Here is a 113,207-nt window from a genome sequence, read left to right as displayed (position 1 = left end):
CGTCTGGCACCTGAAGGCTCATCGTCGATGCATCGTCTTTCTTGAAGGGCGTCCGCTCAGTCCTTCAGGCTGAAAGGACTTCGGACCAGTTTCAGGATATCCGACCGGGAGTCCGGATCGATCATCTGCAGGAGAAACCTGCGGACGATCTCGTCGCTGCCATCTGGCAGGCCAATTAGGGCGCGTTCAAGGCGTGTCTGCTGCAAGCGCGTCAGATCCTCGGCAAGGGCATGTCCGCGTTCGGTGGTGTAGAGGAGTCGCTGGCGGCGGTCGTGATGTCCCTCGCGCTGTTCGATGATCCCGGCATCCACGAGCTGCTTGAGAACCCGTCCGAGACTTTGCTTGGTGATCCGCAATATTCCGAGGAGGTCCGTCACCATGATGCCGGGGTTGCGGTCGACGAAATGAAGCACCCTGTGGTGGGCCCGGCCGAACTCGAACCGGGCAAGAGCATCGTCCGGGTCTCCGGTGAAGTCCCGGTAGGCGAAGAACAGAAGTTCTATGAGATCGTAGAAAAGCGGACTTTCGTCACCGGCCTCCGGCGGTTTCCCCTCTGCCGGTTCGTGCCTGGCTGTGTTCGTGGAAATTGCGGATTTGAAATTTATGTCAGTCATATTGACTTAATTCTGGTCGATTGTTACTTGTTGGCAGCCATGAACGAAATGATCGATCATTAAGGTGCTTTTTAAGGCATCAGATGATAAACGAATCCGATCAGCGTCGCCGTGGCCCTCAGGATACCGATAGTTGGCGTGCTGTGCAAAAAGATACAGCAGAGCAGAGGCGCAGTTAAATCGCGCCGGTGGCCACTGTAAACGAAAACAAAAACGCTCAAGGAGCGAGCGGGAGAAAAACGATGGCTGGAACGCCTTTCGATCAGCTCAGCGGGGATATCTGGTACGACGGCGCGTTCGTTCCCTGGGCGGACGCGAAACTGCATGTGCTGAGCCACGGGCTGCACTACGGCAGCAGTGTCTTTGAAGGCGAACGGGCTTATGGCGGGCGGATCTTCAAGTCGGAAGCGCATACCGACCGTCTCCTGGACTCTGCCCGCATGCTGGGTTTCGAAATTCCCTGGACTGCGGAGCAGATCAACGCAGCCAAGGAAGAAACGCTCGCCAGGATGAACCTGACCGACGCCTATATCCGCCCCGTCGCCTGGCGCGGCAGTGAGATGATGGGCATCTCCGCCCAGAAGAACACCATCCACCTGGCGATCGCGGCCTGGGAATGGCCAAGCTATTTCAAGCCGGAGGAACGGCTCAAAGGCATTCGCCTCGATATGGCCGACTATCGGCGCCCGGACCCCAGGACGGCGCCCTACAAGGCGAAGGCCGCGGGGCTTTACATGATCTGCACCATCTCCAAGCATGCTGCGGAAGCCAAGGGCTATGCCGACGCGATGATGCTGGACTGGCGCGGACAGATCGCGGAAGCGACCGGTGCGAACGTCTTTTTCGTCAAGGACGGCAAGATTCACACGCCGACGCCTGACTGTTTCCTGAACGGCATTACCCGCCAGACCGTGATCGGTCTCGCAAGGGACCGGGGCATCGAGGTGATCGAGCGGGCGATCATGCCGGAAGAACTCTCCAGCTTCGAACAGTGCTTCGTGACGGGAACGGCTGCGGAAGTCACCCCGGTTTCGGAAATCGCCGGCAATACGTTCGAGGTCGGCGAGATCATCAAGACCCTGATGGAAGACTATGACGCGGCGGTGCAGCCGGATGTGCCGGTCCTCAAGGCAGCCGCCGGCTGAGCTCCAAAGCACCTGATTGGATGTCGACCGGAAAGGCGGGCCGAGGCCCGCCTTTTTCGTTGTCCGGTCTTTGCTACGTCGCTGGTGATGTCAGGCGGCGGTCGCCAGTTTTCTACCGAGTTCCTTCGCACTCCGCACTGCGGCCTTTCCGTAGAGCGGCCAGCTCTGGGTCAGGCCTTCGAGGATCAGCGTGAGGTCTGTTTCCTTGCCAGTGAGGCCGGCGGCGCGCGCGGTGCGTTCGGCCACTTCGGCCTTATGGTCCTTCAAGAGCTGCAAAAGCTTTTCGTCGCGCGGTGCGGCGGCCACCGCCGCGTGAAACAGGCAACCGTGGGCGGCTTCCGATTCCATCCATCGGGCGATCGCGTCGATCACCGCCGGCAGGGCAAGTGACGGGTCGCTCGGGAGATCTTCAAAAACAAGTCTCAGATAGCGGCGATGGCGGTGTTCCAGGGCGGCCCGTACCATGTCTTCCCTTGAGGGAGCGTATTTGTAGAGCGTACGCATGCTGACCCCGGCGGCGTCGCGCAGGTCGCCCACACTCGGTTCCGCGAAGCCATGTTCGGCAAAGGCTTTCTCCAGTCCCGTGGCGATTTTTTCCGTGATGTCCGTCATGCTTGACATGGTAGAATGGCTATTCTACCAATGCAAGTAGAATGAACACTCTACTTCATGAGGGCGAAATGATATATCGTGGGACCATGAAAGGTATGGTGCTGACGGGACATGGCGGACTGGACCGGCTCGTCTGGCGGGAAGACCTGCCGGTTCCGCTGCCATCCGAAAACGAGGTCCTGATCCGGGTCGGAGCGTCGGCGGTGAACAACACCGACGTCAACACTCGAACGGGCTGGTACTCGAAATCCGTGCGTGGGGACACCGCCGAAGGCGCAGCCGCCGGCTACACCGCGGATATAGATGCGGACGGCAGCTGGACGGGTGCGCCGCTCGGCTTTCCTCTCGTTCAAGGTGCGGATTGCTGCGGTGAGATCGTTGCCGTCGGGGAGGGTGTTTCAACGGGCAGGGTCGGCGAGAGGGTGTTGGTGCGGGCTTTGCAATCGGTCGCCGAAGGCGACGCCGATTCGCGCGTTTCGACATTCGGGTCGGAACGCAACGGCGCGTTCGCCGAGTACACCTCGGTTCTTTCGCATGATGCCGTCGCCGTGGACTCAGATCTGAGCGATGTCGAACTCGCGACCTTTCCCTGTGCTTTCTCCACGGCGGAAGGCATGATCCAGCGCGGCGCGGTCGGCGCGGACCGGGTGCTTGTCACCGGGGCCTCGGGAGGCGTCGGCTCGGCGGCCGTCCAGCTCGCAAAACGGCGCGGTGCGCATGTAACGGCCGTAACGAGCCCGGGGAAGGCGTCCGCCCTGCGGGCTCTGGGCGCGGACGAAACGCTCGATCGGGATGCCGAGCTGCCCGCACGATCCTTCGATGTGGTTCTCGATCTCGTGGGGGGCGCCCGCTGGAACGATTGGATCGATGCCCTGCGCAATGGCGGGCGCTATGTCACGTCAGGGGCGATAGCCGGTCCCATCGTCGAACTCGATTTGCGCACGCTCTATCTGCGTGACCTGTCGCTGTTTGGAAGCACGTTCCAGCCCGATACCGTCTTCACGGATCTTGTCGGTTACATCGAAGCCGGGGAAATCCGGCCGGTGGTCGCCGAAGTCTATCCGTTGCGGGATCTGAGGCAGGCGCAGGAAAGCTTCTTGGCCAAGTCCTTCATCGGCAAGATCGGCATTCAGGTGGCTTGATCAACGCTCGTCTTCGTGCCGGTCCAGCGCGTGGAACATGCGACCCCGCTCCGCGTAGAGAATGCTCCCCATCGCGCACAGGCCATAGATGGTATAGGCAAGGCCCAGGGGCTGGACGGTGCCGTCGAAGAGCTGGCCCATGACGTAGCCCAGAAGGGCACCGCCGAGCGTGGAGATAAAGCCGATCACCGAGGACGCGGTTCCCGCAATCGCGCCGAGCGGCTCCAGCGCCATGGCGTTGAAGTTCGCGCCGAGGAAACCGAAAGACGTCATGATCAGGGTTGCGATCACGAAGAAGAGCAGGAAGGGAACCTCTCCGATCGAAGCAAGCAGGTAGAGCGAGGCGCCGCCGGCGGTAAAAACCAGAGCGGCGGCATGCGACAGGCGGCGCATGCCGATTGCCTCGACGAGTTGCGAGTTCATGAAAGACGCCGCCGCCATGGTGATAGCGGTTATGCCGAAGACGATCGGAAACATCTGTCCCAGGCCGTAGATGTCGACAAAGATCTGTTGTGACATGGCCAGAAAGGAAAACAGGCCTCCGAAAATGAAGGCGGTTCCGACCGAATACCCAATGCATGCGCGGGTCTTCAGAGCGGTGAGATAATCCTCGAGGATGCTCGAAAGCACCATTGGCCGCCGTTTTTCGACGACCAGGGTTTCCGGCAGCCGCGATGACGTCCAGAAAAGCATGGCGACACCGGAAACAAGCAACATGGCGAAAATCCAGTGCCAGCCGGCGACGAGCAGGATTGCCTGGCCGATTGTCGGCGCGACGACCGGAACAGCCATGAAAACCATCATGACCAGGGACATGATCTTGCCGAGATGACGACCGGTGTAGCAATCCCGCACGACGGAAAGTGCTGCCACCCGAGCCCCGGCACATCCAACTCCTTGGAGGACACGGGCCAGAAGCAACTGATCGAGGTCGGAGGCGAAGATGGCGCCGACGCTGGCCAGGCTGTAGAGGGCAAGCCCGCCCACCATGACCTTCTGCCGGCCGTAGGCATTGGTGATCGGCCCGAAGAAAAGCTGAGCGCCGCCGAAGCCGATCAGATAGGACAACAGGATGAGTTGCCGGTGATTGTCTTCGACGATATTGAGCGCGTCGCCGATGGCCGGAAGGGCCGGCAACATGACGTCAATCGCCATGGCGTTCAGGGCCATGATCATTGCGATGATGGTCACGAATTCGGCAATCGGTACCCCGGGGTTCTGCAAGACCTCCTCGTTGCCCGAAGAGCGGGATGCGTGTCCGTCTGAGCCGGCCGCGGAAGCGCTGGAAAGGTCGTCGGTATGTTTCACGTTGTCAGAACCATCAAAAAGGCGCCATGCCTGAAGGGAGCCAGACCCTTGGACCTGGAGGGCGGGATATTGCTAATTTCAATAATACGTCTTGAGGTTGCGCAAGTCTTAAGAGCGATTTTCTTTTTCGGTCCAGCGCGCGGCATCTTCCGTGTCGCCGGTCTTGGCGTCAACCCAGCGTCCCCCGCTGCCTGACACGAAGTGTTCCTTCTTCCAGAAGGGAGCCCGGGTCTTCAGGTAGTCCATCAGAAAATCGGCGGCCTCGAATGCGGCGCGACGATGGGCGGACGCGGCGATCACCAGCACGATATTTTCGCCCGGTACAATCTTTCCGTGGCGGTGGATAACGGTCAGGCCGGTCAGGGGCCAGCGTTCCAGGGCCTGTTGCGAGATGCGGACAAGTTCGGCCTCCGCCATGCCGGGATAATGCTCCAGTTCCAATGCGCTCAAGGTGCCGGCCTCGTCGCGGCAAAGCCCGGTGAAACTGACGAGTGCGCCGACATCCTTGCGGCCTTCGGTGAGCCGCAAGGTTTCTTCGCGGACATCGAAATCCTCCGGCTGAACCCTGACGAGCGGTCGTACGGTCACGTTTCAGCCGCCTGTCATCGGGGGGAAGAAGGCCGCTTCCCGCGCATCGCCGAGAGCCGCGTCCTGCTCCACATGCATCTGGTCCAGGGCAACGCGGATGGCTTCGTCTTCCTCGAAGGCCGCCGCATGGTTTTCGTCGAGCGACTTGAGATGGGCGATCAGGTCGGCGACGGTCTTGACGTTGCCCGGAACATCAATTGTTTCCTCCTCGACACCGACGCGTTCCCGCACCCAGGCGAAATATCGAATATTCATGAGACCTCTCGAAAATGATCCTTCGCCTCGACGCCAGGGGCGCGGCCTTGAGTTTATTCGGTGATGAGATGGCCGATGCCGGCCCGGAAGTAGTCGTATCCCGTATATAGGGTAAGGATGGCCGCAAGCCAAAGAGCGGTCAGCCCGGTCAGCGTCGTATAGGGAAAGATCGTGTCGCCCGCGGGGCCGGCCAGAAGAAAGGCGATGGCGACCAGTTGAACCGTCGTCTTCCACTTTGCCAGTTTGGTCACCGGAACGCTGACCTGCAGCTCGGCCAGGAACTCGCGAAGGCCGGACACGAGAATTTCGCGGCACAGAATGATGATTGCAGCGACAAGCGACCAGTTTCCGATCGTTCCGTCGGCGGCCAGCATCAGGAGGCTGACGGAAACGAGCAGTTTATCGGCGATCGGGTCCAGCATGCGCCCGAGGGCGGATTGTTGTTGCCAGGCCCGGGCGAGATAACCGTCGAAGAAATCCGTAATGGCCGCCACAATGAAAAGACCCAGGGCGATCCAGCGCGCCGTGACGCCCTCGAAATAAAAACAGGCGGCAACCGCAGGTACAGCCAGAATGCGTCCGTAGGTCAGCAGGTTAGGCAGGCTCAAGACTATTTTACGTTTCATGTCGGCTTTCAGAATTCGGCGGGCGCCGCAAGCGGTGTTTTCGGGAGGTCTCTCTTCTCGTGCGCCAGTCCTCAAAGCGCGTGTCTCGCAGACCAGTGTACGGACCCATAAATTCTAGCTTTCAGGCATCAATCCGGCACAGGAGAGCTCGGGAAAAGCCCTCCATAGCCGGTTTTTCCGCGATTTTTCGTCTTGGATACAGCCATTTTCCGGTCGACCTGAAAACGAGATTTTATGGGTCCATACTCTGGGGGGGCGTCCGGGACGGGACCCCGGTCAATCGAATATCGTATCGCCCTGCTGGTCAATCATCATTTTGGCCTTTCGGATCATCTCGTTCGCTGCGCCTTCTTCGTCGGGTAACGTGTCCGCCCTGATGAAGCGGTGTACCTTGGCCGTGTCGCCGATTGTCTTTTCGATCCGTCCCGACACCTGCCATTGACTGCCCGCGGGCTGCGGTTCGGCGAAGATTTCGTATCCGTCATAGGAAACCGCCGTGACCTTGGACGTGCTTTTTTTCGGTCCTTCGCCTGAAGACCCGAACATGGATTTGAACAAATTGCCAAGCATCGTGGGTGTTCTCCTCAACTGTCTGACTTCTTTTAAGGGTGGTGGGAAGGGGCTTCAAGATGCACGTGCACGGGGCGGGCCGGCAAGGACAAAGATCCGGCGAACCCAGGATTTGAGTTTCGTGGTTGCGGGCCTGTCCGGTGTGGCTCGAGCCCTACGGTTTCTGGCGATCTTCTTAGGGCGTTCCTGCGGCAGGGCCTGCTGCCCTGCAAGCCGGGTTTCAGTCGCGAGGTGTCTTCTTGCATGCTGGTTAAAAAGATAATGTGAATAATTACAATTAATATATATATGAAATTGCGAATATATAGTATAAGGTGCTCATAAACAAAGGGATTGTAGCAACCGCTCCGAACAGGAATCTGGCAGGTGCGGTTTGAGTTCGATGAGGCAGACCCTGTCGCCGCCAACAGAATGAGCCACTATGCGTTTGACCGAACGCACGGATGCCGCGTTTCGAATTCTCATGTATCTCGCGGTGCATGCCGAAGACCGGTGTTCCATCGACCTGATTGTCGAGAATTGCCACGCGCACCGGTCGCAGGTTGTCGCTGCCGTTCAAACCCTGCGAAAAGCCGGCTATATCGAAACCAGCGCGGGGCGCACGGGCGGGATCTGGCTCAACATGCCGCCTGAAGACATTTCGGTCTCCGATGTCGTCAGGCTGATGGAGACCGACTTTCAACTGGCCGTGTGTTTTTCCGCCTCGAGTGACTGCCGGTGCGCGCTCACGCAGGTCTGTGGACTAAAGCCTGGCCTGAAAGCCGCCCTGGATGCCTTTTTTGGGGTTCTGGGAACCCTGACCCTCAAGGATCTTGTGGCCAATTCCGGTGGTTTCAAGAACGCAATTGAAGGGAATTGACCCCGCCGGGACACCGGAATGCGCGACCAGGCGAGCTTCTACTCGTCGCGGCCGGCAGGTTCGATCCGAGGGGCGGTGGGGTCGATTTCCACGATCAGGGGAACATGGTCGGAGCCGATGTCGGGGCCGAGGGACACTCCGGCGACGGCGAGATCCGGTGAAACGACGAACTGGTCGACCGGCGCCCCGAGAATTGTCAACAGCCGGTAGTCGAAAAAGAACCGTGTGTTATGGGGCCACCCGTCCGGGTAGGCCGTTTGCACGTTGTTGGCGGTCAGGGTGCGTTGAAACCGTTCCGACCAGGGAGAACTGTTCCAGTCGCCGATCGCGATCACGTTGCCGCCGTGGTCCGATTTGGCCTGCGCGATCGTCTTGTCCAGTTCGTCGAGGTAAGCGCGTTTGCTCGTCCAGCGGTCCTGACTTCTGGGGCTGTCCGGATGAACCGCGATCAGGTGAAGGGGGGCCTTGCCCGTGTCGAGGGTCAGGCTCAGGACTTCCCGGTCCACGTCGTGGTAAACACTGATGCCAGGCTGCGGGATGCCCTTAACGATGCGCGATTCTTCGCTCAGGATCGGGTAACGGGAATAGACGACGAGGCCGCCAAGTTCTCCGACCTTGAGATACTGGGGAAAGCCTGCGACGCCCGCATTGCCGTAGGGAAGTTCGTAACGCTCCCAGCGTTGCTTCTGAAACCACCAGGCGGCCTCCTGCAAGACCACGATATCCGGGTTTTCCTTTTGCAGAAACGCCTTGAGAACCGGGTCAGCCAGGAACAGGCGTTCGATGTTGATGGACACGATCTTGATCGGGCGCCCGCCGTTGTCCGATTGCGAAAGTGCAACGGTGTTGGCCAGTGTGCGGCTTCCGGTGAGACCCGCCAGGACGACAAGGAACAGGAAACCCAGCGTGCAAAGAGCCTTGTAAAGCCGATGCCACCGGTGCTGTACGATCAGTCCGAGCACTCCGGCGAGAGAGCCGATGAGGCCTGTGGCCAGGAACTGCTTCAGAAAGAAGCTCATGTTGTCCGCGATCCAATAATCGGAGGCGACAAAGGCCGAAAGGCCCAACGCGCCGGCCGTAACGGCGCCGAGACAGCTAAGCCAGCAGACCAGGGAAAAGCAGGACACGAGGAGCGGCCTGTTGGAGCGGGAAGTGGAAAAAGGCATCGGGGGATCGATTCAGAAGCGGTGGGTGCAAAACACCCCGGGATCATAGCATGCCGAAGCCTCGTGCGATAAGTCCCGCCATGCCGGAACTTGTCGCGCCGCGATAGTCGGCATGACGGTCAATGTATATCCGATGTCAGCTTACCGTCTCGTTTTCAAGCATTCCAAGGCTCCTCAACAGCGGTTGGATGTGCTCTTCGTATCTTTTCCAGCGTCCCCTGGAGGATTTGTAAATCGGCTGACGCACCTGGCTCTGGCTTGCCGTGAAGACCTGGCTGTCGCTGTTGTAGAATTCCAGGCAGGCCGGGTCCCAGTTCAGGCCGATATGGTCGATCAGCTTTCTGGTTTCGGTTTCCTGGTCTTCGACAAGGTTTTCGTAGCTCAGATCGTAAATCTCCACGGGCAGCGTCGAACGCCAGAGATCCATCATTTCCCGGTAGAGAAGGTAATATTCCCCGAGTGTTTCCTGGTCGATGCTGTAGGAGTGGGAGCGATTGAAGGAACTTGTGTAGATCGAACAGCAATTGTCCGCGGGATCGCGGTTCAGGTGGATGAATTTCGCGTTGGGAAACAGCAATGCCGGCATCCAGAGCATCTCGAAATTATGCGGCATCTTGTCGACGATCCGAATGGCTTTCTTGTTGCTGGATTCGATCGTCTTCAAATACCCTTTGCCGACACGCTTGAAGTCTTTTTCCTGCATGGACGACAATTTTGTCAGCAGGTTCTTCGAGAAATATCTGCTGCCGAAATAGTCTTTCTGAAGCCTCGTAAAGTAGGTGCATTCACCGACACCGTGGGCCAGCTTGTGGTTCGCGATGATCTGCTCGGTCAGGGTGGTCCCGGAACGGGGCATGCCGAACACGAAGACAGGCTTCTCGGATGTCAGGGCCGCCGTCTTCCGGCTTTCGAAAAATTCCTTCGTGAAGATCTGTCTGTAGACGTCTATCTGGCGCCTGCGTCGGTCATTGTCATACTTGTCGTAGAGCAGATCGCGATGCTTTTCGTAGTAGTAGAAGGCCTTTCCGATATTCTTTTCCTTCTCGAAAACGCTGGCGACCCGGAACGACAATATTCCGATATCCTGCCTGCCGACCTTTTCCGGTTCCGTTTCAACGATTTCGGCCGCTTTCGTGACGACAGGCGACTCCGAGCCTGGTGAATCCATCGTCAGCTTCCGGGTGATGACGTCGGCGGAGTCGGGATCGAGCCGATAGGCCTCTTCGATCAGGTCCCGGGCTTTTTCGAAGTTGCCCAGCTGAGCTTCGAGAGACGACAGTTCGAGGAGCGCATCCGTCGACCCGGCGTCAAGCCGGAGGGCGTTTTCGATGTGTGTTTTCGCCATGACGACGCGCAACAGCTTGCTGTAGCACCGCGCAACGACGACTTGCGCATAGGCGGATTTCCTGTCGAGCGCAGCCCCTTTGCGGGCTGCCTCCAGCGCTTCTTCCGCCTCGTCGGATTCAAGAAGCACCTCGGCGAGCTTGGTAAAGACGACGCCCTTGGTCTTGGCGATTTTCGCGGCCGCCTGCAAATGATGCAGGGCTTCATCGACACGGTCGTCGTGATGCAGGATCGATCCCAGCCCGAAATGGACGCGGGCGTCATCCGGGGCAATCTCGTTCAATCGGAGAAAGGCCTCTTTTGCGGCCGCGTATTTTTCCTCGGCCAGCAGTTGAAGGGCGTCGTCGAAAGAAGGGATCATTCTGATATCTGTCCGGTTTCCGGCGGGCGATCCTGCTCTGCTTGCTTTCGCCTCGTCATCGATTTGCGGGCTGTATAGCACACCCTGATTGCGGTTGGTAACCGGCGTGCCTATTCATGAAAGTGATCGTAGACGAGCCTGGCTATGGCTTCCGAAATGCCCGGAACGGCCGACAGGTCGTCAATGCCGGCCTTCGATACGGCTTTCGCCGTTCCGAAATGGCGCAAAAGGGCTTTCTTGCGGGTCGGGCCGATGCCGGCGATTTCGTCCAGTGGGTTCCTGACGATGTCCTTTTTCCGCCGGGCGCGATGGCTGCCGATGGCGAAGCGGTGGGCCTCGTCGCGCAGACGCTGAACGAAATACAAGACAGGATCGCGTTCCGGCAACATGAAAGACTGTCTGCCGGGTATGAAAAACTTCTCGCGGCCCGCGTCCCGGTCAGGCCCCTTGGCGATCCCGACCAAGGGGACGTCGGTGACGCCCAGGTCCTGAAGGGTTTCCCGGGCGGCCGTGAGCTGGCCCTGACCGCCGTCGATCAGGACGAGATCCGGCCAGGCAGGCATGTCCATCTGGGCCTGGGCGTCTTCCTGCTCGTCCTCGGACGTCCCGACGGCGGCATCGTCTTCGGGCACCGGTTTGTCCTCGCGGGCATGTTCCTTGAGAAGCCTGGAGAACCGCCGGGTCAGAACCTCTCGCATCATGCCGTAGTCGTCTCCGGGCACGAGATCCTCTGACTTGATGTTGAATTTGCGGTATTGCCCCTTGGTAAAGCCCTGAATACCGGCGACGATCATGCCGCCGACCGCGTTGGTCCCCATGATGTGGGAGTTGTCGTAGACCTCGATGCGGCGCGGTGGCGACGGCAGGTCGAAAGCCTCCGCGACACCTTTCAGCAGCCGGGCCTGGCTGGAGGTTTCCGCAAGGCGCCGGCCGAGCGCCTCGCGGGCGTTGGTGGTGGCGTGGTCGACCAGGTCTTTCTTCTCTCCCCTTTGAGGCGTTGCGACCACAACCTTGCGCCCGGTGCGTTCGCTCAAGGCTTCCGACAACAGCTCCTGTTCGGCAAGCTCATGGGAAAGCAGGATCTGTTTCGGCGCGGGCTTGTCGTCGTAAAACTGGGCAAGAAAACTCTCCAGAACCTCGGCTTCCTCCAGGGTTCTGTCAGCCTTTGGAAAATAGGCGCGGTTACCCCAGTTCTGACCGGTGCGGAAGAAAAACACCTGAACACAGGTCTGGCCGCCTTCCTGGTGGATGGCGAAGACGTCGGCCTCCTCGACCGATTGCGGATTGATGCCCTGGTGTGCCTGAACGTGGGAAAGCGCCGAAAGCCGGTCGCGGTAGATGGCGGCACGTTCGAATTCGAGATCGGCGGAGGCAGCTTCCATCTGTTCGGCAAGCTGCTTCTTGATCAGCTGGCTCCGGCCGGACAGAAACGCCTTGGCTTCCGAAACGAGACCCTTGTAGTCCTCCGGGCCGATCTCGCCGGTGCAGGGGCCGGCGCAGCGCTTGATCTGGTACTGGAGACAGGGGCGGGTGCGGTTTTCATAGTAGCTGTCGGAGCAGGTGCGGATCAAAAAGGCCTTTTGCAGGGCGTTGATCGTCCTGTCGACCGCGCCGGCGGAAGCGAACGGACCGAAATAGTCGCCCTTGCGCTTGCGGGCGCCGCGATGCTTCACGATCGCAGGAGAAACGTGGTCGCCGGTCACCAGAATATACGGAAACGATTTGTCGTCGCGCAGGAGAACGTTGAAGCGCGGGCGGAGCCTCTTGATCAGGTTGGCTTCCAGGAGCAGCGCTTCGGGCTCGGTCTTCGTGACCACGAATTCCATCGCCGCCGTCGCCAGGATCATGCGCATGATGCGATTCGACTGCCCCTGCAGCCTGGTGTAGCTGGTGACGCGCTTTTTCAGGCTGCGGGCCTTGCCGACATAAAGCACCTCGCCCTTGTGGTCGAGCATCCGGTAGACCCCAGGACCGTTTGGCAACCGCTTGACCTCGTCGGCGATTACCTCAACGCCCTTTCTGACGGGGAGGCTGTCGTCGGCCGGCGCTTCGGCCGTGGAATGAGAATCGGAGGTGTCCTGCATGACAGAGATTTAAGCGCCTGAGCGCTTCCGGGAAAGCTAGATTTTATGGGGCCGCACCTTAGACCGATTGCCCCAGCAAATAGACGGTCGCGATATAGAGGACATAGGCGGCGGTCATCGTCAGTCCGGTGATCTTGTTCAGGCACACCCTGAAGCCGGCCAGCACAGTCAGGAGCAAGGCGCAGGCAAGCATCACCCAGATGTCCAGGGACAGAACTTCCGGCGGAACGTCAATCGGCACGACCACTGCCGTAATGCCGATGATGGCAAGAAGATTGAAGATGTTCGAGCCGATAACGTTGCCGATGGCGACCGCGCCGTGCTGGCGGATGGCCGCCATGACCGTCGTGGCAAGTTCCGGCAGGGAGGTTCCAAGGGCAATGACCGTAAGGCCGATGACCGCCTCGCTGACCCCCCAGGCAGAGGCAATCGAACTTGCTCCGTTGATCGTGAAATGCGCGCCTAACGGCAGGCCGGCCAGGCCCATGATGACGTAGACAACCGCGATCCAGACCGAGTCCGGAACATCTTCCACGTCTTCCAGGGCATCGTCGTCCTCCAGGGCGCCATCAGCGACGGCCGCTCCGGCCGCGTTTGCCTCGATCGTCTTCATCTGCTTGCGGTGACGCTGCGCGGCGATTGTCGACGCTGCGAGAAATCCGCCGAGAAGGGTCAGAAGAACGACACCGGCCCAAAGACCGATCTGAGGAAGGTAACAGAGCCCTACGAATACCAGTGTCACGGCGACCATGAAAAAGGCGTTCCGCGTGGCGCCGGCCTCGCCGCAAGGGGTTGCCGCAATCAGCGCCGGAAGGCCAAGGACGAGAAGAACGTTGGCGATGTTCGAGCCTATGACGTTGCCGATCGCGATACCGCCGGAGCCGTTCAGCGCGGCTTTCAGCGAAATCACCAGTTCGGGAGCGGAGGTGCCGAAAGCGACGATGGTCAGACCGATGACGAGATTCGGAATACCCAGCCTTTGAGCGATACCGACAGACCCTCTGACCAAAACATCGCCGGCGATAATCAAAACGACGAGCCCGCCAGCGAGGCTGATATAGTCAAAAAGCATTTACGAGTTCCGGTTCGGGTCTGTATCAAGCCAGCGCGTTCGGGGGAGGGGCGCTCAGGACATGTGCGCGCGTTATACGCAATAGATTGGTATCGCGAAAGCCGGGAACAAGGTTCTTTGGACGGAGGCTGCATCTCTTACCGGTTTTATTTCGGGAGAGGACGGTGACGATGGTCTGCAAAGGTCTCGAGCGGGGAAGCCGGCTTGATCGGTCGCCATCCTCCCGGTGCCTGACCTTCTCGAGCGACGTCCCACGTTCTTGCAGGGGGAGGTTGGCAGAGCGAATTGCCATTGTTGCCGGACATGGCTTATATCGACCGCAAGACGGGCGTTTCGAAGCGGCCGCGCCTGAAAATGTGCTTTTCGCAGCGGTGCTTATTACGCATTTTTAACGAGAGTAAACAGGTCGGCGCCCGGGCGAATGCGATATGCGTTGCATTTTGCAACACTTTAAGCAGCGCTTTACGGTGTCAGAATATTGCCCTGATTTGTCATCAAAATTCCCAATTCTCTGTCCCGATCCGCCACAAACGGCGCCCATATCTGCCTTCTGGGGAGAGTGAGGACGCGGCGAAACCCGTCCTTCTCTAAATCAACCGTTATTCTTAACGGTTCAGTTTGGGTTATGTGGATCTGGAGTACCTAAAATGAAACGTCTCGCACTTGCAGGCTTGGCTTTGACGGCCGCGTCGACCGGTGTTGCGCCGGTTTGGGCCGCGGATCTTCCGCAGACCCCGGCTCCCGCCTATGACGCGGCTCCGACTCAGATTCAGACGTTCGATTGGACCGGGTATTATCTCGGTGGCAATCTCGGCTGGGCCTTCGGAAGCTTCGACAACCGCACCGGCGGCGCCAACCTCGACACCGATTCAAACGGCGTCGAAGGCGGTCTGTTTACCGGCTACAACTTCCAGGTCACGCCGAATGTCGTGATCGGCGCGGAAGGGGATTTCACCCTGACCGATCTGGAAAAGACCAAAACCAACGGCGGTGTCACGCTCACCTCCAAATCTGACTGGAATTCCAACCTTCGTGCCAGACTTGGCTACAGTTTCGACCGGTACCTGATTTACGGCGCCGGCGGTCTGGCGCTTGCCGACCTGGAAGTTGAAGGCAATGGCGACAGCGACAGCAAGACCGCTCTTGGCTGGACACTGGGTGTCGGCGGCGAAGCCGCGGTCACGAACAATGTCACGGCAAGGTTCGAATATGTCTATCAGGATTTCGGCGAGGAAGATTTCAACCTGAATGGAACCGGCGTGAGCTCGGACTTCAGCGACAGTCAGGTTCGCTTCGGCGTCGGTTACAAGTTCTAACCGTCGATCGGCCTAAAAGAAAACCGCGAACCGGCCCGTTTGGGCCGGTTTTCGTTTGTGGGCGCCAGTTCCGGGCCAGCTGCCGGGTGGTGTTATCGCAACGGCTCGTTCACGTTTTCCGCGAGGGGCGCGGGAGGCAGTTTACCGTCGGCGAAGACCGGGACAGCCGCTTCGAAGGCATCGAGCCAGGCAACCAGCCTGGGATGATCCTGGCGCCACTGGCCGGCGAAGCGCAGGTCGAGATAGCCGAGGGTGCAGGCCAGCGTGATAGCCGCCGCATCGAGGGTCTCGTAAGAAGAGGGGGGCGCGGGTGTTTGCGCTTCGAAATAGGCAAGGCCCCGCTCCATCTTGGCGGCCTGATAGGAGTCCCAGGCAGGGTCACGGTATTTGGGGTCCTTAAAGCGCTTTTCATAGACCCTCAGGATTCCGGCGTCCATGATGCCGTCGGCAAGCGCCTGGTCCCGCAAGACCTTGAACCGTGCCTCTCCCTTGGGAAAAAGCCGACCGCCCCCGGCCAGAAAATCCAGATACTCCAGGATCACGGCGCTGTCATAAAGTACGCTGCCGTCTTCCAGGAGGAGGGCGGGGATCTTGCCGAGCGGGTTTTCGCCGCGCAGGCTGTCGGACGGGTCCGCGGTGTTGGCGTTTTCAACCTCGACCCGGTCCTTCAGCCCAAGGGCGGCGAGGGCGATCTTGACCTTGCGGCCGAAGGGCGAGGCGGGAGACGAGCGTAGTTTCATCATGATCTTGAACTCCAGGACTTTGCCAACCGGCGAGCAGGCCGTCGTTAGCGGGGAGGCGGAACCGAAATGCCACTTGCGCGGCAGCCGGACCGGTCGACTTCCGCGCAGGATCTGAACTCCAGGTCCTTGGTCAGGCAGATCCGGACTTCTTCCAGTTCGCCCCTTGAGCAGATTACGGCGATGCCCTTTTCCGTGAGACCCGGATTGGCGAGGCGGAAGGCTTTTTCGACCGTTGCGGCGGAGGTCTTGCCGCGTTTGTCCAAAGTTTCGAAAACACCTGGAATCCTGATTGTCTGATAGGCTTTCCGGGTAAGCTCGAAGTAGGCTTCGGGTTCGAGGCCGGAACAGGTTCCATGAGTGCGCCATTCGTGGAAGACAAGGTTATGGCTGGGCATGATGTCTTCCATGTCCACGGCGATTGACCGGTCGATCCGTTGCCGGACACCAGGGCAGGATTCAGGAAAGCCGCGCTCATACTGGGGCCAGAGACCGTGGACGACGAAGCGGAAGGGCCGGCGGGCGTCGCATTGATACGGGTTGGCGTCCTCGCCCTGCTGCCTGCAATAGGTGGGGGACCAGGAAAGGGCCAGCACGTAAAAATCAAACTGTCCGGGGTTCGCCGCTCGGGCCTGCGTGGAAAACAGGCAGATCATAAAGCAGGCGGAAAGCTGCCAGAGGCGGTGTCTGGCTCGACTCGGAAACGCCATCGCAGGAGGGTCCTTGGCCGGCCCGGATCAGCGCGGCCGGGTTGTGCTGCAATGGGCGCCGTAAACATGCCACTTGTCGAGCGGCGCGAGACAGGCTTCCACGTTCCAGCTTACGCCGACGAAACCGGCGTGTTCTTCAACCAGGTAGTGGACGGACTGAAGGCTGCCGTCGGACAGGCTTGCCTTGCCGCGGCAGTAACGCCGGGCGAGGGGACTGACCCTGTTGACGTCGAAGTCGACTTCCTGGATCTGGTCGATCCCCACGATGGTCCGTCCGGCGTAATAGCCCGCGTAGGCCCTTGCCACGGATCCGGCTACCGCGCTTTGAACCGCGGCAGCGGTGCATTCGGGTAACCGTTTTTCGCCGCTGAAAGAGAAATAGGCGCGGTTTTCCTCCGCTGCCGCCGGCACGGACACAGTGGCGCAAACGGCCATGGCGGACAGGATCATACGGACGGAACGGGCGGTATGCACGGCAAGAACTCCGGTCTGGAAACTGTGGGGAGACGATGGGGGAGCCGGCTCACGAGGTCAAGCTTTGAACCCGTGAAAAGTGATAAATGGACCGATTATTCCTCTATCCGCTGCGAGACGTCCCAGCCCGCGCCGGCACCTTGATGAAGAATGCCACAGAGCCAGGGAAGCACCGTGCGCATTTCTTCCGCAAGCGTGTAGGGCGGATTGATCACGGTCAAGCCGGAACCCAGCATTCGCGTATCCGGTCCGCTTTTTCCCACGTTGAGTTCCAGCGTCAGCACATCGCGCAGACCGGCCTCCTCGAAAGCTTCATGCATGCGCCGGATCGATCTGGCATCCTTCATTGGGTACCAGAGCGCATAGGTGCCGGAGGACCATTTTTTCCAGCCTTTGACGACCGCGCGGGTCATGCGTTCGAACTCGTCAGGAACCTCGAAGGCCGGATCGATCAGAACCATGCCGCGTTTTTCCTTCGGCGGCAGAAAACTGCCCATGGCCAGCCAGCCGTCCAGATGTATCGCCTTGACCTGATGATCGCCTTCAAAGGCTTTCGACAAGGTTTCGAAATCCGCCGAATGCAGTTCGGTCAGTGTCAGCCGGTCGTTCGGCCGCATCAGATGGCGGGCCAGGGCGGGCGATCCCGGATAGCGTTTCAGTGCCCCGTCCGGATTGAGATCGTGGATCACGTCGAGCCAGGGAGAAAGCAGTGCGGCGACCTGGTCCGGGATTTCCGCATCGAGAACCTTGCCGATGCCCTGCCGCCATTCGCCGGTCTTGAGGGTCTCTTCGGATGTCAGATCGTAAAGGCCGATGCCCGCATGGGTATCGAGAATGCGGAACGCCTTGTCCTTGCGCTGAAAATAGACGATCAGGCGGGCAAGCACGACGTGTTTGAGAACGTCGCCGATATTGCCGGCGTGATAGGCGTGCCGGTAGTTCATGCCGCCGGCCGGTCCGGGGTTTCGGGGGCCGGTTCCGGTTCACGCTTGAGATAGACAACCGCCTTGTCGCCGTGGTCGGCCTTGCCGATCTCCCGGAAACCGAGCCTGTTGTGAAAGCGCAGGGAGCCGGGGTTGGGCGGGCGCTCGTTGACTTCGCAGACAAAACTGCGCCCTGTGCCGGCAAGACGGCGGAACAAGGCTTCGTAGAGCGCTTCCCCGGCCTTTCGGCCCCGCAGGGCCTCGTCGACGAAGATGCGGTCGGTATAGGCGAAATTCTCAAGCCGGGCGCTCAGCCAGGCATAGTTCCGGCTGTCATAGTCGGCACCGTCTCCCAGGCACAGCAGCAGGCCGGACGGGGTTCCGTCCAGATCCGCGACAAGGCAGACAAGAGCGGTGTTGACCAGATCGAGCAGCTCTTCCGCCGTCAGTTCGTTCACGGCGGGAACGGCGGCGTTGTTCAGCGACAGGAGCGCGCTCAGGTCGCCCGGCTGAAACGGCCGGATCGTCAGGGCGGTGAGTTGGGCAGTCATCGGGCTTCTGATTTCTCTTGAGACAGGTGAGCCATCCGGGGACGGTTGGAGGCATACACGAGGGCGTCACCGATAGTCGGATGATCTTATAGGCGGAGTGGCTGCCGCTGAAAGATCGGTATCGCGGCGAAATGACCAACGTTGGTCCATCAAAAAGACAGGGCGCGGCATCGCCGCGCCCGCCATCGCTTTCACCGGGGTTTACCGGAAAGCTCTAATCTTCGACCGGAGTGTTGTCTTCCGCCGCCGGTTCGCCGTCTTCTTCGATAACCTGAAGGTTCACGGCTTTCGGCCCCTTGCCACGACGGTCCGGCTCGGTTTCGAAGGAAATCCGCATGCCGCTGTCGATGGTGGTCAGGCCCGAGCGTTCGACGGCGGAAATATGCACGAACACATCCGCATCGCCTTCATCGGGCGTAATGAAGCCGAAACCCTTGTCGCTCTTGAAGAATTTTACCGTGCCGGACTGACGCGGACCGCGTTCCACGGGCGGCATGTCGCGGCGCGGTCGCTCAGACCGAAAACCGTCGCCGCCTTCACGGCCACCGCCATAGCCGCCCCGGCCACCGCCGCCGTAACCGCCTTCGCGATTGCCACCGCCGTAACCGCCTTCGCGGTTGCCGTAGCCGCCGCCGTAACCGCCTTCGCGGTTGCCGTAACCGCCGCGATCGCCGCCGCCGTAACCGCCTTCACGGTTGCCGTAGCCGCCTCGACCGCCACCGCTGTCCCGATCACCGTAACCGCCGCGGCCGCCGCCACCGTAGCCGCCACGGCCACCGCCGTCCCTGTCGTCGCGGCCGTAGCCGCCACTGAAATCATTGCCGCGTCCACCGCCGCGATAGCCGCCATCCCGGCCACCGCCAAAATCACCACCGAAATCGCTTCCGCCAAAATCACTGCCGAAGTCTTGCGGACCGCCAAACTCGCGCTTGCCGCCGCGCCGACCACGCGACCGCCGGTCCGAATCGCCATCGTGCATTACCAAATCACCTTAAGCTTCGTGCCCCTTCGGCACATACCAACCACCATCACCCGTCTTAACAGTCGAGCCGCCACGCCTAGGCGCACCCGGTGCGCCTATTCAACATTCTGAGATCGGGTTGAAACAGTATTGCTGCATCCCCATCCAGCCGCTGCGGCAGCATCATAACGGCGGGACGGGCGAAATCGCAAGAAAATCCTTGATCCGCGCGCTAATTCGAGGCGTTTTTTAGAGGCCAGGTGTTTGACCAATTGGACAAGTCCGGGGCCGATCCGTCGCAGGTCTTGCGGGAGGCTTCTTCCATGAGAACGAAGCCGGTGCCGTTCCAGCTCCACCGGTTCCACAGGCCGCATTCACCGATTCCGGAGCCCTTGAAATAGCTTATCAGTTGCTGGTCTGCCGGAATCCACCTGGCGTTGTAGATGAGGTCCATGGCGATGGGACCCTTGTCCGACATGCGGGCGACATGGACCTGACGGGCCGCGCCGTCCTGTCCCGACAATATGGCGACATAGGGACTGTTGTAGGCCGTGGGGGCGCCGCAGGGCACGACGTAAAGCGATGCGTTGTCCTCGAGCGGGGCGCGGACGGCGTTGAGGCTGGCGAAAATCGTCGGATCGATTTCCGAACACAACCGGTTGGCCGACCAGATCGCGGCGACCTGTTTGGGCAACTTGTCCGGGCTGACGAGCGGAATGGCGTGGGGGGCATCCTTGGCGGGCGCATCGCCCGGCGCGACGATGGCGGCGACCGTTCCGGTCCGGTCCTGGCGGTTGTCCAGCCATGACAGGCTTTCCTTGAGACCTGCCAGGGGCACCTGGACGGGAACGGCTTTCGCGCCGTTGACGGCGGGCAGGCGGACGGTGAGCTGACGGCCCTGCCGCATCGCGTCCAGAAGAGCGGCGGTCGCGGGACCGGTTGGATACCAGAAGCCTTCCCCTCCGAGCGGACGGAAACCTCCCGGCGAGGTGACAGTGGACTGCATTTCGCGAAGTTGCTCGAGCGGGAGGGCTTCAATGACCTCACCGTCAACCAGGAATCTCAGGTTTCCGTCCTGAGGCAGCTCCGTGTTTGTCGTCAGACGGACGAGGGGCTGGGCTTCGGCCTGCCAGTCGCGCACGATGCGCAGATCCACCCAGACGGACTGAGCCCGGGTGAAGGAAGAGGCGAAGCAGACGCCGGTGTTGCCGCAGTCGACGGTCCAACCCTCGAAACTCGACGGCGCGCGGCCCGGTTGCGCCATCCCGGCTGTCGCCGTCAACGAGGCTACAACGGTCAAAATCAGGAGTGTGAGCAGTCTCATTAGGTCCGGTTACCCGATTGTTCTTGCCTTCTTCTCAGAGGGCTTATCTTCTTGTACGAAATGCACGCGGCAAGGTGAAGCCGCCAAAACGCAGAAACTCGAAACCGGCCGATTTTGTCCCGTATTTGTTATGCAATGATGCGGGAGATTAACGCAATCCGTATCAAGGAGGTGGATATGCCGCAGGAGACGACAAATCCGGGTGATGACGAAGCGGGCCAGAACGGCGGCGACACGCCCCCCATTCAGGTCATGGTCATCGGCGTCACGCCGTTCCAGCAGAACTGTTCCCTCATCTGGGACCCGCAGACGATGCGGGGCGCCGTGGTCGATCCGGGGGGGGATGTCGACCGGATCCAGGCGGCGATCCAGAAGCAGGGCGTCAAGGTTGAGAAAATCGTTCTCACACACGGGCATATCGACCACGTGGGCGGGGCCGCCGATCTCGCAGCGGCGCTCGATGTCGACGTGGAGGGGCCGCATGAGGCGGACAGGCCTCTCATCGAGCGGGTCGCCGATCAGGCCGTCCAGTTCGGTATCGAGGGGGCAAAGCCGGTCACGCCCGACCGCTGGATAGCCGAGGGCGAAACGCTGGAAATCGCCGGCAGAACCTTCGATGTGCTCCATTGTCCCGGCCATTCGCCCGGTCATCTCGTCTATATCGACAAGGAGCTGCGCTTCGCTCTTTCCGGGGATGTGCTCTTCGCCGGCTCAATCGGCCGGACGGATCTGCCCGGCGGCGACCACGCAACCTTGATCAAGTCGATCAAGGAGAAACTGCTGCCGCTCGGAGACGACATTTCGTTCCTGCCCGGACACGGCCAGGCCTCGACATTCGGTCACGAGCGCGAGACGAATCCTTTCCTGACTTAGGAAAGGACCTCGTCAGAGGAGGGCGCGAAGATCGTCGATCTTGTCGTTGACCAGCCAGCCGTAATAGTTCTCCCGCGGCCAGGTGCGGCCGCTCCGGCGGAACTGTGACGCCCGGCTCCAGGGGTTGCCCACATTGTAGAGCGTCGCGGTGAGGCCGGGGTTCTTGGAGATGTCGACCTTGCCGGCGGACTTATAGGCGTCGATGGAATCCCGGATGATCGCAGCCATGTAATGGAGCGAGATATTGGGGTCCATTGTCGCCTTGTACACCTGGTCCGGCTGCGAAGCCTGAAGTTTCCTGAAGTTGCTCTTGCGGGAGACCATGTCCGTCATCTTCAGGACGGTCAGCGGGCTCAACTGCCCGAGGCCGAAGCTTTGACCGGCGAACAGGGGCTGGAAAAAGGCCTCGTTGAAGTTCTTTTTCGGGTATCGCACCCCGTCCACCCTGCGGCCGCGGAACTTGCTGTTCCAGACGTTTTCGTAGCAGGACCAGCGCCGGTCGCTGTTGTTCTGGATACTGTCCTTCTGACAGGAGTTGAACTGCGGCCTCTGGACGAATGCATCGACATGCTCGCCGTTCAGTTCGAAGTCGAAGCGCAGTCCGGCGTAGCTGAGCGCCTTGACATAATAGGACTGGGCGCTGTCCAGGGTGTTGTAATTGTAGGTGTGTTCGCCGACGATCGCCCCGATCAGATGGATCGGATCGATACCGTAGCGACCGGCCACGCGCTTGATCGATGATATCAGGCGCCGGTCTCGTTTCAGCACGCCCAGAACCTTCTGGAACTTGGCATCGTAAGAGGATTTCGACGCCGCCGTCCGGCGCGCGGAGGCGAAGGGGATTTTTGGCTGGGACCGGTAGCGGTTTCCTTCCGGCACGACCCGGACCGACTGGGCGGCGGCCGGCTGGCTGAAAACGATGGGAGCCGGCAGGGAAGCGAGCATCGCTCCGGCGAGCAGGACTGCAGCCGCAAGTTTGGACTTGGACCTGGATTGACCGGATTTCGTGCACATCATGACCGCCCGCGCCTGGCAAGGTTATTCGTTAAACGCCGGGCGCAAGCCCTAGCGTCAGCAGGCCAGGAACAGCTCGAACAGCCCGCCGGATGGGAATGTATATAACGCATCTTTAAAAAGCCCCCAGAGAAAAACATTGCCCCCAAGACAATTCAACCGGTTCTTCCCTTTTAGAGGAGGCCGTCAACAAAGAAGTGATGCCCGTCACAGGGTTTTGTTTCCCGGAACACTTAATCCTAGCGGGTAATATTTTATTTTTTGGTGAAGCTGGCTACGGGACCCATTCTGAGACGCACGGCGCCCGGAACGCCGAGGAAATCGTAAAAGGCCTTGTGCTCGCGCAAGCCGCAGAGTTCGCGCTGGATGGTGACATGCCAGAGGGCCTCGCCCGCCTCCAGGAGCAGGCGGTGTCCCGCATCTCCGCCGGTATCGTCTGTGCGGTCGTGTTCGGCCAGCCGGGCGAGGGCGGTTTCCAGTTTCTTCGTCAGCCGGCTCAGCGTCGCCGCCTTTTCGTTGAAGACTTCCTGTTCAAGCGCCTGGGACAGAGGGTCCTTGTCCCTGTTTTGCAAGGATTGCGGCGGGCGTAGGGTCAAGATCGCGGCCTCTTTGTCTGGACTCCGGAGCGTACAAGACGTCACACACGAGGTTCGGGAGTGGCAAGATCTTTTTCAAGGCAGAGGAAGGTGCAGAGCGCGACGGTCTTCAGGAGGCAGGGCAGGCCGGCATAGATCAGGCTGAGGGACAGGGCGACGCCGGCGGTCATCGGGGCCGCGGGCTGATAGCCGAAAAGCGCAAGCAGGGGCAGGGCAAGTCCGGTTGCAACCGCGAGCGCCGACTTCGACAAAAGGGTCATGACGGAAAAGAGCCGCGCCGTTTCTCCCTGCCGTCCGTCGTCTTCTATGTGATCGGCGAGAATGGCGGGGGGCAGCGCAAGGTCGGCGCCGAGGGCGAGGCCCGAGAAAGCGCAGACCAGGCCGTAGAGCAGGAAATCGCCTTCCTGTAGAAAGGCGGCCCAGAAGAAGGTTGCGATGGCGAGACCCATCGACAGTTGCCAGGCGCGCAGCTTGCCCAGGGCGCGGGCAAACAGGGTCCAGAGCGGCATGGACAGCACGCCGGCCAGAAAATAGGTCAGCAGGAAGGCGCCCGCGTAGGCCTCGCCGCCGAGGCGGTCGCGAATGAAGAACAGCACAAGAACGGCCGGGATGGCGCTGGCGAAGCCGTTCAGGAACAGAAGGCCGAAGAACACCCTCCGCCAGCGGCTCCTGAAAAGAAGTTTCCAGCGCAGGGTGGAGCGGTCCGGCGGGTACCGGTCAAGCGGCGCTGTCTTGAGCCAGCCCGTCAGGACCCAGTAGGCGGCTGCCAGAAGCGGCAGATAGGCGAGCGTCAGCCAGTGAAACGCGGCCGCGGTATCGCCGAACCGGATCAGGAGTTGCGGCAGAATAGCCGCGGTCAGGAGACCGAGCAGGCCGAAGGCTTCCCGGCTCGCGGTGATCCTGGTCCGCTCCCTTGCCTGGACCCGCCAGAGCCCGCCGAGCGCCTGAAAGTTGATGGAAACGATCGAGAAACCGGTCGTGCAGATCAGAACGGAGGCGGCGAACCAGAGCAGCGGATAGGCATTGAGCGGGTGAAACAGCATCCAGAAACCCACGCCGAGCAGGATTGTTCCGGCCCCGAGGATCCAGGTCCGCTGTTCGTGGAAGCGATCGCTCAGGTCGCCGATCAGCGGATCCTGCAGGGCGTCGATCAGGCGCAAGGCGAGAAGGATCGATCCGAGCGCCGCAAGCGGTTGCTGAAGAACGACGGCATAAAAGTCAGGCGCATTCAGGTAGATGGGCAGGCCGGCAAAAGCCAGCGGGAAGGCCATGAGGCTGTAGGCGGCAAGGGCGCGTGGGCCGGCGGATCCGTCCATCCGACGCCCGATGCTAGGATGACCTGCGTCGACCGTCACGAACCGGCACCGACCAGTCTGGCGCGAAGCCCAGGATTGCGGGTGCTGCTGCCGAGCCAGATGTCATAGAAGCGGCTGGCAAAGGCGGGGTCGGCGATCGTTCCCAGCTTGCGGTTGCCGAGATAGAAAACCGCGCCGCCGCCGGAGGTACGCACGCCGGTGATGGTCTGTCCGGCGGTTATGTCGGGAAAGATGGCTTCCATCTGCCGTTGCCAGGCGCCGATCTGCCGTTCGGAAACGCCGCCCTGCCTGCGGATTTCCTTGACGGAGCTTTCCACGATGGTCCTGCTCTTGAAGTCCCGCAGGTAGGTCAGCTTCAGGGCGAAGGGGCCGGAGGAGCGGTAGTCGCCGCCGGGCGCGTAGAGTTCGGCATCGAACAGCTTCAGGCCAAGAAAGGTCATGCGCCCCTTGCCGACCAGTTCCGCTGCGGGAACCGAGCGGGCGGCCGCCCCGATATCGGCGCGTGCGCCGTCGGTGAAGGACAGGACAGCCAGAAGCGTCAGGCAGACCGTAAGGGCTGTCCCTTTCGGGAGCGTGGCGAACGAACGGGAAAACATCGGAACCTCCTCTTCTTGCAAGCTGCGTCAGGGCGTGCTTTTGGGTCTACGCGGGAAGAGGGCGCGCGGATCTGCAAATCTTGCGGTTCAATTTTTCGTCAGGGCGGGTTCGTTCGGGTCTTTTCGGGACCGTCATGTTTTCTTCGACATTGCGATGCAGTATAGTGGCGCGAGAGCGGACGGGTCCGGCGGTTTTTCCGGGCGGCACCGTGCCTGCCGAGAAATTGCCGGGTCGAAACTCCCGGCGCCAGCCAGACATGACACGGCGTTTGCCCGCGGCAACGTCAAACGCGAACACAGCAAGGGTCCCGGACGGGAGCCCCTGGGGCCGGTGCGATGAGCGACAGCGATCTGAAACCGAGAGTGAAGCAGAAGACCAGGGTCCAGAGACCGAAGCTCTACAAGGTCCTCTTGCTGAATGACGACTACACGCCCCGTGACTTCGTCGTCCTCATCCTGAAGGCGGAATTCCGGCTCGATGCCGCGCAGGCGGAAGCCGTGATGATCACCGCGCATCAAAAAGGCGTCTGCGTTGTCTCCGTCTACCCCAAGGACGTCGCCGAGACCAAGGCGACCCGCGCCATCGACGCCGCTGGCCAGCTCGGCTATCCGCTGCAGTTCACCGTGGAGCCGGAATAGGGATTCCCGGGACGGGCTCTTCGGGGCTTTCGCAAACACTGAGCTTTGCCGCTTGCTCTTATCTCCTCTGTCACCCCGGATGGAGCGTAAGCGGAAATCCGGGGCCTACTCATTTCCAGAGTGAAACAGCTCAGAACACAGCCTTTATTCCAACCTCAACAAATAAGACCCTATTTGATGAGGTTGGTTTTCCTCGAAAGGAAAGGCGAGTGGGTCCCGGTTCTGCGCTCACGCTTGACCGGGATGACACCGAATGAAATCTGCAAGTTTTCCGAGGCTTGGCTCTCACCCGATTGCCAAAATAGGCAAGCCATGGCTCGCGCCTGTGGGCTCTGAGCCGACAACTGGCGAAAGAGTGGGGAAAGCCCCGATCAGTCGCGCAGCTTGACGATCTTGTCGTCGCCGCCGCCCGGCGTGTCGTCATCGGGGCCGTTGTCGTCCGCTCCGGTGACGTCGTCCTCGATCTCCATCGGGGTGAGGTCGGCATCCCGGGGTTCGGTGATGCCGAGTTCTTCCGCCGGATCGTAGCTGCCGGTGATGCCGAGTTCCTCGGCCGGGCCCTTGCCTTCCATGGCCATCTGGTAATTGGCGATGACCGACTTGAGCTGGACGATCTGCTCGTTGGCCGTGTCGACCTGGATCTTGTAGCGCTGCAGGCGCTTGTTCTCTTCCACCAGGTCTTCCAGGTTGTCGGCGTATTTCTGGTTCTGATTGCGCTGGTGATTGAGGTCGGTGAGGGCCGAATTGTAGCGCAGGTTGACCTCGCGCAGCTTGGCGGAGGTCGCCATCAGCTCGTTGCGGTCTTTCTCGTGGTTCTTCTGGGCGCTGTCGAGCAGGTGCTCGATTTCCTGCATGCGCTTCAGGAGATCGCGGTTGCGCTCCTTCAGGGTGGAGTTCTCGCGGGCCATTTCCTGCAGCGACTGGGCGCCGATCCGCCGCTGGGACGACAGGTTCTCGATTTCCGCGTTGAGCGCATAGACCTCGTTGTCGTGCTTGCGCTGCTCTTCCTCAAGCCGGGACTTGGCATAGGAAAGCTCCTGGTTGGCCACGTCCAGATGGGACTTCAGGTCGATGTTGTCGTTTCGGAACTCGACCAGCTCGCGCTTGGCGGCTTCCAGCTCGCTGGAGCTCTGGTTGTTCTTGCGGACCTCGTCTTCCAGAAGCTTGGCGCTTTCCGAAAGGTTCTGCTGCAGTTCCTTTTCCCGGTGCCGCAGCGCCTCCACGTCGGCTTCCAGGCCTTCGGCGTGCTTTTCGAGGTTCTCGTATTTGACCTTCAGATCGTTGAGCTCGCCGGACAGGTTGGAAACCTGGTTATTGGCCTCCACCAGCTTGGCGCTCTGCAGCCGGTATTCCTCGTTGACCTTCTTGTTGTTGTCGCGGATCGACACGATGTCGTTGCGGGCGGTCTCCAGCGCGGTGCGGGTCTCGGTGGCGCGCTTGCGCAGGGAGTGCACTTCGGCCTGGGCATCCTCCAGCTGGGTGGTGAGCGTCCGGACCTTGTGTTCGGCATCCAGAAGGTCGGTGGAGATCTTGGCGTTTTCCGACTTCAGACGGACTTCGGTCTCGACCGAGGTCCGGGACGTTTCCAGGAACTCCGACAGCATGCGGATGGAGGTCTGGCTTTCGGAGGCGAAGGCAGACATCTGCTCGAAGGTCTGATTGAGGCCACCCATGCGGGCCTTCAGGCCGTCCAGCTGGTTCATCTTCTCCTGCATTCTCAGGGCGAAGGGCGACAGCTGTTCCACATTGCCGGAGGTTTCCGCGCGCATATCCGTGGCCGTCGCGTCCTCTGTGCCGGTCTCGATCCGCTGCTCCGGGTTGCCGTCTTCACCCGGGCGCGAGGTTTTCGAGAAAATGCCCATTCCTGTCTCCTGACTGGTCCACCCGTCGCCTGGATGGAATTCACGCAAAACTTTACTCTTTATTAACCCATAAGGCTTGGCCGTTTCAACGACTCAGGGGAGCTGGCGAACAGAATACAACGGCAACCGTTACCCCAAAAAGACAGATATCCCCGGTATTTTAACGAGTCTTCGGGAATGGTTAATCGGCAGTGGATTGTAAACGCGGCGTCATGCCCGCATCGGGCCGCCGCGATTCCCGTTTCGTGTCCGCCGGGCAACGGTCCTCCGGCAAATTTTCATCCCGCCCGGGACCTCTGCGAAGCCGCTTGGCTTGTTGGGGGGAACTGCCGGATAGTCGCTTTCACGCGGCGGCGGGTGTCTCGAAGGGCACCTGATGTTTCGTTCACGGGGCGTCCGCTCAGGTTCAACCCTTTACAGGCAACTTCGGGCCCTTCTCTCGGCGTGTCGTCCAGGCTGGAGCGCAGCGCAAGTCCGGGATCCAGGACTCCCGGTCGCATGGGTGACCCCGTGACTTTCGTGGCTACCGGGTTTCTGCCTTCGCAGGAAGAACACTAAACCAACGATCGGATGCCGGTCCGGCTGCGGGAAATCAGTCCCCCATCTCGTCGATCGTCCAGCTCAGCGGCCAGCCTTCCGGCGGTCCGGTGACCCCGTCGCATTCGGATTTCTCCAGGTATTCGTCCAGAGTGTAGCGGCCGGAGTCGGCCTCGAACACATGCCGCTCGAAGGCGCCGCAGTCGTAATTCGGCGAATAATAGGTGGTGCCGGTGATCTGGTTGGTGTCCGGGTCGAACTGCAGATTGTTGACCAGCGCGTGGTTGGGCCGGTTGAAGCCCGGTGGCGTTTCGAAATCGTAGCTTTCATCAAGCGACGGATCGAAGGGGATGTGGGTCGCGATGTAATAGGGCACATTGGCGTCGGCGGCCGTGCAGGGCACGACCCAGACCTCCGCGTCGCCTTCGGTGAAATACTGCGCGCCATAGGCGGGCACCGTCTCGTCGAGGGCGCAGTCCAGTGTCCGGTAGCCGAGCATCTGCACGTGGTCCGGGATCTCGCCGGTGCTGTAGACCAGTCCGCGCGCGCCCCGGTCGAGACCGCTGTTGTTGGTCTCCTGCGACGGCATGACCGGCGGCGGCAGGTCGTCCGCCGGCGCGGCGGGCGCAGGGGTGTCGGAGGCCGGTTCCGCCTCGGCGAGCAGCACCTGTACTTCCGCCGGTTCGCCACCCCAGGCGACAATGGCGTCGAGGCGGCCGATGCGGTCCTGTTCCTCGTCCATCTTCAAAAGCGCGTGGGTGAGCCCGGCGAGCGAGACCTCGTAGGTCAGCGTGCCAGTGGCGCCGCCGTATTCGATCTGGATCAATGCCTCCTGCCCAAGCCGCAGCTGTTCCATCAGTGCCCGGTCGGCGTCGCCCGGGAAGGTCATCTCGTTGCCGGTGTAGATCTTGCCGGCCTTGCCGAAATAGCCGTAGTTCTCTTCCTCGCCGGTAATCTCGATGCGCGCCCGCAGGCCGGTTTCAAGCTGTGTTTTCGGGCGGAAGGTGACATAGACCTGACTGGCGGGCTTGCCGTTGCGCTCGACCTTCAGCCGGAACGCCTCGCCGTTGGAGCCTTCGCCGTCCGTCTCCGCGATGCAGTAGCCCTTGGCGTTGCAGCGCAGCGTCCAGTCGCCGAAGGCGGTCTCGGCCAGTTCGGCGGAGGCGCCGCCGGTAAAGGCCAGCGACGCGGCCAGGCAGATAAGAATTCGATCGGTCACGCAAGCCTCCCTGACCCGTTCCGGACCCGCCGGACCGGCGGCTCCGGCGATTCCGCCAGCATGACCGGGCGGACCGGGAAGTCAATTGCGACTTCTCGCGGGGACGGCGCGCTGAAAGCCGGAACGGACCCGACCCGCCGGTCGCGCATTGACAGGAGGTCCAGGGGCGGGTCATGTGGCTCCGCCGGAGCGGCGGCCCCGATCCGCCTGGAGGCCACCACCGGACCCGCCTTGTTCCCAATCCTCCCTTTCAGGAGTTTCCCGCCATGCGCCTGACGCCGCCGTCCTTTCTCGTCTTCCTGATTTCGCTCGCCATCTTCGTCTACGCCGTCCTGCCGCTCGCCGGCGTCGCCCTTCCGGTCCTCGGCATTCCGACGCTCTACATGCTGATCGCGGCCTACGTAGTCCTCGCCGCCGGGGTGCTGTTCAAGGGGATCTAGAGCGCGATTTGCTCTGACGGGGGAAACGGAGCTCGCTGGCGCTCGCGCTGATGCGCTGGGTTCCGGATCGGCGTGCAGCGGGCCGCACTTGTCCGGAAGGACGGTGGAGAGTCACACCCCCCTCCACCGTCATTCCGGCCGGTCTGCAGCGAAGCTGCATGGCCAGAGCCGGAACCCAGCGATCTTTCGCGCCGAAGGCGCGGCTTTATTTCTATCATCGGACCCAAAATGAGTTGCGGTGTCGCGCGTTACACGCAACTCTCTCTCCATGACCGCCTACGTCTATATCCTCGCTTCGGATCGAAACGGCACGCTTTACCTTGGCGTGACCACCGACCTGCCGCGCCGGCTGTTTGAGCACCAAAACGGTCTGACCGAGGGCTTTTCCAGCCGCTACGGCGTCACGCGCCTGGTCTTCGCGGAACAGCACGCGCGCATCGATGACGCCATCGTTCGGGAGAAGCAGCTCAAGAAATGGAAGCGGGCCTGGAAACTTGACCTGATCGAGGAGAGCAACCCGGACTGGCGGGACCTTTCAGAGTTGGGGCTGTTTTGACCGGAAGGGGCTGGAGCATCTGCCTCTCCACCGTCATTCCGGACCAGTGAGGCGAAGCCGAACGCCGATCCGGAACCCAGAAATCTTTCGCGCCAAAGGCGCGGCTTTGCTTAAACAAGGCTCCTGACGACGAAAAGGAACTCGCTTGCGCTCGCGCTGATGCGCTGGGTTCCGGATCTGCGTGCGGCAGGCCGCACTTGTCCGGAAGGACGGTGGAGAGGCCGGGCGTCTACTGCCCCGGTCGTCCACTCTTCTTCGGCCGTCCCCTGCGCCGTTTCTCTTCCGCCGGATCCTCATAAGACCCTGCTCCAATCCGCTCCCGCCGGACCGGCTTGACCGGATCGTCGCCGCGACCGAGCGGGACTTCCGTGCGGCCGACCGTCATTTCGTCCAGCGTGTTCTTGCGCACCCTGGCGCTCGGGGCGGGCAGGGCGGTTTTGTCTTTTGCGGCCCGGGCCCGGTCGGCGGCGGTCTGTTTCTTCTTGCCGCTGGCGCCTTCCTTGGTGCCGCCGGCGCCGAACTTGCGGTCGCCGCGGTAGCCGCCAGACTTGGCGTCGACATCGGTCTGGCGGGCCATGGCGTCGTCGGCGACGGCCAGTTCTGTGGCCTGGAGCCGCTTGATCTCGTCGCGCAGGCGGGCGGCGGTCTCGAAGTCGAGGTCGGCGGCGGCGTCGCGCATCTGTTTTTCCAGATCCTCGATATGGGCGGCGAGGTTGTGGCCGACCAGCGAGCCTTCCTCGGCGAAGCCCGCGTCCACGGTGACGTGGTCCTGTTCGTAGACGCTGTCGAGGATGTCGGCGATGTTGCGCTTGACGCTTTCCGGGGTGATGCCGTGCTCCGCGTTATAGGCGAGCTGCTTTTCCCGGCGGCGCTCTGTCTCGGCGATGGCGCGTTCCATGGAGCCGGTCATGTGGTCGGCGTAGAGCACCACCTTGCCGTCGACGTTACGCGCGGCGCGGCCGATGGTCTGGATCAGCGAGGTTTCGGAGCGCAGGAAGCCTTCCTTGTCGGCGTCCAGAATGGCGACCAGGGCGCATTCGGGAATGTCGAGGCCCTCGCGCAGGAGGTTGATGCCGACGAGCACATCGAAGGCGCCGAGGCGCAGGTCGCGGATGATCTCGATGCGCTCCAGCGTGTCGATGTCGGAATGCATGTAGCGCACGCGCACGCCGTTCTCGTGCAGATATTCGGTGAGGTCCTCGGCCATGCGCTTGGTCAGCGTGGTCACCAGCGTGCGGTAACCTTTCTGGGCGACCTCGCGGACCTCGCCCAGGAGATCGTCCACCTGGCTGGTCGCCGGGCGGATGTCGATCACCGGGTCGACCAGGCCGGTCGGGCGGATGACCTGCTCGGCGAAGACGCCGCCTGATTCCTCCATCTCCCAGGAACCCGGCGTGGCGGAGACGGCGACCGACTGCGGCCGCATGGCGTTCCATTCCTCGAAACGCAGCGGGCGGTTGTCCATGCAGGACGGCAGGCGGAAGCCGTATTCGGCCAGCGTCGCCTTGCGGCGGAAGTCGCCCCGGTACATGCCGCCGATCTGCGGAATGGTGACGTGGCTCTCGTCGGCGAAGACGATGGCGTTGTCCGGCAGATATTCGAACAGGGTGGGGGGCGGCTCGCCGGGCTTGCGGCCGGTGAGGTAGCGCGAATAGTTCTCGATGCCGGCGCAGGAGCCGGTGGCCTCCAGCATCTCCAGGTCGAACATGGTGCGCTGTTCCAGCCGCTGCGCTTCCAGCAGGCGGCCGTGGGCGTTCAGTTCCTCAAGCCGGTGCTTCAGCTCGTCCTTGATGGACTTGACCGCCTGGTTCAGCGTCGGCTTGGGCGTGACATAGTGCGAGTTGGCGTAGATCTTCACGCTTTTCAGTTCGCCCGACTTCTGTCCGGTCAAGGGGTCGAACTCGGTGATCGTCTCGATCTCGTCACCGAAGAGCGACACGCGCCAGGCGCGGTCCTCGTAGTGGGCCGGGAAGATCTCGATGGTGTCGCCGCGCACCCTAAAGGTGCCGCGCTGGAAAGCGGCGTCGTTGCGCTTGTACTGCAGGGCCACAAGGTCGGCGATGAGCTGGCGTTGGTCGAGGCGCTCGCCGACCTCGATGGCGAAGGTCATCGCCGTATAGGTCTCGACCGAGCCGATACCGTAGATGCAGGAGACGGAGGCGACGATGATGACGTCGTCGCGTTCCAGAAGCGCGCGGGTGGCGGAGTGGCGCATCCGGTCGATCTGCTCGTTGATCGAGCTTTCCTTCTCGATATAGGTGTCCGTGCGCGGAACATAGGCTTCCGGCTGGTAGTAGTCGTAGTAGGAGACGAAATACTCGACCGCGTTGTCCGGGAAGAACGACTTGAACTCGCCGTAGAGCTGGGCCGCGAGCGTCTTGTTGGGGGCGAGGATCAGGGCCGGGCGCTGGGTGCGGGCGATCACCTGGGCCATGGTGTAGGTCTTGCCCGAGCCGGTGACGCCGAGGAGCACCTGGGTCTGCTCGCCGCTGTCGATGCCCTCCACCAGTTCGGCGATGGCGGTCGGCTGATCGCCGCGCGGCTCATACTCAGATTTCAGGACGATTTCGACGCCGCCTTCGGACTTCTGCGGCCGGTCGGGGCGGTGCGGTACCCACATCTCGCCGTTCTTGTGCAGCGGATTGCCGCTCTCGATCAGCTTCGACAGGGCGTCCACAGTGGCGGTCGCGCCCTGGTTGCCGGTCAGCTCGCCGAACTTGCTGTCCTTCTTCTTTTTCTTGTTGTCCTTCTGGTGCTGCTTGAGCTGTTTTTCCAGCGACTCGGCCGGGCCGTTTGCGCTCCCGGTTGAGCGCTCGCCTTGCTCGCTAACCCCCGCGGGGGCGGCCTGACCGGCCGACGCGCCGTCGCGCTTGCCTTCGCTTCGCTTCGGAGCTTTTTTACCCTTGCTGGCTGCTTTCTGCCTTGCGAACAGCTCTTCGGCTTCTTCAAGTGAAATATCGAGGCCGGCGATGGGATTCAGCCCACCAGCCGCGCGTTCGCGTGGAGTGTCGGCCTTGCCCATGGAGGTGCCACGCGCGGACCGCACTGGTTTTTCTTTTTTTGCGCTCAAGGCCGTACGCGCTTTCACGCTGGCCTCCGCGTGGGCGGCCTGACCGGCCGGCGGCCGCTTGGCCTTGCCTCCGCTTTGCTCCGGAGATCCTTTTCCCTTGCCAGTGGCTGTCGGCGTCGGCTTCTCCGCCTCTTCCGCGATTTCGGCGGCCCAGTCGCTGATCGAGCCTGACAGAGGCGCGCCGGTCAGCGGCTTCTGCGGGGCTTCGCCGAAGCCGTCGTCCTGAGGTGTGTCGTCGGGAGAGGATTTGGGGGAACGCTTGCTCATGCCCGCAATATGGTCCGGTTGCGCGCACGAGGAAAGGGGGGGAGCACGGACAGATGCGGCTTTTCGCAACTTCTTGCCAGTCTCCTGACATAAGGGTGTCAGGAAGCGCCGAAAAAAGAGGCCCGCGCGTTAAAAATGGGTGGGAGCGCGGGCCAGGATGCGGTTAGGTCACGGGGCGATGGGGTCTCCTCCGATCAGTTCATCAGTTCCAGCGAGGTGGCGAGGCGGCCGCCTGTCTCCGAAACTCCGTGATACCAAGGGTCGTAATCAACGACCCTTGGTATAAGTGACCAGAACTTCCATTCCGATCGTCAATTCATCCTGATCGATGGTGTTCGCCAGGGGATAGTCCGATCCGTCGTCGAGGGCAAAGCTGCCGCCTTGCCAGTCGATGGACAGGATCGTGCCGGCGACTTCATCCGCCTGCGCCGATTGGAGGCCCAGGGCGGGTAGCGCAAGCAGCATGAGCGCCGTTGCCGTGGCAGCAAACCATCTGATCAGGGGTGTCTCCGAAAAATGTGCCGGGTCCGGTTCTTGGAGCTTTGGGGGGCAAGCCGGTCCCGGCACGGTTTCAGCCGTTAGAGCTAATCACGTTTACCGGACTCGCTTCTCGCTGCCTGAAATCAGGGATTTCAAGGCAAAAAGCGATGCACGATTTGTCCAGTCAAACGCGGCAGGCCCTAGGGTTGAACTTCGATAGCGAGGATCGCATCGACGCCGTCTTCCGCCGAACCCTCGAAGCTGATGACAACGGTTTCACCGGCCGCCAGGTCTTCCGGAACGAAGATGTCGTCCGGAACATTCTGGAATTCGGTCTTGTCTCCAAGCACGAGCGTGCGGGTTTCCATATTCCAGGAGCCGACGGTAGCGGTGATGCTGTCGGCTGCGGCCGGAAGAAGACCGGCCACGAGGAAGGCAGCGCCCAATACAAAGCCGCGAAGGGCCATGGCAAATTATCCTTTCAAGGATTTGAGATGTTCGATGTGCAGAGGTGTCGCGGCCGTGACGGGGAAATTCGGTCTGTCACGACGGCTTGGGTTCTCTATCCATCTCATGCCGGGACCGTCTTTTTGACCGGTCCTGAAAAGCACTGCCTGGTGAGTGGCTTACGCGGGACGCGCTTAACCCTGCTGAGCCGGATTCAGCGCCTGGATTGCGGCGGAATTTGGGCTTAAATCGCGGCGCAAAAAATATATTTTCAGACGCGTCGGGAGCCAGGCTCCGGGACGTGTCAGCGGCACGCGCAGACGGACATCCGGCCCGGTACGGTGGTATGCCATTGTCCCGTCCAGCTGCGGCCCTGGCCGCCGCAGACGGCGGGGCATTTGCCCTGGGCGTCCGCGTCGTTCCAGATCGGGCCGGCCTCGAACTCGTGGCCGCGGCGGCGGTGTTTTTCGCAGCTGCAGACCGACATCTGTCCCTGGACCGTGGTATGCCACTGGCCGTTCCAGCGCGCGCCCAGACCGCCGCAGACACCCGGGCATTTGTTCTGTGCGTCCATGTTGTTCCAGATCGGGCCCGCCTCGACATTGTAAGGCTGGGCGCGCAGCGGTTCCAGGGCGCCGCCCAGCAGAACAAGGGTCAAAAGAAACACTCCAATCAGGCGCATGGGACACTCCTCAGCGGCTCGAGATTTGAAAGAACTTTGCGCAGGCAAGCCCGGGCGCGGGGCGTTCAGGCGCGCTTGAGCGTGGCCGGCGAGACGTCTTCGTCTCTGCGTTCCGACGGACGCGTTTCCCGCTCGTACAGGTCTTCGATGCACACGGCCCTGTTGCGCCCGTTTTCCTTGGCGCTGTAAAGCGCCCGGTCGGCGAGGCTGAGCAGGTGGGAGGGCGCGTCAGCATGTTTCGGCGCACTGGCCCAGCCGATGCTGGCACCGATCCGGGCCATGCCGCCGGACACGGGGATCGGCTGAGTGACTGCGTCAATGACGCTGTCGCACAGCCAGCGGATCCGCTCGTCGCCGATATCGCCGGTCAGAAGCACCATGAATTCGTCGCCGCCCATGCGGGCGATCAGGGCATCGTCCGGCAGCGCCGCGTGCAGGCGACGGGCGACCTGCCGGATCACCATGTCGCCGGCCTCGTGGCCGTAGGTGTCGTTGACCTCCTTGAAGCGGTCGAGATCGATCGCCATGACGGTGCAGGGGCAGGTATGGCAATCCGTGATCGCCCTGTCGAAAATCTCGCGGAAATGGACCCGGTTCGCCAGCCCCGTCATCAGGTCGTGGGTGGCCATGTGGCGGTTGCGCGCCTCGCTGTCTTCCAGGGCCTTCGATCTTTGCGCCAGCTTGCGGGCGAAATAGGCGCCGATGGCAAGGAAGCTGAGGATCAGGGCAACGGCGATCGGGCCGATGGCCGTCCGAATCCTGGCGCCCGGCGCTCCGCTGGTCCATTCGAAAGAACCGACGGGGCTGTGGCCGCGCGTCGCGACCGGGACGGAGGCCGCCTGGGACACCGCGCCGCCGGTGTATTGAAAGCCCTTGAGCAGGAGGGTGTCCGCCATCTCCTCCAGAAAGGCCTTTTCGATCAGCGACACCGATACCAGGACGCCCGGAGGACCGTCCGGCAGGGAAACGCCTCCGGTTGCCGGCACGATCGCCATGGCGCTCACCAGCGCAGGCTTCCCGCCGATGTCGCGGATATCCGTCGCGTAGATCGGCGCAAGCCTGCCTTTTTCGACGTAGCGGATCCTGTAACCGTCCTTGGTGGGGCGGCGGGCGGTCTGATAGCCGATGCGCGCCCGGGCGACCAGGTCGCGCGTCGCCTCGACGATCTCCCGTCCGGCGCTCGCGGCAAGAAGTTCGTCCTCCGCCGCGACCAGCACCGGGGTGTTCTTGCCGTCCAGGATCAGGGTCCAGTCGTCGTGGAAATCGGACCACATCTGACGGGCGATCTCGCGGGCGAATTCGGGGTCGAGCGTGTCGTTGGTCCGGAGTTCCGAGACCGTCTGGTCGTTGACGGCGACGAAGGTCTGGTGCCGGGCCGCCAGCTCCTGGCTGTGCTTCAGGGCCTCGGTGACCAGGGAGCGCTCGTATCGGAGCGCAAGGCTGTCCGCGCTTTGGGTGGTGCTGAGGAACAGATAGGCCATGGCGAAAACGCCACCCGCCAGAAGCAGCGAAATCGACCCATAGACAAACCGGCGCAGACGGACGCTACCATCGGGGCCGCCTGTTGTACAGCGCACATAATCGGACGCTCGATGCCTTTTCCTCGTCACTCTTCCCCCCCCGTTGTCGACCGCTTCCCGGCCGGTTTCGTTCCCCGTGTCGTTCCCTGAAACAGGTGTCGCACGTCGACAGTGAAAATGCGGTTTGCGCAAAAGTGCGGAGGCGGGGATTTGCGAGTCTGGGTTAATGCGGGGTTAGGAGGAGAGGGAGGATTTTAGAGAACCCGGATGCACCGTCTTCGAGTCCGGTTCTGCTTGTTCCCGGCCAACCCGGGAAAGGTCGCTGGCGAAAAACGTTCAGCGCCTAAAAGAAATCTTAAGTGCTTTTACATATTCAGAAAAATCAGGATGCAGCGTGCCGGCTGAGGCATGCCGAAGTGTGGGAGACTATCCGAACATGACTGCCGTCGTAGCGTTTCGTACGAACGTATTCGCCCTTTTCCTGAGTATACTGTCGCTTCCCGCACTCGCGGCGAGCCAGCCCGATCCGATCGATTATTCGATGTGGTTCCTGTCCGATGTCCGCGACACGCCGGAATGCGACCTCTCTTACGTCGACGGGCGCTACGATTTCGGCGACGCGGTGACAAATCCCGCGATTTCCTGTCCAGATTCCTTTGCCTGGAAGGTGTTCACACAGGTCGTCCAGCAGAAATTTTGGGAAGACTGGACTTCGGACCGCCAGGCCTGGCCGTCGGATCCCTGGCCGCGGTGCGAGCCGGGTCAAACCGGCGAAAACTGCTGTTCCGAACTTGCGATTTCCAACGAGGTCTGGCCGCAGCACTGCCCGGTCTTTCCAGGCGCGACGGAAGGCTTGCCCAGGCATGTGCTTGGGACGCCTTCAAAGGCTCACCGGGTGCCGATGGCGGCAGCGGCCGGCGGCGCGGCGGACAAGCTGGGCAAGTGGAGCGACGTGCCGGGAAACATGAAGGCGCCGGTGATCGGTGCTGTCCAGAATGAGCTGGTCTTCCGCAACAAGGCTATGATGGATTACATTTTCGACCGGCAGATGTACCACGTTGAAGGCTTGAAGGCGATCTATGGGGCGCATCTGGAGAAGCTGGGAGCCTATGCTCCGTATCGCGCGAAACCGCTCAATCCCGTCCAGCCGACGAGCCCCACCGAAGCCTCGGCATTCGTCGAGTTCCCGATCCAGTCGATCATGGTGAAGGTCAACATGATGTCCTTCGAGAACGCCCGCAAGCTCGGCATGGATCCGGAAGATCCCGACAATCCGTACATTGTCGTGAACCTTGTGCCCAAGGTGGACGACGACACGGCGACCACGCCGGAGGTTGAGCTTGAACCGCAGATCCTGCTGGCGTTCCACGTTTCGACCAAGGACCTGCCGAACTGGTTCTGGGCGACCTTCGAACATGTTGCCAACCAGGGCCGGTGCGACTGGCTCGGCTGCAATGACAGTTTCGGCTATATTTCAACCACGACCCTGGAAATCGGTGGCGATGGGCCGCAGAGCCCTTCCGGCAACTACCAGCCGCCGCACAAGCTGATGAATGCCGACGGCACTTCGGTTTCAGCCTTCGATCTTGCCAGGACCTACGTTGGCGTGGACAGGATTTCTCCCGAACTGGACGCGCTCTTCAAGGCTACGGGCATTGCAACGGCGGACAGCGTCAACACGTCCGGCCGTCCGACGCCCGGGGACAAGGCCTGGCGTTCCTACAGGCTGAAGGGGTCGCAGACCAATTTCGTCGATCCGACCGGACGTCCGACGCTGCTCGGCAATTCCGTCACGGAGGCGGGGTTCGTTAACAGCGCGTCCTGCATTTCCTGCCATGCGCGTGCTGGAATCGACGACAAGGGGCTCGTTCCGCTGGACATTTTCGTCGATACGCTGAGCAACGCTGGCATCCCGAAAAGCTTCAACGGCACGCCGGTCGACGCGTGGTTCTACGTGAACGGCTATTACGGGGTGAACGGTCAGCGGGAAGCTCCCGCCGTGCGGGCGGTGCCTGCCGATTTCGTCTACGGCATCCGCAACGCCTGTCCGATGTCCGAAATGGAGGTCGGGCAGAAATGGTGCAAGAACGTCAAATCCAAATAATTCAACTTTAATGAGGCGGTGCCTTTCGCGCCGCCTCGTTTCTGTCCGGCTGGAGAGAAAGCATGATTGAATACGCAAGGTGGCTGAACCGGATTTTTTCGCATCTGCAAGACCCGTTGTTCCTGATCGGACGGGTGCTCTTGTGCTTCATCTTCTTCAATTCCGGTTTCGACCGTCTCACGGGAGGCTGGGACGCCTCGGTCCATTTCATGCAATCGCACGGGGTCCCGCCGGTCTTCCTGCCGTTTGCCACCGCGCTTGAGTTCTTCGGCGGCCTTTTCCTGGCACTCGGCTTCCTGAGCCGGCTCTGTGCCCTCGGCCTGGGCATCTTCTCCGTGTCCGCGGCGTTCTTGTTTTTCGGCGATTTTTCCAACGACGACCAATGGATCTCCTTCCTCGACAACATCGCCATCGCCGGCGGCATGCTGTTGATCATCGGCGCCGGACCCGGACGTCTGTCGCTGGACTATCTGTTCAGACTGGACAGGAAACCAACGGCCTGACACGGCGTCCTTCGATCCGCTCCCGGCGCTGCGCCAGTCAACTCGCGTCACTGCGGTGATGCCGGTGTGAAGGGTGAGCGCGGATGCCGTTGGTCAGGTTCGATAACAGGCGCCGGTCAAGCACAGAGCCGACCGGCGTCAGCCCTCATTCCCCTCTCGGATACCGCTGGCCTTCCTCGACTTCGTTGAGGTCCATGTGGTTGCGCATGTAGCGTTCGGAGGCTTTTTGCAGGGGCTGGTAGTCCCAGGGGAAATAGGCACCGTTGCGCAGGGCTTCGTAGACGATCCAGCGGCGCGCCTGCGACTGGCGGACTTCCGCGTCATAGGCCGCCATATCCCAGAGTTTGCCTGCCATCTCCGCATAATTAACCGCCGTGCTCGCATGGGCGGGGTCCGAGGCGAGGTTATCGAGTTCGTGGGGGTCGTCGGCGAGATTGTAGAGCTGCGGCGGATCGAGTTCGCAGTGGATGTATTTCCAGTCGCCCTCGCGGATGCCGACGAGCGGCGCGTAGGAGGCTTCCGCGGCATATTCCATCAGGACCGGCGAGGTGCGCTGCCTGCCGTTGGCAAGCGGCACGAGGCTCTCGCCGTCGGTCCAGTCCATGATCCCGCTCATGTCGATGCCGCCGAGATCGCAGACTGTCGGCAGCACGTCCAGCGTGCTGACGGGTGTCCTGACGTGGCCCGGGGCGAGGTCCCTGTCGGCGATCATCAACGGCACGCGCGCGGAGCCTTCGAAAAAGGTCATCTTGAACCACAGGCCGCGTTCGCCGAGCATGTCGCCGTGGTCGGACACGAACAGGATGGTCGTGTTCTCGGCAAGGTGCATGGCCTCCAGCGCATGCAGGATCTCGCCGATCTTGTCGTCCAGATAGCTGATGTTGGCGAAATAGGCGCGGCGCGAGCGGCGGATGTTGTCTTCGGTGATGGTGAAATTGCGCCAGTCGTTGGCGTCGAAGATACGCCTGGAATGCGGATCGTGATCCGCGTAGTCCATCGCCGGGACCTCGGGTTGAAGATGCGCGCAGTCCTCGTAGAGGTCCCAGTACTTCCGTCGCGCCACGTAAGGGTCGTGCGGGTGCGTGAAGCTCACCGTCAGGCAGAAGGGACGGTCGTATTTGCCACGTCCGTAGTCATGGATCTGGCGAACGGCCTGGAAGGCGACGTCGTCGTCATATTCCATCTGGTTGGAAATCTCGGCAGTGCCGGCGCCGGTCACCGAGCCCATGTTGTGGTACCACCAGTCGATCCGCTCTCCCGGTTTTCTGTAGTCCGGCGTCCAGCCGAAATCGGCGGGATAGATATCCGTCGTCAGGCGTTCCTCGAAACCGTGCATCTGATCCGGGCCGACGAAGTGCATCTTGCCGGAGAGACAGGTCGTGTAACCGGCGCGGCGCAGGTGGTGCGCGTAGGTGGGGATATCGGACGCGAATTCGGCGGCGTTGTCATAGACGCCTGTGCGGCGCGGTAACTGCCCGGACATGAAACTGGCCCGCCCGGGTGCGCAAAGCGGCGAGGCGGTATAGGCGTTTTCGAAGCGGACGGAGCGTTCGGCCAGCGCCTTGAGGTTCGGGGCATGCAGAAACTCCGCGGGGCCGTCGGGAAACAGTGTGCCGCTGAGCTGATCAACCATCAGGATAAGGATGTTCTTGCGGTCGGTCATGCTGCATCTCCACTGCTGGAATGGACCCGTTTCAAGGTTTCTAGCTGTTTTTTGATTGAGCAATCAATCAAAAACGTCCTAGTATGATTTGCCAGCGTCTTTTCTTCGGAAGGGGGCGCTTGGGAAATGGTGTTCCTTACTTGTAATTCATTTTAAATATGAGTCTTTTTCGTTGTAATACCTTCTCAGCAACAAGTTCGAAAAAGGGGACTGGAATATGAGCGACATGAACAAGCCTATCCTTCAATCGGGGATTTCCAGGCGCCGGATTCTTCAGGGATCGGCAGCTTTCGGCGCCGCCGCGCTGGCCGGACCGCTTGGGGCCGGGTCGGCCGCCGCCCAGCCCAAGAAGGGCGGCGTCTTCCGCGTCGGGATGGCGGGTGGCAACACCAGCGACAACTACGATCCGGGCACCTGGGACAATGCCTATTCCCAGACCTTTGCGACCGCGCGGCACGGCTATCTCGTGGAAATCGCGGCGGACGGATCCCTTGTTGGCGAAGTCGCCGAGAGCTGGGAAGCGTCTCCGGATGCCAAGGAGTGGACCTTCAAGCTGCGCAAGGGTGTCGAATACCATGAAGGCGGCACGGTCACGGCCGATGACGTTGTGGCCTCGATCAACTTTCACCGCGGCGAGAAGAGCACCTCGGCGGCCAAGCCCATCGTCAGCCAGATCAAGGACATCAAGGCCGACGGCGACATAGTGGTGTTCACGCTGGAAGCGGGCAACGCCGACTTTCCCTATGTCGTCAGCGATTACCACCTGGCGATCATGCCGGCGAAGGACGGCACCATCGACACCAAGAGCGCCAACGGCTGCGGGCCCTACAAGGTGGTCAACTACGATGCCGGCGTGATCGCCGAGCTGACGCGCAATCCCAATTACTGGAAGACCGATCGCGCGCATTTCGACGAGGTCAAGCTGCTGACCATTCTCGACGCGGCCGCGCGTCAATCGGCCCTGATGACCGGCAACGTCGACGCCATCGACCAGGTCGACCTGAAAACGGTCGGCTTGTTCCAGCGCGCTCCGAACGTGAAGATCCTTTCGGTGACCGGGACACAGCACTATACCTTCGCCATGGACACGCGCGCCGCGCCGTTCAATGACAACAATGTCCGGATGGCGCTGAAATACGCCATCGACCGTCAGGAACTCGTCGACAAGATCCTGTTCGGCTACGGTGCGGTCGGCAACGACAATCCGATCAGCCCGTCCTATCGCTATTTCGACAAGGATCTCGAGCAGACCACCTACGATCCGGACAAGGCCAAGTTCCATCTGAAACAGGCCGGCCTGGACTCCCTGGAAGTGAGTCTTTCGGCGGCGGATGCCGCATTCGGCGGCGCGGTCGATGCCGCGGTGCTGTTCTCGAACAGTGCTGAAAAAGCGGGTATCAAGATCACGCCGGTCCGGGAGCCCAACGACGGCTACTGGTCGGATGTCTGGATGAAAAAGCCGTTTTCCGCCGTCTACTGGGGCGGACGTCCGACAGAAGACCTGGCGTTCACCGTGGCTTATGCGGCTGGCGCGCCCTGGAACGACACGTTCTGGGACAACGAGCGTTTCAACACGCTTCTGGTGGAAGCCCGCTCCGAGCTCGACGAGGCCAAGCGGGCCGAGATGTACTCCGAAATGCAGAACCTGCTCAGAACCGATGGCGGCGTGATCGTTCCGATGTTCGCCAGCTACGTCATGGCGCACACCGACAAGGTTCAGCATCCGGAAGACGTGGCCGCCAACTGGACCCTCGACGGCTTCCGCGCTATCGAACGCTGGTGGTTCGCCTGACCCTGTTCGATCGGCCATGGCGCCGATAGGTTACACCAAAAAGGGAGCCGGCTTTCGAGCCGGCTCTTTTGCTGCTGACAAACCCTCAGACGATCATTGCGGACACGTGCAGCGGAGCTGCGCGCAGATCCGGAAACCGGAAATCTTTTGCGCCAAAGGCGCTCAAAACTCAAATTACATCAGCTGGATATGAAAGAAGGCGCTCGCTGCCGCTCGTACTTGTCAGCTGGATTCCGGCTCACGCGACACCGCTTCGCGGCGCGCTGGCCGGAATGACTACGTGAGGTTTGTCAGCAATCCGGGAGCCGGCTCTTTTGCTTTTTTCGGCATTTTTCTCTTGACCTGGAGTGCGCTCCAACCGGTAGCTGAAGGAAATCGTTCCGTTCGGAGAACAGACATGAAGATCGGTGACCTTGCCGAAAAGTCGGGGCTTTCCGCCGACACCCTGCGCTACTACGAGAAAATCGGGCTGATCCCGCGTCCCTTGAGGGACTCCGGTGGACGGAGGGTCTACGACAGGACGATCCTGCGCTGGATCGACTTTCTGGACCGGCTCAAATCGACCGGCATGGGGATCAGGGACCGCTTGCGCTACGCGGAGCTGCGCTCGCAAGGGGCGGCGTCCCTGAGCGAGAGGCGGGTCATGCTGGAAGGGCATCGGGACAAGGTCGCTGGCGACATTTCCCGCCTCACCGAAATGCTGGATGTTCTGGACGATAAAATCGATCTCTACAAAAGGATGGAGGCGGGCGAGACCGTCGATCCTGCCTTTGAGAACTGCGCCCGGACCGAACACGGTGCGCCGTCAAGCAAGGACAGACCTGCAAATGTCGAAAGCCCTTCAGAACGGACGTGAGCTGACACAAAGCCTCAACCCTGATCTCGAGGCGATCCTGAGCGAAAGGTATGACGACCTGGTGCCGAATTTCGCCGAGAGCCTGATCGAATGGGCCTATGGCCGTCACTATGCACGGCCGGGTCTCGACCTGAAAACCCGCCAGCTGTGCACGATCGCAGCGCTGACGGTTCTCGGCGGGCAGACCGCGCCGCAGCTTAAAGTCAATATCGAGCACACGCTCGCGGCCGGTGCGAGCCGGGAGGAAATCGTCGAGGCCATCTGGCAGATGGCGGTCTACGGCGGCCTGCCGGCGGCGATCAACGGGTTGAACGCGGCCCGTGAGGTGTTCGAAACCGCGGATGCCGCCTGACGAGGGCGAGGGAAGCGGCTTCAGCTCAAAAACCAAAAGGCCCGGGCGGATTTCCCTCCGCCCGGGTTTTTTCGGATTGGCGCCGGTCAGGCTGCGGCGACGTCCTGCAGGAAGCGGTCGATCCGGGTGGTGACGTCGGAGAGCCGGCGGGTTGCTTCCCCCGCGATATCCTCGACTTCGCGGGCCGACTGGCTGGTTTCACCGGAGCCTCTGGAGAGATCTCCGATGGTCTCCGTGACGCTTGCCGTCTGACTGGCGGCCTGGGACACGCCGACCGAGATTTCCTCCGTCGCGGCTGTCTGCTGTTCGACGGAAGACGCCATGGCGGCCGCTGTCTCGTTGACGTCCTCCATCATTTCCATGATGGCATTGATGGCCTGAACCGAAGCCTGTGTGGCGGTCTGGATTTCCGAAACCTGGCTCGAAATCTCGTCGGTCGCCCTTGCGGTCTGGCCTGCAAGCGACTTGACCTCCGAGGCAACGACGGCGAACCCCTTGCCGGCTTCGCCCGCCCGGGCGGCCTCGATCGTGGCGTTTAGGGCCAGCAGGTTGGTCTGTTCCGCGATCTCCTGAATCAGGAGGACAACCGCGCCGATCCGTTCGGCCGCCGAGGACAGGCTCCGGACCTGATCGTTCGAGGTCCGCGTCGCTCCGGCGGCCTTTTGAACGCGGGACAGGGTGTTTTCCACCTGCCGGCCGACTTCCTGGACGGAGGCGGACAGTTCTTCCGTGGCGGCGGCAACCGTTTGCACATTTTGGCTGGCGTGGCCGGATGCGGTGCTCACTTCTTCGCTCTTGCCCGTGGTGGTGCGGGCGATCTCTGAAAGGTGCTCCGACGTCCGGTCGAGCCTCTCCATATTGCCGGTCACGCTCGCCAGAGCGGTTTCGATGTCGTCCCGAAACTGCGCGATCAGCCTGTCGACCGTCTGTTGACGGCGCTGACTTTCTTCCTGGCCGGCCCGGGTTTCCTCTTCCAGGCGCAGCCGTTCGCCCTCCCGGTCACGGAAGGTTGCCACAGCTTTCGCCATGTGACCGATTTCGTCGCTCCGCCGGGATGCGGGAAGATCAAGATCGGTCTTGCCTTCCTTGAGGCTGAGCATGGCTGCGGTGAGATCTCTCAAAGGGCGAATGATCGCGCCGGACAGGACAAACACGAAGCCGACGCCGAGCAGAAGCGCGAAGATCAGGGTCGCGGTAATCTGGGTCTGCGCGGATTCCGCCGTCGCGACCGCGGTTTCGCCGGAGGAGGCGCTGATCGCTTCCGCCTGTTCCGTCAGGCTTGCGGCGGCAAGAGCAAAGCTTTCCTCGCTGGTGCGGAGCGATGCGGTGGTGGACATCACCTGCGCGAAGGTCGCTTCCAGTTTCGGCAAGGCCTCGCGACCGGCCTCGACCAGGGTCTTCAAGGGGCCGTTCAACAGATCAGTCAGGGCCTTGTCGGAACTGTTCTTTGCTGTGGCGTCGCGGACTTCGCTCAAGTCTTCCAGCTGGGTTCGGGTCTCTTGAAGGTAAGCTTCGAAGACCTCACCGATTTCCGGGGTCGGCTTGTTCAAATAGTCGGAATAGGCGCTGCGCAGACCCAGAACGTCACGCGCGACACCCTGGGAGTAATTCGACAGGAGTTCGATATCGGCCGTTGCATGGTCGAACTCACGCAGGTTCTGTTTCAGGGCTTCCATCGGGGCTTCCGCGGCCTGGAGGATCGCTCCGGTCAGGCCGGTCAGTTCGGCGATGGCGGGTTGGAAGTCCTGCCGCCAGTTGTCTTGGGGTGTTCCGGACTTGGCTTGCGCCTTGATGAGCTTTTCCAGTCCCTTGACGGACCTGGTCAGTTTCTTGACGTCAGCCTTGATCCCGGCATCCTTTACGGTGCGCCGGACGGCCTTGGCATCCTTGACCAGAGCGCCGAGACGTTTGGTCAGGGCCTTTGCCGCCTGTCTGTCCGGACTGTCGGCAAATGCCGCCGCTTCCTGCTCCAGAACGATCATCGCGATACGCATGTTGCCAAGGCGCGGAGCGACCTTGGAAAGCTCGATCATCTTGCCTTCGTTGGTGATGGCGATGGCTGACCGGTAGGCGGTCAGAGCCTTGTAGTCCTGAAAGGCCTGGTTGGTTGTTTCGACGAGGCTCATCGTCAGCCCGTCGAGGCTCGACGTTGCGGCGTCGCGGTCCTGCCGGTGTTGCGCCAGTGTGGCGAAACTGGTTTCCAGGTCGCCGATGTTGGCGGTCAGTGTTCGGGCCGCCTGTGGACTTTCAGCCGCCAGCCGCTGGCTTTCCTGCGAGATCGCCGCGATTTCCGCGCGAACAGCCGCGGACGCGGTGTCGGTGCCATCCCGACTGAAGATCTGGCCATGGGTCAGGAGTTCCGGAATACGGCCGAGCAACTCGTTCGCCGTTTTGGCAACCTTGACGGATTCCTGTACCTGCGATGCGGCGATGAGACCTCCGGCGCCGACGCCAATGGAGCAAAGCAGCATCGCCCCGAAACCTATTCTCAATTGGGTCTTGACCGGCCAATCGAAGAACAGGCGCGGCCTGCCGCTTCCAGACTCCGGCGACGATCGATCGCCAACCTTGTTCTGCGTGTTCTTTCTGCCTGGAAGTCTTTGAAACTTCATCGTGACCTGGCTCCGGGATTGTCTGTTCAAGACCACGGTGCCAGCAGAAGATTAAAAACCACCAAAGGGACAGGATGACGGGCTGACTAAATTTTGACGTCCGGGGTTAAATCTTGTGCATTTAAGAAGGGGGAAAATATCCAAAAACCAATAAGTTGGCCTGACTTCCCGGCCTTGAGGTCCGTCTCGTTCGGCGGCATGGTCGAAACGACCCGCGAAGTCCCAAAGGGGACGGGCAAGCTTCCGGTTCCAGCGCATTCTCGAACTTAGAATTCGTTGCTGAGCGTGCGATGGTCTTCAGATGAATTGCACATCGAGGCACCGGGTTCCTTGGCCTGGCCACCGCGGAAGGCTCGAGAAGACCGTCTGCCGGCCGGTAAAGCTCAATCGGAGGAGCGGGGCCGGTCGGAATGTCCCAGGTTCTTCTCCGGCCACAGGAGGTCGCGCAGCCGCTGCTTCAGGACCTTGGCCTCGGGAAAGCTGCCGTCCTGCTTGCGGTCCCAGATCGTCTGCCCGTCGCAGGTGATCGTGAAGATGCCACCGGTTCCGGGGACAAGGGTCACGGCACCGGCTTCCTCGGAGAAAGTCGACAGGATTTCCTGTGCCATCCAGGCGGACCGGAGCAACCAGTTGCATTGGCGGCAATAGGTTATGATGATATGGGGCGAGGGGACGGTCGTCATGGCGTCCTGTCTTCTCCTGAGAAACCGAAAATATCCGCTGTGTCAGAGTCTTCCGTAAACAATTCAGACGGTCTTTTCGCAGACATTCCCGGCCTGTTCCAGCAAGAACCGGCGCTTTTCGAGATTTGCGGTACACCGGAGCGCTCCGAGCTCCAAAGAGGTTTGAGCAACCGGGTTTTCCGCCTTGAGGCGGAAAAGGGCGTTTTTTTCCTGCGGCTGCCGGAGGCATGCGCTGCCGGAGGCATCGACAGGAACACCGAAGCGCGCAATCTCGCTCAGGCCGCGACGCTCGGCCTTGGCGTGCCGCCGCTCTTTTGCCGGCCGGAGACCGGCATCCTTCTGACAGCCGCCATTCAGGACCTGGTCCAGCACGGCGGGCCGGACTTTCCCCGGGCGCTGGGCGAAGCGCTGGGAAAGCTTCATGGTTCGCGCTGTGCTTTCGCAGGACGGCTCGATCCCGATGAGGTCTATGCGGCCCAGAGCGCGGCGCTTCAGGGTAATGCGGCTTTTCGGCAGGACGTGATTGATCTCGACCGGGCCTTCAGGGCGCTTGAGGAAAGCGGACAGTCCCGTGCCCAAACGCGGCTCGTACCCAGCCACGGCGATCTGTCGCCCGGCAATTGCCTTCTGACACGGGACCGTCTCTGGCTGATCGACTGGGAGTTTTCCGCCATGACCGAGCCTGCCTGGGATATCGCCTACGCCATTCAGGAGAACGGCTTTTGCGAAACGCGGGAAGCGGCGTTTCTGGAAGGCTATCGGGCAGCAGGGGCGGCCGGGCTCTGTCCCGACCCGGGCCGTCTCAATATCATGAAGGCGAAATGCGACGCCGTATCGGCGCTTTGGGCCCTGGAGCAGGTGGCGAAGGGGCGGGAGGAGCAATCCTTCCTGGCCTTTGCGCGCGAACGCAAGATTCGGGCTCTTGCCCGGCTGTAGGGCCTTATTTCTGAGAGCTATCCAGCGAGCTGAAGGCTTCCGGATCCGCCAGGCACTGGGCGTATCTGCGGTTCATCCGGTCTTGCAGGCCGGGTTCCTCCGGAGCCACCAGAAGCGCGGTCCAGATGCCGTCGGTCTTGAGGAACTCCAGGGTGCAGCCGCAGGCGGCCTCGCAGATATCGGGTGCGCCGAAACTGTCCTGACAGGCAAGGGTGCAGTTTTTCACGAACGCCAGGGCGTCCCTGTCGGCCGCCGGGTTCACCTGGAAAACCGCCCAGACCAATCCGTAAAGCACGGGCTGATGGATGAGATAGATCGGCAGGGAATAGCGACCGAGCAGCCTCGCGAACCGGCCGGCAGCGTTTTCGAAACGAAGCGCGGTCAACCTCTGCCAGATCCCGAATGTCCTGAAGGCTGCAGACACGGCGAGGCCCGCAAGTGTCACGCCGGCCCAGGGAGCGAGAGGAACGTAATCGACGCTGCCGAAATCGGGCGTGCCCAGTCCGGTCCAGAGCCAGAGCTGGCCGTTGAAGGCGAAGGACTGGGCCCACAGCGGCAGCGTCAGGACGAACAGGGCGGCGATGCCGGAAACGGCCCATGACAGCCGGACGAAGGGCAGGGCGATGAGGCTGGAAACGGCGATACAATGCAGAATGCCGAACCGGACGTAATTTTCCTCGAAGGCGAAATACGTCGCCAGCGACACGCCGGCCGCGGCGAGAACGATCTTGGCCAGACGCTGGACAAACGAACGCCAGCGGATGCCCCGGTGATGCGCCAGGTCGAGGCCGATTCCCGAGACGAACAGAAAGCTTGCCGCGATCGTCTCGGCGAAGTCCCGCCATCCTGCCCCTTGCGACACCGGCCAGTCGACGAAGCCGAACCAGGAGAGATCCCAGGAAAAGTGGTAGACGGCCATTGCCACAACGGCGAGACCGCGGACAAGATCGAGCACGGCCAGACGCTTGGGGGTCATTGATGGACTTTCTGAAACGCTCTTGGGTACGAGCCCATACTAACCAGCTTTCAGGCGTCAATCCGGCAAAGGTATGTCATGCGCCTCTTTGCGGCGAGACAGGCATTTTCCGGATCGGCCTGAGCGCTTGCCTTCTTGGGCCGGTGCCCAAGTTTCAAGGCTTCGTCCCGGCAGGACGCGCGGTTCAAGACGACCAGAACTCTGGGATTAAGGCTAATTGCTGAAGGTCACGACAATCATCGTGATGAGACCGGTCAAGGCCAGCATGCCGCCGACATAGGGCCATGGAGACGGTCGGTGGGCCGTAAACACATCCTGTTTCGACGGTTCCGGAAACATGCCCTCGACTCCCTTTGCTGCCCTGCCGCGTTCCGGGGAACGCCCTGGAGTTGTCTGCCTCAACCGGGAAGTCCGTTCCACGCCGCGAAGCGCAACCGGTCAGACTTCCACTGCCAGTCGGGTCAGACTGCTGCAAAACAGGAGATAGGAAAAGTTGGTAAACAAAAACTTAACCGGTTTTCCAATGAAAAACATCGAGATGTGGAGGAGCCGGCAAAGTTGTCAGCTTACGGTTGACCCGGTCACAAGAACCTGACGTCCGTTGCGGTTTGGGTGTGACCGGAACAAGCTTCAGGGTCCGAAGGTGACAAGCAAGTCGTTGTTTCCATGGTGGTTTTCGGAACTGAAATTCGTTGCTGAGACCGTGAAGATTATCAGCTGAATCTCAATTCCACCTCACCAGCGAACCTGTCGGAAACTCGGGCGACAAGGTCCCAAATCAAAGGTCGAGCGCGTCCAGACCGGCTTCCATGTGGTCGGGGAGAAGCGGCATGCCGAGCAGGTAGGTCGCCGTGGACCCTACAGCGCGTTCACGGGCTTCCTCGACGGCCTGCTCGAAATCCTCCGCCTCGAAATCGCCTCTGCCGATCCAGGTGATGGCGACCAGTTCCGCGGCCTCGTCCACATTGAGGTCCTCGATCAGCTCGCGCAATTCCTCGCTGGAAAGATCGTCGTCTTCCTCTTCCGCCAGTCCATCGTGGCTATGGGCCTCCTCAAGCGTCTCCGCGTCAAATTCCACGTCGCCTTCGTGACCGTCTTCAAATGTGTCTTCCAGGGAAGACGCAACCGCGCGGGCCTTTTGCGCGAACAGGCGGATTGTGTCCGCGGACAAAGTGAGGTCGATATCCATAGCTGCCTCCGACATTTTTTTCTTTATCGGTTGAGTTTCGATCGTTGGCAATGGCCATGTTTCCAAATCCTGTCTTTTGTCCATTTGGGCTATCCCCAGGGTTATCCCCATGTATCTGACGGCATCAACGCGGTTGCGGTTAAAAAACCGGTTTGGACGGCATACTGGCGCCATCGCTCTTGCACCTGTGCAGGCATGTTGATTTACTTGCACGACAAATCACATTCCCGTTTAAGTTCCGGAGCGACAGCCGCATGGTGCATGTGGGCTGAGGTCGAACCACCCGACCGGCGGCGCGGAAACCGAACGTAAACATGCAGCGGGAAAGAAGTTTACCGGGGGCGGACCGGGCACTTGAGGCTCGGCTCTCACGTTTGGATCGTGAGGCCGGGCCTCGGTCTTGTTCCGCTTCGGCGCTTCCTATGCTTGGCATTCTCCGGACACGGTCGACTGACTCATGTCATGAGCGGAAATCCGCCAGATAGCCGGTCGCGAGCGAAAACAGTTCGGACTGGGAGTGGATGCCCAGTTTCGCATAGGCATGGTGGCGGTGGACCTTCACCGTCCCTTCGGCAATTCCGAGAAAGGTCGAGATCGTCCGGGTCGAGTGGCCTTGCAAAATGAGCTGGACGATATCGGCTTCCCTGGGACTGAGAATGTCGGCCGCAAAACCGCTCAACCGGTCGGCGGCCGAGATCTGACCCGCCTTCCGTGATGTCGCGGCCTGCCCCCAGTTCCCCTCAATGGCTGCTTCGATCAAGGGGCAGAGACGGTCTACGCTGTCCCGGTCCGTTGCCTCGAAGCGGGCGCGGGTGCGCGTGCGGGCCAGGGAAACGGAGATCCAGCTCTCTTCGCCCGGTTTGAGCAATATGGCCATTTCGTCATGAATGCGGACCTTCCGGTAAAAGGTGCGATAGTATTCGGAACGCAGAAAGCCTTTCGGTGCGATGTCCAGAAGACGGTAAGTTCCCGGCTCCATGCCATTCCGGCAAGCCAGATAAAACGGGTCGAGGAGATAGGGGCCGCTGGCATAGAGTTCGATGCTCAAGGTCGCCTGCAGTTCGTCGAGGTCGTGATAAAGAGACTTTGGAGCCGAATATCCGTCGTAGGCGGTGACCAGCATCGAATCGAAGCGGCAGGCGCGGTCAAGGGTTTGCCGGAGCGCGACCGGAAAACGGTCTGTCCGCACACTGCGCACCAGGTCCGCGACCGCCTCGATCCAGTCCGCCGACGGGGTCAATGGGTTCTCCGTCACCGCTTCTTCCTGCTTCGAATTTCCTAATAACAAAGATATATACCTTTGCTGGAATTTACGGAAGCCGGGACGGGCGCCAACCTTGTCGTGACTTATCGCGACGAGGTGGAACGTGGAGACAGATTCAAACATCAATCCGAAATCGGGCGATCTGGCCTTCACCCGGGACAGCCTGCGCGGGGTGGTTCCCGAGGCGAGCTATGCCGGTGCGTTGAGCTTCATGCGCCGGCGTTACACCAAGGATCTGACCGGGGTGGATGTCGCCGTCATGGGGGTCCCATTCGATCTTGCAGTGTCGAGCCGGTCCGGTGCCCGCCTGGGGCCGAGAGCGGTCCGCAGCGGTTCCTCGCATATCGCATGGTCGGCGCCGTGGCCCTGGGCAAGCGATCCGTTCGAGACCCTGGCTATCGTCGATTACGGCGACTGCGAACTGGATACGGGATATCCGGACAAGGTTCCGGGACAGATCGCCGATGCCGCAGGCCATGTGCTCGCCAGCGGCTCCGCGCTCCTGTCGATTGGCGGGGACCACTTCATCACATATCCCCTCTTAAAGGCCCACGCGGAAAAGCACGGGCCCCTGAGCCTGATACAGTTCGACGCGCACACGGATACCTGGGCCGACGAAGAAGGCCGGATCGATCACGGAACCATGCTGTGGCACGCAGTACGCGACGGGCTGGTCGATCCCGCCCGCTCGGTTCAGATCGGCATCAGAACCCATAACCCGGAACCGCTTGGCTTCAATATCATCGACGCCATCGAGGTTCACCGAACGGGATGTGATGCCGTTATCGCGAAAGCCCGGGAATTTGTCGGCGACGCCAAAACCTATGTGACATTCGATATAGACGCGCTGGAGCCGGCTTCCGCTCCGGGAACGGGAACGCCGGTCATCGGCGGACTAAGCCCCTTTCAGGCGCAGGAGATCCTGCGAGGTCTGGCCGGGATCAACGTCGTCGGCATGGACGTCGTCGAAGTGGCGCCTGCCTACGATATTTCAGAGATCACCGCGATCGCCGCCGCAACCATCGCCAACGATCTCTTGTGCCTTTACGCCGCATCGCGCGCGACACAGCGTTGACCAGAAAGAAGGGATTTTGATTATGCGAACCGCGAAGGCTTCATTTCTCACCGGGCTGGCCGCCATAGTTCTGGGGACGCCCGTGTCCGCCGGGGATCTGTCGATCTACAACTGGGCGGATTACCTCGGCGAGACCACGATTTCGGGATACGAGAGCGAGACCGGCACGGACGTCATTCTGGACTATTACGATTCCAACGAGGTCCTTGAAACCAAGCTTCTGACCGCCGGTTCCGGCTATGACGTCGTCTTTCCGGCCGCCTCCAACGCGGAACGCGAGTTCGCCGCGGGGGCGCTGCACCCGATCGATCCGTCGCGCCTGAATAACTACGGTAATCTCAACCCGGATATCCTGGCGTCGCTGGACCGCATTCCGGGCGGGCGTTCGCTCGGCGTGCCCTATACCTGGGGAACCATCGGACTTGCCTATAACAGCGGGCTTGTCTCCGAACGGCTCGGGGATGCGCCCCTCGACAGCTGGGATGTCCTTTTCAACCCCGAGATTGCCGACAAACTGTCCGATTGCGGGATTGCCGTTCTGGATTCGCCGATCGAAATGATCTCGGTCGCGCTGAATTATCTCGGACACGATCCCTATTCCAGCGACAAGGCGCATCTGGCGGAAGCGGGCAAGCTTCTTGAGGCGCTTGCCGAAAACGTTCGCTACTTCAACAATCAGAAAGCCAATATCGATCTGGTCAGCGGCGATATCTGCGTGGCGGTTCTTTACAGCGGCGACGCGGGTATTGCCCAGGCCCGGGCCATGGAGGTCGAGAACGGTCCGGAGATTGTCTACGCGATCCCGAAAGAAGGCACGCTGTTGTGGATCGACCTGATGGCCATTCCCGCCGACAGCGCGCGTATCGACGAGGCCTACCGGTTCATCGACTACATGCTCCGGCCCGAGGTTATCGCCGAGGTCACGAACTTCGTCTTCTTCGCCAATGCCAATACCGCGGCGAACGATCACGTGGACCCTGCCATTCTGTCCGATCCCGGCATCTATCCTGACGCCGACACGTTTTCCCGCCTGTTTGCGGACAAGAACCTGGATGCAAAGGGGCTACGGTCCAGGACAAGGCTCTGGACGAAGGTCAAGACGGGGACCTAGCCAGCTCTTGAACCAGGTGCAATTGTGTCTCCCTGAACGGGGCGCCTAGAAGCGCCCCGTTCAGATTGCTGAAAATCCTCAGATGGTCATTCCGGACAAGTGCAGAGAAGCTGCGCGCAGATCCGGAAACCAGAAATCTTCTGCGCCGAAGGCGCTCAATACTCAAATTACATCAGACAGATATGAGAGAAGGTGCTCGCTGCCGCTCGCGCTTGTCAGCTGGATTCCGGCTCACGCGACTCCGCTTCGCGGCGCGCTGGCCGGAATGACATCGTGAGGTTGGTCATCGGTCTGACGGGGCGCCTAGAAGCGCCCCGTTTTTTTCGCAAAAGCGGGTCAAAGCGCGCGTTTGGAGAAGTACCAGTCGACGTAGTCGTAGCCTTCGCCAGCGCGGGATTTCGCCAGTTCGGCGGTCGCGGGCGGGGGGACGATCACCTGGTCGCCGGGTTTCCAGGCTTCCGGGGTTGCGACCTTGTTGGCATCCGAGGTCTGCAGGGCTTCGACCAGCCGGACGAACTCGGCGACGGAGCGGCCGTTGGTCATCGGATAGTAGACCATGGCCCGCAGAACGCCGTCCGGATCGATCACAAACGTTGCCCGCACAGCGGAGGTGTCCGACGCGCCTGGCTGGATCATGCCATAGGCCTTGGCCACGTCCATGGAAAGATCGGCGATGATCGGGAAGGGGATCTCGACGCCGAATTTTTCCTGAATGTTGCGCATCCAGGCGATGTGGGCGTAGTGGCTGTCGATCGACAGGCCGAGCAGTTCGCAGTTGAGACGGTCGAACTCGGGCTTGGCCTGCGCGAAGGCGATGAACTCGGTGGTGCAGACCGGGGTGAAGTCCGCAGGGTGCGAAAACAGCACCAGCCACTTGCCCTTGAAATCGGACAGTTTCATCTGGCCGTGGGTGGTCGGCGCGTCAAAGTCCGGTGCCGGCTTGTTCAGTTCGGGCAGGGTTCGCAGGGGCGCTTGGTCGGTCATGTCTGTGTCTCCTTAATTTCGATAAATTGAAAATAAGAACTTTCAGTGATCGGGAGAAACGAATAAAACCGAAGACTGTGATCTGTTTTGGCGATCAAGGAGGAAGTCATGTACCGGCCCAATCTCCGTCAACTCGAGTTTCTGGTCGCCCTGAATGCCGAGGAGCATTTCGGACGGGCGGCGGAGCGTTGCCATGTGACCCAGTCCACGCTGAGTGCCGGGATCAAGGAGCTGGAGGAAGGTCTCGGCATCGCGGTCGCCGAACGGACCCGGCGAAACGTCAAGCTGACGCCGCTTGGCCGGGATCTCGCCGGACGCGCGCGGCAGATCCTTGCGGATGTCAGAGCGTTTTCGGACCACGCCTCGGCGCAAAGCGGCGTGCTGTCCGGAGACTTCAGAATTGGCGCCATTCCGACCCTTGGGCCTTTTCTGCTGCCGCAGGTCCTGCCCTGCATCCGGCGGCAGTATCCGCAACTGCGTCTTTACATGCGCGAAGCGGTAACCGACGATCTGCTTGAAGACCTCCAGGCGGGAAAGCTCGATGCGGTCCTGATCGCCTTGCCTTACGAAGTCGGCGACCTGGCTGTCTTTCCGATGTTTGAGGACAATTATCATCTTGCCGTTCCGACCGGCCACGCCTTGTCACATTGCATGGTTGCGGGGGAGGACGATGTCGCCGGCCTCGGGATGATGCTGCTCGAAAAGGGGCATTGCCTGCAGCGGCACGCGCTGTCCTCCTACCAGCCCAAGGGCCCGCTGCAGGACAAGACGTTCGAGGCGACCAGCCTGCCGACCCTGGTGGCCATGGTGGCGGAGGGACTCGGGACGACACTGCTGCCGGATATTGCGGTTCAGGCCGGCGTTACGCGAGGCCACGAGGTCGATCTGGTTCCGCTGAAAGGCGCCTTGCCCAGGACCGTCGCGCTGACATGCCGCAAGCACTCGCCCCGGCGCGAGGAAATCCGACAGCTCGCCGAGTTGATTGCAAAGGCCCATTCAGGTGCCGTTTCGTCCGAGTGAAACGGAACGCCCGAACTCATTCGCGAAGTGTCCGGCTCTTCAGATGACCGGTTCGGGTTCTTCGTCCCGCATCAGCAGCAAGGCTTTGAGGGGATCGTTCGCGCCAACAAGATCTTCCAGCGTCAATCCCTCGAGAGCGCCGTAAAAGGCGCCAAGCGCCACTGAGAGCGCGGATTTCAAGCGGCAGGCGAGGGCCAGCGGGCAGGTGTTGTGCGCAGCCTGAAAGCACTCGGCAAAGGCGGTCGTGTCCTCGAAGGCCCGGATCACTTCACCAACGTTGATCTCTGAAGGCGTTCTGGCCAGCATGATGCCGCCCCCGCGACCGCGGGTGGTTTTCAGATACCCCTTCTGGGAAAGAAGGTGAACCACCTGCGCGATATGCGTTTCCTTGGCATGGCAGGCCCGGGCGATATCCCCTTTGGTGACGACCTTGTCCGGGTTGACGCCACAAAACATGAGGGTGCGCATGGCTAGGTTGGTGCGTGTGGTCAGGCGCATATTTCTGGTATCCATTTAAAGATGTATCTTTGATACACATTTTTATGAGCCGGTGCAATCAATGCGTCTTTTTTTGTCTGTTCGAGCAGTTTGACCTTGCCGGTCAGATCTGAAAATGACTTCGCTCACCAGGAGAAGTCTGGTTTGATATTGGAAAAGTTGTTTAATATCAGTATTTTGTCTTCTTATGCGACAACTTGCCCTATTAAATTTCGAAGATGCGAATGTTTTTACGTATGGAAATTGACAGGCTTCGATGTTAGCTCTCCCTCAAAGATGTATTTCAAATATATCTTCAATTTGGAGCAATCAGATGGACCTCGACGTCGTTGAGCTGTCACGCCTGCAATTCGCGATGACGGCCATGTATCATTTCCTGTTTGTGCCGCTGACACTTGGTTTGTCGATCCTCGTGGCCATCATGGAAACCGTTTATGTCATGACCTCCCGGCCGATATGGCGCCAGATGACCAAATTCTGGGGAACGCTGTTCGGGATCAATTTCGTGCTCGGTGTGGCCACCGGAATCACCATGGAGTTCCAGTTCGGCATGAACTGGAGCTACTACAGTCACTATGTCGGCGATATTTTCGGCGCGCCTCTGGCGGTGGAAGGGCTTATGGCCTTCTTCCTCGAAGCGACCTTCGTCGGCCTGTTTTTCTTCGGCTGGGACAAACTCTCCCGGCGCGGGCACCTGACCGTCACCTGGCTGGTGGCACTGGGGTCCAATTTCTCCGCGCTCTGGATTCTGATCGCCAACGGCTGGATGCAGAACCCGGTCGGGTCGGTGTTCAATCCGATGTCGATGCGCATGGAGATGACCAGCTTCTACGACGTCGTCTTCAACGAGGTCGCCCAGGCGAAGTTCGTTCACACGGTCTCCGCCGGATATGTGACGGCAGCCGTCTTCGTGCTCGGCGTCTCCGCGTGGTACCTCCTCAAGAACCGGCACGTCGAGCTTGCCCGCCGTTCCATTGCGGTCGCCGCGAGTTTCGGCCTGGCCTCCGCGCTGTCCGTGGTCGTTCTGGGGGATGAGAGCGGCTACTCCGTGACCCACTCCCAGAAAATGAAACTCGCCGCGATCGAGGCCATGTGGGAAACCGAGCCGGCGCCCGCTGCCTTCACCGCCTTCGGATTTCCCGACCAGGAGGCCCGGGAAACCCATTACGCCATCCATATCCCTTACGCGATGGGACTGATCGGCACCCGCTCGCTGACCCACGAGATACCCGGCATCAAGGAATTGGTCGAGGATGCGGAGACCCGCATCCGCTCCGGGCTTATCGCCTATGAGGCGCTGATGCAGATCCGCTCCGAACGCGAAGCCGCGCCAGAGGCCGTCAAGGCCCGGTTCGAGGACCATGGCGCCGATCTCGGGTTCGCGCTTCTTCTCAAGCGCTACGTCGACGATCCGCTTCAGGCGACGGACGAAGAGATCTCACTGGCCGCAAACGACACGGTTCCGACGGTCTGGCCGCTGTTCTGGGCCTTCCGGATCATGGTCGCGCTCGGTTTCGGCTTTATCGCGGTGATGGCCTATTTCTTCTACGTCGCAAGCTTCAGGAACATGACCTTTCCGCGTCCGGCCCTGATGCTGGCGGTGATCATGATTCCGGCGCCCTGGATCGCCGCGGAGCTCGGCTGGTTTGTCGCCGAATTCGGCCGTCAGCCCTGGACGGTCGACGGTGTCTTGCCGACGGCGCTTTCGGTCTCGCATCTGAGCATCACCCAGGTTGCCCTGACGCTCGCCGGTTTTGTGGCGCTCTACAGCACCCTGTTCCTGATCGAGATGGGCCTGATGATCAAATACATCCGCAAGGGGCCGTATCTCGACATGCCCATTTCCGGCAACCGGCCGGATGCCCCGACTTCTGAACCTACGCCCGGACGGACATCCGGTCTGCAGCCGGCGGAGTAACGAAAATGATCCTGCACGAACTCATCGATTTCGAAACCCTGCGTGTTATCTGGTGGCTTCTGCTCGGCGTCCTGCTGATCGGGTTTGCGCTCACGGACGGATTTGACATGGGCGTCGGCGCGCTCCTGCCGTTCGTGGCCAAGACCGATCTGGAACGCCGGGTCGCCATCAACACGATCGGACCGGTCTGGGAAGGCAACCAGGTCTGGTTCATTCTGGGCGGTGGCGCCATCTTCGCCGCCTGGCCGCCACTCTACGCGGTCAGTTTCTCCGGCTTCTATCTGGCCATGTTCCTGATCCTGGCTGCTCTGATCCTGCGTCCGGTGGGTTTCAAGTACCGGTCCAAGCGGGACAGCGCGCGCTGGCGGCAAGGCTGGGACTGGGCACTGTTCGTCGGCGGCGCCGTGCCGGCTCTTGTCTTCGGCGTCGCGGTCGGAAACGTGCTCCAGGGCGTGCCCTTCCGGCTGACGGAAGATCTGATGCCGCTCTATGAAGGCTCTTTCTTCGGGTTGCTCAATCCCTTCGCGCTGCTGACCGGCCTGACATCCCTGGCGATGCTTGTCATGCATGGCGGCGCCTGGCTGTCGTTGAAGGCGGACGGAGCTGTCGCGGCGCGGGCGCGCATCTACGGCAGCTACGGCGCGGCGGGATCGATCGCGGGTTTTGTGCTTGCCGGCCTCTGGCTGGCGATCGGGTTGGACGGCTATGCGTTAGCGGGCCCCAACGTGACGGATGGTCCGTCCAACCCGCTTCTTTCCGAGGTGATGCACGGCGGCAGCTGGCTTGCCGCCTATGCGGACCGGCCCTGGATCGCCATTGCTCCGGTGCTCGGCCTCGCCGGAGCGGCCCTGACCTATCTCGGCTTGAAGGCCGGGCGGGAGGTGAGCACGCTTCTGGCCTCGAAACTGGCGATTTTCGGCATGATCTCGACGGTCGGGCTGACCATGTTCCCCTTCATTCTGCCGTCGACCATCGATCCGCGCTCGTCGCTCACCGTCTGGGACAGCTCATCGTCCCACCTGACCCTGTTCGTCATGCTGGTCGCGACCGTGATCTTCATGCCCCTGATCCTCGCCTACACGGCCTGGGTCTACAAGGTGCTGTGGGGAAAGGTCACCGAGGACAGCGTCAAAAACAACGAAGAAACAGTCTACTAAAAGAGGAGGAAACCCCATGTGGTATTTTACCTGGATACTCGGACTGTTCGCGGCCGCGATCTTCGCCGTCGTGAACGCCATGTGGCTGGAAATCCAGCAGGACAATGCCTTGCTCGCGGACCGCACCGGTCCCGCCGGACCGTCTCACGGAAAGGGGGCCGCCGATGGGTGATTTCAACCTCGACAGGCGGCGTTTCCTGACGCTGGGCGCCTTGGGCGGCGGTGCCGCGGCTGCCGGTCTCGCGTCAGCTTCAAATGCCGGAGCCGCCCCGGTCAAGACTGCGGCGAAGATCCTGATCCTCGGCGCGGGGGCCGCCGGAACCGCGCTGGCGAACCGGCTATCGGCGCGTCTCGACGGCGCCCGGATCACCTTGCTCGATCCGCGCCAGGATCATTACTACCAGCCCGGTTTCACGCTGATCGCGGCTGGGTTGAAGCCGGCAGGCTACTCGGTGACCCGGACAGCCGACTGGCTGCCCCGGACGGTTGACTGGATTTCGGAAGGTGCCGCCGAAATCGATCCCGATGCGAAGCAGGTGACCACCACATCCGGCAAGACGCTCGGCTACGACTACCTGATCGTGGCGACAGGCATCGAGCTGGACTACGACGCGATCGAGGGCATGTCGCTGGATCTGATCGGGGCCGACGGGATCGGCTCCGTCTATGCCGGTCCGGACTATGCGGCCAAGACCTGGGCGGCGATGGACGCGTTCACGGACAAGGGCGGAACCGGCCTGTTCACGCGTCCGGCCACGGAAATGAAATGCGCCGGAGCGCCGCTGAAGTATACGTTTCTGACCGACGATTACGCGCGCCGGAAAGGCACGCGCGGCAAGGTCGAAATCAAGTATGCGGCGCATTCGGCAGCCTTGTTCTCGGTTCCGATCGTCAACGAAAAGGCCAGAATGCTCTTCGAGGACCGCGGTTTCGATGTGACCTACCACCACGTCATGACCGCGATCGATCCGGGCCGCAAGACGGCTTCCTTTCGAACGCCCGACGGGACAACCGAGATCGGCTTCGACTTCATCAACGTCATCCCGCCGATGCGTGCCCATGACGTCGTCAAGAACAGTCCGCTGTCCTGGAAGACCGGGAAATGGGTCGGGGAAGGCTGGGTCGAGGTCGACAAGCATATGCTCCGGCATCCCCGTTTTCCCGAGGTCTTCGCCGTTGGCGACGTGGCCGGCGTGCCCAAGGGAAAGACGGCGGCCAGCGTCAAATGGCAGGTCCCGGTCATCGAGGATCACCTGGTGGCTCAGATCGCCGGGGGGGAGGGGACCATGGCCTACAACGGCTACACCTCCTGTCCGCTGATCACCCGGATCGGCCGGGCGATGCTGGTGGAGTTCGACTACAACAACAATCTGACTCCGTCCTTTCCGGGCATCGTCGCCCCTCTGGAGGAGCTCTGGATTTCCTGGCTTTTGAAAGAAGTCGCGTTGAAGGCGACCTACAACGCCATGCTGCGTGGCCGGGCCTGACAAGGGAGGAAATGCGCCATGAAAGATCTGACACCCGGCATGATCGTTGCCGTTCTGGAGGAAGTCTTCGGGCCGGCGGTGTTCTGGGCGATGGTGGCCACCGCCGCGATCGTCACGCTTGCCTATCTCTATGTGCTGGTCCGGGACCGTTCGATGTCCATGCGCAAGTTCCTGATGGCCCAGTTGTCCATGCCTTTCGGGGCCGTGGCGGCCGTCTGGTTCGTGCAGGTCATGACCCATTCCAGTCACAGGGATCTGGGCGGTCCCATCGATGTGATCGTCTATCTCGGGGTCGCCGTCATCGGAGCGATCGGAGCAGCCATTCTGGTCTACACGCTTCAGTCGCTTCTTCGGGGCGCGCCGAAACAGGAGCAGGAGAGGTAGCAAAATGGCCGGCAGTCAGACAATCGGTTCCGAAGTGGCGGTCTCTCGGCTCGAGCATTATCCCGTGACCTTTTTCGCGATCGGCATGGGCATGCTCGGTCTGACGCTGGCCTTGCGGGCGGCGGAGCATGGCTGGCACCTGCCGGTAACGACCTCCGGCGCGGTACTCGCATTGTCCTGCGTTTTGCTGGCGGCCGTTGCCTTCGGGTATCTGCTCAAGGCGATCAAGGTTCCGGGCGCCGTCGCCGCGGAGTGGCGGCATCCGGTCAAGATCGCCTTTTTTCCGACCGTCTCGATCTCATCGATCTTGCTCTCGATCGCTTTTCTGCCGCTTGTCCCGGGACTCGCGCATTTTTTCTGGATTGCCGGAACCCTGGTCCAGGGGGGGCTGGCGCTGGCGGTCATCGGCAGCTGGATAGGCCACAGGCCGTTCCAGACGCCACATCTGTCGCCGGCCTGGTTCATTCCGGCCGTCGGCAATGTGCTTGTGCCGATTGCCGGGGTTCCTCTCGGCTACACGGATCTGTCCTGGCTGTTCTTCTCGGCGGGGCTGATGTTCTGGATCGTTCTGCTGACACTGGTCATGAACAGGCTCGTCTTTCACGACCCGTTGCCGGGCCGGCTTGTGCCGACGCTAAGCATCCTGATCGCACCTCCGGCTGTCTGTTTTGTGTCCTGGACCCACCTGAGCACCGAGCCGGGTGCCTTTGGTCAGATCCTTCTGGATCTGGGCTATGTGTTCTTTCTGATCGTGCTCACCCAGGTTCCCCGTTTCCGCACGATCCCCTTTGCCCTGTCCTGGTGGGCGCTCTCGTTTCCGGTGGCCGCGCTGTCGATCGCCAGCTTCGTCCACGCACAGGCCGCCGGATCGGACGCCCATCGCCTCATCGGCACCGGACTGCTGGCCGTGCTTGCCGCCGTCATCGCCTTTCTGCTGTTCCGCACCGGACTTGCAATCGTCCGGGGGGAAATCTGCCAACCCGAATGAAACTAGGAAGAGGAGACATATCCATGAAAGTAGCACATCTTGCCGCAGCCCTTCTGACGGGCGCCATGCTCGCCGCCACACCGGTCAAGGCCGATGAAGCGGGCAAGCTGGTGACGGTTCTGACCGCGCCGGAACCGCAAACGCAGCTCATGGCCATGGTGCTGACCATGCAGTCCATCCAGCAAAAGGCCAAGGCGCAGATCCTTCTGTGCGGCCCGGCCGGGGATCTGGCGCTGAAAGACGCACCGGCAAGCGCCACCGCACCCCAGAAGCCCAAGGATATGAGCCCGCAGGGGTTGATGAAGAAGATCATCGGCACAGGAGCGAAGGTCGAGGTCTGTGCGATCTATCTGCCCAACAAAGGCGCCTCCGCCGATGTGTTGATCGACGGTGTCGGTGTGGCGAAACCGCAGGATATGGCGGCCAGCCTTCTTGCCGAGGATACGCGCATCCTGTCCTTCTGATACCTGCTCCCGCGAGGACAGCTCATGACGGGCGCCGGATAAGACCTATCCGGCGCCCGTCAGCCGGTAGGGGACAATGCCGCGCTGGCCGGGATCGATGACCGGGTCCTTGTCGATGGCGGGGAAGGCGCGCTGGTCGCAGTCGTCGCGCGGGCAAATGCGGCAATTGACGCCGATGGGTTCCGGTTTTGTCGTCCCGCCGACCGCCAGTCCATCGGCGTAAACGATCGCATCCGCATATTGGATCTCGCAACCGATGCCGAGGGCATAGCGGCGCTCGCCCGTCAGATAATCCGTCTGGTGCTTGGTGACGCTGGTGGCGATGCTGAGATACTGAACGCCGTCGGGCATCTGCGCGACCTGGGCGGTGAACTTGTTGGAGTTCTGCTCAAAAGCCTGGTGTACGTTCCAGCGCGGGCAGGAGCCGCCGAAACGGGCAAACTGAAACCGGGTGGCGCTGTGCCGCTTCACCACATTGCCGGCGCGGTCGATCTTGACGAAGTAGAACGGCAGGCCTTTGGCGCCGGGCCGCTGCAGGGTCGAAAGCCTGTGGCAAACGGTTTCGATACTGGCATCCATCTGGTTGGACAGCATCTGAATGTCGTGCCGGCACCGGGTCGCTGCTCGCAGGAAATCGCCATAGGGGAGGAGCAGGGCGCCGGAGAAGTAGTTTCGCAGGGCCAGCCGGGCGATGCTTTCCGCCGAACCGGAATTGAACTTTCCGCGGTCGACTTCCTCGGAAATGAGATCCTTCACGCACAGTTCGGCGATCGCGGAACCCAGAAGCACGTTCCTGGTCGACTGCGGGATGGCCCGGTAGATGAAGATCTTGCGGGTGTAGTCTTCCTGGCGGATCAGCGTGCCCTGGTAGTCCGGGTTCAGTTCCACGGAGATGTCGAACCGTTTCCGGAGCCAGGCCGTCAGCCTGTCGAATTTGGACGGGGCGTTCTGCAGGCTGATTTCATAGGAAAGCTTTTCCGCCGCCCGGTCGAGTGAATCGATGTAATTGTCCATGTAGTGGAAATAGTCGCGGACCTCGTCATAGGCGGACTTCCGGATGCCGGACGCCGTGTCGTAGGCTCCGCCCGTGTGCACGAGTTCGTCTTCCAGCACATTCCGGTCGTGGTAGCTCCTGAGTGCGCCGTACAGATCCATGATCGCCTTGGTGACGCCGGGCGCGCGGGTGACAAGTTCCTGAATTTCCTGCCGGCTGACCGTGGACGTGTGAAACTGGGTGTCGGCGAAGACTTCCTGCAAATCCTGGACGACCCGGTCGAGGTCGTTCTTTTCGAAGGCTGCGAGATCGACCCCGAAGATCCGGTTGATCGTCAGGAGAACGGAGGCCGTCACCGGCCGGTTGTTGTTTTCGATCTGGTTTACGTAGGCGGTTGAAAGACCGATCTTTTTTGCAAAATCGGTTTGGGAAAGACCGAAGTCCGTCCTGATCTGGCGCAACGTGTGCCCGGAGTAAAGTTTTCGGCTCAAGACGGGCCCTCATGACTGGCGTCGTCGACGCGGTTCATCCGATCGGCCCCGGCCGATGCCCCGGGTCCAATCAATCAAATTGCAAAGATTTTGCAATATGCTTTATTCTCTTTAACATTTTACAGCATAACCCCTTTGGGCAATAGTCCTTTTCGTCAGGGAGGAACCCGAGGTCAGGGAGGATCCCAGGGGCGGGCTCAGAACGGAGGTTCTTTTTTTGAGTCCGCAACCTGGGGCCAAACAGACCGGGAACGGGCCGAAAGCCGCAGGAGCGAGATCGCATGCGGCGAGAGGCCTGAAAGTTCCAGTGTCCGGTGCCGGCTCGGGGCAGTCACAACCGTGTCTCCAAGCCGGACGATTGCGCGACTTTTCAAGCCGCCGCGGCAAAAGCCTTCCGCACCCTGAAGGAACATCCGAGCGGGCGGGGACCGGTTCAGACGTCACCCTTCCGTTGAATGTTGCAACGACTTGTAGCGAATGCGGGCAAATCGCGATCGGGGAGAGGCCTCAGGCACCATTCCCGGCAACTGCCCCGGGAGAGAAGGACAAGAACGATGACTGCACATTTTGCCCCACAGACCTGCGCCACCCAGGGCCGGAGCCATGCCGCCGTTGCAGGGAACATCCATTGGCCGGTCAACCTGAGTGAGCGGATGACGCCGCGCCAACTGGAAATCATGCTGATGCTGGCCGAAGGCAAGGTCAACAAGCAGATCGCCTATGAGCTCGATGTCTCCACGGCAACGGTCAAGGTCCATATCCGCAACGCGATCACGCGGCTCGGCGCGAAAAACCGGATGAACGCCGTCGCCATTGTGGCGGCCAACAGCGTCGTTTTCCAGAATTCGGTCGCCTGCGCCGCCTGAAGCATGGGCCTCCGGGGCCGTTCGATGGTGAGATACGCCAGGTACGCGGGCCTTTCCTGAGGCCGGTGGAGCTTTCCTCCTAAGCGGCGCCGGCTTTGGCGCCAAGGGTGGCGGTCGCGACGGATTCAATTGCGGCGGCTTGACTTGCTTCAAGCTCTTGTGGACGAACGATCAGAACATAGAGCATCGTGAAATAGAGGCTCTTTGCGCAGACCGTGGCGGATTTCACCAGTGCGTCCAAGCTAAAGCTGATGGACAGAAGCAGGAGCGAAGGCAGCGTATTGACTTCAAGGCTGCCGAATTGCGCCAGGAACGCCTGTGGCAGGTGATCCGCGTAAACGTAACCGGCGGCGCCGCCTCCGAACAGCCCGAGCAAAATACCGCCCGCAAAGAGCGCTGATACGAGACTGCCCGCGAGATCGATGCCGATGACACCGGCGAGGGTTTCCGGCACATGGGCTCGCAATTCCTTGAGACGCTGGACAAGCGTTCTGACCGAGGCGTTGTCAACGACGATTCCCGATATTCCGAAGTTGGACACCAGGTCCCATACTTCGGTGACGGCGAACACCAGGATTGCGAGAAAGAAGCCCAGAATTCCATTCTGCTTGCTTTCCGAAACGTGCCGCACAATGGCGCTGACAAATCCGATGAAAAGCAGCGCGAAAAGGTTGCGCATCAATGCGTGGGCGACGGCCGGGCCGCTCGACCTTCCCGAGGTGAGGGTGTCGTACCCTATTTTTGACACTGCGGCCTGAAGCAGCGTTTGGACGATCGTCTCCATAGGCAGGTAGATCATGGCGATCAGCATCAGCGGGAACGCGCGATCCCAGTCCCTGGTGACAAAGGCGAGGAAAAGCAGGTAGAGCAAGAGCAATGCGCGGCCGAGTTTGACGGCGAAAAGCACCAGAAACGGCACGATCGTCAGTTTTTCCTGTCCGAGGACCGCAAGCGAGGTCTGAAGCAGCCGGCCAATGCGGCTACAGCTCGGTCCGAGCGCGGACAGCAGTCTTGAAATGATTTCCATGAAGGTCTCCAGCGTCCGGCTCGGGTTTGCCCACCCGCACAGGCGGGCGGGAGGTGGAGCAGGGTTCGAAATGGCGGGCTATTCGACGGTCACGGTAAGCTTGCGCACGACCCGGTCGCCTTCGGCAAAATAATACCGCAACTCGTAGGTGCCGGGGTCTTCCGGAACGGGTACGGAAAGAGGATTGCCTTCGCCGGTCTCCGCCATCGTGACGATATGCGGCAGCGGCTCACCCGGACGGGAGAAGGCGATATAATCCTTCGGGTTCGTGGTGCCGTTCCAAAGCACGCTTATTGTTTCACCTACCTTTGCGGTTGGCGGCGCCTTCAGGCTCAGGTTCACGTCCTCGACCGTGACCGCCCTGGCCGACAGGATCGTGCGGGGATCCGTGTTGGCGATATAGCGAACCTCGTAGGAGCCGGGTTCTGACGGAAGCCGCAAATGTCCGTCGGGAGCCTCGGCGGTTTCAAAAAAGAACGTGTATTCAGGCAATGGCGCACCGGAGCGCGCTATGCCGATGTGATCGCCGGGATTGTTCGGGCCGCTCCATTCGACCTGAACGGATCCCCCCGCCTTGACGACATCCGGCAGGATCAGGCGCGCCGTTGCCTCGACGATGTCCAGCGGGGCACGGGCCAGCACTTGCCCGCTCGCGTAGTCGACATAGACCAGTTCGTGCCGGCCGAGTTCCGGTGCGACTTTCAGCGGGACGGGATTGCCCTCACGCAGGTCGGCGCTGGCGAGCAAGTCACCGCTGCCGGCACCTTGAGGGACCAGAGCGACAAAGTCGCCCTCTTTTCCGGGCCCCTGCCAGGAAACGGATATGATCTCTCCGGCGTCGGCTTTCCGCGGCGCGGACAGGTCAGCTTTCTTTGGCTCTGGCTCCGGGCCCGGCGTTGCCACGGCATTCAAAGCCTCGCCAAGGCTCGCCGCATTGTTGGCGCTGTGGTAGGTGCCGCCGGTTTCGGCTGCGAGACACTGAAGCTGCCGGCGGGTCTTGTCGTCGGCGATGTCGAAGCCAACAACGTGCACCGTGAAATCGACGCCGCTTTTTTCCAGCTCTTTGCCGACGACGCAGGGGTCGAGGTCACATGTTTCCTCGCCATCGGAAATCAGAATGACGCTGGCCTTCTCCTCGGTGTGGCGCAGCGCCTTGGCTGCCTGCAGAACGGCGGCGGAAAGAGGCGTTTTGCCCTTGGGACTTATGGCGTTGACGCTGGTGACGATTGCATCGCGCTGTCCGCTCGCAGGTTCGATCAGGTTTTCGATATCGTTGCAGTCTCCCTTGCGCCGGTGACCGTAAACCGTCAGGCCGAGTTCCATTTCCTCCGGCAGGCTTCGGATGAGATCGCCGACGACGTCCTGGGCGATGGAGATCTTTGCCTTGCCGTCGATCTGTCCCCACATGGAGCCGGAGGCATCGAGAACAAGCGTGGTTTTCGGGGTGGGGCTTTCGGCGGCTGCCCGCACCGGAAGGCACAAAGGCAGGAGAGCGAGAACCAGCAAGGTTTTTGAAAACTTCATCTTAGCATTTCCTGAAAACTAAAACGGATTAATTCGAAATTTCGGCGACCGGCACAGGTTGCGGCCGCTAGTTGCCGACGCGGACCCAGTGGCTCACGGTCTCGATGATGCAGGTGTCACCGCCCAGCGCCGTTGCGGCCTCAGCGGGGATGACGACCTTCAGGATGGAGCTGTGCCTGATCTTGTCCTCGGCGAGGACCTTGAGCTCCCAGATCAGTTCCGACCCCATGCCGCCGTTTTGTGGCAACTGGGAAAAGACTTCTTGCAACGCCTGCGTCCGCCAGGTGTTGTCGCCAACGGCCTGCCAGTCGACCTTCATTTCTTGTGACATGTCGAGCTGGCCCGGATGGAACGGTGCGGAGACCTTGAGAGGGCGGGGGGCCTCGAAAGCCGACAGGGAAACCGGAATTTTCCGGCCCATGGCCATACGCATCATCTCCGGGCAGGCCCTTGTCTCCGGAGTTCCCATCTGCAAACGCCAGAGGCCGTTGCGGGGCTGAAGACCGGTCGAGGTCTCCAGGAAGAGAGGAATTTCCTGATTCTGCTCTTCGTTCAGGCCGATCGGCAGGTCTCCGGGGGCACAATGATCCGGACCGGAGTATCGGAAGGCGGAGGGGGCACCGTTCAGAAGAAAAACGGCGTCTTCGACCCGGTCCCGTGCGATCCAATAGCCCGCTCCGTCGCTGCTGTCGACGACGAGCACGTGATCGGCGCCAGGGGCGGCTCCAAAATTCTGTTCGGCCGCTGAAAGGTCCTTCTTGTCGGGGACGGAATAGCGGGGCTGTTGCCCTTCGCGGATCGTAACTATGGCGGGATTGCATTCCGCAAAAGCCGTCCCGGTCAATGAGATCAGCAGCAATGCGCCGGTTAGAACAGTTTTTTGCATGAAGTCTCAGAGCCCCTGGAAGAATCTCTCCTTGTGGGCATCCGTTTAGACGGGTTGTTTTGGGTGGACATGCCCAAACTTGGTTATAAGCTAACCGCAAAAGCCGTAACCTGTTGCAAGAAAGCTGTTTTGAAGAATTCCGTTCCGGATCTTATCGGATCCCTTTATTCAGCCGCGTTGGACGAACGCCGTTTCAATACATTGATTGCTCATGCGGAAAGCGCTCTTGCAAACGGTGTCACCGAAACGGCTGGATTTGATGAGCTTCGACAGGAATGCGAAAAGCATATCGCTCAAGCGGAAGAATTGCTTGCGACGCTCCCTGGCGGTGAAGAGGAGGAACGGTTACGGCCCGTCTTTTTCACCGACCAAACAGCCAAGATCTTGAACCCCAACCGGATCGCGGAAGATCTCTTCGGGATTGAGGACGGGGACGGCCTGGGCCTTCTTTTGCCTGACAGTGGGGTTCTTCAAAAACTTTGCCGGTTCGCCGGGGGACGCACCGACCACGCGCCGGTCCTTCGCCTGAACAACCAACGCACCGGCAGACCGGTTGTGATGATCGTGGAGGCTTCAGGAAAAGCCGGACTGGCGCGTGTCGCGGCCATGGACGCTCTTTGGCACGAAAACGCTGCCAGAGCCACGCAAGTTCTTTACGGTCTCACGGCTTCTGAAACCGAAGTCCTCGGTTTGCTGACGGACGGTCACTCACCTGCGGAGACCGCCCGTTTGCGTGGACGCTCCGTCGAGACAGTGCGCCAGCAGATACGGGCCATCATTCAGAAACTGGAAGCCGATGGCATGCAAGAAGCCGTACAGCTCGCCCGTGCCGTCGCGGTTTCGTCGCGCGTCGACGGCGAACAGCACAGGGAATGGGACCGTCTTACCCTGACGCTGCCGGATGGCAGGAGCCTTGAGTATTGCGAACAGGGCAGCCCGGCAGGTGATCTGGTGTTCTTTCTTCACGGTTGTCTGGGCGGGGTCCGCTTGCCGCAGGAAGCTGACAGGGTAATGCGGCGGACAGGGATAAGAATGGTTGCACCGGCGCGTCCCTGGCATGGGCAAACTTCCGGCAATCCGCTGGCTCTCGATCAACCGGACGTCTATGCGGAAGACCTTAAACGGCTGGCAAGTCATCTGAACGCGCGGCAATTTTCCATCGTGGCATACGATGTCGGCGTAATCTTTGCCCTCACAGCGGCCAGTCATTTGAACGACCATCTCAAATCGGTGCTTTGTGTGGCTGCGCAGCCTCCAATGAGAAGCCTGTCCGATTTTGCTACGGCACCTCAGCAGCAGAGAATTTTCGCTATACTGGCAAGGATTTCACCTCCACTCCTGCGATACCTGGCCGTTCTTGGCGACCGGAAACTGAAAAAGGAAGGCGCGGAGCGGTTTGCGAGAACTGTTTTCGGAGGAGCCCGCGCGGATCTTTCGGCTTGCGAGGATCCGGAGGTTCTCGAGCTGATGTGGACCGGGCACCATTTTCATGTCGAAAACGGATCGGACGGTTTCATCAACGACTGCCGGATGATCGCATCCAATTGGTTGGCCCGCGTCGGTCAAATCGAAGCCCCCGTTCATTTTCTCCACGGAACGGAAGACGCCTCAATCCATGCTGAAAGGATTAAGGCCCTTGCCGCGACGGTTGGCGGGGAGATTTCCTGGGTGGAGGAGGCGGGACACACACTTCCGTTCAGCCATTGGCAGCACGTGATTTCACAGCTCAGACGGACTGAAAGCGGCTTGTGATTGCCCGCCGGTTGTGGCTGGTCAGGGTTTAGAAAGTCCTGCCGGTCGTCCGGGTGCCGGAAGACTGAGGCGCTGCGGGAATGTCGACCGGGACCCGGAGCTCTTCGGAGAGTTCCTTTCCTCCCGGATTTGCCATGGCGGCGGCAGCGACGAGGCCGCTGGCAAGCAGAAGTCCGAGGAAAATGGCCTGCAGAAGCGGTCGGGCTTCCCGCAGTTCATTCTTTCGGGGCGGGGACTTTCCGGAGGCGGGCGAGGCCTGAGTTTTGGCCCTGACCGGGGTCTCTTGAGATGAGGCTTTGACCGGATCGTTTGCTTCGTCTTTTGTCATTGTTGCGTGTCGGCAGCTTTTGTCGGTTTGTTTTACGCGAGTTCCCGGGCGGTCTGATTTCGCCGGGTGTCAGGTTCTTCCGGTGCCGCCGGAGTGATCGGAGGCGGCGGTCAGATCGTTGAAAAGGCGTCGTCCCAGAAGCCCGGTGGACACCGCCATGACAACAAAGGCCGTTAACGGCAACAAAAGCGAGGGATTCATAACGGCTGCCATCGACAGAAGAGCCGCCGTGGCCAGCGCATACAGGGTTGTCGTCCGGATGCGGTCGGTTGCGGATATGTTTTGCGGTTCTTTCGAACTGGAAATGCGCATGAGGCCTCCATCGTCTTCAATGGAAGTCACTTTCTCCCGGAATTGCGCCGCCATACTGACTGCAATCTGGCTTCTGCCGACTGTTTTTGTGACTTTTTTCAGGCAGGCTCAGCATGTCTTAACATGCCGTAACGGCATAGGAAAATTGTTCACTTCGTAAAAGTTGCAATATTGAGGCCAGCCCCTCAAGGAATACGCTGCGTTAATCTTGTGTTTTGCGCGAAAATTTCATCATTTTACAATGCTCCTTTAATGTTTGTTTTCTTTTCAAAAGCATACTTCGTTCCCGGTAGATCGTCTCAAACATGTCGGGCATGGAATGGCAGTTCTCGCAGCGCAGTCACCAGAAAATCAGGATTCCCAGGAACCGGACACGCCGGAAGCGGAAACCGAGGTCAAGGAAGGCGAACCGCCCGCGCTTTCCCTTGCCGGATTGCAGTTTTTCATCGCCGACATCAGCAAGAAATCCATTCTTTGGCACGAAGTCGGGTCGCAGACCCTGAGCAGTGAAGTCAAGGACCTGCAGGAAGCACCGTCCAATCAGGCCTTGCGCCACCTGTCTCCGGAAGACCGCAAGACGATTCTGCGCCTTGTCCAGGGAGCGATCCGGGACGGGCAGGCGGGACCGTTCGACGTCGGCGGCGGACCGGATCACCGCATTCCGGGGATTCCGATCGTAGCGTATCGCTATGAACTGCCTGACGGAAAAATCCTCGCGATCTGTTTCCCCTCCATAGGCGAAGGCGACGGCAATCCCGGACGGATCGCCCTCGGTCTCGCGCCCATCCTTCAGCATTTCGTCGCGTCGTCCACGCGGGTGGTCCTGCTGGTCGACAATTTCGGATATGTCCGCTTTGTCAGCGACGGTTTCGTCAAGAGTTTCCAGATCGAGGATGCCCGTCTGATTCTCGGCCGGAATATCGCTCATATTCAGAACCGGGTCGGGCGGACCATCGTTTCGCTCGCTATCGCCGCACTGACGCGTCGGGCCAGTGCGACCGGACACGGAAAATTCCTTCTGGCGAGCAACGACAGTCTCGAACTGAGCTACGAAGCCATGTATTTCCGGATCGGCGCGGTCGTCGGTGGCGTGCTGTTCTCTGCCGGGCAGGCCGGTGGGGATGTCGATTTCGCGAAGGTCTTTGAAGTCTGCAGCGCGCCGATCCTGGTGGTCAACGCCAAGTCGCGCATGATCGTGGCCGCCAACAAGTCCGCCATGAAAGCCTACCACCTGACGCCGGACATCGTTTCGAGCAGGCCGATCACCGAAACGCTGCTTCACCCCAACAATTTCAGCCAGATGCTGGAAGCCGCGCAACAGGGATCGGAACTTCCGATATCGGTACCGGTCAGCGTCTTGAACGGACAAACCAAAAAGAAGCGGTTCAAGTGTACCATTGTGGACAAGGAAAAGGACGAGGCTAAGCTGATCCTTGAGACACGGAGCTGATCCGCTCCGCTCTTCTTGGGCGCGTTCGTTAGCCGGAAGCGTCCGCATTCGCTTTGTCCGGCTCCGTCGTCCTTAAATCTTCTTTGCCGTCGAGATAGATTTCCGATTGGGTCTTGTCTTCCAGGGCCCGCGGTTCTAGGGTCCGCGCGCTGTTATTCCCGTTTCCCCTGGAGGACATTATGGGCTTTCTTGCTGACGCATTGGCGCGTGTACAACCTTCTGCGACCATCGCCGTCACCAACAAGGCGCGCGAGCTGAAAGCCGCAGGCCGCGATGTGATCGGACTGGGTGCTGGCGAGCCGGATTTCGATACCCCGGACAACATCAAGGCGGCGGCGATCAAGGCGATCAACGAGGGCAAGACCAAATATACCGCCGTTGACGGAATTCCGGAGCTCAAGGCCGCGATCGTCGAGAAGTTCAAGCGGGAAAACGGCCTGACCTACGAGGCCAACCAGATCACCGTCGGCACCGGCGGCAAGCAGGTTCTTTACAATGCCCTGATCGCGACGCTCAATCCGGGCGACGAGGTCATCATTCCGACGCCTTACTGGGTGAGCTACCCGGACATGGTGCTTCTGGCCGGCGGAGAACCGGTCATTGTCGAGGCGGACAAGTCCACCTTCAAGATCACCCCTGAAGCGCTTGACGCGGCGATTACCTCACGCACCAAGTGGCTGATCTTCAACTCTCCGTCCAATCCGTCCGGCGCGGCGTACACAGAGGCGGAGCTGAAGGCGCTGACGGATGTCTTGATGAAGCATCCGCATGTCTGGATCATGACCGACGACATGTATGAGCATCTGGTCTATGACGACTTCAAGTTCACCACGCCCGCCCAGATCGAGCCGGCGCTCTATGAGCGCACGCTGACGGTCAACGGGGTCTCCAAAGCCTATGCCATGACCGGCTGGCGGATCGGCTACGCGGGAGGACCGACCGACCTTATCAAGGCGATGGCCAAGGTGCAGTCCCAATCGACCTCCAACCCGTGCTCCATCGCCCAGTGGGCGGCCGTCGAGGCGCTCAACGGGCCGCAGGATTTCATTCCGGCAAACAACGAGGTCTTCAAGGGGCGCCGGGATCTGGTCGTCTCCATGCTGAACCAGGCCAAGGGCATCAGCTGCCCGGTGCCGGAGGGGGCGTTTTATGTGTTCCCCTCCTGTGCCGGCACCATCGGCATGACGGCTCCGTCCGGCAAGGTCATCGAGACGGATGCGGATTTCGTCACCGAACTCCTGGAAACGGAAGGTGTCGCCGTCGTGCATGGATCGGCTTTCGGCCTCGGTCCGAACTTCCGGATTTCCTATGCGACCTCGACGGAGGCCCTGGAAGAAGCCTGCACCCGTATCCAGCGGTTCTGCGGCAACCTGAAATAACGTCCCTTAAGGGAGACGCATCACACCGGCGGGCGGCTTCAGCCGCCCGTTTTTGTTGGCATCACCTGTTTTGCGGGCAGGCGGCATCCGTGCTCGGACAGGGAGGAAGCCTCAGGTTGGGCTGGTTGTTGAGGCGGTTGATCTGCTGCGTGCGCTGGAGCCGGTTGTTTTGCTGGATCTGCTGGCGGGTCGAGAATTGAGATTTCTGATTCTGGAGGTTCTGATTGAGCTGCTGCTGGGCGGACGGCAGGATGGAGCCCGATTGAGGCAAGCCGCGCAGCTGGTTGTTTTGCGCCGCCGCCGGGCTGGTGAGGAGCGCTGTCAAGCCGAGTGCCAAAAGCCACTTTCGAAGGGTCATTTCCGTTCCTTTCAGCCGCGTCATCCTATCAAACATAGGGATGGCGAGAGGGCTTTGCCAGTTTTCCGGTGAAAGGCTCCTATTGGCCAACGTGTGGCTGTGGCCCTTTTCGTAGGGCCGTTGAGGCCGCGGTGAAGCCATATCCCGGAGACCGGGCGAATTGCTGCGCTGCGACGTAAGATTTTCTTGCGTTGGGTCCCGGAACGGCGCGACCATTCGAGACCGCCTCGACCGATGCGCCGCCGGACCGGGGCCCGGACTGGAACTTGATGCCGCGAGGCGACGGGTTCAGTGGCCATCGGATCCATTCGGGCGAGACGCGGAAGGCCCGCGTCCTTTGCCGCCGGCCTTGCCGCGTCGTTTCGGGGATCCCCTCGAGCACACGGGAGAAATAACATGGCCAAAAATTCTAATGGAAAAGGATCCGCTGCCGGCAATGCGCCGCGCTGCATCGCGTTTGTCGGCCCGTTCGGCAGCGGCAAGACCAGCCTGTTGGAAGCCTTGCTGGCGCGAACGGAAGCGGTCGCCCGGCAAGGCAGCGTTTCGGAAGGCAATACGATTGGAGACGCCTCGCCGGAAGCGCGCGCCCACGGCATGAGCGTCGAGCTCAATATCGCCAGCGCGGAGTTCCTCGGCGATCGCTTCGTGTTTGTAGATTGTCCGGGCTCCGTGGAATTTCTGAGCGAAATGGACGGTGCGTTGTCCGGTGTTGATCTGGCCGTCGTCGTGGCGGAGGACGACGAGCGCAAGGTGCCGGCCCTGCAGCTAATCCTGAAATCCCTCGAGGCCCGGGCCATCCCGCGGGTTCTCTTTCTCAACAAGATCGACAAGAGCACCCGCCGGGTGCGCGACGTCCTGAACATCCTGCAGCCGGCATCCTCCGTGCCGCTGGTCTTGCGGCAGATCCCGATCTGGGAAGGCGGACAGGCCACCGGTTTCATCGACCTGGCGCTGGAACAGGCGCACGTCTATCACGAAAAGGAACCGAGCACCCGGATCGACATGTCCGACGAGGACAGGGCGCGCGAACACGAAGCCCGGTTTTCCATGCTGGAGCTTCTGGCCGATCACGACGACGATCTGATGGAAGCGCTTCTGGAGGATATTGCTCCCGACCGCGATCTCGTATTCGCCGATCTTGTCAATGAAATGCGGGACGGCGTTATCTGTCCGGTCTTCTTCGGGTCCGCGGAACATGGCAACGGCGTCGGCCGGTTGCTGAAGGCGCTTCGTCACGAGGTCCCGAACGTGGATCTACTCGGACAGCGGTTGCTGGGTTCCGGTCGGCGCGATGCCCTGCAGGTGTTCAAGACCCTGCATACGCAGCACGGCGGAAAGCTCAGCATCGCCCGCATTCTGGACGGTCAGGTTTCCGACGGGGACTGCCTGTTCGTCAACGGCGGGCCGGAAGTCAAAGTGTCCGGTCTTTTTTCGATTTTCGGTCAGCAGGCGAACAAGATCGCGACGGCCGGCAAGGGCGATCTCGTGGCGCTCGGCCGCCTGGACGAGGTGCAGACGGGCGACCTTCTCTGCCAGAGCCAGGATGCCGTGACCGGCCCCGCTGAAATGACCAGGCGCAGTCCCGCCCTGGCGACAGCGATTTCAGCGAACCAGCGCAAGGACGAGGTGCGTCTGTCGACGGCGCTGGCAAAGCTTGCCGAGGAAGACCGCTCGCTGACCGTCACGCAAAATCAGACCACCCAGGAAACCCTTCTTGCCGGGCAGGGCGAGATGCATTTGAGGGTGGCCCTGGAACGGCTTTCGGGAAAATACGGTTTGGAGGTCACCTCCCATACGCCCCATGTGCCTTACGCGGAGACAATCAGGACGGGAACCAAGGTCAGGGGGCGGCACAAGAAACAATCGGGCGGCCATGGCCAGTTCGGCGACGTTGTCCTGGAAATCGCACCATTGCCGCGCGGTGAGGACGTGCAGTTTTCCGATACGATCACGGGTGGTGTCGTGCCGAAACAGTATATCCCCTCGGTGAAGGAAGGCGTTCTGGAGGCTTTGGGTACCGGACCGCTGGGCTTTCCAGTCGTGGATGTCTCCGTTTGCCTGACGGACGGGTCCTATCACTCGGTCGACAGCTCGGACCAGGCATTCAAGATGGCCGGAGCCCTGGCGATCCGCGAAGGTCTCCAGGACTGCAAACCGGTGCTTCTCGAGCCGATCCAGAAGGTGGTCATCGCCTGCCCGAGCGACGCGACGGCGAAGATCAATGCCATTGTTTCGGCTCGGCGCGGCCAGTTGCTCGGTTTCGATGCCCGGCCGGACTGGTTCGGCTGGGACGAGGTGCAGGCCTTGATGCCCGAAGCGGAAATCGGCGACCTGATCGTCGAACTCCGGTCGGCGACCGCCGGCGTCGCAAGCTTCACCGCCACGTTCGATCACATGGCCGAACTTTCCGGCAAGGCCGCGGATCAGGCGCTGCAGCGCTCCGGCAGGCAGGCGGCCTGACGCGGAAAGGTTGGCAACAGGGCGCCCCGGCCAAGAGCCGGGGCTAAACACCTGGCTGTGCTCTCTCTGGAACGTGCATCTCTCGACAGTGTTCCCAGCCCGGGGGCTCCACTTGCGCTTCGTCCGGAGAGGCCGCGGAGAGACGGTTCACTGTTTTCTCAAGCCCGGTCACCAGGGCGTTATTTGCCATTGAAAGGCGTTTCCGGTTCTTTCAAGGCAAACGGGAGTATGGACATGTTCATTTTGAAGAAACGCGGCTGGGAATTGCCGGAGCGGCTTGCAACGCCTGAGACCCATTACCTGAACCGCCGCCAGATCCTTGCGGGACTGGCCGGAAGCGGGGTCCTTCTCGGGACGGGACTTGGTATACGGCCCTCTTTCGCCGAAGAAGACCCGAGCGCGGGACTCTACCCGGTCGAGCGCAATGCGTCATTTACCCTCGACCGGGACCTTACGGCTGAAGAGGTGACGACGAAATACAACAATTTCTACGAGTTCGGGTCCCACAAGCAGATTTATCCTGCGGCGCAGAAACTGAAAATCCGGCCCTGGACCGTAACGCTGGACGGCATGATCGACAATCCGCAGGTCGTCGACATCGATGCTCTGCTCGGCAAAATGCCGCTCGAGGAACGGCTCTACAGGTTCCGTTGCGTGGAGGCCTGGTCCATGGCCGTGCCATGGTCCGGCTTCGCCCTGTCCGAACTGGTCAAGCTGGCGAGCCCTCAGGCCGGCGCGAACTATCTGCGCTTCGAAACCTTTCTGGACCCGGCCGTTGCCGGCGGGCAAAAGCAGGCCTGGTATCCCTGGCCCTATGTGGAAGGGCTTACGCTGGAAGAAGCGACCAACGAACTGGCCTTCATGGCGACCGGCATATACGGCAAGCCGCTCGCCAAGCAGTATGGCGCGCCGATACGCCTGGTCGTGCCCTGGAAATACGGCTTCAAGTCGATCAAGTCCGTCGTGCGGATAACATTTACCGACAAGCGTCCCGTCAGTTTCTGGGAAGAAATCCAGGCGAGCGAATATGGTTTCTGGGCAAACGTAAATCCCTCGGTGCCTCACCGGCGCTGGCCGCAGTCCTCCGAGAGGCTGCTCGGCACGGACGAGCGACGCAACACGCTTCTTTTCAATGGCTATGAGGAGCAGGTCGCAGGGATCTACAAGAACATCACCGGCGAACGGCTATTCATGTAGCGCAATTTTGCAGCGCAGCAGACATTCGGGCAAAAAAAGAGCCGGGTCTTGAGGGACCCGGCAGTTTATTTGATTCACTGTAAACAGTGTAATCACCTTCCAGAGGGGAACAGCTGGTCCGGACAACACTGGGAGGAGGTTGTGATGTCCGCGTGACCAACAGTGCTGCTTATATGCAGTGCACAAGCTGCATAAACAAGAGGCAGTAGCGCAGATCAGGTATGCAATTTCCGCATGCCTTCCCTGCAAAATCAATTTCCGCCAGAAAAACTCTTTTAAATCAGATATTTATCTTGTTGCTGCGGTCTCGTGTGAGACAGGGGGGCTTAAAAAATGCGTTAATACGGACTGAATTTACTGGGAATAAGCTTTGCTGCCTAAAATGATTCCAACGTTTTTTGTGCTCAAATTGTATGCTTTTAATCGGTTTTCTGGAAATGGCTGCGGCAAAAGCGACCAGCTATGCGTTTTTTCGGGTTGTGCACTTTGGGTCAATACACCCAGTTTTCCGCGTTTGTGAGCAGGAATTCGCGAAAGGCCGTCACCCGCGCGGTGTTTTTCAGCTCGGACGGATAGACAAAATAGGTGTCGAATGACGGCACCTTGTCCTCTTCCTCGGTGATCACCGGGACGAGATTGGAGGCTTTGTCGATGATGTAGTCCGGCAGGATCGCAATGCCCACACTCGACTGGACGGCCCGCTTGATGGCGACGAGGTTGTTGACCTTCAGCGCGGAACGGCGCGGCTCTCCGGGAGGCCGGCCGGCGGTTTCCAGCCAGTTCATCGTGCGCAGATAGGAAGGTGCCTGCTCGCCGAAGGACACAATCCGGTGGTTGTCGATGTCCGCGATCGAAGCCGGTGCGCCGAAGCGCTGAAGATATTCCGGCGCCGCATAGACATGGAAATGCACGGTGAAGAGCTTGCGCTGGATGAGGTCCGGCTGGGTCGGCTGGCGCAGGCGGATGGCGACGTCGGCTTCCCGCATGTTGAGATCCAGCTCGTCGTCGTCGAAAATCAGGTGGAGGTCGACCTCCGGGTAAAGGTCGATGAAGGTCTTGATGCGGGAGGTGAGCCACGTCGACCCGAGCCCGACGGTGGTCGTCACGCGCAGGATTCCCGACGGTTTTTCCTTGCTGTCGGTAAGACTGGTCTGCACGGCCTCCAGCTTCATCAGCACGTCGTTTGCGGTGCGGTAGAGCAGCTCCCCCTGTTCGGTCAGGAGAAGCCCGCGCGCGTGGCGGTGGAAGAGGGCGACGCCCAGATCCTGTTCCAGCGCGCTGACCTGACGGCTGACGGCGGACTGGCTCATATGCAGCGTGTCGCCCGCATGCGTGAAACTGCCTGCCTGCGCGGCGGCATGAAAGATGCGCAATTTATCCCAATCCATGCGTGCCCCTTCGCAGGATGTTCGTTGACCTTATTCAGCCGCCTGCTGCTTTGAACCGGTCTCATGTTCCGCCAGAAACCGTTCGGCTTCAAGAGCGGCCATGCAGCCCATGCCCGCAGCGGTGACCGCCTGGCGGTAGACATCGTCCGTTACGTCACCTGCGGCGAAGACACCCGGAATGGAGGTTTTGGTCGAGTCCGGCGCGGTTTTCAGGTAACCGTTCGGCTTCAGGTCAAGCTGGTCCTTGAACAGATCCACGGACGGGGCATGCCCGATGGCGATGAAGACACCATCTGTGGATATTTCCTGGAGATCGCCGGTCCTGGTGTTTTTCAGGCGTACCCCTGTCACGGCCTTCGGCATGCCGCCACCCAGGATCTCGTCGACCTGATGATCCCAGATAACCTCGATCTTGGGATTCTGGAACAGCCGATCCTGCAGGATCTTTTCCGACCGCAGGCTGTCGCGGCGGTGCACAAGGGTGACCTTGGAGGCGAGGTTGGCCAGATAAAGCGCTTCCTCGACAGCGGTGTTGCCACCGCCGACCACGACGACCTGCCTGTTGCGGTAAAAGAAACCGTCGCAGGTCGCGCAGGCGGATACGCCGGCGCCCATGTAATCCTGTTCGGAAGGAAGGCCGAGCCAGCGAGCCTGGGCGCCGGTGGCGACGACAAGCGCGTCGGCGGTAAACACCGTGCCGCTGTCGGCTTCCAGGCGGAAGGGGCGGCTGGAAAGATCGGCCTTGACGATGGTGTCATGGACAATTCTGGTGCCGACGTTCTCGGCCTGCTTCTGCATCTGTTCCATCAGCCAGGGGCCCATGACCGGATCCGCGAAGCCCGGATAGTTTTCGACGTCCGTGGTGATCGTGAGCTGGCCTCCCGGCTGGATGCCGGCTACCAGCGTCGGTTCGATCATTGCCCGGGCCGCATAAATGGCCGCAGTGTAACCGGCAGGGCCGGAGCCGATGATCAAGAGTTTGCTGTGTTCCGTCGTCATGGAGCGCACCTTTGTCCTGTTCGCGGCTCCGGCCTGGCCGCTCGTTTCTTGTTTTTCGATTAGCCCACCGGGGCCTTTGTGTCTCGTTGCCGAAACGCCGCATAGTCGTCAAGGATGCGCCTTGCGATCACGGGCGTCGCGTCTATCGGCTCGTAGGTAGTCGTTTTCAGCGGGCCTGGAAAGGGGTGAACCACTCCCAGGCGCTGCAAATTATCCAAAAACCGGGTGATCTTCGCGTGACCGCCGCTTGGATGGAACACGTGAACGGGTTTTCCGGTGACGGCCGCTTCGCCGATCATGTTTGTCGAGTCGGCTGTCGCGACAACAGCGTCCGCGTTGGCCAGATAGGCGCCGAGCGGGTTGGGCGCTTCCCCGGTCCAATACAGATGTCCGCCGGTCTTCGCCAGACCCGCCAAGCCGTAGGCGAGGCCCGCAGGGGTCCGGCGGGACCCCGTGATCATAAGGCTGGCGCCTTCGGTTCGGGCAAGCTCGCGCAAGGCGTTCAGAAGCCGGTTCTGGTCTGCCTCGGTAAAGGTGTGATGGCGGCTGTCGCCTCCGATCAGCACCGCCACGCGAGGCGCCGTCAGTTTCAGGATCTCGGCCCCGGTATCGGAACGCAGGTCGTCCAGACGTGCCCGGGACAGCTTGTGCGGGGAGGTCGGCGTGACAAGAACGTTCGGACCGCGAAGCTTGTCGTGTTCTGGAACCCAGATCAGGTCCGCGGATTTCGGTCCGGTGCGCGGGTCCTTCAGGAAGACGGTGAAGGTCTTGCCACTCGAGCGGCGCTTGATCCGGCGGAGATAGGCGGCGGCGCGACGGCCGGACGCAATGGCGATATCGGGCCAGGGCGGAGCGATGGGACTGTCCGGCCGGGACTCCCATTCGCGCGGGTCCGTGGGGCCGAAAGGAAGCCACCAGGAAAAGGGCGGCTTTGGAGCGATCCGGCGCGTTTCAAAAGCACAGCCGAGCGCAGCCGCGACACCGGTGCATTGAACCAGATCCCCGGCTTTTCCGTCCGTTAGAACCCAGACCGAGTGAGGGGTCAATCTAGGTTGGTTTTGCATGGAAGAAGCGCATCCTGTGTCTTAATCTTTCGAAATCGTGCGCTATTTTGTTATAGTCTTGCACAAACGCGCAAAAAACCTTAATCCGGCAGCAGGGCAGGTTAACGCGGGCCTCCATAGTGCCGCAAGACGCCAATCCGTCCGAGTGGCCACTACCCACAGGCGAACCAACGTCAAAGGAGACAGGTTTGAAAGCGCGGCTTGACGCCATTGACTGGCAGATCCTGAAAGAACTTCAAGACGACGGCCGGATGACCAATGTGGAACTGGCCCGAAGGGTCGGCATATCGGCGCCGCCCTGCCTGAGACGGGTGCGGGCGCTGGAAGAGGCCGGCCTGATCTTCGGATACCGCACTTTGCTCGATGAAAAGCAATTGGGCTACGACGTTACCGCTTTTGCCATGGTCGGTCTGCACAGCCAGACGGAGGCCGACCTGATCGCGTTTGAGGAAACCGTTCAGAAATGGCCGCTGGTCCGGGAAAGCTACATGCTCTCGGGCGAGGTCGACTTCCTGTTGAAATGCGTCTCTCCAGACCTGCAGACGTTTCAGAATTTCATCATCCGGGAGCTCACAGCGGCTCCCAATGTCGACAGCGTGCGCACGGCCCTGACCATTCGGCGCACCAAGAACGAGCCGATCGTACCAATCGATTCGTAAGGCTAGCCCTTCGTGGTTATCCCGACGCCGCCTGTCTGCGGCGCAGCCCTTCCAGCTTTCCACGCAGTCGCCGTATGATGGAAATGTCCCTGAGCGCGGTCGCGACCAGCGTGAAGGCGACGGCCAGAAGCGCGCAGGTGGTCAGGATGGCGATGGGCAGGAACTGGTCGTAGTGAAAGGTATCCAGGAACCGGTCGACCGGATCGTTGCCGGAATAGAGACGTCTGCGGGCATATTCCCGGAACGCGCCGATTTCGAAGGAATTCGTTTTGAGCGAGGCCAGCGTGAAAATAAACAGCGTAACACCGGCAGCCATGGCCACCAGAAACGCGAACGCGCGCAATGCGAAGCCGTAAGGATTCTCGTGCCGGTGCGAGACGATATGCTTGAAGATCCGGCGCCCTTTCGCATCCAGCCTTAGGAAGGCGAGCCAGCGATAGGCCCAAAGCGGTGCCGATAACACCAGCAGCCACATCCCGATGCCATGAAAGACCATTTTCTGCCCTCCGCGTTGCCGGCTGCCAGTTTAGCGGCTGACCGGCAAGCGTCAAAGGGAAACCGATTATTTTTGAATTGCTTGAGGCGATTCCGGAGTCAGACGAACCTGACTTCGACGATCTCGTAGGAACGGGCACCGCCGGGGGCGGCGACTTCCACGCTGTCGCCGACCGTCTTGCCGATTAGAGCACGCGCGATCGGAGAGGAAATCGAGACCTTGTTGTGCTTCACGTCCGACTCGACGTCGCCGACAATCGTGTAGTTCTTTTTTTCCTCAGTATCCTCGTCGATCAAGGACACGGTGGCTCCGAACTTTATGACTTCGCCGGACAATTTCGAGACGTCGATGACCTCCGCGCGCGACAATTTGTCCTCAAGTTCCGAAATACGGCCTTCGTTCAGGCTCTGTGCTTCCTTGGCGGCATGGTATTCGGCGTTTTCCGAGAGGTCACCGTGCGCGCGCGCTTCCGCAATGGCGTCAACGATGCGCGGGCGCTCGACCGTGGTACGCTCCTTCAGCTCATCCTGAAGCATTTTGTACCCGGCAGAGGTCATCGGAACTTTTTCCATGGGTCTCAGACCTTCAGCTTATTGGGTCCCCCTTGTCTTGAGGACCGCGCTTCACAAAAACAAACCAAGCCGGGAAAGGCGCGCTTTCCCGGCAGGTCATCGGAGTATAATAGCCTTAGCCGAAGTAGGATTGCAAAGGTCTTACTTCAAGGCTCCCCGCTTTATGGGCGACGATACCTTTGGCGGCGGCAACCGAACCTGCAAGGGTGGTGTAATAGGGAACCTTGTTGAGGAGAGCGGCCCGGCGCATCGACCGGCTGTCGGCGATCGCCTGCGCGCCTTCGGTGGTGTTGAAGACGAGCTGGACCTCGCCGTTCTTGACCGCGTCGACGATATGCGGGCGTCCCTCGAGGACCTTATTGATCTTCTTGACCGCAATGCCGCTGTTCTCAAGATATTCCTGGGTGCCGCCGGTCGCGATGATCGAGAACCCGGCCGCCTCGAGCTGGCGGACGGCCTCGACCACACCGGCCTTGTCCTGATCGCGCATGGAGACGAACACCGTTCCCCGGTCGGGAACGCCGGTGCCGCAACCGATCTGCGACTTGGCGAAAGCCTTGCCGAATGCCGTGTCCAGGCCCATGACCTCGCCGGTGGAGCGCATCTCCGGCCCGAGGATCGTGTCCACGCCCGGGAACCGGGCGAAGGGGAACACGGCTTCCTTGACCGCGATATGGTTCAGCGTTTTCTCGCTGAGGCCGAATGAGGCAAGGCTTTCGCCGGCCATGACGCGGCTGGCGATCTTGGCGACCGGGTCGCCGATGGTCTTGGCGACGAAGGGCACGGTGCGCGACGCGCGCGGGTTGACTTCGAGAACGTAGATCTCACCGTCCTTGATCGCGTATTGCACGTTCATCAGGCCGCCGACCTCCAGGGCCAGAGCGAGAGCTTCCGTCTGCCGCTTGAGTTCGGAGATCATGTCTTCGGTCAGGGAGAAGGGCGGCAGGGAGCAGGCGCTGTCGCCGGAATGGATGCCGGCTTCCTCGATATGCTCCATGATGCCGCAGACGAAGACGTCCCTGCCGTCGCACAGCGCATCGACATCCACTTCGATCGCGCCTTCAAGATAGCGGTCGAACAGGAGAGGGTTGGTGCCGAGCACCGTGTTGATCTGGCCGGTCTTGTCGTTGGGATACTTCGCCCGGACTTCCGCGGGAACAAGCTCCGGCAGGGTGCCGAGGAGGTAGGAGTTGAGGGCTTCCTCGTCGCGGATGATCTGCATGGCGCGGCCGCCAAGCACGTAGGACGGCCTTACCACCAGCGGCAGACCGAGCTGTCCGGCGATCAGGCGACCCTGTTCGACCGAATAGGCGATGCCGTTTTCCGGCTGCTTCAGGTCGAGCTTGATCAAAAGCTTCTGGAACCGGTCCCGGTCTTCGGCCAGATCGATCATGTCCGGCGACGTGCCGAGGATCGGGACGTCCGCTTTCACCAGCGCCTGCGCGAGTTTCAAGGGGGTCTGGCCGCCGAACTGGACGATCACGCCGTGAAGCGTGCCGTTTTCCTGTTCCTTGCGGATGATTTCAAGAACGTCTTCGTCCGTGAGCGGCTCGAAATAGAGCCGGTCGGACGTGTCGTAGTCCGTGGACACGGTTTCCGGGTTGCAGTTGACCATCACGGTCTCGTAGCCGACCTCGTCGAGGGCGAAGGCGGCATGGCAGCAACAATAGTCGAATTCGATACCCTGTCCGATCCGGTTCGGTCCGCCGCCCAGGATGACGACTTTCTTTTTGTCCGACGGATTGGCCTCACAGGCCGGTTTGCCCATGAAGGGGGCTTCGTAGGTTGAATACATATAGGCGGTGGGCGAGGCGAATTCGGCCGCGCAGGTGTCGATGCGCTTGTAGACCGGATGCACATCCAGCTTTTTGCGCAGATCGACGACATCCTTGGCGTCCAGGCCGGCCAGGCTCGCGAGCCGGGCATCGGAAAAGCCCATGGCCTTGAGCTTGCGCAGGTTTCCCGCATCCTGCGGCAAGCCGATGTTGCGGACCTTGGCTTCCATGGCCAGAATGTCCGCGATCTGGTTCAGGAACCAGCGATCGATGCCGCTGGCCTGGTGAACTTCGTCGACGGTCATTCCAAGGCGCATGGCCTGCGCCACATTCAGGAGGCGGGTCGGCGTCGGCGTGGAGACCGCGGCGCGCAACGCGTTCTTGTCGTCGCCCTGGTCCAGACCCGGGATATCTGTCTCATCGAGGCCGTTCAGGCCGGTCTCCAGACCGCGCAGGGCCTTTTGCAGGCTTTCGTTGAAGGTCCGGCCGATCGCCATGACCTCGCCGACGGATTTCATCGCGGTGGTCAGGGTCGGCTCGGAGCCCGGGAACTTCTCGAAGGCGAAGCGCGGGATCTTGGTGACGACATAGTCGATCGTGGGTTCGAAGGACGCCGGGGTGGCGCCACCGGTGATGTCGTTCTCCAGTTCGTCCAGCGTGTAGCCGACAGCGAGTTTCGCCGCGATCTTGGCAATCGGGAAACCGGTCGCCTTGGAGGCCAGGGCGGAGGAGCGCGAGACACGCGGGTTCATTTCAATCACGACAAGACGGCCGGTTTCCGGGCTCACCGCGAACTGAACGTTGGAACCGCCCGTTTCGACGCCGATCTCGCGCAGGACGGCGATCGAGGCGTCGCGCATGATCTGGTATTCCTTGTCGGTCAGCGTGAGCGCCGGGGCAACGGTGATGCTGTCGCCGGTGTGAACGCCCATCGGATCGACGTTTTCGATGGAACAGATGATGATGCAGTTGTCCGCCTTGTCGCGGACGACCTCCATTTCATATTCCTTCCAGCCGAGAAGGCTTTCGTCGATCAGGACCTGGCCGACCGGGGAGGCATCGATGCCTGACCGGGCGATGGTCTCGAATTCTTCCCGGTTGTAAGCCACACCGCCGCCGGTTCCGCCCAGGGTGAAGGCGGGGCGGATGATGGCGGGCAGACCGATTTCATCGAGGGCGCGCATGGCTTCGAGATAACCCGCATTGCGGTCGTAGCCGGCGATCTTGCCGTTCTCGTCGAGAATGGCGGGGGAGGAGGCGATTGCGGCACGCGGGTTTTCCAGGCCGATTGCGTCCATGGCGGCGCGGAACTTCTCCCGGTCTTCCGCTTTCTCGATCACGTCGGCGCGGGCGCCGATCATCTCGACACCGAACTTTTCCAGAACGCCCATCTGCTCAAGGTCCAGGGCGCAGTTGAGTGCGGTTTGTCCGCCCATAGTCGGTAGCAACGCGTCCGGGCGTTCCTTTTCGATGATCTTCGCGACGAGCTCCGGGGTGATGGGCTCTATGTAGGTCGCATCGGCGAGATCCGGGTCGGTCATGATCGTCGCCGGATTGGAATTCACCAGGATGATGCGGTAGCCCTCTTCGCGCAGTGCCTTGCAGGCCTGTGTCCCGGAATAGTCGAACTCGCAGGCCTGTCCGATAACAATCGGGCCGGCGCCTATGATGAGGATGGAAGAGATATCTGTGCGTTTTGGCATCTCGGCTCGCAGCTCGCAGCGGCCTCCCCGGGATAGCGGCTCGCGCTGACCGGTCCGGCTCGGACTGAGGTGAATGACAATGTTGGCTGAGCGCGTCTTATAGGGAAAAGCGGAGCGCTAGGAAACCCCGGCAGAAGGGACGAAGAGATGTTTTCCCGCCGGGCACACAGCTTCAGTCGATTTCGGAAGCGGTTTCGGGGGGCAGAGGGACGGTGGTCTGGCCGTCGAAATCGCCGATACCCTTGCTCAGAGCATAGCACGCAAGTCGGATGGATTTCGGAATTTCCACCGGACGGCCGTCGCGATTGCCCTTCTCGTAATACTGGATCATCCGCTTTTTCAGACCGAGGCGGTCTGCGGCGTCCTTTTGTTTCAGTCCGAGCGTTCGCCGCCAAAGCCGGAATTGTTGCGGCGTCATTCCGGTTTTCGTGTCTTTTGATTTTGATTCGGGCATTTCGTTTCGTTCCGGGATCGCTTGGTTCCGATTGATGCGGGGCAGGGGGCGGTCGTCCGCAAAAGCCTTAAGGGGCCTATTCCTGCTGTCGACCGCGCATAATGGCGCGACGCCGGCCGGATTCGGTAAAACCGATACGGTCCGCCACAAGCCGCGCGTTCCGGGAGTGGTCCCTTTCCACGTATTCTGCCTGAAGGGCCGTCGTCATTTCCCCTGCCATATCAATCTTGTGAACGGGCAACTGACCGTATCGGCAGTTCATCCGTTCACGCCTGACAAAAATAACCTGGATGTCGGCTTGTCAATGAGGAAGTGCACATTGTGCGACTTTTTGTGCGCCTTTTTCCCTCCGGGGCTGTCGTTTTCCGATCTGCGGATGACGAAGAGGCGTGCCGCGCAGGTGGAGCGCTCCAAGGTACGTTGTCCCCGCGGGCGCCCGTCAAAGGTGCAAATTCAGGCCGGTCCGCCGAAGCGCTACGCTCGTATGGAAAATGGTTTATCTTCAAACTAATTTGTTTTTTCTGCCTCGTCGCCGTGGATCGTAATAATTTTTATGATTATTTTGCTGGTATTGAAGTATTTTACGAGTCGCGGGTTCTGCGATTTCAGCAAAATTTGTTGCTGAAGCGGAATCCGTGATAGCGATATTTATAGATGTAAGATTATCGATAATTAATATTTGTAACTATTTTGCTCTGTCATATTATGTTTAATTATCCGAAGTTGTGTTCTTTTTCGGGGGTATGTGGGCTTTAGTTTTCCAGTAGCATGAATCTTCTGCGGAAAATTGTTTTTTAGTCCATTTTTTTCGTGGATTTTAACATTCAAGACAGTGTATTACTTTAGACGCTTAGTCTCATAAGAGCTTGGGAGTGTGGCTTTCGGAGTCGGGTGCAGAATGCCGATGGCTTTGAAAGTCCGGATTGTGATGCCGGTGGGACCTGATTGCCTGGAGGTGGGACCAGAAAGTCGGGGGCGTTACAAAACTTTGCCGAGCTTGGAACAAGAAAAGACAAGATCGGGCTTAAACTATGAACAATGTTGCTGCCAATATGGTCGTTGTTCCGGACATTGCAGGGCCGGGGCAAGACATGGTTATTGACGATCGCGCTCTTGCGATCTCGGAAATGTCGGAACGGTTTGACGTAACGCTGCGGACGTTGCGCTTCTACGAAGAAAAAGGGCTGCTCAATCCCGTGCGGAAGGGAGCTCGCCGGTTTTATGGCGCAAGGGACGTCTCTCGCATGAGGGTCATCTTGCAGGCAAAGAAAATCGGCCTGACGCTTGCGGAAATCCGACGGGTGATAAAGTTGGTGGAAAGCAACACCAACAGAAACGATCAGTTCAAGGAACTCCGCGTCATCTGCAAGGAACAGCAGGAACTTCTCCTTGAGCAGAAGGCGATGCTGGACGAGCAGATCGCTGAAGTCGACGAAGTGCTGACGGTATTCGATCAGTTGATTTCCTGATCGTGCCGCTGAGCGGATCATGAATCACGGCGGTTCAATCGGGGACGATTGAACCGCTGGGGTGGATCGTTGCATTGCAACAGGGCGCCTGCGCCGTATTGGACGCGCGTGCCTTGGGTTTGCGCTTCATCTTGCGAGGATTTGCCGATGAGGAGCCGCAGCGATCTCCGCCGGGCATGCGGGACTTCCGTAGAGCTGTCGGAAGCACCTGGAAACTGCGGGCTAAAAGTCCGCAGCGTCCGGGGCTGGAGTCTTGCCAGCCGCAATGACTGGAACCCTCCTGACCTTGTTTCGGATTTCCGCGACGCGACGGCTTTGCTTCTGCTTCCGGCTGAACGTGTCTCGATGCGTGATCGGTCATGGCCGATCCGGTGGACTTGAACCATGGTAGCCCATCGGATTTTGCAGCAGCTTGCAACCCGGGACAAAGCACAAGCGGAGCGTCGGCCGCCTGGCCTTTCCGGCCGCTTCAGGCGCTGCCGGTGCTAAGACGGTTTTCGCGAATTGAACGCTCTGGAAACGGGCAAAAACCCCGGTCGCGTTTCGCTGGCCGGGGGCTCATGGTCCTGCGGTGACGGGCGATCCGCCGTCAGGCTTCGGCGGCCGACCGTTGCATCAGGTCGGTGAAACGCTTGAACAGGTAATGGCTGTCGCGCGGGCCGGGAGAGGCTTCCGGGTGGTACTGAACCGAGAAGACCGGCTTGTCCGTCATCGCCAGACCGCAGTTCGATCCGTCGAACAGCGACACATGGGTCTGGTCGACATTGTCTGGAAGACTGTCCGCGTCCACGGCGAAGCCATGATTCATGGATGTGATCTCGACCTTGCCGGTGGTGTGGTCGAAGACCGGATGGTTCGCGCCGTGGTGTCCCTGGTGCATTTTGACCGTCTTGCCGCCCAGCGCGAGTGCGAGCATCTGGTGTCCGAGACAGATCCCGAAGGTCGGTATGCCCTTGCCGACAACCTCACGGATGACGTCGACGGCATAGCTTCCGGTGGCTTCCGGGTCGCCGGGGCCGTTTGACAGGAACACCCCGTCCGGAGCGTGTGCGAGGATGTCTTCCGCCGATGAGGTCGCGGGCAGCACCGTCACTTCGCAGCCGGCGTCGGCGAGCAGGCGCAGGATGTTGCGCTTGATGCCGAAGTCGATCGCAACGACCTTGAACCGGCCGCCTTCCGCGTCGCCGTAACCCTTGTCCCACTTCCATGTGGTTTGCGTCCAGGCGTGCGACTGGGTGGTGGATGCGTCCTTGGCGAGGTCCATTCCGACGAGGCCCGGCCAGTTGGCGGCCGCCGTTTTCAGGCTTTCCAGGTCGAATCGACCGTCGGGTGAATGTGCGATCACGCCATTCGGTACGCCTTTTTCCCGGATCAGCGCCGTCAGGGCCCGGGTATCGACTCCGCAGATGCCGATGATATTGCGGCTTTTCAGCCAGGCGTCGAGGTCCTTCGCGGCCCGGTAGTTGGCGGGGTCCGTGATTCCGGCCGCCAGCACCACACCTCTGATTCCACTGTCGGCGGCCATGTTGACGGTCTCGATATCCTCGTCATTGGTCCCGACATTACCGATATGTGGAAATGTGAAGGTGATGATTTGGCCGCTGTAAGACGGATCGGTCAGGATTTCCTGATATCCGGTCATCGCGGTATTAAAGCAAATCTCACCAACGGCTTGGCCTGTGGCGCCGAGGCCTTGTCCCTCGATCACACTGCCGTCGGAGAGCACAAGCAGGGCGGTCGCCGGGGTCTCGGACCATGCGTCTGCAGTCGTCATGTCTTGTTTCCAGAGTTTGTTGGTGACATCATGCGCTGCAGGAAGGGCGTCTGAGGCAGGGCAAGTTGCCTGCGCTAGGCCGTCTGCATTAAGCGCGGGACTCTATGGGAAGCGGCCGGGATCGTCAACATTGATCCTGTGAAAAAATATCATTAAAATTCAAAGGCTTGTCTGGGAAATGCGTGCGGAGGTCATTCAGCCGCGGGACTCGGAACGGCAGGGGCGGGACAAACCATGAGCGAAGCCATGCGCGACAGGATTAACACTGCGTTGAAGTTGGCGCGGGACGAGGGCGACAAACGCCGATGCGCGACACTCCGCCTTGTGCAGACGGCTGTAAAGGACCGCGAAGCGGCTGCCCGGGACAACGGCAAGGACGGCGTCGACGAGAACGACGTGATCGATATCCTCCAGAAAATGGTCCGGCAACGGGAGACATCCGCCAGCGAGTTCGAAAGCAGCGGGCAGTTGGATCTGGCTGAGCAGGAGCGTGAGGAGCAGGATATCATCCGGGAATTTCTCCCCGCGCAGCTCGGCGCCGAGGAAACCAAGGAAATCTGCGAGAAGACGGTCCGGGAGATCGACGCGCACGGGCTGCGCGATATCGGCCGCTGCATGAGCGAGTTGAAATCCCGCTATCCGGGGCAGATGGATTTCGTCAAGGCGTCCTGTTTCGTGAAGGATATTCTGCGCGCCAACGGTAACGGCAACGGCGAGGCGAGAGAGGGGGACGCGGGCTGAAACCGCGGCGATTGTCCTCCTGACCTTTCAACGGGTCTTCCGGAGGCGCTCGGATTTTGGGACCGGCCTGGCCTGACCCACTGGCGCGCTTCGGTGCAAACCACTATTTTACCAGATCTTCACGCCGGCTCCCCCGGGAGTGGGCGCGTTTTGTTTTCCTGCAACAGACGGAACAGTCCGCCGCCATGCGTTTCGACAACCGGCTCCTCGATGAAATCCGCACGCGGCTGACCCTGTCGGACCTCGTCGGACGGCGGGTCACCTGGGATCGCCGCAAGACACAGCCGGGCAAGGGAGATTACTGGGCCTGCTGCCCGTTTCATCAGGAAAAGAGTCCGAGCTTCCATGTCGACGACCGTCGCAATCGCTACAAATGCTTCGGCTGCGGGGCGTCCGGCGATCATTTCACGTTCCTGTGCGAAACGGAGGGCCTCAGCTTTCCGGAGGCGGTGGAGCGGCTGGCGGAGCAGGCAGGGGTCGCTCTGCCGGCACCCGACCCGCAAGCGGCAAGGCGCGAGAAAAAGCGCGCCGGGCTGGCCGATATCTGCGAAATGGCGGCGCAGTTCTTTCAGGGCGAATTCGCCGGACCGCGCGGCGGCGAAGCGCGGGCCTATGCGCAAAAACGGGGCTTGTCGGCAGAAACGCTTCGGGAGTTCCGGTTCGGCTTTGCCCCCGACAGCCGGGATGGCCTGAAAAGTTACCTCGCCGCGAGGGAGGTGCCGGAAGCGGCTATGATCGAGGCCGGACTGGTCATCAGGCCGGACGACGGCCGGCCCGGCTATGACCGGTTCCGCGGCAGGCTGATGATCCCGATCCAGGACGAACGCGGGCGCGTGGTGGCCTTCGGCGGTCGGACGCTGCTGCCGGACGGGCAGCCGAAATACCTGAATTCTCCGGAAACGCCGCTGTTTCACAAGGGTGCCATGCTGTTCAACGCGCACCGGGCGCGCGAATCCGCCTTCAAGGCGAGCGAAGCGGTCGTGGTGGAAGGCTATCTCGACGCGATCGCGCTCTTTCAGGCGGGGCTACCGAATGTGGTCGCTTCGCTCGGAACCGCGTTCACGGAAGATCAGATTCTGCGCTTGTGGAAGTTCGCGCCGGAGCCCGTGATCTGCTTCGATGGCGATGCGGCCGGCGTTTCCGCCGCGCACCGGGCGATCGACCGGATCTTTCCGGTCCTCAGGAGCGGCTATTCCTTCCAGTTCTGTTTTCTGCCCGACGGCATGGATCCGGACGACCTGATCAAGCAGCGCGGCCTGGAGGGGTTCGCGGAACAGACCGGAGCGGCGCAGGCGCTGTTCGACGTCGTCTGGGACCGGGAGATTTCCGTCGCCCGGCTCGACACGCCGGAACGCAAGGCAGCCCTGGAAAAACGCTTCGACGACCTGATCGGCACGATCCGCGACGAGCGGGTTCGCCGCCGCTATCAGCTCGATTTGAAGTTCAAGCTGTCGAACCTGTTTTTCGAACAGGCGCGGCAGAACCGGCGGCAGGGAAAAAAGGATCAAGCGGAATCCCAGTCCTTCGGCAAGCCCCGGGAAGGCGTATCCGAAAGCGACGACTTCGGAAACGAACGCCTGGTGCTGGGCCTGTGCATGCGGTTTCCGCACTTGCTGGACCGCTACTACGAACGCCTTGCCCGTCTTCCGTTCGAGAATGAACTCCACAGCCGTTTCAGGGATGTCATCTGCAGGATCATCGATCAAATCGAGGCGACGCCGGTCGCCGATCTGACGAGCGATTACGACGAGCCACTCAGGGATCTCATGTATGAGATGATGCTTGAGACGATCGGTTTTCAGCAGCAGAAGCACGGAGCGGTTTTTTCGCTCCTGAATCACCGGTTCCCGCTGTTGAAATCGAATCCGCCGGAAGACTTTGTCGAGGCGGCGTTTCTGCATTTCCTCGATGTCTTGGAACTGAATGCCCTGGAGGACGAGCTGTCGGGCGAGCTTTCCACCTCGGACGACCAACTGGACGAGCATTCGTGGCAGCGGATTCAGGCGCTTTCCCAGGATTTGAGCCGCCGGCGCGAGGAATGCGCCAGGGAAGAAGCCGAGCTCGCCGAGCGGGCGAAAAAGATCCGCTCGGCACCGCCCGCGGCCGCCGTCGTCCATTGAGAGAGGCCAAGTGTGATTTTCGCCACATAGGAGTCGTTAAAAAGCGCATTTTCCCATTGACGGTGGTCGAATCAGACTTGCGAATCCCGTCCGCCGAGCTAAATAGGAGTTTTGCAGCCTTCATGAGCCGCGCTGTCAAAGCCTGCCTGCGGCAAATAGTCTAGAGATCCGCTGCAACCCGTTTGAACACCGATGCTGCATCCGTTTCGGCGAATGCCGCGTGAAAAGGCCGATTGCTTTGCCGATACTGAAAAATCTCAATGTCGAAAAGCGTACGGTTAATTGGGACTTAAGGGACACGGCTTACAAACCTAATCTAACTGATTCTTTCGGACGCCGCCGCACCTCGCTGCCGGCGCGTTGAGGCGGATTGGGTCGAAGCCAAGTGATGGGCGCTGCGTGGCCAGAACGGCCACGAACTGGAGCACGATATGGTAGCCAAAGCGACACAAGCAGACGACAACCAGGAAACCAGCGCCGAAGGTCCGGACGGCCCGCTGCTGGACTTGTCGGATGCTGCGGTCAAGAAAATGATCAAAGCCGCCAAGAAGCGCGGTTATGTCACCTATGACGAGCTGAACGAAGTTCTGCCCTCGGAGCAAGTGTCTTCGGAAAAGATCGAAGACACCATGTCCATGCTCTCCGATATGGGCATCAATGTGATCGATTCCGATGATGCCGAGGACGGCCCGGAGGAGGTCGACGGCGGCGAACTGGTGACTGCAAGCCCGACTGCCGTTGCCAAGACGGGCAACACCAAGGAGCCCGCCGACCGTACGGACGATCCCGTGCGCATGTACCTGCGTGAAATGGGCTCGGTGGAGCTTCTGTCGCGTGAAGGCGAAATCGCGATCGCCAAGCGCATCGAAGCCGGCCGCGAGGCGATGATCGCGGGTCTGTGCGAAAGCCCGCTGACCTTCCAGGCGATCATCATCTGGCGCGACGAGCTCAACGAAGCTCAGGTGCTTCTGCGCGATATCATCGATCTGGAAGCGACCTATGCGGGGCCGGATGCCAAGGCGGGGCCGGCCGTTGCCAACGACGACGTCGCTCCGGGAGAAGGCGCCGCTGCGACCGAAAACGCCGCGCCGTCGGGCGTCTCCGAAGAGACCGAGAACAGTGAAGAGGGCGAAGGTGAGAACGATGAGGACGAGGACGAGTTCGAGTCCAACGTCTCCCTGTCCGCCATGGAAGCCGAGCTGAAGCCGGGTGTCCTGGAGACCTTCGACAACATCGCCGACAACTACAAGAAGCTGCGCCGTCTGCAGGATCAGCTCGTCGAGAACAAGCTGGCCAACAAGACCCTGTCGCCGAGCCAGGAGCGCCGCTACAAGAAGCTCAAGGAAGACATCATTGTCGATGTGAAGAGCCTGTCGCTCAATCAGAACCGTATCGACGCCCTGGTTGCCCAGCTCTACGACATCAACAAGCGCCTGATGGGCTACGAAGGCCGTCTCCTGCGTCTGGCCGACAGCTACAATGTCGACCGTCACGACTTCCTGAAACAGTATCAGGGCGCGGAACTCGACCCGAACTGGCTGCGCAAGGTTGCGAACCTGTCGACCCGCGGCTGGAAAAACTTCATCGCCAAGGAAAAAGAGACCGTCCGCGAACTGCGTCAGGACATCCAGACGCTGGCAACGGAGACAGGCCTCGAAATCACCGAGTTCCGCCGCATCGTGGCGATGGTGCAGAAGGGCGAGCGCGAAGCCCGCATCGCAAAGAAGGAAATGGTCGAGGCAAACCTGCGTCTCGTGATTTCCATCGCCAAGAAATACACCAACCGAGGTCTGCAGTTCCTGGATCTCATCCAGGAAGGTAATATCGGCCTGATGAAGGCGGTGGACAAGTTCGAGTACCGGCGCGGTTACAAGTTCTCCACCTATGCGACATGGTGGATCCGGCAGGCGATCACCCGCTCGATCGCCGACCAGGCACGGACCATCCGTATTCCGGTCCACATGATCGAGACGATCAACAAGATCGTGCGGACCTCGCGTCAGATGCTGCATGAAATCGGCCGCGAGCCGACACCGGAGGAACTCGCCGAGAAGCTGCAGATGCCGCTGGAAAAGGTCCGCAAGGTCCTGAAGATCGCCAAGGAGCCGATTTCTCTCGAGACGCCGATCGGTGACGAGGAAGATTCGCACCTCGGCGATTTCATCGAGGACAAGAACGCGGTTCTGCCGATCGATGCGGCCATCCAGTCGAACCTGCGCGAAACCACGACGCGGGTCCTGGCCTCGTTGACGCCGCGCGAAGAGCGCGTTCTCCGGATGCGCTTCGGTATCGGTATGAACACCGACCACACGCTGGAGGAAGTCGGCCAGCAGTTCTCGGTGACCCGCGAGCGTATCCGCCAGATCGAGGCGAAGGCGCTCAGGAAGCTGAAGCATCCGAGCCGCTCGCGCAAACTGCGGTCCTTCCTGGACAGCTAAGCGTCCGGCCGGCAGACTTCACCGCAAATCGAAAACCCGGCAAAAGGCCGGGTTTTTTCATGAAAAGTCCGAGATCGTAATTTGATCGCCCATTTCCACTGCGGAGCATCATTTTGGCCATAATCGCGGATATGGACAGGCCGATGGATGAAGCGAGCCTGGAAGATCGGCGATTTCTGGTGCTGGGCCTGGCGGTCTCGCTGGCGCTGCATGTTCTTGCCGGCGTCATGCTGATGGAGAAGGTCAGCGGGTACGAAACGCAGCGGCTGCAAGACGCGGTCGAGGTGGAACTTGTGCCGCCGCCGGAGGAAGAGCCCCCTGCCGCGGAGGAGGAGCAGGAGCCCGAGCCCGAGGAGCCGCCTGCCGAGGAGGCACCGGTTCCACCTCCGCCACCTCCGGCCCCTGAGGAGCAGGCCGAAGTGGCCGAACAGCCATCCGAGGTTGCGGTGCTGCAGCCCGTAGAAGAATTCGGCGAGGAAGACACCGCCCCGCAGGAGGCAGAGCAAGGCGAACCGACTGAGGACACAGCCGAGGAGCCGCCTGAGACGGAAGCCGCCGAGGAGGAGGCCCCTGAGGAGGACGCCCCGGAGGAGCTTGAGGACGCTGTCGCCGAGACGGAAGAGACGGAAGGTACTGAGGATACCGAAGAGGCGGAATCCTCGGAAGAACCCCAAGAGGCCGAAACGACGGACAGCGAAGAGCAGGCGACCGAGGAGCAGGCGACCGAGGAGCAAGTGACGGAAGACCAGCCGGCGGAGAACGAAGAGGAAAACCTCGCCGGGGAGGCAGCGCCGCCACCGTCCGAGGATGGTGAATTGCCGGCCGAAAGCTTCGGCACCGTCGGCCGGATCGTGACAGATGCGACGCCCGCGCCCAAGCCGGCGACGCCGCGTACATCCGCCGCGTCTCAAGCGGCTGCGACCACCGGCAGCGCGCCGCGGCGTACAGATCTGTTGCCGGCGCGGGAACTTTTTTCCAGCAGAAGTCTGGAGGACCCGCGCTTCCGGACTGCCGTTTTGAACATGACACCGGGCGAGCGGCTTGTTGAGCTTTGTACGACTGAACTCAATGCCCAAATCACGGCGGTCAGCGCAGTTCCGCCTGATGCGCTGCCTCGCGTGCGGCGACGCCCCTCGGGGAACGTGCTCGAAACACACGATCTGCCGTTCCGGAGCCTCGGACAATGGTTCAAGGTATCCTATCGCTGCGTTACGGATGCCGATGTGATGCGGGTCGAACAGTTTTCCTTCAGGATCGGGCAACTTGACCGCTGAACGAACCGGCGGAGTGAACGAACCACCGGAGACCGGGTTTCCGTTCGTATTGGTGGACGTTACCGGGTCTTCATATCGATGACGACGACGGATGCCTTGTCACCGTTGCCGGGAAAGCCGAAGCTTATCTTGGTCTTGCCGTCGGTGACCGAGAGATAGGACGGGCTGTTTTCGGGCGCGCGCGGGGAGGCGGGATCGAAGGTCAAGTGGCCTTTGTAGGCGGTCTCCACCTCGTCCCGGCCAATCTGTCGGGTTTCGGCGAGCTGGCAGATCACCAGGCCGCTTGTCGCCCTGGCGGACTTTGGAAAGCGCAATTCACAAGAGGAAAACAGCGAGGCGGGGGTCATCCGTCCGCGATAGGTCTGGTGGTAGGCGGTCGCCTTTTCCGTCGGCGCGAATTCACCGCCCAGCACCATGCCGAGACGGGTGGGGTCGAGCGTCTTTTCCAAAGCGACCGTCTCGACGGTCTTGCGAAGATCTTGAAATGAAGTCGTGGCCATGGCTGCTCCGCATATCGAAAGAAGTATCGGGAATGCAAGGATCCTGGGACAGGTTTTATTCCGTCGTGTTGTCATAGTGCTCACCGTACTGTCTTTCGTAGAAGTCCCGGTAAGATTCATGAGTGGTGCTGGTGGTCTCGCCGTCGAGGTAAGTGTCGCCGATTTCCTCCCTTGCGGTATCTCTGTCTCCGGTTCGCTCATAGTCTTCATAGGCGCTTTCGTAGCCGGCGTGATTGTCGGGATTGCCCGAGATGCCGATATCGGGCCCGCCGTTTTCCAGGATTTCATCCCGTGTCTCGATATTTGACAGCGTCGCTTCGCCTTCGCTCTTCGATTGCTCCCTGCTGTTTGCTTCAACATATTCGTCGCGGGACAACCCTGTCGTGGGAACATAAGGCGCCTCGCCGTAAGCAGCGTGGCCTGCTTCGTGGGAAAGACTGCGAACCTGATCCTCGGCGCTTCTTCCGTCTCCGGTGTCGATGAACATTGTTTTTTCCGTGTGGTTTGTCGCCGATCCGCCTCCGTCTCGTGTTTCGATGGACCAACCGTCCGCGAAAAGCTCGTCGAGCTTGGAGCTGAGGCTCGGAGACATGTTCACCATTTCGTCTACTTCGGCGCTGAGGCCCGTCGTGACAAAGGGAGGCGCCGCAGCGGCACCTGCTCCGGCCGCAGTGCCACCCGCGGCACCACCCGCGGCGGCACCGGCTCCCGCCGCGCCTCCAGCACCGCCTGCGCCGCCGCCGGCCCCCGCGGCGGCTCCGCCACCACCTCCGCCACCGGCCATGCCGATCAGAACGGTCGGAAAGCCCGTGACGATCGCGCCCCCCTTCGCCGTCAGGTCGGTCAAGCGGGCGGCGGGCAGTTTTTCAACAAGGACGTTCCAGGCGCCGGTGATGATCGGATCGCCTCCCATCGGCGGTGGCGGGCCGACGCAGACGCACATGTCCGTGACACGCGCCTGGGGCATCTTTCCGGTGAGAACGGTATAGGCCCCTTTCCAGACGATCGGGGCAGGCACCCCCATGCACATGGGGCAGGTATGCATATCGGTCAGCCGGGCAGCGGGAAATGACATGAGAACACCGCACTTGTTGAAAACGGCAGAATTGTCCGTCTGGCGGTAATTCAAGTCAATGTCGTCACGTCACACTTTGGACGGTTGTGCTTTCGCAACGACGTGCATGCAGTCGTTGCGGCGGCTCCCAGGTCCGTGCCCTAGCGCAGCGGCTGCAGCGACTCCACGACGATTTCGAAGGCCCTGCGATTGATCGCCCAGGCTTCGAAGTTCGTTTCGCGGGCAGGTGAGAGAAGCAGTGCCGAGACGGAGACGTCCGCAGAGCCCGCGCGCAGCAAGGTCGCTTCGAGGCCGAGATGGCCGCGTTTGGCGTCGATCCGGGCCAGCTTGCTTGGAAGCGGCGTTCCCTTGACAATGCCGAAGGCGCCGCTGTCCGGAACCAGGGAAATTCCGTTTGCCGCGAGGTTTTCAAGGGTCACTTCTTCCAGGGCTGCTTCGTCTCCGGCGACGGGAGAGGTGACGATGAAGATCGTGCCGAGTGACGTGCCATCCGCGCTGTTGTCGAGCTGAAGCGCCGCCCCGCCATCCGGAGCGTTGTCCGAGACCCGTTTCTGCCAGCTTCCCGCCACCGCGACCTGAAGCGGGCTCGCTCCGCCAAGTTGCTCAAAAGCGAAGGCTTCGGCGAAACGCTCATTGGTCGGATTTTTAAGGCTGAAGCCGGTCAAGGCTCCAAAGAAGACCGTCTGCATGTGCCGGGCCGTTTCGGTCGGCGTGGCGGGTGAACGCATTTCCAGAAGGAACAGCCGGTTTCCGTCCTTGATTGTCGCAAACCTGTGGAGTGTGACGCCATCCTTGCTTGAACCGGTCGCCAGCACATCCGCCAGAACGCCGTAGGATGACTTGCGCGCCTGGATATCGAGGGCGCGAAGGCTTTGGCTGCGGAGCCAGCCGTCCATCCAGTCGATGGGATTGATCTCTCGGCCCAACAGGACACCCCAGACGATGAATTCGACCTTTTCGTCGGCGCCATGGGCGGTCATCAGGACAGTGACGGGTGCCTGTTCCACCGGAACCTTGTCTACAACGGGGAAGGCCGTCCAGTTGTCCGGCAGCCGGACGGTGAAGTCGAACAGGGACTGGATGCTGTTCTTGTACTGGAACTGACCGTAGCCCCGCTGAAAGCTGGACTGGGGCAAGTTGCCGGCGATTTTTCGATCGTATTGCATTCGAGCCGTATCCGTTGCGCTAGAAGCCTGCGCTGTCGCGGTTTCGGTCCTTGTAGCGCTTGCCGAAACTGAAATCGATAGAACCGCCAAGACCAGCGCCTGCGTCAATCCCGCCAGAGAGGCCCGCATGCGCCCTTTCGGTATCCGTGTCGTAAAATCCATATCCCCGGCCTTCTCCCCCCAATGAGTAGCCTGAAACGCCGACCTTTCCGCGCATGCCGACGGAGTAGTCCGTGAAGGGGATCGGAATATTGACCTCATTGACCACGTCGCCGGCAAGGCCGTCGGCCGCCGCCTTGGCGCCCACTGCGACACCCGCGCGCCGTCCGTCATAGCCGACAAGCGCTTCGGCCGATGCTTCCGCCTGTCCCGCGGCGCCCTGGACGCCGAGTTCATACCACGGGTTGTTTTCATCGTCGCCGATGAAAAAACCGCCGCCGGCCGTCGCGCCCGTGCCCTTGACGCCGATGCTGTGCCCGCCACCGTAAACGCCGCCGAGTTCGTCCTTGGCCTGTACCCTGAGAATGTCGCCCTTAGTGTAGCCGCCGATATAGGGAAAGGCGTCGAAGAAGTGTCCGGACACGTCCCACTTGGCGAGGCCGGCATCGAACTTGGCCATGACACGTCCGAGCAGGCCTTCCCGTTCGACTTCAAGGGAGCCCTCGGCAAACAGGAACTTGTTCAGCTTGTCCGCGGATTCGGCATAGGCCTTGTCGAAGCCGTCCTTGAAGAGCGTGCGCTGGGCGGCAAAGACCGTGGAGAGGAAATCGGCCACCAAGTTCGCCAGCAGATCGAACAGGCTGACGGGTGCACCGCCTCCGCCGCCGGCACCACCTCCGCCTCCACCAGCTCCGCCCCCGGCCGTGCCGATCAGAACGGTCGGAAAACCCGTGACGATCGCACCGCCTTTCGCCGTCAGGTCGGTCATGCGGGCGGCGGGCAGTTTTTCGACAAGAACATTCCAGGCGCCGGTGATGATCGGATCGCCCGCGATCGGCGGCGGCGGGCCGACGCAAACGCACATGTCCGTGATCCGTGCCTGGGGCATCTTCCCGGTCAGTACGGTATAGGCCCCTTTCCAGACGATCGGGGCAGGTACGCCCATGCACATGGGGCAGGTATGCATGTCGGTCAGTCGGGCGGCGGGAAACTTCATAAAAACATCGCATTTGTTGAAAACGGGGCGAGTTTCGGCCAGGCAATATCCGAAGTCAACGCTCTTGGGCGGCCTTCAACTCTTTGCTGCTGCAAGGAGAATCGGCAACCGGCATGCGGATGTCCCTGGAGGGTCAGGTTTCCGCGCGGATCAGCCAGCAGCGCAGGACGAGGGTCGCGGCGGCGGGAACCAGCGTCAGCGCCGCGCCGATGAAAAACACGCTTGCGCCCGACACAGCGATGGCCTCGCGGGTGACGAGGCTGGCGTTTTCGGCCGGGATCAGTCCGGTGAAGACGGCGATCAGACCGGTGATGCCGCCGCCGATGGCAACGCCTGCGGATGCGATGGCGGGCAGGATGCTGGAGACGAGAGTCTGTTCCTCGCCGTCGGCGCTGTACATGAGCGAGCGCAACAGGATCTGATTGCAGAGCCCGTGTCCCGCGCCGGTGATGACGGCCGCGAAGACGAACAGGGGCAGGGAGCTGGCCTGAACGGCAAGCGCCGTCGTCGTCAGACCGGAGACGATGACAAACGGGCCGAGGGCCAGGTAGAGGTGCTCGCGGGCTTTCGACGGCGCGCGCGACGCCAGCAGGGCGAAGACAGACCAGGACACGGAGAGGGCGGCGGTGACCAGGCTTGCCTGCGTGACGCTCAGGCCCCAGTAGACCTGTCCGAACGTGGTGACGAAAACGGCGCGCACGGCGGTTGAAACGGACAGGAACAGGACGATCCAGGTGCCGAGGCCGATCAGCGTGTGCGGACGGAAGCCCTGGCTTGGAAAGAGACGTCTTCTGCTGGCGGCATCGATCTTCAACAGCACGCCTGCGGTCACGACCCCGCCCAGAACCGTTGCCGCCAGCGGCAGCGGCGCGTGAATTTCACCGATCACCGTCAGCAGAAAAACGCTGAGCGCCAGAAGCGCCAGGCGCAGGATCAGCCGGGGGCTCAGGCGGGTGGAGGGTCCCTGCGCCTGACCTACGGCTGGAACCGGCCTGGATTGGGGGCGGCCGGGCAGGGCGCTGTTGATCAGGAGAAACAGCAGCACGGTCAGGGGAATGTTGATCAGGAAGGCGGCCCGCCAGGACCACAGCTCGGTCAGCGCGCCTGCGGAGACCGGGCCGATGCCGGCCGCCAGCGCCCAGACACCGGCAAGCAGCGCGAAGACCCGGGGCGCGACATTGCTTGGAAAAAGGTCCGGGATCAGGGCGTAGCAGAGCGCGATGATCATGCCTTCGCCGAAGCCCTGCAATGTCCGCCCGGCGATCAGACCCTCCAGGGACGGGCTCAGGCCCGCGAGCGCCGAACCGGAGGCGAGCAGCCCGGTGGCCAGCAGAAAGGGCGTCCGGGGCCCGAAGCGCGCCTTGACGGCGCCGGTCAGGCAGCCCGCCAGGATGGCCATCATCTCAAACGAGCTGAACACCCAGAATGCCCGGTCCTGCCCGCCGAGATCACGGATGATGTCGGGCAGCACGGCGGTCGCGACGAACTCGTTGATCGCATGCGAGCCGACGCCCAGCAGAAGCGCCAGCGTGCCGGCGGCGCGCTCCGCGGAAAAGAGCGCAGCACTGGCCGGCTTCGGGGCTTCGGCCTGGTTGGACGAGGGTACGGACATGGGAGGCTCGAATGAGTGAGTGTCCAATATCTATAGCCGGGATTGGAGGATAAAGAAAGGGAAATGTTTTTTTATTCGTGGCGGTGGCTTCGTTGGGTCCCGGCTGGCGACAGGGAGTACTGGGTCCCGGTCTTGCCGCGTGCGCGTCAATCCGGGACGACAATGGAGAGCTTGTGGTGCCAGGCTTCGGCCAAGGTCTTTCGAACAAGAACCGGTGCGGCTTGCGCTGAGCTGCCAAACTCCAACGAACCCTCGATTGTCATTCCGGACTGGCGGGCAGCTTGCGCTGCACTGGTCCGGAATGACGGTCTGAGGAGTGGTTAACCGTCCGAAACTGAAACGGCGCGGATCGCCCCGCGCCGTCCGTCTTTTGCCTCAGGCCGCGCTGTCGTCGCGCAGCTTGACGAGGTCGTTCATCAGGCCGCCGGTTCCGTTGTGGACCGTGAGCCGGTCCACCCTGGCGGCGATTGCTTCGAGCGCTTCGAGCTCCTTCAGCCGGAGCATGACCGGGTTTTCGGCCATGACCCTGGCGGTGTTCAGAAGGGAACGCGTCGCGTTCGTTTCTTCCCGCCGTCGGATCACGTTGGCTTCGGCTTCCTTTTCCGCCGTCACCACCTTGTTGAGGATCTCGCGCATTTCGCCCGGAAGGATCACGTCCTTCAGAACGATATCGGAGACCTCGACACCGATCCCGGCCATGTCGGCCCTGATCTTACCGGCGGCTTCCGCGTTGACCTCGCCCTTCCTTTCCAGGATCTGGTCGAGCTTCAGCGCGCCGAGCTGCTTGCGGAACACAAGCTGCAGCGCCCGGTAGAGCGTGTCGGTGAAGTCCTTGACCTCGGTCGCGGCCTTCACCGGATCGGTCACGCGGTAGTCCGCGGACAGGTTGATCCGGATCGTGACACGGTCGAGGGTCAGGACTTCCTGCCCGGTGACGTCGAGCGCCTGGCGCTTCAGGTCGATGAGCTTCTGCGTCACCGTCCGGCCCGCCTTCCAGAAGGCATGCACGCCGGGCTCAAGAACCTTCGCAAGCACACCGTCCATGAAGAGCAGGGCCACGCTGCCGTCCGTAACCGGGACGACCGTGAACTGCTGCGTCTGCCTGGCATCGCCCAGCCGTTGCATCAGCTTCCGCGGCAGTTCCGGTTCGGCCGCCGTATCGACCAGGGTCCAGTCCCAGGGCCCGGCATCTGTCCACAGGACCAGCCGCTCGTCGGGGCCGAGCACCGTGTGGATCCGGTTGTCCCGTTCCACAACAGCCACTTCGCCGGGGCCGGTCCGCACAACCGTCAGGTGCTTTTCCGCGACTTCGGGAAGCTTGTCGAAAAGCGCCTTCTCGTAGGCAGACCGGAACTGCGGCGCGCCCAGGGCATGACGCTCGATCACCAGGGTGCCGCGGCCGTTTTTCAGGCTGTGCTCCCCGGGTTCGAGAATACCCTTAAGCTCCCCCTTGCACAGGTGGAGCGCCCGTTCGGTTTCAGAAATCACCACGCGGGTTTGCCCGCGGATCTTGTCGAGAAAAGTCGTCATTTCGATATTCCTTCCATAGCGCTAAGGCACCTGGTTGTCCTTTCGTCAGGTTGATCTTGGTTAGAGGTTCAAAATATCCGGCGGTTCGAACTCGAACGTCCGGGGCGAAAAACAAAAATCAATGCGGAGACCCGGGGAGAGCACGAGGTCTCCCGACGGGCTTCCAGCCAGAGGGCCTTGCGGCGGACCCGCGGGGCACGCCCGTTCGAAAACAGGCGGTTCCGGCAGGTTCGCGGCGCCACCTTGACCGGCAGCCGGGCGGAAATCCCTGGCATCGACCGGCCGTCCGTCCCGCCCGAAGGAGATGACGGCGCAGCCCGTCTCCGCAAGCTCTTCCCGGGTCCCGCGAATGGTACAGCCGTGGTAAGCTGGTGGCGCATCAGGCCAGTCCGGTTTTCAAGACCGGTTTGGAGCGGGGATCGAACCCGCGACCCTCGGATTAAATGTCCGATGCTCTACCCATTGAGCTATCCATGGAGCGCAAGACAGGAGTCGAACCTGTTGCTAACGGGTTACAGGCCCGCTGTTCAACCGTTGAACTTCAAGCGCGAATATCCGATCTTCCGAGGCAGCATCCGAACATGAAGCGGCAGAGCCGGACCATGCGGGCGGCAAACAAACAGCCGAACCGTTGATGTCTGCGCCGGTGCGGTGATCGGAGGCAGACTGATAACGCCAAACAGAGCGGGCTTTCAACTGGCAATCACATCACAATGGATATTTGTTGCTTTTGAGTAACTTTATGTTGCAAAATTACAACTTAACTTTTTGCGTCGATGCAAGGTGAAGGCGTTTTCCCGTTTTCAACCGGTTTTGGTGAAAGTCGGTAAACCGCAGTGTTATCTGGCCCTTGCGCCCGCAAAGCGGTGGAGGCAAACTCCCATCGATTTGTTTTCCCAGAGCATCGATCAACGGATGCCCGGTCGGTCCGATTGAGCCCCCGTCGATCCAGCGAGGTCACATGCCCAACAAGCAGTCCCGGTTTCTGATCGATACCTATTTCGCCGCCTTCAACGCGGGCGATACCAAGAAGATGGAAAGCCTCGTCACGGAGGATCTCGTCCACGATGTCAATCAGGGCGAGCGGCGTGTCGGAAAGGACAAGTTCTGGTCCTTCAACGTTCACATGAGCCGCTGTTACAAGGAGAGGCTTTCCGACATCGTTCTCTTGGTGACCGAGGATGGCACGCGCGCGGCGGCGGAGTTCGTGGTTCACGGAACCTATATCGATACCGATGAGGGCCTGCCGGAGGCTCAAGGCCAGACCTACACGCTGCCGGCCGGAAGTTTCTTCGAGATCCGGGACGGCAAGATCGCCAGGATCACCACCTATTACAACCTTCAGAACTGGATCGACCAGGTGAAGGGAGAGGCGTGAGCCGAGACGCGTTTCGTCTTCACGTTTCAGTCAGGTCCTCTGGTTGACAGGCTATCTGGACATTACAAAAGGCGGCGGAACGGGTTTTCGGGAGTTGCCTCATGTCAGAAAATGTTGCGTCGGGGAATGTCTTGATTGTCGGTGCCGGTCCGGGTCTGAGCGCCTCGCTTGCGCGGGTTTTCTCTGAGGCGGGCCACGCGGTTTCGCTGGCCGCGCGGCACCCGGACAAACTGTCCGAGCTTTGCCGCCAGACCGGCGCGCGTGCATATCGGTGTGACGCGGCGGACAAGGACAGTGTCAGCGCGTTGTTCGAAACGCTCGACCAGGGCAAGGCCACGCCGGAGATCGTGATCTACAACGCCAGCGGCCGGACACGGGGACCGATCGCGGAGCTCGATCCGGATCAGGTTCGGGCCGCGCTGGACGTGACCGCCTGGGGTGCCTTCCTCGTCGCGCATGAGGCGGCCAGGCGCATGGTGCCCAAGGAAGCGGGCACCTTGCTGTTCACCGGGGCTTCCGCCGGGATCAAGGGCTTTCCGCAATCGGCGCCCTTCGCCATGGGCAAGTTTGCCCTGCGGGGCCTCTGCCAGTCGCTGGCGCGCGAGCTCCATCCAAAGAGCATTCACGTGGTGCATTTCGTCATCGACGGCGCCATCTACCGCCCGGAGCGGGGCGCGCCCTTCGACGATCCGGAAAAGACGCTCCATCCGGACGAGATCGCCCGCACCTATCTGGAGCTCTCCCGCCAGCACCGGAGCGTCTGGACCAGCGAGATCGAGCTGCGGCCGCATGTAGAGCGGTTTTAGGCGCTCTATCGATTGCCGTAGTCCGGCATGCGCCGGTCGATCCAGGCGTTCAGACCTTCGTGGACGTCCGCCGTCGCAGCCATGCGGGCGAATTGCTCCTGCTCGATCTGAAGGCCCTCGGCAATGCTTGTGTTCAGGCCGCGCGTGACGGCTGTGAGGATGCGGGCGGCGGCGAGCGGGGAATGGCGCAGGATGCGTTCGGCGAGCTCGAAGGCGGAGTCCAGAACCTTGTCCTGTGCCACCACCTTGTTGATCAGGCCCAGTTCGAACGCGCGCTGGGCTGTGAAGGGATCGCCGGTCAGAAGCAGCTCGAGGGCGCGCTTGCGCCCGGCAAGCCGGGGCAGACGCTGGGTGCCGCCGAAGGTTGGTGGAATGCCGATATTGATTTCCGGTTTGGCGAAAAGCGCCGTATCGGCGGCAACCGCCAGATGAACCGCCTCGGTAATCTCGCAGCCGCCACCATAGGCCAGCCCGTTGACCGCGGCGACGATTGGCTTGGGGTAGCTCTCGAGCCGGGCGGTCATGGCCTGGCCGCGGCGGCAGAAGTCGCGCACGGCAATGTCCACACCGTCAGCGATGCTTCGGGAAAATTCATGGATGTCACCGCCGGCGGAAAAGGCGCGCGGGCCGGCTCCGGTGACGATCAGTGCACGGACACCGTCATCGCGTTCAAGGTCATCGAGATGCGTCATCAGCAGGTCGTTGGTCGCGTAATTGAGTGCGTTGAGCCTTTCCGGCCGGTTGAGCGTCAAAAGGGCAATGGAGCCGTGGCGCTCCAGAAGCACTGTGTCGGTCATGTCTGTCTCCCGTTCTTGGTTTCGACGGTGACAGGGTAGGTGGAGGGTCCATTGAAGTATATTCACTGGTGAGTATACTTTGCGAATGACGAGAACCGTGCGAAGCGCAAGAGAGCGTATCCTGACCGCAGCGAACAAGCTGTTTTACGCGGAGGGAATCCGGGCGGTCAGCCTGGACGCCATCGCCGAGAAGGCGGGCATCACCAAGAAGACCGTCTATTACCATTTCAAGAGCAAGGACGATCTGATCGAGGCTTATCTGGTCTCCCGCGACCAGCCCAACCTCGCCCAGTTCCAGAAATGGTTAGAGGCGGCAGCGGGAGAGTTGCCGGACAAGGTCGCGGCGATTTTCCAGAACATCGCCAAAGCCGCACGCCACCCGAAATGGAAGGGCTGCGGTTTCCTGCGCACAGCCGCCGAGCTCGCCAACATGCCTGGCCACCCTGCCATGAAGGTCGGCAGGGTCCACAAGAAGAAGTTCGAGGCCTGGATGGCGACGGAATTCGAGGCGGCGGGGCTGGACAGGCCGCAGGATCTGGCGCGCCACATGGTGTTGCTGCTTGACGGGGTCTTCTCAACCCTCCTGGTGCACCGGGACGCGGCCTATGCCGAAGCGGCGGGAGAAGCAGCCAAGGCGCTGGTGGCGGGGAGACTGAGGGAAGGGTGAGGGGAGTTCCTGACAGCCTCCCTCTTGTTCTCCCGGCCTTGACGCTGTCGCGTCAGACCGGGAGGACAAATTGGAGCCGGGATGAGCCTGCGGGGTTCTCCACCATCCTCATCCTGAGAACGCGTCGGGAAGGCTGGCGTCCAGAGTTCACTGTCGCCAAAGCTACCGTGCGGGCACGCCCTTGGCGCGGAAGTGGCGTTTCTGGGCGGCGATGCGGAATTGCGCATTGGCGGCGCCGTAGCCCTTGTAGCCACCCCGGCGTTCGACGATTTCGAAGAAGAAGCCTTCGCCGTAGGTCGGGCTGTAGAGCTGGAAATATTCGCCCTGGTCATCGCGGTCGTAGAGGATGCCGGAGGATTTCAGGGCGTTGAGGAATTCCTCCTCCAGCCCGAAGCGGGCGTCGAGGTCGTCATAGTAATTCGGGGAAATGACAAGCGGGGTGAAGCCGTTTGCCTTCAGCGCCTCAACGGTTCTGAAAATGTCGTCCGTGGCGAAAGCCAGATGCTGCACGCCCGAGCCGAAGCCTTCGGAAATGAAATGACCGGCCAACGTCTTGCGGTTTTCCGCGCCGTTCAGGGTGATCCGCAGGCTGCCGTCGGCGTTCTCGATCACCTGGCTGCGCACAAGGCCGGCAGGGTCGATCACGTCGACCATCGCCGTCTTGTCGGTGTCGAAGATGGAGCGGTAGAACAAGAGCCAGGTCAGCATCTCGTCGTAGTTCATGGTCTCGGCGATATGGTCGATCCGGGTCAGGCCGGCGGCTGTGGTTGCCGCTTCGCCCCCGGCCGGCTTGAACTCGATGTCCCAGACCCTGGAAAGCTCGCTGCCGCTGTCGATGAAGTGGAGCACGCTGCCGCCCAGCGCGCGGATGGCCGGAATCCTGAGTTCGCCCGGGCCGACCGGCTGTTCGAAGATCTTCGCGCCAAGAGACTCCGCCCGCCGGACGGTCGCCCCGGCGTCGGCGACCTTCAGGCCGATGTCGCAGACATTGGTGCCGTGGGCGAGATAGGAGGAATGGGCGAAGCCCTTCGGGTCGGTGTTGATGACGATGTTGATGTCACCCTGACGCCAGAGTTCGACCGCCTTGGAGACATGTTGCCCGGCCTTTTGAAACCCGAGCGCGGTCAGCATGGCGGAAAGCTCGCCGGCCTCTTTCCGGTCCGCGGCGAATTCGACGAACTCGATGCCTTCCACGGCGACCCGCTCGGGCATCTCCGGGACCGGGATCTTTATATCCGGTTCCACGCGCCGGACCTGGTCCATGAGGTAGAGCAGGGAGCGGTAACCATCCACGGCGATGGATTTGGGCGATCCGCCCCGGAACTGGTCGTTGAAGATTTCCAGCGACAGCACACCGTCATAGCCGGTGGCGGCAATGGCGCGCATGAAGCCGGTGACATCAAGATCGCCTTCGCCGGGCATGTTGCGGAAATGGCGGCTCCAGTAGAGGAGGTCCATGTCGAAATTGGGTGCATCCGCAAGCTGGACGAAGAAGATCTTGTCGCCGGGAATGGCGCGGATCGTGTCCGGCTCGATCTTGCGCGACAGCGTATGGAAAGTGTCCAGGATCAGGCCGACGTTGGCGTGGTCCGCGCGGCGGACGATTTCCCAGGCGTCGCGGTGGTCGCTGATGAAGCGGCCCCAGGCGAGCGCCTCGTAGCCGATCCGGATACCGCGGTCCTTCGCCATCTCGCCGAGTTCGTGCAGGTCCTCCGCCGCCCGGTCGATGCCGCCGAGCGCGATCGGCGAGACGTTGGAGCAGATCAGCACCAGATCGGCGCCCATCTCCCGCATCAGGTCAAACTTGCGGTCCGCGCGGGCGAAGGTGCGTGTGCGCTGGGGCTCCGGCATGCCCTCGAAATCCCGGAACGGCTGGAACAGGGAAATTTCCAGACCGTGGTCGCGCACCATCTGTCCGACTTCCTTCGGACTGCGGTCGAAGGCCAGGAAGTCGTTCTCGAAGATCTCGACCCCATCGAACCCGGCCTCCGCGATAGCCGAGAGTTTTTCGGCAAGATCCCCGGCGATGGAAACGGTGGCGATGGCGGTTTTCATCTCGTTCGGTTTCCTTCTAGTAGCCCAGGGCCCGCGGCAGCCAGGTCACGGTTTCCGGCACGAAGGTGAGGATCAGCAGGACCAGCACCTCGACCGCGAAGAAGGGCAGGATGGCCCAGGTGAGCCGGGCCATGCCGACCCGCGCGATCCCCTCCGCGACGAACAGACAGAGCCCGAGCGGCGGCGTGATCAGGCCGATCATCAGGTTGAAGATCACCAGAATGCCGAAATGCACCGGATCGACGCCGAGGCTGACGGCGATCGGATGCATGATCGGCACCAGCACCAGCATGGCGGCGATGCCTTCCAGGAAGAGGCCGACAAACAGGAACAGCAGGATGGTGGCGATCAGGAAGGCGGTCTTGCTGTCGACATTGATCAGGACCCAGTCGGTTAGCATGTTGGGAACGCGGTTATAGGTCAAAAGCCAGTTGGCCGCAGACACCGCCGCGATGATGATCAGGATGACCGAGCTGTCGCGCATGGCCTCGGCGAAGAGCTTCGGCAGTTTCGAAAGCGTGATGTTGCGGTAGACGAAGACACCGAGAAACAGAGCGTAGGCGACCGCGAAGCTGGCGGCTTCCGTCGGGGTGACGACGCCGAGCAGAATGGAGCCGACGACGAAAACGGGCATCATCAGCGGCAGGATGCCGCCGAGCAGCGCCTTGCTGGCCGGTTCCGGCGTCAGGTCGCCGGTCTGGTCGCCGTGGTCGACCTTGACGGTCAGCATCACATAGACGGAGAGGAACACCGCCAGCAGCAGGCCCGGGACGATGCCGGCCAGGAAGAGCGCGGGAACAGAGACGCCGGAGACGATCAGCGCATAGATGATCACCGGAATGGAGGGCGGAATGATCGGGCCGATGACCGAGGAGGCCGCCGTCAGCGCTGCCGCGAAGGAGCGCGTGTAGCCGTGTTTTTCCATCTCGGGAATGAACACCCGGCCGATGGCGGAGGTGTCGGCGACGGCGGAGCCGGAGAGCCCGGCGAAGATCACTGACGCCCAGATGTTGACCAGCGCAAGCCCGGCGCGCAGGCGGCCGACGATCACATTGGCAAAGGCGATGATGCGGCCGGTGATGCCGCTTTCGTTCATGACCTCGCCGGCCAGCACGAAGAGCGGAATGGCCAGCAGCGGAAAGGAGTTCATGCCCTTGAACATCTCGGTGGCGACGATGCGCAGGGTATAGGGCGCTTCGCCCAGTCCCATGAAGACGAGCAGGGCCGCGATGATCGCGATGGCGATCGGGACGCCGGTGACGAGGCCGATGAGAAGGACTGCGTAAATCATGCGCCCACCGCCTTTGAGGACGACATCCTCTCGATGAACTTCAGGGTCGCGGCGACGGCCAGCAGGGCGCCGCCGACGGCGATGGCGAATTGCCAGGTGCCGATTCTGGAGATCCAGACGAGGCCTTCGATGCCTGTGGTTTCCACCAGCCAGCGGCCGGCGGACTTCAGGCCTGAGGCATCGATATGGCCGCGCCGGGTCGCGAAGGCATATCCGGAAAAGGCGAGGGCGATACCCGAGGCGGTGCTGACGAGATCGACGGCGGCGAAGAGCTTTTTCTGGACCATCGGGCTGAGAAAATCGGTGACGACCGTGAAACGGATGTGCCTGTCCTGCATGTAGGCGAATGCCATGCCGAACATGACACCGTAGATCGTCAGGTAGATGGGGAGTTCCTCCCCCCAGGCGACGGACTGGCCGACGGTATAACGGCGCAGGGAATTCACGAAGATGATGGCGAAGACGAGCGCCATCGAAAGACCGGCGCCGAAGGCGAAGAAGCGCCGGGCGAATTCATTGACCGATTTCATGTTTCTGGTCCTGGTTGACTTCCGGGCGTTTGAATGACCGGAAGTCAGCTTGGTCATAGTCGATATGGCGTCACCCCGGACGGAGTAAAAGCGAAGGTCCGGGGGCGGGAAGCCGAATGCGTCCGCTCAGGCGATCGTAACACCGCGCCATCGTTTTGGGGCTCTCCGGTCCCGGCTCGCGCTGCGCTTGGCCGGGATGACGATGGAGAGCTGTCGGTTTTTGTTCACGTGGGGGCCGGGCGCCGGAGCGCCCGGGACCGTTTCGGTTACTGGCTCGCGTTGGCGACGGCTTCCTGGAGGCGGTCGATCCAGACCCCGTCCTCGCCGAGTTCGCCGCGCAGGTATTCGACGACAGCCGGCTGGGCCTTTTCAGCGAAGGCCGCGATTTCGTCGGCTGTCGGAGAATACACCTGCATGCCTTCCTCCTGCACCTTGTTGACGCCTTCCGCCGTGCTCCACTGCTGGATGGACCGACCCATGTTGCCGGCGATCCGCGCGGCACGGGCGACCACGGCCTGCTCGGCCGGGGAGAGCGACTGGTAGAACTCGTCGGAGACCAGGATGAAATCGGCGGCATAGACGTGGCCGTCGAGGGTCATGTATTTCTGCAGCTTGTGCAGGCCATTGTTGTAAATCACGCCGACCGGGTTTTCCTGGCCGTCGACCACGCCGGTGGTCAGTGCGTTCGGCAGTTCGGTCCAGGCGATCGGGGTCGGTTCGCCGCCCAGGCCCTTGACCATTTCCACATAGAGCGGGATCGGCTGAACGCGGAACTTGAGGCCTTCCATGTCCTCCGGCTTGCGGATTTCGCGGGTGCCGTTGGTGAAGTTGCGAAAGCCGGTTTCGCCGTAGGCGAGCGTGCGCAGGCCGGTCTGGGCGAGGCAGTGCTCGGCGAGCGCATCGCCGAACTCACCGTCAAGCACGTCCCAGGCGACGGTGGCGGAGGAGAAGGTGTAGGGAATGTCCAGAACGGAAGCCGCCGGGCAGACCTTGGACATGGCGCCGGAGACCAGCACCACCTGGGTGACGCCGTCCTGCGCCTGGCCGACCAGTTCGTCCTCGTTGCCGAGCGCGCCCGCCGGGAACAGCTCGACCGTCAGACCGGTTTCGCCCTCGACGATGTTCTTGAAAATATGGGCGGCGGCGCCTTTCTTGGAGCCTGTCCACTCGTCCGGGTCGACGTGAGCGACGCGGATGGTCTGGGCTTGCGCCGTGGCGGCGAGCCCCAGAGTCACGATGGCAGTGGCTGCCAGGGTAGAGAAATTGAAACGCATACTGTCCTCCCGATTGCGTTTGAAACCTGACGGTCTTCAAGAGACCGGGCCAGGCTTCCTCACTTTCAAATCGATCGGGTTCGGGCTTCCGGTTGAAACGGGTGGAAGCCGGCCGATCTAGGCATCCGCGGTTTCCCGCGGGGTCTGGTCGAAGGCGTCGAACGCCGCCTTCATGCGAAGCGGGTCGGCGGGCCGACCGGTGAAGAGCTCGAAAGCCCGAACGGCCTGGAAGACCGCCATGCCCGAACCGGGCAAAACGCGGCATCCAAGCTTTCTCGCGCCCGCCAGAAGTTCCGTCTCCAGCGGGAAATAGACAATGTCGGCAACCCAGATCCCGGGGCGCAGTAGGCCCAATGGGAAGGGCGAGCCGGGGGTCTTCGCCATGCCGACGGGGCTTGCATTGACGATCCCGGTGAGGCCCTGGGTAACCGTTTCATCGAGTGCGGCGGTGGTGCCGACCGTCAGGCCGGGTCTGTTGTCCCGGACCTGACGGGCGAGCTGGTCCGCCCGGGCGGCATCCAGATCGAAGATCGTCAGATGCGCGA

106 protein-coding genes and 2 tRNA genes (2 of these 108 cut by a window edge) are annotated in these 113,207 nt (G+C 61.1%); 40 read left to right on the top strand and 68 right to left on the bottom strand.

What is annotated here, in order from left to right:
• Positions 1-22: the beginning of a response regulator gene (locus JF539_RS24880; RefSeq protein ID WP_207143551.1), read on the bottom strand. It extends 677 nt beyond the left edge of the window; the window shows 22 of its 699 coding nt (coding positions 1-22); the start codon lies at positions 20-22; its stop codon lies beyond the left edge, outside the window.
• Between the two features lie 34 nt (positions 23-56).
• Positions 57-614: a MarR family winged helix-turn-helix transcriptional regulator gene (locus JF539_RS24875; protein WP_207143549.1), complete on the bottom strand. Its 558-nt coding sequence runs from the start codon at positions 612-614 to the stop codon at positions 57-59.
• 242 nt (positions 615-856) lie between these two features.
• Between JF539_RS24875 and JF539_RS24870 the strand changes: the two genes are divergently transcribed.
• Positions 857-1,759 (top strand): branched-chain amino acid aminotransferase, encoded by a 903-nt coding sequence (locus tag JF539_RS24870; RefSeq protein ID WP_207143546.1) that lies wholly within the window; start codon positions 857-859, stop codon positions 1,757-1,759.
• 90 nt (positions 1,760-1,849) lie between these two features.
• Here the strand turns inward: JF539_RS24870 and JF539_RS24865 are convergent, their stop codons facing one another.
• Positions 1,850-2,380, bottom strand: a complete 531-nt coding sequence (locus tag JF539_RS24865; protein ID WP_236042655.1) for a TetR/AcrR family transcriptional regulator — start codon at positions 2,378-2,380, stop codon at positions 1,850-1,852.
• A 59-nt stretch (positions 2,381-2,439) separates the two neighbouring features.
• Here JF539_RS24865 and JF539_RS24860 point away from each other — a divergent pair, with 59 nt between their 5' ends.
• Entirely contained in the window at positions 2,440-3,513 is a 1,074-nt protein-coding gene (locus JF539_RS24860) for an alcohol dehydrogenase family protein (protein WP_209017582.1), read from the top strand.
• Here the strand turns inward: JF539_RS24860 and JF539_RS24855 are convergent, their stop codons facing one another.
• The 5 genes from JF539_RS24855 to JF539_RS24835 all read right to left on the bottom strand — a co-directional run bounded on the left by JF539_RS24855 (position 3,514) and on the right by JF539_RS24835 (position 6,860).
• Positions 3,514-4,821, bottom strand: coding sequence for a multidrug effflux MFS transporter (locus tag JF539_RS24855; RefSeq protein ID WP_207143544.1), 1,308 nt, complete (start codon positions 4,819-4,821; stop codon positions 3,514-3,516).
• Positions 4,822-4,929: 108 nt separating this feature from the next.
• A complete protein-coding gene (locus JF539_RS24850; protein WP_207143542.1) occupies positions 4,930-5,409 on the bottom strand; it encodes a molybdenum cofactor biosynthesis protein MoaE in 480 nt (159 codons plus the stop codon).
• 3 nt (positions 5,410-5,412) lie between these two features.
• A complete protein-coding gene (moaD, locus tag JF539_RS24845) occupies positions 5,413-5,664 on the bottom strand; it encodes a molybdopterin converting factor subunit 1 (protein WP_207143540.1) in 252 nt (83 codons plus the stop codon).
• Positions 5,665-5,717: 53 nt separating this feature from the next.
• Positions 5,718-6,290 (bottom strand): CDP-diacylglycerol--glycerol-3-phosphate 3-phosphatidyltransferase, encoded by a 573-nt coding sequence (gene pgsA / locus JF539_RS24840; protein ID WP_207143538.1) that lies wholly within the window; start codon positions 6,288-6,290, stop codon positions 5,718-5,720.
• Positions 6,291-6,566: 276 nt separating this feature from the next.
• A complete protein-coding gene (locus tag JF539_RS24835; RefSeq protein ID WP_207143536.1) occupies positions 6,567-6,860 on the bottom strand; it encodes an HlyU family transcriptional regulator in 294 nt (97 codons plus the stop codon).
• A gap of 421 nt (positions 6,861-7,281) precedes the next feature.
• Here JF539_RS24835 and JF539_RS24830 point away from each other — a divergent pair, with 421 nt between their 5' ends.
• Positions 7,282-7,719, top strand: coding sequence for an RrF2 family transcriptional regulator (locus JF539_RS24830; RefSeq protein ID WP_207143534.1), 438 nt, complete (start codon positions 7,282-7,284; stop codon positions 7,717-7,719).
• A 38-nt stretch (positions 7,720-7,757) separates the two neighbouring features.
• On the opposite strand, the gene JF539_RS24825 is transcribed toward JF539_RS24830, so the two are convergent.
• The 4 genes from JF539_RS24825 to JF539_RS24810 form a co-directional block, all read right to left on the bottom strand.
• Entirely contained in the window at positions 7,758-8,885 is a 1,128-nt protein-coding gene (locus JF539_RS24825) for an endonuclease/exonuclease/phosphatase family protein (RefSeq protein ID WP_207143532.1), read from the bottom strand.
• Between the two features lie 136 nt (positions 8,886-9,021).
• Complete coding sequence (locus JF539_RS24820; RefSeq protein ID WP_207143530.1) at positions 9,022-10,590, bottom strand: tetratricopeptide repeat-containing sulfotransferase family protein; 1,569 nt, start codon at positions 10,588-10,590, stop codon at positions 9,022-9,024.
• Between the two features lie 110 nt (positions 10,591-10,700).
• Positions 10,701-12,674, bottom strand: coding sequence for an excinuclease ABC subunit UvrC (uvrC, locus tag JF539_RS24815; RefSeq protein ID WP_207143528.1), 1,974 nt, complete (start codon positions 12,672-12,674; stop codon positions 10,701-10,703).
• A gap of 58 nt (positions 12,675-12,732) precedes the next feature.
• Positions 12,733-13,746: a calcium/sodium antiporter gene (locus JF539_RS24810; RefSeq protein WP_207143526.1), complete on the bottom strand. Its 1,014-nt coding sequence runs from the start codon at positions 13,744-13,746 to the stop codon at positions 12,733-12,735.
• A 647-nt stretch (positions 13,747-14,393) separates the two neighbouring features.
• Here JF539_RS24810 and JF539_RS24805 point away from each other — a divergent pair.
• Positions 14,394-15,062, top strand: a complete 669-nt coding sequence (locus JF539_RS24805) for an outer membrane protein (protein WP_207143524.1) — start codon at positions 14,394-14,396, stop codon at positions 15,060-15,062.
• 92 nt (positions 15,063-15,154) lie between these two features.
• On the opposite strand, the gene JF539_RS24800 is transcribed toward JF539_RS24805, so the two are convergent.
• The 7 genes from JF539_RS24800 to JF539_RS24770 all read right to left on the bottom strand — a co-directional run bounded on the left by JF539_RS24800 (position 15,155) and on the right by JF539_RS24770 (position 20,745).
• Positions 15,155-15,805, bottom strand: a complete 651-nt coding sequence (locus tag JF539_RS24800; RefSeq protein WP_207143523.1) for a glutathione S-transferase family protein — start codon at positions 15,803-15,805, stop codon at positions 15,155-15,157.
• Positions 15,806-15,849: 44 nt separating this feature from the next.
• On the bottom strand, positions 15,850-16,512 hold the full coding sequence (locus tag JF539_RS24795) for a ribonuclease T2 family protein (protein ID WP_207143521.1): 663 nt from the start codon (positions 16,510-16,512) through the stop codon (positions 15,850-15,852).
• A 27-nt stretch (positions 16,513-16,539) separates the two neighbouring features.
• On the bottom strand, positions 16,540-16,986 hold the full coding sequence (locus JF539_RS24790; RefSeq protein ID WP_209017581.1) for a hypothetical protein: 447 nt from the start codon (positions 16,984-16,986) through the stop codon (positions 16,540-16,542).
• A 95-nt stretch (positions 16,987-17,081) separates the two neighbouring features.
• A complete protein-coding gene (locus JF539_RS24785; RefSeq protein ID WP_207143520.1) occupies positions 17,082-17,930 on the bottom strand; it encodes a 23S rRNA (adenine(2030)-N(6))-methyltransferase RlmJ in 849 nt (282 codons plus the stop codon).
• Positions 17,927-18,460 carry a GNAT family N-acetyltransferase gene (locus tag JF539_RS24780; protein ID WP_207143519.1) on the bottom strand — a complete coding sequence of 178 codons (534 nt, stop codon included), beginning with the start codon at positions 18,458-18,460 and terminating at the stop codon, positions 17,927-17,929. The genes JF539_RS24785 and JF539_RS24780 overlap by 4 nt, the downstream gene beginning before the upstream one ends.
• A 214-nt stretch (positions 18,461-18,674) precedes the next feature.
• Positions 18,675-19,439, bottom strand: coding sequence for a cold-shock protein (locus JF539_RS28070; RefSeq protein WP_328809314.1), 765 nt, complete (start codon positions 19,437-19,439; stop codon positions 18,675-18,677).
• 214 nt (positions 19,440-19,653) lie between these two features.
• Positions 19,654-20,745: a DUF1176 domain-containing protein gene (locus tag JF539_RS24770; RefSeq protein WP_209017580.1), complete on the bottom strand. Its 1,092-nt coding sequence runs from the start codon at positions 20,743-20,745 to the stop codon at positions 19,654-19,656.
• A 252-nt stretch (positions 20,746-20,997) separates the two neighbouring features.
• On the opposite strand from JF539_RS24770, the gene JF539_RS24765 reads away from it, so the two are divergent.
• Positions 20,998-21,618, top strand: a complete 621-nt coding sequence (locus JF539_RS24765) for an MBL fold metallo-hydrolase (RefSeq protein WP_236042666.1) — start codon at positions 20,998-21,000, stop codon at positions 21,616-21,618.
• A gap of 12 nt (positions 21,619-21,630) precedes the next feature.
• Here the strand turns inward: JF539_RS24765 and JF539_RS24760 are convergent, their stop codons facing one another.
• The 4 genes from JF539_RS24760 to JF539_RS24745 all read right to left on the bottom strand — a co-directional run bounded on the left by JF539_RS24760 (position 21,631) and on the right by JF539_RS24745 (position 25,140).
• Entirely contained in the window at positions 21,631-22,635 is a 1,005-nt protein-coding gene (locus JF539_RS24760) for a DUF1402 family protein (RefSeq protein ID WP_236042654.1), read from the bottom strand.
• Positions 22,636-22,886: 251 nt separating this feature from the next.
• Positions 22,887-23,228, bottom strand: a complete 342-nt coding sequence (locus JF539_RS24755; protein WP_207143516.1) for a DUF6665 family protein — start codon at positions 23,226-23,228, stop codon at positions 22,887-22,889.
• A gap of 41 nt (positions 23,229-23,269) precedes the next feature.
• Entirely contained in the window at positions 23,270-24,544 is a 1,275-nt protein-coding gene (locus JF539_RS24750; protein WP_209017578.1) for an MFS transporter, read from the bottom strand.
• Between the two features lie 35 nt (positions 24,545-24,579).
• The gene (locus JF539_RS24745) at positions 24,580-25,140 is read right to left on the bottom strand and encodes a chalcone isomerase family protein (protein ID WP_207143514.1); all 561 of its coding nucleotides are present in this window, start codon (positions 25,138-25,140) and stop codon (positions 24,580-24,582) included.
• Between the two features lie 336 nt (positions 25,141-25,476).
• Here JF539_RS24745 and clpS point away from each other — a divergent pair, with 336 nt between their 5' ends.
• On the top strand, positions 25,477-25,779 hold the full coding sequence (gene clpS / locus JF539_RS24740) for an ATP-dependent Clp protease adapter ClpS (RefSeq protein WP_207143512.1): 303 nt from the start codon (positions 25,477-25,479) through the stop codon (positions 25,777-25,779).
• A gap of 371 nt (positions 25,780-26,150) precedes the next feature.
• Here the strand turns inward: clpS and JF539_RS24735 are convergent, their stop codons facing one another.
• Positions 26,151-27,641 (bottom strand): hypothetical protein, encoded by a 1,491-nt coding sequence (locus tag JF539_RS24735; RefSeq protein ID WP_207143510.1) that lies wholly within the window; start codon positions 27,639-27,641, stop codon positions 26,151-26,153.
• Between the two features lie 592 nt (positions 27,642-28,233).
• Entirely contained in the window at positions 28,234-29,397 is a 1,164-nt protein-coding gene (locus tag JF539_RS24730; protein WP_207143508.1) for a DUF1176 domain-containing protein, read from the bottom strand.
• Positions 29,398-29,570: 173 nt separating this feature from the next.
• On the opposite strand from JF539_RS24730, the gene JF539_RS24725 reads away from it, so the two are divergent.
• Entirely contained in the window at positions 29,571-29,837 is a 267-nt protein-coding gene (locus JF539_RS24725; protein ID WP_207143506.1) for a hypothetical protein, read from the top strand.
• A 268-nt stretch (positions 29,838-30,105) separates the two neighbouring features.
• The gene (locus JF539_RS24720) at positions 30,106-30,393 is read left to right on the top strand and encodes a GIY-YIG nuclease family protein (RefSeq protein WP_207143886.1); all 288 of its coding nucleotides are present in this window, start codon (positions 30,106-30,108) and stop codon (positions 30,391-30,393) included.
• Positions 30,394-30,622: 229 nt separating this feature from the next.
• Here the strand turns inward: JF539_RS24720 and uvrB are convergent, their stop codons facing one another.
• From uvrB to JF539_RS24695, 5 genes are all read right to left on the bottom strand, one after another.
• Positions 30,623-33,415, bottom strand: coding sequence for an excinuclease ABC subunit UvrB (uvrB, locus tag JF539_RS24715; protein WP_419247703.1), 2,793 nt, complete (start codon positions 33,413-33,415; stop codon positions 30,623-30,625).
• 582 nt (positions 33,416-33,997) lie between these two features.
• Entirely contained in the window at positions 33,998-34,195 is a 198-nt protein-coding gene (locus JF539_RS24710; RefSeq protein WP_207143502.1) for a DUF1344 domain-containing protein, read from the bottom strand.
• Between the two features lie 215 nt (positions 34,196-34,410).
• Positions 34,411-34,677: a hypothetical protein gene (locus tag JF539_RS24705; protein ID WP_207143500.1), complete on the bottom strand. Its 267-nt coding sequence runs from the start codon at positions 34,675-34,677 to the stop codon at positions 34,411-34,413.
• A 284-nt stretch (positions 34,678-34,961) separates the two neighbouring features.
• Entirely contained in the window at positions 34,962-35,339 is a 378-nt protein-coding gene (locus tag JF539_RS24700) for a mannan-binding lectin (RefSeq protein ID WP_207143883.1), read from the bottom strand.
• A 65-nt stretch (positions 35,340-35,404) separates the two neighbouring features.
• Complete coding sequence (locus JF539_RS24695) at positions 35,405-36,949, bottom strand: diguanylate cyclase domain-containing protein (protein ID WP_207143498.1); 1,545 nt, start codon at positions 36,947-36,949, stop codon at positions 35,405-35,407.
• Positions 36,950-37,295: 346 nt separating this feature from the next.
• On the opposite strand from JF539_RS24695, the gene JF539_RS24690 reads away from it, so the two are divergent.
• Both JF539_RS24690 and JF539_RS24685 read left to right on the top strand, forming a co-directional pair.
• Positions 37,296-38,963: a hypothetical protein gene (locus JF539_RS24690; RefSeq protein WP_207143496.1), complete on the top strand. Its 1,668-nt coding sequence runs from the start codon at positions 37,296-37,298 to the stop codon at positions 38,961-38,963.
• 62 nt (positions 38,964-39,025) lie between these two features.
• Positions 39,026-39,466 (top strand): DoxX family protein, encoded by a 441-nt coding sequence (locus tag JF539_RS24685; protein ID WP_207143494.1) that lies wholly within the window; start codon positions 39,026-39,028, stop codon positions 39,464-39,466.
• A 145-nt stretch (positions 39,467-39,611) separates the two neighbouring features.
• Here the strand turns inward: JF539_RS24685 and betC are convergent, their stop codons facing one another.
• Positions 39,612-41,129 (bottom strand): choline-sulfatase, encoded by a 1,518-nt coding sequence (gene betC, locus JF539_RS24680; protein WP_207143492.1) that lies wholly within the window; start codon positions 41,127-41,129, stop codon positions 39,612-39,614.
• Positions 41,130-41,346: 217 nt separating this feature from the next.
• Between betC and JF539_RS24675 the strand changes: the two genes are divergently transcribed.
• The 3 genes from JF539_RS24675 to JF539_RS24665 all read left to right on the top strand — a co-directional run bounded on the left by JF539_RS24675 (position 41,347) and on the right by JF539_RS24665 (position 44,129).
• Entirely contained in the window at positions 41,347-42,921 is a 1,575-nt protein-coding gene (locus JF539_RS24675; protein WP_236042653.1) for an ABC transporter substrate-binding protein, read from the top strand.
• A gap of 397 nt (positions 42,922-43,318) precedes the next feature.
• Positions 43,319-43,777, top strand: coding sequence for a MerR family transcriptional regulator (locus tag JF539_RS24670; protein ID WP_207143490.1), 459 nt, complete (start codon positions 43,319-43,321; stop codon positions 43,775-43,777).
• A complete protein-coding gene (locus JF539_RS24665; RefSeq protein WP_207143488.1) occupies positions 43,749-44,129 on the top strand; it encodes a carboxymuconolactone decarboxylase family protein in 381 nt (126 codons plus the stop codon). Before JF539_RS24670 ends, JF539_RS24665 begins: the two co-directional genes overlap by 29 nt.
• An 86-nt stretch (positions 44,130-44,215) precedes the next feature.
• Here JF539_RS24665 and JF539_RS24660 read toward each other — a convergent pair whose 3' ends face one another.
• Together JF539_RS24660 and JF539_RS24655 are read right to left on the bottom strand one after the other, a co-directional pair.
• Complete coding sequence (locus JF539_RS24660) at positions 44,216-46,741, bottom strand: methyl-accepting chemotaxis protein (protein WP_207143486.1); 2,526 nt, start codon at positions 46,739-46,741, stop codon at positions 44,216-44,218.
• 383 nt (positions 46,742-47,124) lie between these two features.
• Entirely contained in the window at positions 47,125-47,424 is a 300-nt protein-coding gene (locus JF539_RS24655; protein ID WP_207143484.1) for a SelT/SelW/SelH family protein, read from the bottom strand.
• Between JF539_RS24655 and JF539_RS24650 the strand changes: the two genes are divergently transcribed.
• A complete protein-coding gene (locus JF539_RS24650) occupies positions 47,401-48,360 on the top strand; it encodes a choline/ethanolamine kinase family protein (protein WP_268957600.1) in 960 nt (319 codons plus the stop codon). The genes JF539_RS24655 and JF539_RS24650 overlap by 24 nt on opposite strands.
• 4 nt (positions 48,361-48,364) lie before the next feature.
• Here the strand turns inward: JF539_RS24650 and JF539_RS24645 are convergent, their stop codons facing one another.
• From JF539_RS24645 to JF539_RS28065, 4 genes are all read right to left on the bottom strand, one after another.
• On the bottom strand, positions 48,365-49,336 hold the full coding sequence (locus JF539_RS24645; RefSeq protein ID WP_207143480.1) for a heparan-alpha-glucosaminide N-acetyltransferase: 972 nt from the start codon (positions 49,334-49,336) through the stop codon (positions 48,365-48,367).
• 213 nt (positions 49,337-49,549) lie between these two features.
• Positions 49,550-49,675, bottom strand: coding sequence for a hypothetical protein (locus tag JF539_RS27940; RefSeq protein ID WP_268957598.1), 126 nt, complete (start codon positions 49,673-49,675; stop codon positions 49,550-49,552).
• 439 nt (positions 49,676-50,114) lie between these two features.
• Complete coding sequence (locus JF539_RS24640; protein ID WP_207143478.1) at positions 50,115-50,525, bottom strand: DUF3775 domain-containing protein; 411 nt, start codon at positions 50,523-50,525, stop codon at positions 50,115-50,117.
• 460 nt (positions 50,526-50,985) lie between these two features.
• Positions 50,986-51,780, bottom strand: coding sequence for a helix-turn-helix transcriptional regulator (locus tag JF539_RS28065; RefSeq protein ID WP_209017577.1), 795 nt, complete (start codon positions 51,778-51,780; stop codon positions 50,986-50,988).
• Between the two features lie 112 nt (positions 51,781-51,892).
• Here JF539_RS28065 and speB point away from each other — a divergent pair, with 112 nt between their 5' ends.
• Both speB and JF539_RS24625 read left to right on the top strand, forming a co-directional pair.
• Complete coding sequence (gene speB / locus JF539_RS24630) at positions 51,893-52,864, top strand: agmatinase (protein ID WP_207143474.1); 972 nt, start codon at positions 51,893-51,895, stop codon at positions 52,862-52,864.
• 22 nt (positions 52,865-52,886) lie between these two features.
• Positions 52,887-53,975 carry an extracellular solute-binding protein gene (locus tag JF539_RS24625; protein WP_207143472.1) on the top strand — a complete coding sequence of 363 codons (1,089 nt, stop codon included), beginning with the start codon at positions 52,887-52,889 and terminating at the stop codon, positions 53,973-53,975.
• 336 nt (positions 53,976-54,311) lie between these two features.
• On the opposite strand, the gene JF539_RS24620 is transcribed toward JF539_RS24625, so the two are convergent.
• A complete protein-coding gene (locus tag JF539_RS24620) occupies positions 54,312-54,959 on the bottom strand; it encodes a peroxiredoxin (protein ID WP_207143470.1) in 648 nt (215 codons plus the stop codon).
• 108 nt (positions 54,960-55,067) lie between these two features.
• On the opposite strand from JF539_RS24620, the gene JF539_RS24615 reads away from it, so the two are divergent.
• Positions 55,068-55,979 carry a hydrogen peroxide-inducible genes activator gene (locus JF539_RS24615; protein WP_207143468.1) on the top strand — a complete coding sequence of 304 codons (912 nt, stop codon included), beginning with the start codon at positions 55,068-55,070 and terminating at the stop codon, positions 55,977-55,979.
• A gap of 39 nt (positions 55,980-56,018) precedes the next feature.
• On the opposite strand, the gene JF539_RS24610 is transcribed toward JF539_RS24615, so the two are convergent.
• Positions 56,019-56,492 carry an RrF2 family transcriptional regulator gene (locus JF539_RS24610; protein ID WP_209017576.1) on the bottom strand — a complete coding sequence of 158 codons (474 nt, stop codon included), beginning with the start codon at positions 56,490-56,492 and terminating at the stop codon, positions 56,019-56,021.
• A 298-nt stretch (positions 56,493-56,790) separates the two neighbouring features.
• Between JF539_RS24610 and JF539_RS24605 the strand changes: the two genes are divergently transcribed.
• The 7 genes from JF539_RS24605 to JF539_RS24575 are packed head-to-tail and all read left to right on the top strand — an operon-like array spanning position 56,791 to position 62,875.
• Positions 56,791-58,395, top strand: coding sequence for a cytochrome ubiquinol oxidase subunit I (locus JF539_RS24605; RefSeq protein WP_207143466.1), 1,605 nt, complete (start codon positions 56,791-56,793; stop codon positions 58,393-58,395).
• Between the two features lie 5 nt (positions 58,396-58,400).
• The gene (gene cydB, locus JF539_RS24600) at positions 58,401-59,552 is read left to right on the top strand and encodes a cytochrome d ubiquinol oxidase subunit II (RefSeq protein WP_207143464.1); all 1,152 of its coding nucleotides are present in this window, start codon (positions 58,401-58,403) and stop codon (positions 59,550-59,552) included.
• A 16-nt stretch (positions 59,553-59,568) separates the two neighbouring features.
• Positions 59,569-59,724 carry a cytochrome bd-I oxidase subunit CydX gene (gene cydX / locus JF539_RS24595; protein ID WP_207143463.1) on the top strand — a complete coding sequence of 52 codons (156 nt, stop codon included), beginning with the start codon at positions 59,569-59,571 and terminating at the stop codon, positions 59,722-59,724.
• The gene (locus JF539_RS24590; RefSeq protein ID WP_207143461.1) at positions 59,717-61,039 is read left to right on the top strand and encodes an NAD(P)/FAD-dependent oxidoreductase; all 1,323 of its coding nucleotides are present in this window, start codon (positions 59,717-59,719) and stop codon (positions 61,037-61,039) included. The genes cydX and JF539_RS24590 overlap by 8 nt, the downstream gene beginning before the upstream one ends.
• Positions 61,040-61,057: 18 nt before the next feature.
• A complete protein-coding gene (locus JF539_RS24585) occupies positions 61,058-61,423 on the top strand; it encodes a DUF5368 domain-containing protein (RefSeq protein ID WP_207143459.1) in 366 nt (121 codons plus the stop codon).
• Positions 61,424-61,427: 4 nt separating this feature from the next.
• On the top strand, positions 61,428-62,411 hold the full coding sequence (locus tag JF539_RS24580; protein ID WP_207143457.1) for an SLAC1 anion channel family protein: 984 nt from the start codon (positions 61,428-61,430) through the stop codon (positions 62,409-62,411).
• 23 nt (positions 62,412-62,434) lie between these two features.
• Positions 62,435-62,875: a hypothetical protein gene (locus JF539_RS24575; RefSeq protein WP_207143455.1), complete on the top strand. Its 441-nt coding sequence runs from the start codon at positions 62,435-62,437 to the stop codon at positions 62,873-62,875.
• A 45-nt stretch (positions 62,876-62,920) separates the two neighbouring features.
• Here the strand turns inward: JF539_RS24575 and JF539_RS24570 are convergent, their stop codons facing one another.
• The gene (locus JF539_RS24570) at positions 62,921-64,360 is read right to left on the bottom strand and encodes a helix-turn-helix domain-containing protein (RefSeq protein WP_207143453.1); all 1,440 of its coding nucleotides are present in this window, start codon (positions 64,358-64,360) and stop codon (positions 62,921-62,923) included.
• 554 nt (positions 64,361-64,914) lie between these two features.
• On the opposite strand from JF539_RS24570, the gene JF539_RS24565 reads away from it, so the two are divergent.
• A complete protein-coding gene (locus tag JF539_RS24565; protein ID WP_207143451.1) occupies positions 64,915-65,226 on the top strand; it encodes a helix-turn-helix domain-containing protein in 312 nt (103 codons plus the stop codon).
• A gap of 79 nt (positions 65,227-65,305) precedes the next feature.
• Here JF539_RS24565 and JF539_RS24560 read toward each other — a convergent pair whose 3' ends face one another.
• The 3 genes from JF539_RS24560 to JF539_RS24550 form a co-directional block, all read right to left on the bottom strand.
• A complete protein-coding gene (locus JF539_RS24560; protein ID WP_209017575.1) occupies positions 65,306-66,253 on the bottom strand; it encodes a hypothetical protein in 948 nt (315 codons plus the stop codon).
• A gap of 78 nt (positions 66,254-66,331) precedes the next feature.
• A complete protein-coding gene (locus tag JF539_RS24555; RefSeq protein ID WP_207143449.1) occupies positions 66,332-67,777 on the bottom strand; it encodes a vWA domain-containing protein in 1,446 nt (481 codons plus the stop codon).
• A gap of 67 nt (positions 67,778-67,844) precedes the next feature.
• Positions 67,845-68,663 (bottom strand): hypothetical protein, encoded by an 819-nt coding sequence (locus JF539_RS24550; protein ID WP_207143447.1) that lies wholly within the window; start codon positions 68,661-68,663, stop codon positions 67,845-67,847.
• Positions 68,664-68,792: 129 nt separating this feature from the next.
• Between JF539_RS24550 and JF539_RS24545 the strand changes: the two genes are divergently transcribed.
• Complete coding sequence (locus JF539_RS24545; protein ID WP_207143445.1) at positions 68,793-70,415, top strand: alpha/beta fold hydrolase; 1,623 nt, start codon at positions 68,793-68,795, stop codon at positions 70,413-70,415.
• Positions 70,416-70,443: 28 nt separating this feature from the next.
• Here the strand turns inward: JF539_RS24545 and JF539_RS24540 are convergent, their stop codons facing one another.
• Both JF539_RS24540 and JF539_RS24535 read right to left on the bottom strand, forming a co-directional pair.
• The gene (locus JF539_RS24540) at positions 70,444-70,743 is read right to left on the bottom strand and encodes a hypothetical protein (protein ID WP_207143443.1); all 300 of its coding nucleotides are present in this window, start codon (positions 70,741-70,743) and stop codon (positions 70,444-70,446) included.
• Positions 70,744-70,812: 69 nt separating this feature from the next.
• Positions 70,813-71,055, bottom strand: coding sequence for a hypothetical protein (locus JF539_RS24535; RefSeq protein ID WP_207143441.1), 243 nt, complete (start codon positions 71,053-71,055; stop codon positions 70,813-70,815).
• A 319-nt stretch (positions 71,056-71,374) separates the two neighbouring features.
• On the opposite strand from JF539_RS24535, the gene JF539_RS24530 reads away from it, so the two are divergent.
• Entirely contained in the window at positions 71,375-72,505 is a 1,131-nt protein-coding gene (locus tag JF539_RS24530) for a hypothetical protein (protein WP_207143439.1), read from the top strand.
• Positions 72,506-72,684: 179 nt separating this feature from the next.
• On the top strand, positions 72,685-73,884 hold the full coding sequence (locus JF539_RS24525) for a pyridoxal phosphate-dependent aminotransferase (protein WP_207143437.1): 1,200 nt from the start codon (positions 72,685-72,687) through the stop codon (positions 73,882-73,884).
• A 61-nt stretch (positions 73,885-73,945) separates the two neighbouring features.
• Here the strand turns inward: JF539_RS24525 and JF539_RS24520 are convergent, their stop codons facing one another.
• Entirely contained in the window at positions 73,946-74,458 is a 513-nt protein-coding gene (locus JF539_RS24520) for a hypothetical protein (RefSeq protein WP_207143435.1), read from the bottom strand.
• Positions 74,459-74,638: 180 nt separating this feature from the next.
• Here JF539_RS24520 and JF539_RS24515 point away from each other — a divergent pair, with 180 nt between their 5' ends.
• Positions 74,639-76,702, top strand: a complete 2,064-nt coding sequence (locus tag JF539_RS24515; RefSeq protein WP_207143433.1) for an elongation factor G — start codon at positions 74,639-74,641, stop codon at positions 76,700-76,702.
• 234 nt (positions 76,703-76,936) lie between these two features.
• Entirely contained in the window at positions 76,937-77,899 is a 963-nt protein-coding gene (gene msrP, locus JF539_RS24510; protein ID WP_207143431.1) for a protein-methionine-sulfoxide reductase catalytic subunit MsrP, read from the top strand.
• Positions 77,900-78,390: 491 nt separating this feature from the next.
• On the opposite strand, the gene JF539_RS24505 is transcribed toward msrP, so the two are convergent.
• Genes JF539_RS24505 through JF539_RS24495 form a run of 3 tightly spaced genes read right to left on the bottom strand, consistent with a single transcriptional unit; the run spans position 78,391 to position 81,350 of the window.
• Positions 78,391-79,287 carry a LysR family transcriptional regulator gene (locus tag JF539_RS24505; RefSeq protein ID WP_207143429.1) on the bottom strand — a complete coding sequence of 299 codons (897 nt, stop codon included), beginning with the start codon at positions 79,285-79,287 and terminating at the stop codon, positions 78,391-78,393.
• Positions 79,288-79,317: 30 nt separating this feature from the next.
• Positions 79,318-80,286, bottom strand: coding sequence for a thioredoxin-disulfide reductase (trxB, locus tag JF539_RS24500; protein ID WP_207143427.1), 969 nt, complete (start codon positions 80,284-80,286; stop codon positions 79,318-79,320).
• A 59-nt stretch (positions 80,287-80,345) separates the two neighbouring features.
• A complete protein-coding gene (locus JF539_RS24495; protein ID WP_207143425.1) occupies positions 80,346-81,350 on the bottom strand; it encodes a mitochondrial fission ELM1 family protein in 1,005 nt (334 codons plus the stop codon).
• 188 nt (positions 81,351-81,538) lie between these two features.
• Between JF539_RS24495 and JF539_RS24490 the strand changes: the two genes are divergently transcribed.
• Entirely contained in the window at positions 81,539-82,009 is a 471-nt protein-coding gene (locus JF539_RS24490; protein ID WP_207143423.1) for an Lrp/AsnC family transcriptional regulator, read from the top strand.
• Positions 82,010-82,025: 16 nt separating this feature from the next.
• On the opposite strand, the gene JF539_RS24485 is transcribed toward JF539_RS24490, so the two are convergent.
• From JF539_RS24485 to JF539_RS24470, 4 genes are all read right to left on the bottom strand, one after another.
• A complete protein-coding gene (locus JF539_RS24485; protein WP_207143421.1) occupies positions 82,026-82,505 on the bottom strand; it encodes a hypothetical protein in 480 nt (159 codons plus the stop codon).
• A gap of 98 nt (positions 82,506-82,603) precedes the next feature.
• Positions 82,604-83,077, bottom strand: coding sequence for a transcription elongation factor GreA (greA, locus tag JF539_RS24480; RefSeq protein WP_207143419.1), 474 nt, complete (start codon positions 83,075-83,077; stop codon positions 82,604-82,606).
• A gap of 115 nt (positions 83,078-83,192) precedes the next feature.
• Complete coding sequence (gene carB, locus JF539_RS24475) at positions 83,193-86,555, bottom strand: carbamoyl-phosphate synthase large subunit (protein ID WP_207143417.1); 3,363 nt, start codon at positions 86,553-86,555, stop codon at positions 83,193-83,195.
• Positions 86,556-86,727: 172 nt separating this feature from the next.
• Positions 86,728-86,973, bottom strand: coding sequence for a helix-turn-helix domain-containing protein (locus JF539_RS24470; protein ID WP_236042652.1), 246 nt, complete (start codon positions 86,971-86,973; stop codon positions 86,728-86,730).
• Between the two features lie 10 nt (positions 86,974-86,983).
• Between JF539_RS24470 and JF539_RS24465 the strand changes: the two genes are divergently transcribed.
• Positions 86,984-87,520 carry a hypothetical protein gene (locus tag JF539_RS24465; protein WP_207143931.1) on the top strand — a complete coding sequence of 179 codons (537 nt, stop codon included), beginning with the start codon at positions 86,984-86,986 and terminating at the stop codon, positions 87,518-87,520.
• A 580-nt stretch (positions 87,521-88,100) separates the two neighbouring features.
• Positions 88,101-88,478: a MerR family transcriptional regulator gene (locus JF539_RS24460; RefSeq protein ID WP_209017574.1), complete on the top strand. Its 378-nt coding sequence runs from the start codon at positions 88,101-88,103 to the stop codon at positions 88,476-88,478.
• 589 nt (positions 88,479-89,067) lie between these two features.
• Here JF539_RS24460 and carA read toward each other — a convergent pair.
• On the bottom strand, positions 89,068-90,252 hold the full coding sequence (carA, locus tag JF539_RS24455) for a glutamine-hydrolyzing carbamoyl-phosphate synthase small subunit (protein ID WP_207143413.1): 1,185 nt from the start codon (positions 90,250-90,252) through the stop codon (positions 89,068-89,070).
• A gap of 246 nt (positions 90,253-90,498) precedes the next feature.
• On the opposite strand from carA, the gene JF539_RS24450 reads away from it, so the two are divergent.
• The 4 genes from JF539_RS24450 (at position 90,499) to JF539_RS24435 (ending at position 96,825) form a co-directional block, all read left to right on the top strand.
• Positions 90,499-90,993 (top strand): GatB/YqeY domain-containing protein, encoded by a 495-nt coding sequence (locus tag JF539_RS24450; RefSeq protein WP_207143868.1) that lies wholly within the window; start codon positions 90,499-90,501, stop codon positions 90,991-90,993.
• Between the two features lie 185 nt (positions 90,994-91,178).
• The gene (gene dnaG, locus JF539_RS24445) at positions 91,179-93,113 is read left to right on the top strand and encodes a DNA primase (protein ID WP_207143411.1); all 1,935 of its coding nucleotides are present in this window, start codon (positions 91,179-91,181) and stop codon (positions 93,111-93,113) included.
• 431 nt (positions 93,114-93,544) lie between these two features.
• The gene (gene rpoD, locus JF539_RS24440) at positions 93,545-95,551 is read left to right on the top strand and encodes an RNA polymerase sigma factor RpoD (RefSeq protein ID WP_207143409.1); all 2,007 of its coding nucleotides are present in this window, start codon (positions 93,545-93,547) and stop codon (positions 95,549-95,551) included.
• A 143-nt stretch (positions 95,552-95,694) separates the two neighbouring features.
• Positions 95,695-96,825 (top strand): DUF930 domain-containing protein, encoded by a 1,131-nt coding sequence (locus JF539_RS24435; RefSeq protein ID WP_207143407.1) that lies wholly within the window; start codon positions 95,695-95,697, stop codon positions 96,823-96,825.
• A 59-nt stretch (positions 96,826-96,884) separates the two neighbouring features.
• On the opposite strand, the gene JF539_RS24430 is transcribed toward JF539_RS24435, so the two are convergent.
• The 8 genes from JF539_RS24430 to JF539_RS24395 all read right to left on the bottom strand — a co-directional run bounded on the left by JF539_RS24430 (position 96,885) and on the right by JF539_RS24395 (position 104,413).
• Positions 96,885-97,325, bottom strand: a complete 441-nt coding sequence (locus tag JF539_RS24430; protein WP_207143405.1) for a hypothetical protein — start codon at positions 97,323-97,325, stop codon at positions 96,885-96,887.
• A gap of 55 nt (positions 97,326-97,380) precedes the next feature.
• Positions 97,381-98,400, bottom strand: a complete 1,020-nt coding sequence (locus JF539_RS24425) for a PAAR domain-containing protein (protein WP_207143403.1) — start codon at positions 98,398-98,400, stop codon at positions 97,381-97,383.
• Between the two features lie 140 nt (positions 98,401-98,540).
• Positions 98,541-99,566, bottom strand: coding sequence for a hypothetical protein (locus tag JF539_RS24420; protein WP_207143401.1), 1,026 nt, complete (start codon positions 99,564-99,566; stop codon positions 98,541-98,543).
• 19 nt (positions 99,567-99,585) lie between these two features.
• On the bottom strand, positions 99,586-100,722 hold the full coding sequence (locus JF539_RS24415) for a PAAR domain-containing protein (protein ID WP_207143399.1): 1,137 nt from the start codon (positions 100,720-100,722) through the stop codon (positions 99,586-99,588).
• 133 nt (positions 100,723-100,855) lie between these two features.
• Entirely contained in the window at positions 100,856-102,334 is a 1,479-nt protein-coding gene (locus JF539_RS24410) for an MFS transporter (RefSeq protein ID WP_207143397.1), read from the bottom strand.
• A gap of 375 nt (positions 102,335-102,709) precedes the next feature.
• Positions 102,710-103,864, bottom strand: coding sequence for a slipin family protein (locus JF539_RS24405; protein WP_207143395.1), 1,155 nt, complete (start codon positions 103,862-103,864; stop codon positions 102,710-102,712).
• Between the two features lie 408 nt (positions 103,865-104,272).
• Positions 104,273-104,337, bottom strand: a tRNA-Lys gene (locus JF539_RS24400).
• 1 nt (position 104,338) lies between these two features.
• A tRNA-Thr gene (locus JF539_RS24395) sits at positions 104,339-104,413 on the bottom strand.
• A gap of 412 nt (positions 104,414-104,825) precedes the next feature.
• Here JF539_RS24395 and JF539_RS24390 point away from each other — a divergent pair.
• The gene (locus JF539_RS24390) at positions 104,826-105,242 is read left to right on the top strand and encodes a ketosteroid isomerase-related protein (protein WP_207143393.1); all 417 of its coding nucleotides are present in this window, start codon (positions 104,826-104,828) and stop codon (positions 105,240-105,242) included.
• 101 nt (positions 105,243-105,343) lie between these two features.
• Entirely contained in the window at positions 105,344-106,048 is a 705-nt protein-coding gene (locus JF539_RS24385; RefSeq protein WP_207143391.1) for an SDR family NAD(P)-dependent oxidoreductase, read from the top strand.
• A 5-nt stretch (positions 106,049-106,053) separates the two neighbouring features.
• Here JF539_RS24385 and JF539_RS24380 read toward each other — a convergent pair whose 3' ends face one another.
• Positions 106,054-106,845 (bottom strand): crotonase/enoyl-CoA hydratase family protein, encoded by a 792-nt coding sequence (locus JF539_RS24380; RefSeq protein WP_207143389.1) that lies wholly within the window; start codon positions 106,843-106,845, stop codon positions 106,054-106,056.
• A gap of 85 nt (positions 106,846-106,930) precedes the next feature.
• On the opposite strand from JF539_RS24380, the gene JF539_RS24375 reads away from it, so the two are divergent.
• Positions 106,931-107,512 carry a TetR/AcrR family transcriptional regulator gene (locus JF539_RS24375; RefSeq protein ID WP_207143387.1) on the top strand — a complete coding sequence of 194 codons (582 nt, stop codon included), beginning with the start codon at positions 106,931-106,933 and terminating at the stop codon, positions 107,510-107,512.
• A gap of 162 nt (positions 107,513-107,674) precedes the next feature.
• On the opposite strand, the gene JF539_RS24370 is transcribed toward JF539_RS24375, so the two are convergent.
• The 5 genes from JF539_RS24370 to JF539_RS24350 form a co-directional block, all read right to left on the bottom strand.
• Positions 107,675-109,567, bottom strand: coding sequence for a bifunctional sugar phosphate isomerase/epimerase/4-hydroxyphenylpyruvate dioxygenase family protein (locus JF539_RS24370; RefSeq protein ID WP_207143385.1), 1,893 nt, complete (start codon positions 109,565-109,567; stop codon positions 107,675-107,677).
• A gap of 16 nt (positions 109,568-109,583) precedes the next feature.
• Positions 109,584-110,858: a TRAP transporter large permease gene (locus JF539_RS24365; RefSeq protein ID WP_207143384.1), complete on the bottom strand. Its 1,275-nt coding sequence runs from the start codon at positions 110,856-110,858 to the stop codon at positions 109,584-109,586.
• A complete protein-coding gene (locus tag JF539_RS24360) occupies positions 110,855-111,388 on the bottom strand; it encodes a TRAP transporter small permease (protein ID WP_207143382.1) in 534 nt (177 codons plus the stop codon). The genes JF539_RS24365 and JF539_RS24360 overlap by 4 nt, the downstream gene beginning before the upstream one ends.
• Before the next feature lie 266 nt (positions 111,389-111,654).
• On the bottom strand, positions 111,655-112,662 hold the full coding sequence (locus tag JF539_RS24355; protein WP_207143380.1) for a DctP family TRAP transporter solute-binding subunit: 1,008 nt from the start codon (positions 112,660-112,662) through the stop codon (positions 111,655-111,657).
• A gap of 117 nt (positions 112,663-112,779) precedes the next feature.
• Positions 112,780-113,207, bottom strand: the 3' portion of a protein-coding gene (locus JF539_RS24350) for a shikimate dehydrogenase (RefSeq protein WP_328809313.1). The gene runs 457 nt beyond the window's last position; 428 of the gene's 885 nt are visible here — the last part of the coding sequence; the start codon falls outside the window, past its right edge; its stop codon occupies positions 112,780-112,782.

It is taken from the genome of Roseibium aggregatum (assembly GCF_017309185.1).
Taxonomy (GTDB): domain Bacteria; phylum Pseudomonadota; class Alphaproteobacteria; order Rhizobiales; family Stappiaceae; genus Roseibium; species Roseibium aggregatum_B.
The sequence above is the reverse complement of the archived record's forward strand: the minus strand, read 5'-3'. Positions and strand labels throughout refer to the sequence as shown.

Coding starts and splice junctions, on each gene's coding strand:
- uvrC (WP_207143528.1), bottom strand. CDS start 12,674: ATGCAGGACACCTCCGATTCTCATTCCACGGCCGAAGCGCCGGCCGAC.
- JF539_RS24760 (WP_236042654.1), bottom strand. CDS start 22,635: ATGATGTGCACGAAATCCGGTCAATCCAGGTCCAAGTCCAAACTTGCG.
- JF539_RS24660 (WP_207143486.1), bottom strand. CDS start 46,741: ATGAAGTTTCAAAGACTTCCAGGCAGAAAGAACACGCAGAACAAGGTT.
- JF539_RS24520 (WP_207143435.1), bottom strand. CDS start 74,458: ATGGTCGCGCCGTTCCGGGACCCAACGCAAGAAAATCTTACGTCGCAG.
- JF539_RS24355 (WP_207143380.1), bottom strand. CDS start 112,662: ATGCGTTTCAATTTCTCTACCCTGGCAGCCACTGCCATCGTGACTCTG.
- cydB (WP_207143464.1), top strand. CDS start 58,401: ATGATCCTGCACGAACTCATCGATTTCGAAACCCTGCGTGTTATCTGG.
- betC (WP_207143492.1), bottom strand. CDS start 41,129: ATGACCGACCGCAAGAACATCCTTATCCTGATGGTTGATCAGCTCAGC.
- rpoD (WP_207143409.1), top strand. CDS start 93,545: ATGGTAGCCAAAGCGACACAAGCAGACGACAACCAGGAAACCAGCGCC.
- JF539_RS24645 (WP_207143480.1), bottom strand. CDS start 49,336: ATGACCCCCAAGCGTCTGGCCGTGCTCGATCTTGTCCGCGGTCTCGCC.
- uvrB (WP_419247703.1), bottom strand. CDS start 33,415: ATGGGCAAGGCCGACACTCCACGCGAACGCGCGGCTGGTGGGCTGAAT.
- JF539_RS24820 (WP_207143530.1), bottom strand. CDS start 10,590: ATGATCCCTTCTTTCGACGACGCCCTTCAACTGCTGGCCGAGGAAAAA.
- moaD (WP_207143540.1), bottom strand. CDS start 5,664: ATGAATATTCGATATTTCGCCTGGGTGCGGGAACGCGTCGGTGTCGAG.
- JF539_RS24540 (WP_207143443.1), bottom strand. CDS start 70,743: ATGACAAAAGACGAAGCAAACGATCCGGTCAAAGCCTCATCTCAAGAG.
- pgsA (WP_207143538.1), bottom strand. CDS start 6,290: ATGAAACGTAAAATAGTCTTGAGCCTGCCTAACCTGCTGACCTACGGA.
- JF539_RS24590 (WP_207143461.1), top strand. CDS start 59,717: ATGGGTGATTTCAACCTCGACAGGCGGCGTTTCCTGACGCTGGGCGCC.
- JF539_RS24785 (WP_207143520.1), bottom strand. CDS start 17,930: ATGAACTACCGGCACGCCTATCACGCCGGCAATATCGGCGACGTTCTC.
- JF539_RS24810 (WP_207143526.1), bottom strand. CDS start 13,746: ATGCTTTTTGACTATATCAGCCTCGCTGGCGGGCTCGTCGTTTTGATT.
- JF539_RS24830 (WP_207143534.1), top strand. CDS start 7,282: ATGCGTTTGACCGAACGCACGGATGCCGCGTTTCGAATTCTCATGTAT.
- JF539_RS24750 (WP_209017578.1), bottom strand. CDS start 24,544: ATGGACGGATCCGCCGGCCCACGCGCCCTTGCCGCCTACAGCCTCATG.
- JF539_RS24365 (WP_207143384.1), bottom strand. CDS start 110,858: ATGATTTACGCAGTCCTTCTCATCGGCCTCGTCACCGGCGTCCCGATC.
- JF539_RS24390 (WP_207143393.1), top strand. CDS start 104,826: ATGCCCAACAAGCAGTCCCGGTTTCTGATCGATACCTATTTCGCCGCC.
- JF539_RS24430 (WP_207143405.1), bottom strand. CDS start 97,325: ATGGCCACGACTTCATTTCAAGATCTTCGCAAGACCGTCGAGACGGTC.
- JF539_RS24610 (WP_209017576.1), bottom strand. CDS start 56,492: ATGGATACCAGAAATATGCGCCTGACCACACGCACCAACCTAGCCATG.
- JF539_RS24625 (WP_207143472.1), top strand. CDS start 52,887: ATGCGAACCGCGAAGGCTTCATTTCTCACCGGGCTGGCCGCCATAGTT.
- JF539_RS24700 (WP_207143883.1), bottom strand. CDS start 35,339: ATGCGCCTGATTGGAGTGTTTCTTTTGACCCTTGTTCTGCTGGGCGGC.
- JF539_RS24655 (WP_207143484.1), bottom strand. CDS start 47,424: ATGACGACCGTCCCCTCGCCCCATATCATCATAACCTATTGCCGCCAA.
- JF539_RS24485 (WP_207143421.1), bottom strand. CDS start 82,505: ATGGTCTTTCATGGCATCGGGATGTGGCTGCTGGTGTTATCGGCACCG.
- JF539_RS24415 (WP_207143399.1), bottom strand. CDS start 100,722: ATGAAGTTTCCCGCCGCCCGACTGACCGACATGCATACCTGCCCCATG.
- JF539_RS24420 (WP_207143401.1), bottom strand. CDS start 99,566: ATGCAATACGATCGAAAAATCGCCGGCAACTTGCCCCAGTCCAGCTTT.
- msrP (WP_207143431.1), top strand. CDS start 76,937: ATGTTCATTTTGAAGAAACGCGGCTGGGAATTGCCGGAGCGGCTTGCA.
- JF539_RS24640 (WP_207143478.1), bottom strand. CDS start 50,525: ATGGATATCGACCTCACTTTGTCCGCGGACACAATCCGCCTGTTCGCG.
- JF539_RS24550 (WP_207143447.1), bottom strand. CDS start 68,663: ATGCAAAAAACTGTTCTAACCGGCGCATTGCTGCTGATCTCATTGACC.
- JF539_RS24835 (WP_207143536.1), bottom strand. CDS start 6,860: ATGCTTGGCAATTTGTTCAAATCCATGTTCGGGTCTTCAGGCGAAGGA.
- JF539_RS24555 (WP_207143449.1), bottom strand. CDS start 67,777: ATGAAGTTTTCAAAAACCTTGCTGGTTCTCGCTCTCCTGCCTTTGTGC.
- JF539_RS24495 (WP_207143425.1), bottom strand. CDS start 81,350: ATGCAAAACCAACCTAGATTGACCCCTCACTCGGTCTGGGTTCTAACG.
- JF539_RS24725 (WP_207143506.1), top strand. CDS start 29,571: ATGTGGCTCCGCCGGAGCGGCGGCCCCGATCCGCCTGGAGGCCACCAC.
- JF539_RS24535 (WP_207143441.1), bottom strand. CDS start 71,055: ATGCGCATTTCCAGTTCGAAAGAACCGCAAAACATATCCGCAACCGAC.
- JF539_RS24560 (WP_209017575.1), bottom strand. CDS start 66,253: ATGGAAATCATTTCAAGACTGCTGTCCGCGCTCGGACCGAGCTGTAGC.
- clpS (WP_207143512.1), top strand. CDS start 25,477: ATGAGCGACAGCGATCTGAAACCGAGAGTGAAGCAGAAGACCAGGGTC.
- JF539_RS24585 (WP_207143459.1), top strand. CDS start 61,058: ATGAAAGATCTGACACCCGGCATGATCGTTGCCGTTCTGGAGGAAGTC.
- JF539_RS24605 (WP_207143466.1), top strand. CDS start 56,791: ATGGACCTCGACGTCGTTGAGCTGTCACGCCTGCAATTCGCGATGACG.
- JF539_RS24530 (WP_207143439.1), top strand. CDS start 71,375: ATGGCAGTTCTCGCAGCGCAGTCACCAGAAAATCAGGATTCCCAGGAA.
- JF539_RS28070 (WP_328809314.1), bottom strand. CDS start 19,439: ATGCACGATGGCGATTCGGACCGGCGGTCGCGTGGTCGGCGCGGCGGC.
- JF539_RS24710 (WP_207143502.1), bottom strand. CDS start 34,195: ATGCTGCTTGCGCTACCCGCCCTGGGCCTCCAATCGGCGCAGGCGGAT.
- JF539_RS24380 (WP_207143389.1), bottom strand. CDS start 106,845: ATGACCGACACAGTGCTTCTGGAGCGCCACGGCTCCATTGCCCTTTTG.
- JF539_RS24505 (WP_207143429.1), bottom strand. CDS start 79,287: ATGGATTGGGATAAATTGCGCATCTTTCATGCCGCCGCGCAGGCAGGC.
- carA (WP_207143413.1), bottom strand. CDS start 90,252: ATGACGACTGCAGACGCATGGTCCGAGACCCCGGCGACCGCCCTGCTT.
- JF539_RS24370 (WP_207143385.1), bottom strand. CDS start 109,567: ATGAAAACCGCCATCGCCACCGTTTCCATCGCCGGGGATCTTGCCGAA.
- JF539_RS24735 (WP_207143510.1), bottom strand. CDS start 27,641: ATGGGCATTTTCTCGAAAACCTCGCGCCCGGGTGAAGACGGCAACCCG.
- JF539_RS24705 (WP_207143500.1), bottom strand. CDS start 34,677: ATGGCCCTTCGCGGCTTTGTATTGGGCGCTGCCTTCCTCGTGGCCGGT.
- JF539_RS24580 (WP_207143457.1), top strand. CDS start 61,428: ATGGCCGGCAGTCAGACAATCGGTTCCGAAGTGGCGGTCTCTCGGCTC.
- JF539_RS24765 (WP_236042666.1), top strand. CDS start 20,998: ATGGTCATCGGCGTCACGCCGTTCCAGCAGAACTGTTCCCTCATCTGG.
- JF539_RS24515 (WP_207143433.1), top strand. CDS start 74,639: ATGGCCAAAAATTCTAATGGAAAAGGATCCGCTGCCGGCAATGCGCCG.
- greA (WP_207143419.1), bottom strand. CDS start 83,077: ATGGAAAAAGTTCCGATGACCTCTGCCGGGTACAAAATGCTTCAGGAT.
- JF539_RS24450 (WP_207143868.1), top strand. CDS start 90,499: ATGCGCGACAGGATTAACACTGCGTTGAAGTTGGCGCGGGACGAGGGC.
- JF539_RS24615 (WP_207143468.1), top strand. CDS start 55,068: ATGTACCGGCCCAATCTCCGTCAACTCGAGTTTCTGGTCGCCCTGAAT.
- JF539_RS24575 (WP_207143455.1), top strand. CDS start 62,435: ATGAAAGTAGCACATCTTGCCGCAGCCCTTCTGACGGGCGCCATGCTC.
- JF539_RS24685 (WP_207143494.1), top strand. CDS start 39,026: ATGATTGAATACGCAAGGTGGCTGAACCGGATTTTTTCGCATCTGCAA.
- carB (WP_207143417.1), bottom strand. CDS start 86,555: ATGCCAAAACGCACAGATATCTCTTCCATCCTCATCATAGGCGCCGGC.
- JF539_RS24665 (WP_207143488.1), top strand. CDS start 43,749: ATGTCGAAAGCCCTTCAGAACGGACGTGAGCTGACACAAAGCCTCAAC.
- JF539_RS24720 (WP_207143886.1), top strand. CDS start 30,106: ATGACCGCCTACGTCTATATCCTCGCTTCGGATCGAAACGGCACGCTT.
- JF539_RS24375 (WP_207143387.1), top strand. CDS start 106,931: ATGACGAGAACCGTGCGAAGCGCAAGAGAGCGTATCCTGACCGCAGCG.
- trxB (WP_207143427.1), bottom strand. CDS start 80,286: ATGACGACGGAACACAGCAAACTCTTGATCATCGGCTCCGGCCCTGCC.
- JF539_RS24525 (WP_207143437.1), top strand. CDS start 72,685: ATGGGCTTTCTTGCTGACGCATTGGCGCGTGTACAACCTTCTGCGACC.
- JF539_RS24825 (WP_207143532.1), bottom strand. CDS start 8,885: ATGCCTTTTTCCACTTCCCGCTCCAACAGGCCGCTCCTCGTGTCCTGC.
- JF539_RS24470 (WP_236042652.1), bottom strand. CDS start 86,973: ATGACGCCGCAACAATTCCGGCTTTGGCGGCGAACGCTCGGACTGAAA.
- JF539_RS24670 (WP_207143490.1), top strand. CDS start 43,319: ATGAAGATCGGTGACCTTGCCGAAAAGTCGGGGCTTTCCGCCGACACC.
- JF539_RS24385 (WP_207143391.1), top strand. CDS start 105,344: ATGTCAGAAAATGTTGCGTCGGGGAATGTCTTGATTGTCGGTGCCGGT.
- JF539_RS24360 (WP_207143382.1), bottom strand. CDS start 111,388: ATGAAATCGGTCAATGAATTCGCCCGGCGCTTCTTCGCCTTCGGCGCC.
- JF539_RS24745 (WP_207143514.1), bottom strand. CDS start 25,140: ATGTTTTCCCGTTCGTTCGCCACGCTCCCGAAAGGGACAGCCCTTACG.
- JF539_RS24805 (WP_207143524.1), top strand. CDS start 14,394: ATGAAACGTCTCGCACTTGCAGGCTTGGCTTTGACGGCCGCGTCGACC.
- JF539_RS27940 (WP_268957598.1), bottom strand. CDS start 49,675: ATGTTTCCGGAACCGTCGAAACAGGATGTGTTTACGGCCCACCGACCG.
- JF539_RS24650 (WP_268957600.1), top strand. CDS start 47,401: ATGGGGCGAGGGGACGGTCGTCATGGCGTCCTGTCTTCTCCTGAGAAA.
- JF539_RS24800 (WP_207143523.1), bottom strand. CDS start 15,805: ATGATGAAACTACGCTCGTCTCCCGCCTCGCCCTTCGGCCGCAAGGTC.
- dnaG (WP_207143411.1), top strand. CDS start 91,179: ATGCGTTTCGACAACCGGCTCCTCGATGAAATCCGCACGCGGCTGACC.
- JF539_RS24620 (WP_207143470.1), bottom strand. CDS start 54,959: ATGACCGACCAAGCGCCCCTGCGAACCCTGCCCGAACTGAACAAGCCG.
- JF539_RS24780 (WP_207143519.1), bottom strand. CDS start 18,460: ATGACTGCCCAACTCACCGCCCTGACGATCCGGCCGTTTCAGCCGGGC.
- cydX (WP_207143463.1), top strand. CDS start 59,569: ATGTGGTATTTTACCTGGATACTCGGACTGTTCGCGGCCGCGATCTTC.
- JF539_RS24460 (WP_209017574.1), top strand. CDS start 88,101: ATGGTTATTGACGATCGCGCTCTTGCGATCTCGGAAATGTCGGAACGG.
- JF539_RS24795 (WP_207143521.1), bottom strand. CDS start 16,512: ATGGCGTTTCCGAGTCGAGCCAGACACCGCCTCTGGCAGCTTTCCGCC.
- JF539_RS24870 (WP_207143546.1), top strand. CDS start 857: ATGGCTGGAACGCCTTTCGATCAGCTCAGCGGGGATATCTGGTACGAC.
- JF539_RS24865 (WP_236042655.1), bottom strand. CDS start 2,380: ATGTCAAGCATGACGGACATCACGGAAAAAATCGCCACGGGACTGGAG.
- JF539_RS24425 (WP_207143403.1), bottom strand. CDS start 98,400: ATGTCATTTCCCGCTGCCCGGCTGACCGATATGCATACCTGCCCCATG.
- JF539_RS24860 (WP_209017582.1), top strand. CDS start 2,440: ATGATATATCGTGGGACCATGAAAGGTATGGTGCTGACGGGACATGGC.
- JF539_RS24690 (WP_207143496.1), top strand. CDS start 37,296: ATGACTGCCGTCGTAGCGTTTCGTACGAACGTATTCGCCCTTTTCCTG.
- JF539_RS24410 (WP_207143397.1), bottom strand. CDS start 102,334: ATGTCCGTACCCTCGTCCAACCAGGCCGAAGCCCCGAAGCCGGCCAGT.
- JF539_RS24435 (WP_207143407.1), top strand. CDS start 95,695: ATGGATGAAGCGAGCCTGGAAGATCGGCGATTTCTGGTGCTGGGCCTG.
- JF539_RS24875 (WP_207143549.1), bottom strand. CDS start 614: ATGACTGACATAAATTTCAAATCCGCAATTTCCACGAACACAGCCAGG.
- JF539_RS24770 (WP_209017580.1), bottom strand. CDS start 20,745: ATGAGACTGCTCACACTCCTGATTTTGACCGTTGTAGCCTCGTTGACG.
- JF539_RS24405 (WP_207143395.1), bottom strand. CDS start 103,864: ATGACGACTTTTCTCGACAAGATCCGCGGGCAAACCCGCGTGGTGATT.
- JF539_RS24675 (WP_236042653.1), top strand. CDS start 41,347: ATGAGCGACATGAACAAGCCTATCCTTCAATCGGGGATTTCCAGGCGC.
- JF539_RS24565 (WP_207143451.1), top strand. CDS start 64,915: ATGACTGCACATTTTGCCCCACAGACCTGCGCCACCCAGGGCCGGAGC.